The 112917-nt window shown below is 71.1% G+C and carries 110 protein-coding genes and 2 pseudogenes (1 of these 112 cut by a window edge); 52 read left to right on the top strand and 60 right to left on the bottom strand.

Annotation, left to right across the window (positions count from 1 at the left end):
- Window positions 1–162: 162 nt before the first annotated feature.
- Window positions 163–792, top strand: a complete 630-nt coding sequence (locus tag ACFY29_RS33400) for a hypothetical protein (RefSeq protein ID WP_386992536.1) — start codon at window positions 163–165, stop codon at window positions 790–792.
- Window positions 793–840: 48 nt separating this feature from the next.
- Here the strand turns inward: ACFY29_RS33400 and ACFY29_RS33395 are convergent, their stop codons facing one another.
- The 3 genes from ACFY29_RS33395 to ACFY29_RS33385 all read right to left on the bottom strand — a co-directional run bounded on the left by ACFY29_RS33395 (window position 841) and on the right by ACFY29_RS33385 (window position 4060).
- Window positions 841–1296, bottom strand: a complete 456-nt coding sequence (locus ACFY29_RS33395; RefSeq protein WP_386992534.1) for a DUF6069 family protein — start codon at window positions 1294–1296, stop codon at window positions 841–843.
- A 298-nt stretch (window positions 1297–1594) separates the two neighbouring features.
- Window positions 1595–2593, bottom strand: coding sequence for an RNA polymerase subunit sigma-70 (locus tag ACFY29_RS33390; RefSeq protein ID WP_386992532.1), 999 nt, complete (start codon window positions 2591–2593; stop codon window positions 1595–1597).
- Between the two features lie 114 nt (window positions 2594–2707).
- Window positions 2708–4060 (bottom strand): FAD-binding oxidoreductase, encoded by a 1353-nt coding sequence (locus ACFY29_RS33385; RefSeq protein ID WP_386992530.1) that lies wholly within the window; start codon window positions 4058–4060, stop codon window positions 2708–2710.
- 47 nt (window positions 4061–4107) lie between these two features.
- Between ACFY29_RS33385 and ACFY29_RS33380 the strand changes: the two genes are divergently transcribed.
- Window positions 4108–5550, top strand: coding sequence for a PLP-dependent aminotransferase family protein (locus ACFY29_RS33380; RefSeq protein WP_386992528.1), 1443 nt, complete (start codon window positions 4108–4110; stop codon window positions 5548–5550).
- Between the two features lie 301 nt (window positions 5551–5851).
- Here ACFY29_RS33380 and ACFY29_RS33375 read toward each other — a convergent pair whose 3' ends face one another.
- The 4 genes from ACFY29_RS33375 to ACFY29_RS33360 form a co-directional block, all read right to left on the bottom strand.
- Window positions 5852–6187 carry an immunity protein YezG family protein gene (locus tag ACFY29_RS33375; RefSeq protein ID WP_386992525.1) on the bottom strand — a complete coding sequence of 112 codons (336 nt, stop codon included), beginning with the start codon at window positions 6185–6187 and terminating at the stop codon, window positions 5852–5854.
- Window positions 6188–6199: 12 nt separating this feature from the next.
- Entirely contained in the window at window positions 6200–6709 is a 510-nt protein-coding gene (locus ACFY29_RS33370) for a DNA/RNA non-specific endonuclease (protein WP_386992523.1), read from the bottom strand.
- Window positions 6710–6824: 115 nt separating this feature from the next.
- Window positions 6825–7319, bottom strand: coding sequence for a hypothetical protein (locus ACFY29_RS33365; RefSeq protein WP_386992521.1), 495 nt, complete (start codon window positions 7317–7319; stop codon window positions 6825–6827).
- Between the two features lie 5 nt (window positions 7320–7324).
- Complete coding sequence (locus ACFY29_RS33360; protein ID WP_355610546.1) at window positions 7325–7648, bottom strand: hypothetical protein; 324 nt, start codon at window positions 7646–7648, stop codon at window positions 7325–7327.
- 186 nt (window positions 7649–7834) lie between these two features.
- Between ACFY29_RS33360 and ACFY29_RS33355 the strand changes: the two genes are divergently transcribed.
- A complete protein-coding gene (locus tag ACFY29_RS33355) occupies window positions 7835–8212 on the top strand; it encodes a YbaB/EbfC family nucleoid-associated protein (RefSeq protein ID WP_386992519.1) in 378 nt (125 codons plus the stop codon).
- Between the two features lie 279 nt (window positions 8213–8491).
- Window positions 8492–9676 carry a peptidase M23 gene (locus tag ACFY29_RS33350; RefSeq protein ID WP_386992517.1) on the top strand — a complete coding sequence of 395 codons (1185 nt, stop codon included), beginning with the start codon at window positions 8492–8494 and terminating at the stop codon, window positions 9674–9676.
- A gap of 205 nt (window positions 9677–9881) precedes the next feature.
- On the opposite strand, the gene ACFY29_RS33345 is transcribed toward ACFY29_RS33350, so the two are convergent.
- The 3 genes from ACFY29_RS33345 to ACFY29_RS33335 form a co-directional block, all read right to left on the bottom strand.
- Window positions 9882–11120, bottom strand: a complete 1239-nt coding sequence (locus ACFY29_RS33345; RefSeq protein ID WP_386992515.1) for an RNA polymerase sigma factor — start codon at window positions 11118–11120, stop codon at window positions 9882–9884.
- A 64-nt stretch (window positions 11121–11184) separates the two neighbouring features.
- On the bottom strand, window positions 11185–11556 hold the full coding sequence (locus ACFY29_RS33340; protein WP_386992513.1) for a YciI family protein: 372 nt from the start codon (window positions 11554–11556) through the stop codon (window positions 11185–11187).
- 39 nt (window positions 11557–11595) lie between these two features.
- A complete protein-coding gene (locus ACFY29_RS33335; protein WP_386992511.1) occupies window positions 11596–12237 on the bottom strand; it encodes a DUF998 domain-containing protein in 642 nt (213 codons plus the stop codon).
- A 151-nt stretch (window positions 12238–12388) separates the two neighbouring features.
- Between ACFY29_RS33335 and ACFY29_RS33330 the strand changes: the two genes are divergently transcribed.
- The gene (locus ACFY29_RS33330; RefSeq protein WP_386992509.1) at window positions 12389–12814 is read left to right on the top strand and encodes a hypothetical protein; all 426 of its coding nucleotides are present in this window, start codon (window positions 12389–12391) and stop codon (window positions 12812–12814) included.
- A gap of 141 nt (window positions 12815–12955) precedes the next feature.
- On the opposite strand, the gene ACFY29_RS33325 is transcribed toward ACFY29_RS33330, so the two are convergent.
- Window positions 12956–13132, bottom strand: coding sequence for a hypothetical protein (locus tag ACFY29_RS33325; RefSeq protein ID WP_386992507.1), 177 nt, complete (start codon window positions 13130–13132; stop codon window positions 12956–12958).
- A gap of 63 nt (window positions 13133–13195) precedes the next feature.
- Here ACFY29_RS33325 and ACFY29_RS33320 point away from each other — a divergent pair, with 63 nt between their 5' ends.
- Together ACFY29_RS33320 and ACFY29_RS33315 are read left to right on the top strand one after the other, a co-directional pair.
- Window positions 13196–13630 (top strand): glutaredoxin domain-containing protein, encoded by a 435-nt coding sequence (locus ACFY29_RS33320; protein WP_386992505.1) that lies wholly within the window; start codon window positions 13196–13198, stop codon window positions 13628–13630.
- A gap of 245 nt (window positions 13631–13875) precedes the next feature.
- Entirely contained in the window at window positions 13876–15291 is a 1416-nt protein-coding gene (locus ACFY29_RS33315) for a low temperature requirement protein A (RefSeq protein WP_386992503.1), read from the top strand.
- A gap of 51 nt (window positions 15292–15342) precedes the next feature.
- Here ACFY29_RS33315 and ACFY29_RS33310 read toward each other — a convergent pair whose 3' ends face one another.
- The 4 genes from ACFY29_RS33310 to rox all read right to left on the bottom strand — a co-directional run bounded on the left by ACFY29_RS33310 (window position 15343) and on the right by rox (window position 19817).
- Complete coding sequence (locus ACFY29_RS33310; protein ID WP_386992501.1) at window positions 15343–16002, bottom strand: DUF2306 domain-containing protein; 660 nt, start codon at window positions 16000–16002, stop codon at window positions 15343–15345.
- Between the two features lie 208 nt (window positions 16003–16210).
- A complete protein-coding gene (locus tag ACFY29_RS33305; protein ID WP_386992499.1) occupies window positions 16211–16873 on the bottom strand; it encodes a response regulator in 663 nt (220 codons plus the stop codon).
- A complete protein-coding gene (locus ACFY29_RS33300) occupies window positions 16870–18009 on the bottom strand; it encodes a sensor histidine kinase (protein WP_328417818.1) in 1140 nt (379 codons plus the stop codon). Before ACFY29_RS33300 ends, ACFY29_RS33305 begins: the two co-directional genes overlap by 4 nt.
- 386 nt (window positions 18010–18395) lie before the next feature.
- A complete protein-coding gene (gene rox, locus ACFY29_RS33295) occupies window positions 18396–19817 on the bottom strand; it encodes a rifampin monooxygenase (RefSeq protein ID WP_386992564.1) in 1422 nt (473 codons plus the stop codon).
- A gap of 351 nt (window positions 19818–20168) precedes the next feature.
- Between rox and ACFY29_RS33290 the strand changes: the two genes are divergently transcribed.
- Window positions 20169–20330 (top strand): hypothetical protein, encoded by a 162-nt coding sequence (locus ACFY29_RS33290; RefSeq protein WP_386992497.1) that lies wholly within the window; start codon window positions 20169–20171, stop codon window positions 20328–20330.
- Window positions 20331–20669: 339 nt separating this feature from the next.
- Window positions 20670–21149 (top strand): Rieske (2Fe-2S) protein, encoded by a 480-nt coding sequence (locus tag ACFY29_RS33285; protein WP_386992561.1) that lies wholly within the window; start codon window positions 20670–20672, stop codon window positions 21147–21149.
- A 623-nt stretch (window positions 21150–21772) separates the two neighbouring features.
- On the opposite strand, the pseudogene ACFY29_RS33280 reads toward ACFY29_RS33285, so the two are convergent.
- Both ACFY29_RS33280 and ACFY29_RS33275 read right to left on the bottom strand, forming a co-directional pair.
- Window positions 21773–21949, bottom strand: a pseudogene (locus tag ACFY29_RS33280) (TetR family transcriptional regulator); the annotation flags it as partial.
- Window positions 21950–22021: 72 nt separating this feature from the next.
- A complete protein-coding gene (locus tag ACFY29_RS33275; RefSeq protein ID WP_386992495.1) occupies window positions 22022–23677 on the bottom strand; it encodes a YncE family protein in 1656 nt (551 codons plus the stop codon).
- 433 nt (window positions 23678–24110) lie between these two features.
- Between ACFY29_RS33275 and ACFY29_RS33270 the strand changes: the two genes are divergently transcribed.
- Window positions 24111–25517, top strand: coding sequence for an FAD-dependent oxidoreductase (locus ACFY29_RS33270; RefSeq protein ID WP_386992493.1), 1407 nt, complete (start codon window positions 24111–24113; stop codon window positions 25515–25517).
- A gap of 47 nt (window positions 25518–25564) precedes the next feature.
- Here the strand turns inward: ACFY29_RS33270 and ACFY29_RS33265 are convergent, their stop codons facing one another.
- Entirely contained in the window at window positions 25565–26383 is an 819-nt protein-coding gene (locus ACFY29_RS33265) for an NAD(P)-binding domain-containing protein (RefSeq protein ID WP_386992491.1), read from the bottom strand.
- Between the two features lie 303 nt (window positions 26384–26686).
- Here ACFY29_RS33265 and ACFY29_RS33260 point away from each other — a divergent pair, with 303 nt between their 5' ends.
- The 8 genes from ACFY29_RS33260 (at window position 26687) to ACFY29_RS33225 (ending at window position 39101) form a co-directional block, all read left to right on the top strand.
- Complete coding sequence (locus ACFY29_RS33260) at window positions 26687–28303, top strand: hypothetical protein (RefSeq protein WP_386992489.1); 1617 nt, start codon at window positions 26687–26689, stop codon at window positions 28301–28303.
- Between the two features lie 71 nt (window positions 28304–28374).
- On the top strand, window positions 28375–29403 hold the full coding sequence (locus tag ACFY29_RS33255) for a WxL protein peptidoglycan domain-containing protein (RefSeq protein WP_386992487.1): 1029 nt from the start codon (window positions 28375–28377) through the stop codon (window positions 29401–29403).
- Window positions 29400–30587, top strand: coding sequence for a hypothetical protein (locus ACFY29_RS33250; RefSeq protein WP_386992485.1), 1188 nt, complete (start codon window positions 29400–29402; stop codon window positions 30585–30587). The genes ACFY29_RS33255 and ACFY29_RS33250 overlap by 4 nt, the downstream gene beginning before the upstream one ends.
- Window positions 30584–31942, top strand: coding sequence for a hypothetical protein (locus ACFY29_RS33245; RefSeq protein ID WP_386992483.1), 1359 nt, complete (start codon window positions 30584–30586; stop codon window positions 31940–31942). Before ACFY29_RS33250 ends, ACFY29_RS33245 begins: the two co-directional genes overlap by 4 nt.
- Complete coding sequence (locus ACFY29_RS33240) at window positions 31929–33995, top strand: ABC transporter ATP-binding protein (protein ID WP_386992481.1); 2067 nt, start codon at window positions 31929–31931, stop codon at window positions 33993–33995. Before ACFY29_RS33245 ends, ACFY29_RS33240 begins: the two co-directional genes overlap by 14 nt.
- Window positions 33992–36814, top strand: a complete 2823-nt coding sequence (locus ACFY29_RS33235; protein ID WP_386992479.1) for an ATP-binding cassette domain-containing protein — start codon at window positions 33992–33994, stop codon at window positions 36812–36814. Before ACFY29_RS33240 ends, ACFY29_RS33235 begins: the two co-directional genes overlap by 4 nt.
- 230 nt (window positions 36815–37044) lie before the next feature.
- On the top strand, window positions 37045–37737 hold the full coding sequence (locus ACFY29_RS33230) for a neocarzinostatin apoprotein domain-containing protein (protein ID WP_386992476.1): 693 nt from the start codon (window positions 37045–37047) through the stop codon (window positions 37735–37737).
- Entirely contained in the window at window positions 37734–39101 is a 1368-nt protein-coding gene (locus tag ACFY29_RS33225) for a hypothetical protein (protein WP_386992474.1), read from the top strand. Before ACFY29_RS33230 ends, ACFY29_RS33225 begins: the two co-directional genes overlap by 4 nt.
- A gap of 84 nt (window positions 39102–39185) precedes the next feature.
- Here the strand turns inward: ACFY29_RS33225 and ACFY29_RS33220 are convergent, their stop codons facing one another.
- Window positions 39186–39659: a VOC family protein gene (locus ACFY29_RS33220; protein WP_386992472.1), complete on the bottom strand. Its 474-nt coding sequence runs from the start codon at window positions 39657–39659 to the stop codon at window positions 39186–39188.
- A 99-nt stretch (window positions 39660–39758) separates the two neighbouring features.
- On the opposite strand from ACFY29_RS33220, the gene ACFY29_RS33215 reads away from it, so the two are divergent.
- On the top strand, window positions 39759–40724 hold the full coding sequence (locus ACFY29_RS33215) for a helix-turn-helix transcriptional regulator (RefSeq protein WP_386992469.1): 966 nt from the start codon (window positions 39759–39761) through the stop codon (window positions 40722–40724).
- A gap of 22 nt (window positions 40725–40746) precedes the next feature.
- On the opposite strand, the gene ACFY29_RS33210 is transcribed toward ACFY29_RS33215, so the two are convergent.
- Genes ACFY29_RS33210 through ACFY29_RS33170 form a run of 9 tightly spaced genes read right to left on the bottom strand, consistent with a single transcriptional unit; the run spans window position 40747 to window position 49426 of the window.
- Complete coding sequence (locus ACFY29_RS33210; protein ID WP_386992467.1) at window positions 40747–41490, bottom strand: arylmalonate decarboxylase; 744 nt, start codon at window positions 41488–41490, stop codon at window positions 40747–40749.
- Window positions 41487–42170: a hypothetical protein gene (locus ACFY29_RS33205; protein WP_386992465.1), complete on the bottom strand. Its 684-nt coding sequence runs from the start codon at window positions 42168–42170 to the stop codon at window positions 41487–41489. Before ACFY29_RS33205 ends, ACFY29_RS33210 begins: the two co-directional genes overlap by 4 nt.
- A gap of 19 nt (window positions 42171–42189) precedes the next feature.
- Window positions 42190–43014 (bottom strand): SDR family NAD(P)-dependent oxidoreductase, encoded by an 825-nt coding sequence (locus tag ACFY29_RS33200; RefSeq protein WP_386992462.1) that lies wholly within the window; start codon window positions 43012–43014, stop codon window positions 42190–42192.
- Window positions 43011–44000: a hypothetical protein gene (locus ACFY29_RS33195; protein WP_386992459.1), complete on the bottom strand. Its 990-nt coding sequence runs from the start codon at window positions 43998–44000 to the stop codon at window positions 43011–43013. Before ACFY29_RS33195 ends, ACFY29_RS33200 begins: the two co-directional genes overlap by 4 nt.
- Window positions 43993–44715, bottom strand: a complete 723-nt coding sequence (locus ACFY29_RS33190) for a hypothetical protein (protein ID WP_386992457.1) — start codon at window positions 44713–44715, stop codon at window positions 43993–43995. Before ACFY29_RS33190 ends, ACFY29_RS33195 begins: the two co-directional genes overlap by 8 nt.
- Window positions 44712–45983, bottom strand: a complete 1272-nt coding sequence (locus ACFY29_RS33185; RefSeq protein WP_386992455.1) for a Rieske 2Fe-2S domain-containing protein — start codon at window positions 45981–45983, stop codon at window positions 44712–44714. The genes ACFY29_RS33190 and ACFY29_RS33185 overlap by 4 nt, the downstream gene beginning before the upstream one ends.
- A 6-nt stretch (window positions 45984–45989) precedes the next feature.
- Complete coding sequence (locus ACFY29_RS33180; protein ID WP_386992453.1) at window positions 45990–46979, bottom strand: alpha/beta hydrolase family protein; 990 nt, start codon at window positions 46977–46979, stop codon at window positions 45990–45992.
- Window positions 46976–47782, bottom strand: a complete 807-nt coding sequence (locus ACFY29_RS33175) for an oxidoreductase (protein ID WP_386992451.1) — start codon at window positions 47780–47782, stop codon at window positions 46976–46978. Before ACFY29_RS33175 ends, ACFY29_RS33180 begins: the two co-directional genes overlap by 4 nt.
- A 3-nt stretch (window positions 47783–47785) precedes the next feature.
- The gene (locus ACFY29_RS33170) at window positions 47786–49426 is read right to left on the bottom strand and encodes a nitrilase-related carbon-nitrogen hydrolase (protein ID WP_386992449.1); all 1641 of its coding nucleotides are present in this window, start codon (window positions 49424–49426) and stop codon (window positions 47786–47788) included.
- Between ACFY29_RS33170 and ACFY29_RS33165 the strand changes: the two genes are divergently transcribed.
- Window positions 49380–49781, top strand: a complete 402-nt coding sequence (locus ACFY29_RS33165; protein WP_386992447.1) for a Dabb family protein — start codon at window positions 49380–49382, stop codon at window positions 49779–49781. The genes ACFY29_RS33170 and ACFY29_RS33165 overlap by 47 nt on opposite strands.
- 29 nt (window positions 49782–49810) lie before the next feature.
- On the opposite strand, the gene ACFY29_RS33160 is transcribed toward ACFY29_RS33165, so the two are convergent.
- From ACFY29_RS33160 to ACFY29_RS33135, 6 genes are read right to left on the bottom strand one after another with little or no spacing between them, the layout of a single operon-like run.
- Window positions 49811–51280, bottom strand: coding sequence for an aldehyde dehydrogenase family protein (locus tag ACFY29_RS33160; RefSeq protein WP_386992445.1), 1470 nt, complete (start codon window positions 51278–51280; stop codon window positions 49811–49813).
- Window positions 51277–52482: an FAD-dependent oxidoreductase gene (locus ACFY29_RS33155; RefSeq protein WP_386992442.1), complete on the bottom strand. Its 1206-nt coding sequence runs from the start codon at window positions 52480–52482 to the stop codon at window positions 51277–51279. Before ACFY29_RS33155 ends, ACFY29_RS33160 begins: the two co-directional genes overlap by 4 nt.
- Window positions 52482–53405 (bottom strand): oxaloacetate decarboxylase, encoded by a 924-nt coding sequence (locus ACFY29_RS33150; protein ID WP_386992440.1) that lies wholly within the window; start codon window positions 53403–53405, stop codon window positions 52482–52484. The genes ACFY29_RS33155 and ACFY29_RS33150 overlap by 1 nt, the downstream gene beginning before the upstream one ends.
- Window positions 53402–54913, bottom strand: coding sequence for an aldehyde dehydrogenase family protein (locus tag ACFY29_RS33145; protein WP_386992437.1), 1512 nt, complete (start codon window positions 54911–54913; stop codon window positions 53402–53404). The genes ACFY29_RS33150 and ACFY29_RS33145 overlap by 4 nt, the downstream gene beginning before the upstream one ends.
- Window positions 54910–56187: an acyl-CoA dehydrogenase family protein gene (locus tag ACFY29_RS33140; RefSeq protein WP_386992435.1), complete on the bottom strand. Its 1278-nt coding sequence runs from the start codon at window positions 56185–56187 to the stop codon at window positions 54910–54912. Before ACFY29_RS33140 ends, ACFY29_RS33145 begins: the two co-directional genes overlap by 4 nt.
- Before the next feature lie 5 nt (window positions 56188–56192).
- A complete protein-coding gene (locus ACFY29_RS33135) occupies window positions 56193–57146 on the bottom strand; it encodes a flavin reductase (protein ID WP_386992433.1) in 954 nt (317 codons plus the stop codon).
- Between the two features lie 186 nt (window positions 57147–57332).
- Between ACFY29_RS33135 and ACFY29_RS33130 the strand changes: the two genes are divergently transcribed.
- The gene (locus tag ACFY29_RS33130; RefSeq protein ID WP_386992431.1) at window positions 57333–58154 is read left to right on the top strand and encodes an IclR family transcriptional regulator; all 822 of its coding nucleotides are present in this window, start codon (window positions 57333–57335) and stop codon (window positions 58152–58154) included.
- 14 nt (window positions 58155–58168) lie between these two features.
- Here the strand turns inward: ACFY29_RS33130 and ACFY29_RS33125 are convergent, their stop codons facing one another.
- Window positions 58169–58876 carry a hypothetical protein gene (locus ACFY29_RS33125; protein ID WP_386992429.1) on the bottom strand — a complete coding sequence of 236 codons (708 nt, stop codon included), beginning with the start codon at window positions 58874–58876 and terminating at the stop codon, window positions 58169–58171.
- 104 nt (window positions 58877–58980) lie between these two features.
- On the opposite strand from ACFY29_RS33125, the gene ACFY29_RS33120 reads away from it, so the two are divergent.
- Window positions 58981–59823: an HpcH/HpaI aldolase/citrate lyase family protein gene (locus tag ACFY29_RS33120; protein ID WP_386992427.1), complete on the top strand. Its 843-nt coding sequence runs from the start codon at window positions 58981–58983 to the stop codon at window positions 59821–59823.
- Between the two features lie 74 nt (window positions 59824–59897).
- On the opposite strand, the gene ACFY29_RS33115 is transcribed toward ACFY29_RS33120, so the two are convergent.
- The 3 genes from ACFY29_RS33115 to ACFY29_RS33105 are packed head-to-tail and all read right to left on the bottom strand — an operon-like array spanning window position 59898 to window position 63412.
- Window positions 59898–61367 (bottom strand): MmgE/PrpD family protein, encoded by a 1470-nt coding sequence (locus ACFY29_RS33115; protein ID WP_386992424.1) that lies wholly within the window; start codon window positions 61365–61367, stop codon window positions 59898–59900.
- Complete coding sequence (locus tag ACFY29_RS33110; protein ID WP_386992422.1) at window positions 61364–62206, bottom strand: cyclase family protein; 843 nt, start codon at window positions 62204–62206, stop codon at window positions 61364–61366. Before ACFY29_RS33110 ends, ACFY29_RS33115 begins: the two co-directional genes overlap by 4 nt.
- Window positions 62207–63412: a CaiB/BaiF CoA transferase family protein gene (locus ACFY29_RS33105; RefSeq protein ID WP_386992420.1), complete on the bottom strand. Its 1206-nt coding sequence runs from the start codon at window positions 63410–63412 to the stop codon at window positions 62207–62209. It lies immediately after the preceding gene.
- A gap of 111 nt (window positions 63413–63523) precedes the next feature.
- Here ACFY29_RS33105 and ACFY29_RS33100 point away from each other — a divergent pair, with 111 nt between their 5' ends.
- Window positions 63524–64945: a dihydroorotase family protein gene (locus tag ACFY29_RS33100; protein WP_386992418.1), complete on the top strand. Its 1422-nt coding sequence runs from the start codon at window positions 63524–63526 to the stop codon at window positions 64943–64945.
- 56 nt (window positions 64946–65001) lie between these two features.
- Here ACFY29_RS33100 and ACFY29_RS33095 read toward each other — a convergent pair whose 3' ends face one another.
- The gene (locus tag ACFY29_RS33095; RefSeq protein WP_386992416.1) at window positions 65002–65868 is read right to left on the bottom strand and encodes a DUF4437 domain-containing protein; all 867 of its coding nucleotides are present in this window, start codon (window positions 65866–65868) and stop codon (window positions 65002–65004) included.
- A 273-nt stretch (window positions 65869–66141) separates the two neighbouring features.
- On the opposite strand from ACFY29_RS33095, the gene ACFY29_RS33090 reads away from it, so the two are divergent.
- The 13 genes from ACFY29_RS33090 to ACFY29_RS33030 are packed head-to-tail and all read left to right on the top strand — an operon-like array spanning window position 66142 to window position 78329.
- Complete coding sequence (locus tag ACFY29_RS33090) at window positions 66142–66792, top strand: isochorismatase family protein (RefSeq protein ID WP_386992414.1); 651 nt, start codon at window positions 66142–66144, stop codon at window positions 66790–66792.
- A 39-nt stretch (window positions 66793–66831) separates the two neighbouring features.
- Window positions 66832–67629 (top strand): SDR family oxidoreductase, encoded by a 798-nt coding sequence (locus ACFY29_RS33085; RefSeq protein WP_386992412.1) that lies wholly within the window; start codon window positions 66832–66834, stop codon window positions 67627–67629.
- A 29-nt stretch (window positions 67630–67658) separates the two neighbouring features.
- Window positions 67659–69200, top strand: a complete 1542-nt coding sequence (locus ACFY29_RS33080; RefSeq protein ID WP_386992410.1) for a class I adenylate-forming enzyme family protein — start codon at window positions 67659–67661, stop codon at window positions 69198–69200.
- A complete protein-coding gene (locus ACFY29_RS33075) occupies window positions 69200–69751 on the top strand; it encodes a MaoC family dehydratase (protein WP_386992408.1) in 552 nt (183 codons plus the stop codon). The genes ACFY29_RS33080 and ACFY29_RS33075 overlap by 1 nt, the downstream gene beginning before the upstream one ends.
- Window positions 69748–70782 carry an LLM class flavin-dependent oxidoreductase gene (locus ACFY29_RS33070; RefSeq protein ID WP_386992407.1) on the top strand — a complete coding sequence of 345 codons (1035 nt, stop codon included), beginning with the start codon at window positions 69748–69750 and terminating at the stop codon, window positions 70780–70782. The genes ACFY29_RS33075 and ACFY29_RS33070 overlap by 4 nt, the downstream gene beginning before the upstream one ends.
- On the top strand, window positions 70779–72047 hold the full coding sequence (locus tag ACFY29_RS33065; RefSeq protein ID WP_386992405.1) for a CaiB/BaiF CoA transferase family protein: 1269 nt from the start codon (window positions 70779–70781) through the stop codon (window positions 72045–72047). Before ACFY29_RS33070 ends, ACFY29_RS33065 begins: the two co-directional genes overlap by 4 nt.
- On the top strand, window positions 72044–73438 hold the full coding sequence (locus ACFY29_RS33060; RefSeq protein ID WP_386992403.1) for an MmgE/PrpD family protein: 1395 nt from the start codon (window positions 72044–72046) through the stop codon (window positions 73436–73438). Before ACFY29_RS33065 ends, ACFY29_RS33060 begins: the two co-directional genes overlap by 4 nt.
- Window positions 73435–74670 (top strand): Rid family hydrolase, encoded by a 1236-nt coding sequence (locus tag ACFY29_RS33055; protein ID WP_386992401.1) that lies wholly within the window; start codon window positions 73435–73437, stop codon window positions 74668–74670. The genes ACFY29_RS33060 and ACFY29_RS33055 overlap by 4 nt, the downstream gene beginning before the upstream one ends.
- 31 nt (window positions 74671–74701) lie before the next feature.
- A complete protein-coding gene (locus ACFY29_RS33050; RefSeq protein ID WP_386992399.1) occupies window positions 74702–75202 on the top strand; it encodes a MaoC family dehydratase N-terminal domain-containing protein in 501 nt (166 codons plus the stop codon).
- On the top strand, window positions 75199–75642 hold the full coding sequence (locus ACFY29_RS33045; protein ID WP_386992397.1) for a MaoC/PaaZ C-terminal domain-containing protein: 444 nt from the start codon (window positions 75199–75201) through the stop codon (window positions 75640–75642). Before ACFY29_RS33050 ends, ACFY29_RS33045 begins: the two co-directional genes overlap by 4 nt.
- Window positions 75639–76784 carry an acetyl-CoA acetyltransferase gene (locus ACFY29_RS33040; protein ID WP_386992395.1) on the top strand — a complete coding sequence of 382 codons (1146 nt, stop codon included), beginning with the start codon at window positions 75639–75641 and terminating at the stop codon, window positions 76782–76784. Before ACFY29_RS33045 ends, ACFY29_RS33040 begins: the two co-directional genes overlap by 4 nt.
- Window positions 76781–77158 carry a Zn-ribbon domain-containing OB-fold protein gene (locus ACFY29_RS33035; RefSeq protein ID WP_386992393.1) on the top strand — a complete coding sequence of 126 codons (378 nt, stop codon included), beginning with the start codon at window positions 76781–76783 and terminating at the stop codon, window positions 77156–77158. Before ACFY29_RS33040 ends, ACFY29_RS33035 begins: the two co-directional genes overlap by 4 nt.
- Window positions 77159–77171: 13 nt before the next feature.
- Complete coding sequence (locus tag ACFY29_RS33030) at window positions 77172–78329, top strand: acyl-CoA dehydrogenase family protein (protein WP_386992391.1); 1158 nt, start codon at window positions 77172–77174, stop codon at window positions 78327–78329.
- Between the two features lie 127 nt (window positions 78330–78456).
- On the opposite strand, the gene ACFY29_RS33025 is transcribed toward ACFY29_RS33030, so the two are convergent.
- From ACFY29_RS33025 to ACFY29_RS32990, 8 genes are read right to left on the bottom strand one after another with little or no spacing between them, the layout of a single operon-like run.
- Window positions 78457–80097, bottom strand: a complete 1641-nt coding sequence (locus ACFY29_RS33025) for a DUF4127 family protein (protein WP_386992389.1) — start codon at window positions 80095–80097, stop codon at window positions 78457–78459.
- 2 nt (window positions 80098–80099) lie between these two features.
- The gene (locus tag ACFY29_RS33020; RefSeq protein ID WP_328417800.1) at window positions 80100–80807 is read right to left on the bottom strand and encodes a putative N-acetylmannosamine-6-phosphate 2-epimerase; all 708 of its coding nucleotides are present in this window, start codon (window positions 80805–80807) and stop codon (window positions 80100–80102) included.
- Window positions 80804–81718 carry an ROK family protein gene (locus tag ACFY29_RS33015; RefSeq protein WP_386992387.1) on the bottom strand — a complete coding sequence of 305 codons (915 nt, stop codon included), beginning with the start codon at window positions 81716–81718 and terminating at the stop codon, window positions 80804–80806. The genes ACFY29_RS33020 and ACFY29_RS33015 overlap by 4 nt, the downstream gene beginning before the upstream one ends.
- Complete coding sequence (locus ACFY29_RS33010) at window positions 81715–82557, bottom strand: carbohydrate ABC transporter permease (RefSeq protein WP_328417796.1); 843 nt, start codon at window positions 82555–82557, stop codon at window positions 81715–81717. Before ACFY29_RS33010 ends, ACFY29_RS33015 begins: the two co-directional genes overlap by 4 nt.
- The gene (locus ACFY29_RS33005; protein ID WP_328417794.1) at window positions 82547–83494 is read right to left on the bottom strand and encodes a sugar ABC transporter permease; all 948 of its coding nucleotides are present in this window, start codon (window positions 83492–83494) and stop codon (window positions 82547–82549) included. Before ACFY29_RS33005 ends, ACFY29_RS33010 begins: the two co-directional genes overlap by 11 nt.
- Before the next feature lie 11 nt (window positions 83495–83505).
- On the bottom strand, window positions 83506–84789 hold the full coding sequence (locus tag ACFY29_RS33000) for a sugar ABC transporter substrate-binding protein (RefSeq protein ID WP_328417792.1): 1284 nt from the start codon (window positions 84787–84789) through the stop codon (window positions 83506–83508).
- A gap of 29 nt (window positions 84790–84818) precedes the next feature.
- Window positions 84819–86414, bottom strand: a complete 1596-nt coding sequence (locus tag ACFY29_RS32995) for an FAD-dependent oxidoreductase (RefSeq protein ID WP_386992384.1) — start codon at window positions 86412–86414, stop codon at window positions 84819–84821.
- A gap of 39 nt (window positions 86415–86453) precedes the next feature.
- On the bottom strand, window positions 86454–87500 hold the full coding sequence (locus ACFY29_RS32990) for a LacI family DNA-binding transcriptional regulator (protein WP_386992381.1): 1047 nt from the start codon (window positions 87498–87500) through the stop codon (window positions 86454–86456).
- A 364-nt stretch (window positions 87501–87864) separates the two neighbouring features.
- Here ACFY29_RS32990 and ACFY29_RS32985 point away from each other — a divergent pair, with 364 nt between their 5' ends.
- On the top strand, window positions 87865–89223 hold the full coding sequence (locus ACFY29_RS32985) for a hypothetical protein (protein WP_386992379.1): 1359 nt from the start codon (window positions 87865–87867) through the stop codon (window positions 89221–89223).
- Between the two features lie 57 nt (window positions 89224–89280).
- On the opposite strand, the gene ACFY29_RS32980 is transcribed toward ACFY29_RS32985, so the two are convergent.
- Window positions 89281–90543, bottom strand: coding sequence for an NAD(P)/FAD-dependent oxidoreductase (locus ACFY29_RS32980; RefSeq protein ID WP_386992377.1), 1263 nt, complete (start codon window positions 90541–90543; stop codon window positions 89281–89283).
- A gap of 28 nt (window positions 90544–90571) precedes the next feature.
- Window positions 90572–91168, bottom strand: coding sequence for a GTP cyclohydrolase I FolE (gene folE, locus ACFY29_RS32975; RefSeq protein ID WP_386992375.1), 597 nt, complete (start codon window positions 91166–91168; stop codon window positions 90572–90574).
- A 267-nt stretch (window positions 91169–91435) separates the two neighbouring features.
- On the opposite strand from folE, the gene ACFY29_RS32970 reads away from it, so the two are divergent.
- The 3 genes from ACFY29_RS32970 to ACFY29_RS32960 all read left to right on the top strand — a co-directional run bounded on the left by ACFY29_RS32970 (window position 91436) and on the right by ACFY29_RS32960 (window position 93550).
- The gene (locus ACFY29_RS32970) at window positions 91436–92095 is read left to right on the top strand and encodes a helix-turn-helix transcriptional regulator (RefSeq protein ID WP_386992373.1); all 660 of its coding nucleotides are present in this window, start codon (window positions 91436–91438) and stop codon (window positions 92093–92095) included.
- Between the two features lie 463 nt (window positions 92096–92558).
- Window positions 92559–92912: a hypothetical protein gene (locus tag ACFY29_RS32965; RefSeq protein ID WP_386992371.1), complete on the top strand. Its 354-nt coding sequence runs from the start codon at window positions 92559–92561 to the stop codon at window positions 92910–92912.
- Window positions 92913–93124: 212 nt separating this feature from the next.
- On the top strand, window positions 93125–93550 hold the full coding sequence (locus tag ACFY29_RS32960) for a hypothetical protein (protein WP_386992369.1): 426 nt from the start codon (window positions 93125–93127) through the stop codon (window positions 93548–93550).
- A gap of 240 nt (window positions 93551–93790) precedes the next feature.
- Here the strand turns inward: ACFY29_RS32960 and ACFY29_RS32955 are convergent, their stop codons facing one another.
- Window positions 93791–95452 carry an FAD-binding protein gene (locus ACFY29_RS32955; RefSeq protein WP_386992367.1) on the bottom strand — a complete coding sequence of 554 codons (1662 nt, stop codon included), beginning with the start codon at window positions 95450–95452 and terminating at the stop codon, window positions 93791–93793.
- 62 nt (window positions 95453–95514) lie between these two features.
- Here ACFY29_RS32955 and ACFY29_RS32950 point away from each other — a divergent pair, with 62 nt between their 5' ends.
- A complete protein-coding gene (locus tag ACFY29_RS32950) occupies window positions 95515–96075 on the top strand; it encodes a TetR/AcrR family transcriptional regulator (RefSeq protein ID WP_386992365.1) in 561 nt (186 codons plus the stop codon).
- A 63-nt stretch (window positions 96076–96138) separates the two neighbouring features.
- Here ACFY29_RS32950 and ACFY29_RS32945 read toward each other — a convergent pair whose 3' ends face one another.
- Window positions 96139–96552 (bottom strand): SgcJ/EcaC family oxidoreductase, encoded by a 414-nt coding sequence (locus ACFY29_RS32945; RefSeq protein ID WP_386992363.1) that lies wholly within the window; start codon window positions 96550–96552, stop codon window positions 96139–96141.
- A gap of 134 nt (window positions 96553–96686) precedes the next feature.
- Window positions 96687–97289 (bottom strand): DUF1697 domain-containing protein, encoded by a 603-nt coding sequence (locus ACFY29_RS32940; RefSeq protein ID WP_386992361.1) that lies wholly within the window; start codon window positions 97287–97289, stop codon window positions 96687–96689.
- A gap of 137 nt (window positions 97290–97426) precedes the next feature.
- Between ACFY29_RS32940 and ACFY29_RS32935 the strand changes: the two genes are divergently transcribed.
- Complete coding sequence (locus ACFY29_RS32935) at window positions 97427–97819, top strand: hypothetical protein (RefSeq protein WP_386992359.1); 393 nt, start codon at window positions 97427–97429, stop codon at window positions 97817–97819.
- On the opposite strand, the gene ACFY29_RS32930 is transcribed toward ACFY29_RS32935, so the two are convergent.
- The 3 genes and pseudogenes from ACFY29_RS32930 to ACFY29_RS32920 form a co-directional block, all read right to left on the bottom strand.
- Window positions 97779–98576, bottom strand: a complete 798-nt coding sequence (locus tag ACFY29_RS32930; protein WP_386992357.1) for a formylglycine-generating enzyme family protein — start codon at window positions 98574–98576, stop codon at window positions 97779–97781. The genes ACFY29_RS32935 and ACFY29_RS32930 overlap by 41 nt on opposite strands.
- Window positions 98577–98684: 108 nt before the next feature.
- On the bottom strand, window positions 98685–99878 hold the full coding sequence (locus ACFY29_RS32925; protein WP_386992355.1) for an erythromycin esterase family protein: 1194 nt from the start codon (window positions 99876–99878) through the stop codon (window positions 98685–98687).
- A 209-nt stretch (window positions 99879–100087) separates the two neighbouring features.
- Window positions 100088–100477, bottom strand: a pseudogene (locus tag ACFY29_RS32920) (multiprotein-bridging factor 1 family protein); the annotation flags it as partial.
- 421 nt (window positions 100478–100898) lie between these two features.
- On the opposite strand from ACFY29_RS32920, the gene ACFY29_RS32915 reads away from it, so the two are divergent.
- The 3 genes from ACFY29_RS32915 to ACFY29_RS32905 all read left to right on the top strand — a co-directional run bounded on the left by ACFY29_RS32915 (window position 100899) and on the right by ACFY29_RS32905 (window position 103436).
- Window positions 100899–101717 carry a basic amino acid ABC transporter substrate-binding protein gene (locus ACFY29_RS32915; protein WP_355602958.1) on the top strand — a complete coding sequence of 273 codons (819 nt, stop codon included), beginning with the start codon at window positions 100899–100901 and terminating at the stop codon, window positions 101715–101717.
- Window positions 101718–101796: 79 nt separating this feature from the next.
- Entirely contained in the window at window positions 101797–102591 is a 795-nt protein-coding gene (locus ACFY29_RS32910) for an amino acid ABC transporter permease (RefSeq protein ID WP_328417759.1), read from the top strand.
- 5 nt (window positions 102592–102596) lie between these two features.
- Window positions 102597–103436 carry an amino acid ABC transporter ATP-binding protein gene (locus ACFY29_RS32905; protein ID WP_386992352.1) on the top strand — a complete coding sequence of 280 codons (840 nt, stop codon included), beginning with the start codon at window positions 102597–102599 and terminating at the stop codon, window positions 103434–103436.
- 7 nt (window positions 103437–103443) lie between these two features.
- On the opposite strand, the gene ACFY29_RS32900 is transcribed toward ACFY29_RS32905, so the two are convergent.
- Window positions 103444–104253, bottom strand: a complete 810-nt coding sequence (locus tag ACFY29_RS32900; protein ID WP_386992350.1) for a GNAT family N-acetyltransferase — start codon at window positions 104251–104253, stop codon at window positions 103444–103446.
- Window positions 104254–104559: 306 nt separating this feature from the next.
- Between ACFY29_RS32900 and ACFY29_RS32895 the strand changes: the two genes are divergently transcribed.
- On the top strand, window positions 104560–104802 hold the full coding sequence (locus ACFY29_RS32895) for a hypothetical protein (protein ID WP_386992348.1): 243 nt from the start codon (window positions 104560–104562) through the stop codon (window positions 104800–104802).
- 113 nt (window positions 104803–104915) lie between these two features.
- Here the strand turns inward: ACFY29_RS32895 and ACFY29_RS32890 are convergent, their stop codons facing one another.
- Window positions 104916–105452 carry a hypothetical protein gene (locus tag ACFY29_RS32890; RefSeq protein WP_386992346.1) on the bottom strand — a complete coding sequence of 179 codons (537 nt, stop codon included), beginning with the start codon at window positions 105450–105452 and terminating at the stop codon, window positions 104916–104918.
- A gap of 138 nt (window positions 105453–105590) precedes the next feature.
- Here ACFY29_RS32890 and ACFY29_RS32885 point away from each other — a divergent pair, with 138 nt between their 5' ends.
- A complete protein-coding gene (locus tag ACFY29_RS32885) occupies window positions 105591–106040 on the top strand; it encodes a hypothetical protein (RefSeq protein WP_386992345.1) in 450 nt (149 codons plus the stop codon).
- Between the two features lie 49 nt (window positions 106041–106089).
- Here the strand turns inward: ACFY29_RS32885 and ACFY29_RS32880 are convergent, their stop codons facing one another.
- On the bottom strand, window positions 106090–106794 hold the full coding sequence (locus tag ACFY29_RS32880) for an SDR family oxidoreductase (protein ID WP_386992343.1): 705 nt from the start codon (window positions 106792–106794) through the stop codon (window positions 106090–106092).
- A 110-nt stretch (window positions 106795–106904) separates the two neighbouring features.
- Between ACFY29_RS32880 and ACFY29_RS32875 the strand changes: the two genes are divergently transcribed.
- The 3 genes from ACFY29_RS32875 to ACFY29_RS32865 all read left to right on the top strand — a co-directional run bounded on the left by ACFY29_RS32875 (window position 106905) and on the right by ACFY29_RS32865 (window position 108422).
- Window positions 106905–107282: a MerR family transcriptional regulator gene (locus ACFY29_RS32875; protein WP_386992341.1), complete on the top strand. Its 378-nt coding sequence runs from the start codon at window positions 106905–106907 to the stop codon at window positions 107280–107282.
- A 110-nt stretch (window positions 107283–107392) separates the two neighbouring features.
- A complete protein-coding gene (locus ACFY29_RS32870) occupies window positions 107393–107905 on the top strand; it encodes a DinB family protein (RefSeq protein ID WP_328417740.1) in 513 nt (170 codons plus the stop codon).
- A gap of 40 nt (window positions 107906–107945) precedes the next feature.
- Window positions 107946–108422, top strand: a complete 477-nt coding sequence (locus ACFY29_RS32865) for an SRPBCC family protein (protein WP_386992339.1) — start codon at window positions 107946–107948, stop codon at window positions 108420–108422.
- A 70-nt stretch (window positions 108423–108492) separates the two neighbouring features.
- On the opposite strand, the gene ACFY29_RS32860 is transcribed toward ACFY29_RS32865, so the two are convergent.
- Window positions 108493–109203: a DUF4386 domain-containing protein gene (locus ACFY29_RS32860; protein ID WP_386992337.1), complete on the bottom strand. Its 711-nt coding sequence runs from the start codon at window positions 109201–109203 to the stop codon at window positions 108493–108495.
- A 111-nt stretch (window positions 109204–109314) separates the two neighbouring features.
- Between ACFY29_RS32860 and ACFY29_RS32855 the strand changes: the two genes are divergently transcribed.
- The gene (locus ACFY29_RS32855) at window positions 109315–110004 is read left to right on the top strand and encodes a TetR/AcrR family transcriptional regulator (protein ID WP_355603127.1); all 690 of its coding nucleotides are present in this window, start codon (window positions 109315–109317) and stop codon (window positions 110002–110004) included.
- A gap of 81 nt (window positions 110005–110085) precedes the next feature.
- Here the strand turns inward: ACFY29_RS32855 and ACFY29_RS32850 are convergent, their stop codons facing one another.
- Entirely contained in the window at window positions 110086–111414 is a 1329-nt protein-coding gene (locus tag ACFY29_RS32850) for an alpha/beta hydrolase (RefSeq protein ID WP_386992335.1), read from the bottom strand.
- An 84-nt stretch (window positions 111415–111498) separates the two neighbouring features.
- Here ACFY29_RS32850 and ACFY29_RS32845 point away from each other — a divergent pair, with 84 nt between their 5' ends.
- Window positions 111499–112917, top strand: the 5' portion of a protein-coding gene (locus ACFY29_RS32845; protein ID WP_386992333.1) for an FAD-dependent oxidoreductase. The gene runs 177 nt beyond the window's last position; the window shows 1419 of its 1596 coding nt (coding positions 1–1419); its start codon is at window positions 111499–111501; the stop codon falls past the right edge of the window.

Here is a 112917-nt window from a genome sequence, read left to right as displayed (position 1 = left end):
GTATTTCGCTCACCCTGCCCATCTCCGGTACGGGCACGTCCGTCCCGCCCCTCCCTGAGCCACGCCTCCGGCACCTGCCGGGTCCGGGTCGTTGCGAGACTTCCGGAGCGGGCGACAATGGACGGTCAGGTGCCTTGCAGATCAACACGAACGGTGATGTCGGTGAGTCTGATCCAGGCGTGTGTCACCGCGACGACGACGATGCTGGCGGTCCTGATCGGCGGGTGGCTCACCGTCCGGGCCCAGGACCGGCTGTGGCGGCGCGACCAGGACCGACACTGGCGTGACATCCGGCTGAACGCGTACACCGATTTCATCGGCGCGGTCCGGGAGTACGTGGCCTTCGTCCTCAACCCGGCCGCCCGCATCATCGCGGTGCCGCGCCCACGTGATCCGGGTGATCTCATGCCGTTCTTCGACGACGAGGGCAGCCGCTACCGGGAGCGGCTGGAGAGCACCAAGACCGCGCTCCGGCTGTTGGCCGGGCGATCCGAGGTGGTGAGCGGCTCGTCGGAGCTGATGCGCCAGCCCGGCTCCTGGCGGCCGTGCGGGCGGATAGCGGCGTCGAGGCGTTGCCGGCCGACCGGTTCGACGCGCTGTGGGAGGCCGAGCGCCGATTCATCGAGGCGGCCCGGGCCGAACTCGGCCTGCCCTCCGCGTTTGCGCCATAACCGGTCCACCAAGGCCCCGCCGTTTGGTGCGGGTGCCCTGGTGGCCCGTTGGCGTTTCGCCCGCCGAGCGGCTGGTACCGGCGCCTGGAATGGAGGGTGGCAGCACCGGGGGCCACGTTAGTGCGCTCGCGCACGCCCTTGCGCCGCACGTTGTCCCGTTGCGGGATCGTCAGTCGGTCCGGGTGCGGAGGCTCCGCGCCAGGGTGGGGATCATCACCGTCGCAGGGACGAGGTGTAGCCCGAGGAGGGCGATGATGGTGGCGGTGTTTGCCCCGGAGACGAGAGGCGGGACCAACGAGATCGCGGTCAGCGACACTGCCGTCCACACGAATCGCTCGGCGGGGCGAGCGCTCCAACGAAGAAGAGCGACGGCAATGACGATGCCCACGACCGAGAAGAAGCCGGTCACCACGGTGAACCCGGACAACGGGATCGTCTCGCCACCATCGGGGATCTCGAAGTCGACGCCAACGGCCTGGGCAAGCGCAGCGGCGAGGGTGGTGGCCACCATCGCTGCGAGCGTGGCAATGAAGCCGGTGCCGGCGAGCCCGCGGAGTCGGTGGATGTGGCTGGTCTGGCCCGATGCCGGGCCTGCGACGACCCCGTTGTCATTCATGCTGTTCATGTCGTTCCTCCATCATTCGGTAACTGGCGTACGGGGTGTGTTGCCTGGCATGTGACGGTCCCGGCCCTGGGCGTGACGATGCGCACCCTCGCCGTACGACGGCCGGGGTTCCGCAGGGCGCGGACGCCGGTGCCGCGGAGCCAGAACCCGGCGTCGCGTCCGAGGACCGGCCCGGGCTCGCCGTCGCGCAGCTCCAGCTGCACCCGCCCACGGGTGACGACGCCGAACGCGTCGCACCACTCCGCCGCGACCACCGCGACACGCGCGCCACCGCGCAGCACGAGCGTCCACACCGGGACTACTCCGTACCGTCCGCCGGCAGGCGCTCCGGCAGCCCGAGCCGCGGGAACTGGTCGTCGTGGAACGTGACGATCTCGGTGATCGCCCCGCCGGTGACGCGCAGGACGTCGATCGTCAGCGGCAGGTACGCGCACTCCTGCTCCCGCCAGAGGTAGAAGGCGACGGCGGGCTGCCGGTTCACGGCGGTCAGAACGCCGCGCAGGCGCCCCATGTCTGCGAAGCCATCCTCGACCCAGTCGTTCACCACCGTGTCGCGGCCGACGTGCAGGCCCGGCGTGGGCGGCATCGAGTAGCGGACATCGTCCCGCAGCATGGCGGCGAGCCCGTCGATGTCCTTGGCCACGCTCGCGTCGGTGAAGCGGCGCACCAGCTCGCGCGTCCCGGCGTCCTCCTCGCCGCCGGTCCAGTCCTGCCGCTCGGCGGGCAGGTGCTTCCGCATGCCGGCGCGGGCCCGCTGCAGCGCGCTGTTCACGGAGTTGACGGAGTCCCCGAGGAGCTCCGCGACGTCCTTCGCCGGCCAGCCGAGCACGTCTCGCAGGATCAGCACGGCCCGCGGGCGCGGCGCGAGGTGCTGGACTGCGACCAGGTACGCCAGCTCGATCGTCTCTCGGGCGACGGCGACGGTCTCCGGCTCGTCCGCGTCGCCCGCGGGCAGCTCGTCGAGCAGCCGGTCCGGGTAGGGCTGCAGCCACAGCACCTCGCCGCCGGTCGCAGGCTCCGGGCGGCACTTGGCGAGCAGGTCCAGGCAGGCGTTGGTGGCGATCCGGTACAGCCAGGCCCGGAACGTCGACCGCCCCTCGAAGGTCTCCCGCCGCCGCCAGGCACGAAGGAACGTCTCCTGCACGGTGTCCTCGGCGTCCTCGAACGACCCGAGCATCCGGTAGCAGTGCACGTGCAGCTCCCGCCGGTGCCGCTCCGCCAGCCCTGAGAACGCCGGCTCGTCGACCTCGCCCAGCCCGCTCACGCCCAGCTCCTCCAGCCGCATGTCCCCACTCATCACGTCATCCTTCCGTCTCGTCGTGTCCCGTCGTAGGTATGACGGGTGCGGGCGCGACAACTCATCACTCGGGTCGGTCGGCGTGGCTGATCCAGTCGGCAGTCGGGTGTTCGCTCAGGCGTGGCTGGGCCGGATGTTGTGGTTGAGGTGGAAGACGTTGTGCGGGTCCCAGATGGTCTTGAGGGCGGTGAGCCTGGCGAGCTTGTCGGCCGGGTATGCACGGCGTACCCCGCGTTGCCCCTCGTCGGCGGCGAGCGAGTTGACGTAGACGCCGTCGGCGTACGGGTCGAGCGCGGCTCCGGCAGTGCGAGCCGCTGCCATCCGGGTGTCGTCTTCGGATGGCTCGGTCCAGCGGGAGCCGGCGCCGAACTCGAACGTGGTGCCGCGGTGGCTGAATGCGGCGTCGGCGTCGGCGACGTCGGCAATGGCGCCGCCGTGCGCCTGCAGGCCGACGCCGGGCAGTTGGGTGCCGGCCTGCAGGTCCGACGCGCCGCGCAGCAGGAACGCCTCGATCGCGGCGGTGGGGAACTGCCGCAGGTAGTGCGCGCTGGAGTACCGGCGGTAGGCGTGGCCGCCGGTGGTGTCGTCGCGTTGCTGGAGTTCGAGGTATGACGGGGTGGTGACCCGCTCGGCGACCGGGCGCCCGAGCGCGCGCATCGCCGGCAGCAACCGGTGACCCTGTGCAGGGTCGCCGACCCATACGAAGCCGACTGTGGCGACAGGGCCGCTGGCCGTGCTGTGGACATCGGCGGTGAAGGTCGCCTGCCGCGGCGCGACGGCGTTGAGGTCCCGCCAGCCTTCGAGCACCGGCACGGCGTCCTCGGCGCGGAAATCGAACTCGGCGACCAGGGTCTGCGTTCCGGTGTGGTGCAGTTGGAAATCGAAGTCGGTGACGATGCCGAAGTTGCCGCCCCCGCCGCGCAGGCTCCAGTAGAGGTCGGGGTTCTCGGTTCGGCTCGCGGTCACAACCTCCCCGTCGGCGGTGACCATCGTGTAGGAGACGACGTTGTCGCAGGCCAACCCATGTTGGCGGGCGAGCCAGCCCATGCCGCCGCCGAGGGTCAGGCCGCCGACCCCGGTGTGCGAGACGTTACCCGCGGTCGTGGCGAGGCCGTATGGCTGCGACGCCTGGTCGAGTGCGCCGAGCAGCGCGCCGCCCTGGACCCGGGCGCGCCGCCGGATCGGGTCGACCCGAACGCCGTTCAACGGGGTCAGGTCGATCATGAGGCCGTTCGCGGGGACGGCGAGGCCGGCCACGTTGTGCCCGCCGCAGCGCACCCCGATCTCCAGGTCGAGTTCGCGGGCCAGGCGCACCGCGGTCACCACGTCGGTGACGCTCGCGGCCCGCACGATCATCCGCGGGCGGCGGTCAATCATGGCGTTCCAGACGGTGCGGGCCGCGTCGTAACCCGGGTCGCCCGGGGTGAGGAGTCGGCCGTCGAAGCGGGGGCTGGTCGCTGTCGTCATACGTCTGAGCCTGACGGAAATCGGTACACCCGGTAAGGTCCGATTGCATGGGCCGAACCAGGACCAATTCGAGCACGGCGGAGGACCTGCTCATCGATGTCGACCGGTCCGCGGCCGAACCGCTGCACCGGCAGATCGCCGCCTCGATCAGGGGCAGCATCCGGGCCGGCCGGTTGCGTCTTGGGACGTCCCTGCCACCCACCCGCACCATCGCAGCCGATCTGGGAGTGTCACGCGGCGTCGTGGTCGAGGCCTACCAGCAACTCGTCGCCGAGGGCTACCTCACCAGTCGGGCGGGCGGCTACACCCAGGTCGCGGTCGAGCCGATTCCGACGCCGGCGGGTCGCCGCGGCGGAGATCGGCCGGCGGCCCGGATCGACTTCGGGTACGGCCGCACCGACGTGTCGTCGTTCCCCCGGGCCGCCTGGCTGCGTTCGGTGCGCACGGTCCTCACCACCACGCCGAACGAACACTTCGCCTACCTCGACGGGCGTGGCGTGCCCGAACTGCACGCAGCCCTGACCGACTACCTCAACCGGGTCCGCGGCACGTCGGCCCGCCCGGAGAACGTCGTGATCTGCAGTGGCTACGGCCAGGGCGTCGCGCTGCTGCTCCAGGTGCTCGCGGCGCGCGGCGCCCGCCGGCTGGCCGTCGAGGACCCATCCGCGGACGACGACGCCCGCCTCGTCGCGGCCGCCGCCGGCCTGGACGTGATCGGCGTCCCAGTCGGCCCGAACGGCATTCTCGTCGAGGAGCTCGAACAGACCGACGCGGACGCCGTCGTGCTGACGCCCTCGCACCAGTGGCCCACCGGCGGGGTCCTGTCGGCCACCGCGCGGGCCCGGGTGATCGGCTGGGCGCAGCGTCGCCGCGCCGTGGTGATCGAGGACGACTACGACGCGGAGTACCGCTACGACCGTTCGCCCATCGGCGCCATGCAGGGGCTGGCGCCCGACACCGTTGTGTACTGCGGCACAGCGAGCAAGACCCTGGCGCCAGGGCTGCGCCTCGGCTGGCTGCTGGCGCCGTCACACCTGGTCGACGAAATCACGGCGGCCAAGGTACTGGCCGACCGCGGCTCTCCCGTCATCGACCAACTGACCTTCGCCGACTTCCTCACCCGCGGCGAATTCGACCGGCACCTGCGGCGCATGCGCCCGGTCTACCGCCGCCGCCGCGACGCACTCCTGGCCGCGCTGCGCACACGGCTGCCCGAACTGGAACCAGTCGGTGTCGCGGCGGGCCAACACGTCGTAACCTGGCTCCCGCACGACCTCGACGAGGCCGCGGTCGTGGCTGCCGCCGCCCGGCACGGGCTGGCCGTGCAAGGCGTCTCCCGGTACCGACTGAGGCCCGCCGGACCCGGCGGGCTGATCTTCGGCTACGCCACCCTCACCGAACGCGCCATCACAGACGGAGTGGAAGCCCTTGCCGACGCGGTCGCAGAGGTCCGTGCGCACATCTGCCGCGAGCCGCGCTACATACCGTGACGAGTGGCTCCTGCCGTAGCTCGCCCGGTCGTGCCGAAAAGCGGATGTTGGATCATGGATCCGCGGACGAGCCTCTACATCGGACGCCCCGACCTGAACCGGACGCTCCTGCCGCGGATCCACCCGCTGCCCTGCCGGAACCGGACTCCGCCACACCTGCCCGGCCGGGTCCTCGCCGGTCGACGCTGGGGCGTGGTGGGTCGACCAGATGCGGGTCAGCGTCCGCAGGTGGGTGATGCGTCGCTTTCGTCAGCGGCGCGCACCTTAGCAGCGGAGGCTATCGATGCGTTCACGGAGAGCATCAGTCAGTTGGGGGCTCGTACGAGAAGTCGACCTCGAAGGTGCCGTCACTCTGTACGGCCATGGTGAACCCGTACCACGGCTCGCTGCCGTCTTCGGCCATCACTTGCCGCAGGTCGATGAGCAGGTCGGCGATCTCGTCGACGGCCTCGTCGGGGTTGTCGTCCCATCCAAAATAGAACACAGTGCCGTCGAGGCCCCGGAGCTCTAGGGCAGCGTTGGCGTAGTCAATGTCGGCTTCACCGTTGACGGTGATTGTTGCCGCGTTGTCGGGCAGGATCGACATGAGGATCTGCCCGATCCTAGTGATGATGTCGCTGTCACTACCGTCGGGCACTTACGGCACCTCTCATGGATTGCGGAATCGGTTGGTGCGTTTGGGGCCGTTACCTATTTGTTCCGTGATGGTGAACGCGGTGGGCCGGGTTGACGCTGAGTTTGGATCGTAGTGCACCCGGCCCTCGACCCGTACTGGGCTGGAGCCCGAGCCGGGGCTTGGGTGGTCTGGGTCCAGGGCTCGCGCCCACCTGATCTCCATTCGCTTCCAGGCGGACAGGTTTAGGTTGGAGTCCATCGCCACGAGGTTGATGCGCTCGCCCGGACCGCGGAAGATATGGGCGAACAGGTGACCGCCCTGGTCGGTTAGCTTGCGGAAGGGCTTGCCGGCGACGCGCTGCTGGTAGGCGTTACGGTTTCCATCCACCAGTTGGAGACGGCCGCTGAAGTGCGTGACCCGGCCCTTGGAGTCGGTCTTGTAGGTATAGCCGGTGGTGCGTTCGACGTAGGTCGTGTTGGGTTGGAGCTTGCGCCGATTCACCGCCCGGTTCCACCCTCCGGGCTGACCGGCGTCGAACTGCACCCGGGTGCGTGTGCGCGGAGCGGGGATGACCCGCCCTCCCACGCCGATCGGTCCGCGTGCGTTGGGTGCGCCGCCTGGAGTCGCGCGTCGTCCGCTCCCTGGTCTGCCTCGGCGTCTAACCATTGAGCACCGCCTCGACGGCCATGCCGATGAGCTGATCGAGGATCAGCGAGGTGATCATTTTGAAGACCGGGATTTCGAGGAGGGAGGCACCGAACGTCGCGACGGCGGTCGCGATGGCCTGGGCGATCTGCACAGCAAGGATCGCCAACTGCACAATCACCTGGATCTTGAGGGCGAGGACGACGCCGGCGCAGACCATGAGCCCGGCCCCGACAAGCGAGGCCCCGGGGATGCCCTGCTGAAGCGCGTTCGCCGGGCTGTCGGCGCCGTTCCACCAGGTTTGGAACGCTTGGGCCGCCTCGCCTTGATTGTTGTCCCAATAGGCCGAGCCTGACGCGAGGGCAGCGGCACCCGCTGCTTCCATCTTCGGCGCGAACTCCACCCACAGATGCCCAAGCTGGAACAACTTTTCCTCGTCCGAGGTGGGCCAGTCGTAGCCGAGCATGCCGAGGATGGACACGAGTTCGCCCGGTAGCTGCAGTCCCATGCTGGTCAGCCGAGGCTCTCGCCGAGGGCGCTCAGCGCGGTGAAGGCCTCCGCTTCGATCCGTTCGTAGGCTTCCGCCACGCCGACGAGGTCGTCGCCAGCGGCCGCCAGTTCATCAGCGACGGTGTACCAGCAGTCGAGTGCCCATTGGGAGACGAGGCCGTAGGCGGTGCCGATGTAGGTGCCGATGGTGTCGTCACCCCAGGCGCCGTCGTAGGCGGCGGTGGCGGCCTCGAACGCTGCCAACTGCTCAAGGAAATCATCGCCGGTGGAGGCGAGGTTATTGCCGGCGGTGACAATCGCCTCAGGTTGCACGTCGAAGCCTGGCACGGTTCCCCCGATCGCGCGACGGACTCTGGCGGCACGATTCTATCGGCCGACGTCAACGTTTCAGCCACGCAAAAGGTCTCGCGGTCACGTGGGGGTCGCGGCGTGTAGGGCGATGTTCGTACGCTCAAAGGAGGCCGATGGGACGGGGGAGCGGATATGCGTCCGAGCAGCGAGGGTTTCTCGGAGATGCTGGACCAGGTGGTCGCCGCCGCGGGCAAGGTGCAGGAAGTAGCCACAGGCGGTGCCGAGCCGGTCCGAACGAGCGCCGCGAACGGCTGGGTCGAGGCAGAGTTGGGTGCGGATGGACGGCTCGCCTCGTTGACTCTCGATCCGGGGCTGAAAGGACTGCCGATGGAGCGCGTCGCCGACGCGATCGTCGAGGCGGTCAACGCGGCCCTGGACGAGCAGCAGGCTCAGGGCGGCCACGGTGGGCCGTCGGTCGACCTCTCCGAGATGATGGCGCAACTGAAGCAGATCCAGGAGGCAGCCGTTCCGCAGATGCGCTCGTTCGTGGCCGCTATGACCCGTGCCCAGCAGGAAGCCGCCGCTCGCGCGTCACGATAGGGAGTTCAGAGGTGCCGGCGCTCGAAGCATCAGCCTGACCGCGGCCAGGACTACCTGCTTTCCGGCCGGTGTGCGGCTGCGGTTGCGGAAGCTACGGCGACGCGGGCGGCGACCTGCTCGACCAGCGACGGTTCGTGGCCGGTCGTCGGCGCCGGGGGTGATGCCGGCGGCAAGGGATTCACGTCCCGCGCAGCCCCCCACGCTTCATAGACACAAATCAATCTCACGTATATCGTCCTTCGGGTATATGTCAGCCTCTCAACCCCCTCTGGAGAGGACATGATCAGTACTCGACGCTGGGTCGGTACCGCCACGGCGATCCTGCTCGTTGCCACCATGACCAGCACCGTGCCGAGCGGTGCCCACGCCGCGCCGGCCACCGACGTCACCACCGCCGTACGCGACAAGCTGCTCGAGGAGGCCGCGGTCGCGGCGGACCCGGGAATCCGCACCGCCGGTGTGGAGGACACCCGGGTGACCGTCACCCGCCGGGACGGCCGGGCCTGGGCCTTCGGCACCGCCGTGCTCGTCGCCCCGCACGAGGAAGGGCTCTACCCGTCCGGTTGGATCTTCGTCGCCCACCAGCAGCGCGGCGGCTGGCAGGTCGCCTTCGAGGGCGAGGGCAACTTCACCGAACTGGCCGCGGCCGCGCCTGCCTCCGTCGTCGCTCAACGGGAAAGGGACACCTTCACCGCCCCCGGCACGTTGGCCGCCAACGGGGACTTCCGCACCGGCATGCGCCTGCCGTTCGCCCTCGGCCAGTCCTGGACCCTCAGAGGTGGCCCGCACGGCTGGTCCGGCTCCCCGCGACCGTTCAGCTCGATCGACCTGTTCGGCGGTGACCAGCGGGTGCTGGCCGTGCGCGCCGGCACCGCGTACACGATGTGCAAGGGCTGGATCCGGGTGGTCCACGACCGGGGGTACACCACGGACTACTACCACCTCTGGAACAACCTCAACGTCGACGGCGCGTCCGTCGGGGCGGGCACCTACCTCGGAGACACCGGCACCGACATCACCTGCGGCGGCTCCGCCAGCAGTCGGCACGTACACCTGGGGTTCCGGCAGAACAGCGCATACGTGGCGATCGCCACCCATAACCTGGGCAAGTGGGTGCCGAGAGAGGGCAGCACGGCCTACGAGGGCTACGCGCTGCACGGCTCGAAGCGCGTCAACGTCGGCGGGGCGCTCTACAACTACGGCCCGCTCGGCTTCACCGAGGGAATCATCGACAGCAACGGCGGCACATCGATCAGTCGACGGTCCGGGCCAGGCACCGGGTACGGCGTCGTCGGCTCGATCGCGGACGGCGCCACGGCGGCCGTGGCCTGCTCGGCGAACGGCACCACCCACACCGGCCGCTGGGGCACCACCGCCCTGTGGAACCGGCTCACCGACGGCACCTGGATCCCCGACGCGTATCACTACACCGGAGCGGCCAACCCGGTCAACGGCTGGTGCTGACGCGCCACCCCGCGCCCACCCGCGCCACCCGGTGTCGGTGGCCGGTAGCACCACCACGACGGCGGGGCGCACACCCTGCGACGCGGCGAGGTTGGATCCGCCGCGTCGCAGGGACATGCCGCCCGGGGGCTGAAGGTTCCGCCCGACGGGTGGAGGCGCTCCACTGAAGGGCGTCGAGCAGCTGGTCCCTGCCGACGATCATCGGTCAGCCGAGCCGGTGGGCTCGGCGTTGGAGGTATCGCTGTTCGACCTTGTTCTGGGTCAGGGCGGCTGCTTCGCGGTACCGCGCCGCCGCGCCGGCCGTGTCTCCGGTCATCTCGAGCAGATGTGCGCGGATCGCGCGTTCGCGTTGCCGGGTCAGCGGTTCCTCGTCCAGATGGTAAACCCGGTTGAGGTTGTCGAGCAGGGCCAGCCCTCGGGCCGGCCCGTACGCGTGCGCGACTGCGACCACCCGGCTCAGCCGTACCGGCGCGGTCGGACTGAGCCGTTCGAGACCCAGGTACAGCGCCGCGATCTGTGGCCAGTCCGTCCGGTCCGGCGACGCGGCCGCGGCGTGCACGGCCGCGATCGCCGCCTGCAGCTGGTACGTGCCGACCTCGCGCCGCCGCCAGACGCTGTCAATCAGTTCGGTGCCCTCGCGGATAAGCTCGGGATCCCACCGGGCCCGGTCCTGCTCGTCCAGCGGCACCAGCTCGTCGTCGTCGGTACGGGCAGCGCGCCGCGACTCGGTCAGCAGCATCAGGGCTAGCAGCCCGGTCACCTCGGGGTCGTCCGGCAGGGAGTCGCGGAGCATGCGCGCCAGCCGGATCGCCTCACGGGTCAGGTCCACGCGGGCGAGCTCGTCTCCGGTGGAGGCGGTGTAGCCCTCATTGAAGATCAGGTACAGCACCTGCATGACGGCGTTCATCCGGCTGACGCGGTCAGCGTCAGTCGGCGGTGTGAACCGGGCGCCGGCGCGGACCAGTTGCTGCTTGGCGCGGCTGATCCGGGCGCCCATGGTGTTCTCGGCCGTCCCGTAGGCGTGTGCGATCTCCGTGGTCGTAAAGCCGCCGACCGCACGCAGCGTGAGCGCCACCTGAGAGGTGGGGCTCAGCGCTGGGTGGCAGCACAGCAGCAGGAGCGTGAGGCTTTCGTCGGTCTCCAGTACAGGACGGGCCCGTCGGGCGGGGTCCTGCATCGCCAGCTCGCTCACGCCGGCGAGCCGCTCGCGGCGGCGTCGAGCCTGGTCGGTGCGGAGCAGGTCGACCATCCGCCGGTACCCGATCCGGATCAACCAGCTCCGCGGGTTCTCCGGCACGTCGTCGGCCATCCACGTCCTGCTGGCGATGAGCAGTGCTTCCTGTACCGCGTCCTCGGCGATGTCGAAGTGGCCGAAGCGCCGCACCAGCGCGCCGAGGACCTGCGGCGCCTCGGTGCGCAGCAGGTGCTCGACGTCCGGCGTCACGCCGGTGCTGCCGTTCGTGTGCCCTCCCGGTCTGCCGCTGTCCGGCGACGCGGGACGCGGCGGGTCATGCCGCGAAGTCCTCTCCCATGATCGGCCGGATCTCCATCGGCACGCCCAGCGCCTCGACCATCCGCGAGACGATCTCGACGGCGCGCTCCTGGCTGCCCACGTCGATCACCGCGAAGCTGGCCAGAACCTCCTTGAGCTCGACGAACGGGCCGTCGGTGGCCACCACGCCGGTCGGGGTCCTGCGGACCGTGGTGCTGACCGCCGGGTGACCGAGTCCTTCGCTGCTGACGAACTCGCCGGTCTCGATCAGCTCCTGTTCGAACCGCTGGTACGCGGCGAACGCGGCCAGCGCCTCCTCCGACGGGGTGTCGGCGGTCGCGGCGTTCCAGGCGGCGGACGGCGTGTAGCTGAGCAGTAGATATTTCATGGTCATCCTCGTTCGCGGGGTCGGATCACGCTACGCCGATCAACTCGAACGGCGCAGGGAGAGGGCGACGACCGTCGTCCAGGTGAAGGCGACCAGGCCGTTCACGGCGATCTGGATGCTCATGTGGCTCGACGACATCGGCATCAGCAGGATGAGCGCGGCGAGGCCGTTCAGCACCGCCGGCAGGGCGGCCCGACGGCGGACGTGCCGGATGGTCAGCAAGATGGCGGCGATGGCCAGCGCGGTGAAGGCGATGGCGGCCGCCGCCGAGTGCGCGATGCTGTGCCAGGACATTTCGCCGACCGGCCCGTCAGGGGTCCCTACCGGGAAGCCGTACTCCGGATCCATGGTGAACACCCCAGCCGCGACGAGCCCGGCACCGAAGATCCCGACGAAGATCGGCATTGCCCGCCGACCGGTGCCCTCGGTGAGCGTGCGCCGGACACCGACGGCGAGGGCGATCCCGCCGAGGCCGGCGAGCACGAATGTGGTGATCTGGATCCAGCCGAGACTTCCGGTGGCCAGCTGGCTGATCGGGTGCTGCGTGATGTCGTAGCCCTCCCGGGTGAGCATCTGCGTCACGGCCGAGGCGAAGAAGACCGGTCCGGCGAGGCCGCCGGCGAGGAGCAGGCGGTCGGACGAGCGGCGGACGGCGGGAACGGTGGCGGCGACGGTGGCCATGACTTCCTCCTTGGTGGGTGCTTGCCGCTACCTCGTGGCCGCACCGCGAACTTTGACATTCCGGGAGCATGACCCAGGTCACATAACGTCGATGTCAGAGCCCAAGGCGTCGCCTCCGAGGTACCGACAACGACCCACCGAGGAGGACACGATGTCTGAGAACACTCAGCCGAGCGCCGAACTGACCGCCCTGGACCGTCTGGTCGGCACCTGGTCGGTGACCGGCGGCGCAGAGGGAAGCGTGCGGTACGAGTGGATGGCCGGCCGGTTCTTCCTGCTTCAGCACGTCGAACTGAGCCAGTTCGGCCAACCCGTAACCGGTCTGGAAGTCATCGGCAACCTGCACCCGTTCGGTGAGCCGGTCGGCACGGACGTGGTGTCGCGGTTCTACGACGCGGCCGGCAACACCTTCGACTACGTCTACGAAATCGTCGGCGACAAGTTGACCATCTGGGCCGGGGCGAAAGGCAGTCCGGCCTACTACGAGGGCACGTTCAGCGCCGACGACACCACGGTCACCGGCGAATGGACCTACCCCGGCGGAGGCGGCTACGCCTCCACCATGACCCGAATCTGAGATCGGAAAGCCGCACCGACCGGCCGTCGCGTTCTACTTGGGAGCAGATTGGGCGCAGGGTGTTCAACTCTGTGCCCGACCTCCGTGAGCCGTCCGGTGATGGCGCACGGGCGCGACTGAGGGCTGTCGGTCCGGTGGGGTTCACCGTTGTCCACATGCCGCACCTGCACCGATCTGCCCGCCCCGGCGCAGCCGGCAGCGATGCCGTTCCACCAGCGTCCCGGCCACGTCCTCCACCATGGCGTCGTACAAGTGTTCGATCATTCGATCGGGGCTGACCGCGCTACCGCCCAGGCTCTGATCGATGATGCGGGACACGTTTGGGCCGTGGGTGGCGAGCGAGAGCGGCGCATCCGCGTATCTGGCGGTAGGGTCCCCGGCGTGCTGCGGCGGTGGACTCTGACGATCCTGATGGCGGCGTGCGGTGTGCTGGTGGCGGTGGCGCAATTGGGCGCCGGTTTGCCCGCCGTCGGCGGCGCCGAGTTGTTGGTCTTCTTGGTGCTGGCACTGCTGTTGTCGCCGTGGGCGTTCCCCCGGTCGGTGGACGCCGCCGAGGCGCAGCGGGCCAGCGCGGCGGATGGCCGGCCGATTGTGTACTGGCGACCTGGCTGTCGCTACTGCCTCCAGCTTCGGTTCTCCCTTGGCCGGCTCGCCCGGCGGGCGCACTGGGTGGACATCTGGCGCGATCCGGCGGGTGCTGCCGCTGTCCGGGCGGTGGCCGGCGGCAACGAGACCGTGCCCACCGTCGTGCTCGGCGGTCAGGCTGTGGTGAACCCCGACCGGGCCTGGTTCCGCGAGCAGCTCCGCTCGTCCTGAGCACGCCCGTCACCCGGCGAGGGTCGACGGATGGCGCCGCCGTACCCGGAGCCGGACCACGACGGCTGTCTCGGGGTTCGGGTGGTGCGTCAGGCCGCGCGATCGTGGTGGTCGATTGGTCCGGCGTCGTGCGTGGCGGTTGCTGGGGGAGTTGAGAGGTGGGCGGCGAGGGCGGCGGATGCGGTGACCAGGCGCCGGGCGGGCAGGCCAGCCCGTGCTGTCACGTCCTGTAGTCGTTGCCTGCGGTGGGGTCAGCCCTGCGCGGAACGCGCATAGCACGTCGGTCAGCTGGCCGTTCCCTGAATGGGAGAGCACAACGCTGGGCGCGGCGGCAGCCGTCGTCGGCCGTCAGGCCCTTCAGGCATCGGGACGGGCGTCTTATCCGTGGGCGGCGCGGCGCCGTGGTACGACTGCTTCAGCGACAAGCCGACGAAGCGGGCGGGCTGGTGACGACGAACAGGGTGGCCAATCTGCTGCGCAAGCGTGAGGGTCCGCAGCGGCCGACCTTCCTGGAACTGTTCTTCGATCTGGTGTACGTCTTCGCGCTCACCCGGATCGTGCACGAGTTGGTGCTGGACTACACCAGGGGTCACGTCGCCGAGACGTTGACCACTTCCCTTTCGGAAAACGGCGAGACTCTGCTGCTGCTCCTGGCCCTCTGGTGGATCTGGGCCCAGACGGCCTGGACGACCAGCAGATTCGACCCGTACCAGCCGGCGATCCAGTTCGTCGTCCTCGCGACGATGCTCGGGAGCCTGTTCCTTGCGGTCGCGATATCCGGGGCTCTCGCCGAGACCGGCCTGCTCTTCGCGAGCACGTACGTCGTGATCCAGGTGGGCCGCACCCTCTTCTTCGTACTCACCGTGCGGGGTCACGATCTGCGCCGCGTCAACATGCTGGCGCTCGTCTGGTTCAGCGCGTCGGCCGTGCCGTGGATCACCGGAGCTTTCGCACCAGAGTTGACGCGCAATTCGCTGTGGACGCTGGCCCTGGCGATCGACTACGTGGCGGGCAGGCTCGGCTGGCCGGTTCCGTGGCTGGGTCGCTCGAAGGTGTCCCCGTGGGCCGTCGCGGGCGAGCACCTAGCCGAACGCTACTGGCAGCTCGTCATCGTCGCGCTTGGTGAGACGATCCTGACCTCCGGATCGAGTCTTCTACGCGGTCCGATCGTGGCTGAACGAACATCGGCCCTTGCACTGTCGTTCCTCACCACGGTGTTGCTGTGGCGGATCTACTTCTACCGAGCCGGCCAGATCTTGGGCGAGGCCATCGCGGCATCCGCCGATCCCGGCCGGCTCGGTCGGTTGGCCGAGTTCTCCCACCTGCTCATGGTGTCCGGCATCCTCGTCACCTCAGCCGGTTCCGAACTCGTCCTCATAGATCCAACCGGACACGCCAAACCCGCCTGGGTCGGCGCCATCCTCGGCGGGCCCGCGCTCTACCTCGCCGGGCGCTCCGTATTCGAGCACGTGGCCTTCGCCCGCGTGTCCCGCCCACGGCCGATCGGGATCCTCGTCCTCGCGGCCTTAGCGCCGGTGATGGTCGGCCTGCCGCCACTCGGGGTCGCTGCAGCAGCTGCCGCCGTCCTGCTCGGCGTCGCCGTCTCGGACGCGATCCGCGCCCATGGACGCCCACTAGAGCAAGCCTCGCCACCACGCTGACGCGTGCCCGTTACCCCGCCAATCAGAGTCGATCTAGGGGCAACAGCGCGGTCACCGGGCAGCGGCACGCGGCTGACGAGCCGGTCGAGACTGCGTTGTGCGGACCGGACGCCGCAGGTACCACTCGGCCACGGCAAGGTTGATCAACCAACCGGCGAGCACCAGCCCGGCCCGAACGTTCCCGTCGGGCTGTTCGCCGGTCGCGACGAGGTACGGCGCGTGCGTGAACGCCTGGGTGCCGGCGCCGAGGCCGATCGCGTAGCCGCGCACCATCCACCTGCGGTGCCGGGCGAAGTCCCGGCGTAGCGCGCTGGCGAGGCCGAGCAGGATCGCTCCGGCCATGGCCGAGCCGAAGACGAGCCGCATGCCGGCGAGCACGTCGTTGTCATGGGCCGGCAGGTCGTACGCGAAGGTCATCCACAGGCCGGAGAGCGCGACCGTCAGTCCGCAGGGAACAAGCACCCGGCCGGCGAGGCGGTGCCAGCGGCGGCGGCGCAGGCTGGGCACGAACTGGAAGGCGCCGAGAATCGTGTAGACCACCGCGCCGACGATGTGCAGCACCACCGGCAGCGGCTCGGCGACGAAGCGAGCGTTCGCTGGGGTGACCTCCGGTCCGGTGCCCAGCTCGGTAAGCCGTCCCGCACCAGCGACCATCGGTATCAGGCCCAGCAGGATCAACGCGGCCGGTAGCCGCCACTCGCGCATTGTCATGCCATCGATGGTGGACGCCGCACCCGCCCCTGCTCATCGGCACATGGGCCGCAATCGGACCGGCCCATGGTCGTACGCCGTCGTCGTACTTCCGCCGGTCAACGGTCGACGTCACTCGTCGCCAACCCCGGCGACGGGCGGGACGGTAACGCCGGCCGAACGGGTGCTGGAGGAATGGCGGTGGCCATCTCCTACCCGATCGGCTCCGTCACCAGCGCGCCCGTCTGCGGTTGGTCTCGTACGCCCACATCGCCACCTCGACCCGGTTACGCACACCGAGCTTGGTCATCAGGCTGGTGATGTGCGACTTGACCGTGCTCAACGTGATGTAGAGCTCGTCGGCGATCTCCTTGTTGGTGCGTCCCCGCGCGACGGCGACCAGCACCTGCTCCTCCCGGTCGGTGAGCGCCTCGATTGGCTGCTTCCGCGGAGCGGCTGGACCCGCGTCGGCGAACGCCTTCAGCAGCCGCGTGGTGACGCTCGGCGCGATCAGCGCGTCCCCGTTGGCGGCCGCGTGCACGGCCTGACTGAGCAGGTCGGGACCAGCCTCCTTGAGCAGGAAGCCGCGGGCGCCGGCACGCAGTGCCGCGTACACGTACTCGTCGAGGTCGAAGGTCGTGATGACGACCACCGCGAGCGGATCCGGGACCGATGGCCCGGCGAGCGCCCGGGTGGCCTCGATGCCGTCCATGCCTGGCATGCGAATGTCGAAGAGACACACGTCGGGGCGGAGCCGCTGGGCGAGCTCGACCGCCTGACGGCCGTCGCCAGCCCCACCGACGACCTCGATGCCGGGCTGAGTGTTCAAGATGATGGTGAGGCCGGTACGGACGATCTCCTGGTCGTCCGCCACGAGCACGCGTACCGTCACGCGCCGACCCCCTCGCGCGGGAGCACGGCCGTGACGGTCCACCCACGGTCGGGATTGGGGCCGGCCTCGCAGGTGCCGCCGAGCAAGTCCGCGCGCTCCATCATGCCCACCAGGCCGAAACCGGGCGAGCCGGTCGGGCGGGCGGCGCCGGCCTCGCCATCGTCGCTGACCCGCAGGCGCACGGAGGTGTCGTCGGCCGCGACGCTGACCTCGATGCGGGTGGCATGGCGGGCGTGGCGACGGGCATTGGTGACCGACTCCTGAGCCAGGCGGTAGAGCGCGGAGCCGACCGTGGGCGGAAGGTCGCCGAGGTCGCCGCGGAGATCCACGTCGACGGCCGGCCCGGTGCGGAAGCGGCCGGCGAGCCGCTCGATGTCGGCGACCCGCGGGCTGGGCCACAGGTCGGCGGGCTGGTTGCGGCGCAGGACGCGGACCATCGCACGCATCTCGGCAAGCGCACGGGACGCCTCGGCCTCGATTGTGCGGAGCGCCTCGACGGCGGCGCCCGGCTGGCTCGCCGAGGCGGCGATGCCGGCCTGGGCGCGGATCGCCATCGCCGACACGTGGTGGGCCACCGTGTCATGCAGGTCACGGGCGAGCCGCTCGCGCTCCAACAACTTCACCTGATCGAGCTCGCGCAGCCGGGCGGCGGCGCGGAAGCGGATCGCGGTACCCAGCGTGGCGGCGGCGAACATCACCGCGAAGCCGGCGACCAACTCGCCGCCGTTGATCGAGCCGGACAGGCCGGCGGCGGCCACCTTGGCCACCACGAAGAACGAACCGATTACGGCATCCCGGCCGGAACCCCAGCGGAACAGCGCGCAAACCAGTAGGACCAGGAAGCTCGCCGTGAACATCTGGCAGGCATCGCCGGGCAGCACGAATGGGCCGACCGTCGTGGAGCCGAACGCGATCGCCACCATCGCGAGCGGCTCCGTACGCCGCCACAGGAGCGTGGGCAGCAGCGCGAGCGCGACGACGACGCAGCCCACCCGCCACGGCAGATCGGGCCGGAAGATCCCTTCCAACACGATCGCCGGCGCGAAGACCGCGATCAACGCCCAGTCGCGCCACACACGGGGCGGGGCATGTGAGACACGCGGCTCGGCCAACACAGCGTGCAGGCGAGGGTGCATAGGCCCATCGTACGAACGGTGGTGCGACTCCAGATCGTCCCAAAGTACGACCGATGGCTACCCCGCTCGGGCGGCCTGGTTGCTGTTCGAGGTCGACGACGGCGCTCTCATCGAGGATCGTGGGCGCCCAGCGCTCGCCGGAGCCCTCGTCGAACCTGGACAGCACCACCGGCCACCGCCCGCTGGCATGGCCACTTTCCGCCATGCCAGCGGGCGGTGGATGTCCGACGAGAACGCCGACCACCCCCAGCTCCTGGCCGACAGCGCCGCAGATTCGCTCGCTATCTCGCCACGTATATGCGGGATGACCACGCGAACCAGGCCCTGTCATGGTCTCGATCCGAGACAGGCGTGTTCGCAGTCATTTTCGGTTTGCTCAGGCGAAATTAGTTCGCGGGCTTGCCGAACCAGCGGGAGAGGTGGTCGTCCAGGTCCTGCTGATCGTCGCCGATCCAGGCGACGTGGCCGTCGGGGCGTAGCAGGACGCACGGAACATCCAGTACCGCAGTGGGATCCCCGAGGTAATCGACCCGGTCTGACCAGCCGCCGACGGTCAGGCGTTCGGTGCGGTCCAGCAGCAGGCCGCGGCCGCGATGTAGCAGGCCGTAGAGGTGGCCCTGTTTCACGTCGATGTCGCGCAGGCGGCGGCCGAGCAGGTCTGGGCCTTCGCCGAAGTCGTAGCGGATGTTGATCGCGGTGATCTTCTCGATCAGATAGCGGTTCACCTCGTCGAAGTCCATCAGTTCGGTGAGCAGCCTGCGCACAGCCTGCGGGCCCGGTTCGGTGGACGACAGTTCCATCTGGGCGCGGGTGTTGTCCAGCACGTCCTCGGCAACCGGATGACGTTCGGCCTGGTAGGTGTCCAGCAGTGTTTCCGGCGCCCAGCCGCGGATCTGTGCGGCCAGTTTCCAGCCGAGGTTGAATGCGTCCTGAACGCCCAGATTGAGGCCCTGTCCGCCGGCGGGTGGATGGATGTGTGCCGCATCGCCGGCCAGCAGCACCCTCCCGACCCGATAACGTTCGGCTAGCCGTGTGGCATCCCCGAAGCGGGACAACCAGCGCGGTGAGTGCACGCCGAAATCGGTTCCGGCGATGGTGCGCAACTGTTGTCTGAAATCTTCGAGGGTGGGCGGTTCCGCGCGATCGCTGACTCCCGCGGCGGGGACTACGACGCGATAGACCCCTCCGCCGAAGGACCCGAGGCTGAATACCTTATTGGTTTCGCGGATTTCGGTCACCTTGGCGGCGATCTCCTCCTGCGGCACACCCACTTCCATCTCGCCCATCAGCGTCTCGGTCCGCGAGGGCTCGCCGGGGAAGTCGACGCCGAGCAGTTTGCGCACCGTACTGCGCCCGCCGTCACAGCCGACGAGATAACGCGAACGCAGCTGTTCCCCGTCGGCCAGCTTAACGGTCACACCGTCGTCGTCCTGCTCGAAACCGGCCACCGCACAACCGCGCCGGACCTGCGCACCCAGTTCGATCGCATGTTCTTCGAGCAGGTGAACGATGACCGGCTGCGGGATGCCCAGCAGATAGGCGTGCGCGGAATCCAGGTCGGGCGCGGGTTTGTTGATGGCGGCGAAGAAGCCGCCGGCCGGACGCTGTCTCCCGTGTTCGAGAATACGATCCAGCAGTCCGCGCATTGCCATCAGCTCGATACTGCGAATATGCATACCGACTATGCGGACGAACGACACGGGCTCGGTTTCCTTCTCCAGGACGAGAACCCGTACATCGTGCAGCCGCAGTTCGGCGGCCAGCATGGCACCGGCCGGCCCGCACCCGGCAATGATCACGTCGAAGATGAAGGGCGCGCGACCGGTGTCGGAGGCCGGCGATGGGAGTCCGGGGACGTCGCCCACAGTGGAGTCGCGCTCGACCACCACATCGTTCGACGACGGCTCGGCGGAGAACTGCAGAGAGTGCATACGTGTTGCCTTTCGGGAGTGCCGTGTTGGCGAGGCGCTCCCGGCGACACCTACGTCAATCGCCCGGCCGTGACGGGAAGGGGGAGCACCCACATCGATACAGCGTTCATGGGTCTCACCTCCTCGGGCGGTGTCACGGTCAGTTGCAAGCTACAAGCCCGAGCATCATCCCGTCCACTCCTTTCCCAGCCGCATGATCACGACTCCAAACAGGCCCGTGCGGCGGCGATGCTGCTGGTCAGGGTGACGCCCAACGAGGTGGTCACGGATGCCGCGCCGGTCTACCCCGGCGTGCTGGATGAGCTGATCCCGCAGGCGTGGCACCACGTCGAGCAACCGGATCCAACTCCCTCGACGGAACTCGCCATCTACGCCGACGCCGTCCGCTGACCGCCAAACAACCCTACGCAACGGCAAGGATCAGCGGCGCCGACCCGCTGCCGGCAACGTACTCAATTCGTGCCAGGTGGTGACGGCGGCTCGGGTGGGCGTCCTTGGGCACGGGCTGCGTCGGAGATGCGGATTCCGGCCAGGACGAGGGCAGGTGCCATGGCGACCAGCACGACAAGGGGAACTGGCTGAAAGGCGTTGGGGCTAGTCCTGGGCTAGCCGGCCCATCGGACCGGCCAAAATCCCCGCAAACCGGGTGAACCGTCTGACAGAGTGGTCTCTGTGCGCAGGAACATGACCGCGAATCATGACGGGCGCGGCGGCAGAGTGGGGCGAGGTATGAGCGATGATCAGGTGCTCACCGGGCCGGGTGCGCAGAGCCGTCGGGCCCTGCTCACTGGTGTCGGCGCGGTCGGCGCGGCGGCGGTTCTGGCCGCCTGCGGCGGCGACGACTCTGGCGACGGGTCCGGAGCCCCCACCACCGCCGTTAGCCCCACCGCCACGAGCACCGGCGGCGGCGGTCCGGCTGCCGGCCAGCCTTTGGCCAAGACCACCGACATCCCGGTCGGTGGCGGCAAGATCTTCGCCAAGGAAGGCGTCGTGGTCACGCAGCCGAAGCCGGGCGAATTCAAGGGCTTCAGTTCGATCTGCACCCACCAGAACTGCACGGTTTCGCGTGTCGAGGGCGGCACGATCGACTGCCTCTGCCACGGGAGCAGGTTCTCCATCGTCGACGGCTCGGTCAAGGCGCCCCCGGCCACGCGGCCGCTCCCGCCCAGGACGATCAAGCTCACCGGCGACCAGATTTCCCTGGACTGACCCGCGCTGCACATCTCGGCTCTGGACTTCCCGGCACTGTAGTGGTCCGCCGTGACGGGTGTGCGCGCGATACCCCGAGACGGGGCGCCCGTTGCACCCTGTCGCGGCGGTGTCCACTTTGGCAGGGAAGTGGCTGACTGCCGACCGCAATGACATTCGGCCGCGCCGCTCGGTCACCCACAGCCGGGTGCCTGCCAGGGGAGAACAGGGGACGGACCTCATCGGCGTACGCGTCGATGACCTCGACCACCCAGTCCATCTCCGGCACCGTCAGCACGGTGCGGCGCTTGGGCGGGCCGCCCCGCGATGCCTTGCCGTAACGCACGAACAAGGCTCCGACGCGGCCCCCGTTTCCGGATTTCTTCCGCCACGAACAGGGCCTGGACCTCGTCGTAGGTCAGCGGCCGTCCCTCGAAGTCGCTGACGTGGGCGGTGTTCCACTCGTGCAGGATCTTCGCCGGGGCCCGGCCGAACCGCTCAGGCAGCCGCCCAGCCGCCGGCTGCCACTGCCACGGGTACCGGTTGGTGAAACTCGCGAACCGCCGCACCAGGCTGAGTCGCGGCGTGATCGTGACCGGCGTCCATCTTCGAATGGTTGCTGCTGCTCGACCGCTGGCGAAGCGTCAGCGCGGCGCGGGTGGGGGGCGTAGGCCGTCGAGGGCGACGCCGAGCACCCGCTCGCGCTGGTCCGGCTCGGGGAATCGGGCCATTGTGAGGCTGCTGACCAGCCGGACCACGTCGTCAAAGCTGATGTCGTCGCGGACCACCCCGGCCGCCTGGGCGCAGCGCATCATCGGCTCGCCCGCGCGGCGACGGTGCCCGCCCGGTACGTGACCAGGACGGGCACCGTCGCCGCTACTGCGGCGGGTCGCTCAGCTGCTCGCGCCCCGAACCGTGACAACCTGGCTGGTGTAGGCGTATGCGTAGGTGGCATCGCCGTCGAAGCGGATGTGGTACGTGTACTGGCCGGCCACCGGGGGCGTGTCGGTGATGGTGAACGAGCCGTCAGCGACGAGCGGCACCACCGGCAGGTCGGCCCCGACGGAACCATGCTTGTTGGTGTAGACCCGGTACACCACGATCGACCCGGAGGCCGGCGTGGGCACGTTGCCGGCGGTACTCATCTGACCCGTGAGCGTGAGCGGCTTCGTGGCGTTCCCGGTCGTCGGGCCGGTCACGAGCAGCGAGGTGGGGTGCTGGGCCACGTCGACCTTGGTCGTGGTCTTTGACCAGCGGAAGGCGGGGCTGCCATCCCAGATGGCGGTGTAGTTGACGCTGCCGCCGACCGGCGAGGTGTCGGTGACGGTGAAGGTGCCGTCCTCGGCAGTGGTCACGCCGGGCAGGGTGGCGGTGGTGCCGTTGGGCAGCGTGCGGGTGATCTCGATCGGCTGTGCGCCCGGCGCGGAGTCGTTGGGGAAGGCGAGTCGGCCGGTCATGGTGAACGGGTCCAGCGCGGTCGCTGCGGTGGTGGCCGACAGGCTTAGCGTGGACGTCGGCAGGACGGCGCCCTCCACGCGCCACAGGTAGTACCGGTTGTACGGCCAGTCGTTGAGCAGGGCGTAGAGGTCATCGCCCAGCACGGAGAGGCTGCCGGTGACCAGGTCGCCCTTGTAGGTCATCTGGGCCTGCAAGGTCTTCGCCCCCGTGGCGGCGTTGTACACCTCGGCGTAGGGGCCGTAGCTCGAGCCGTAGAAGGCGGTGGCGACGTGTGCGCCGTTCGGGCTGAGCGCGATCGCGCCCGGTGAGCCCGGGTAGTCGGCCCTCGATCCGTAGCTGCGGACCTTGGTCAGGGTCGTGGTATCCCAGACATCGAAGCCGGAGGTGGCGAAGACCGAGATGGCCTGGGCGCCGTCGGGCGTGATGGTGAGGTCGGTCAGGTTCGACAGGTCGTTGTCGGCGCCGTCGATGACGCCCCGCAGCGTCGCCGGGATCGTGCTGACGTCGTACACCCGAGGGCTGGCGGGGTTGATCCCCGCCTCGGCGGTGAAGACCGTGTTGCCGGCGCCGGCGACCAGGGGCGCGCCATACATCCGGGTGGCGACCTGGACGGGCGTGGGCGCCGCCAGGGACAGGTCGAGGCCGAGGACGCCGCCGACAAAGTCGTTCTTGATGCCGTAGCCCACCCAGAGCTGGTCGCCGTCGAGAGACAGGTTTGCCGGGGACGGGTACGCGGCCAGGTTGATCCGTCGGACGACGGTGAGGGTGGCCGCGTCGATCTCGGCGATCTCGTTCGAGCCGGACAGCGCGGCGTAGACCCGGTTGCCGTCGGGCGTGACGGCCAGGCCGGTCGGGCCGGCCAGGCCGGTGATGCTACCGGTGAGCGTGCCGTGGGCGTCGGCGACCACGATGCGGTCGTTCGCGGAGACGAAGACCCGGCCGCCGGCCGCGGCCGTGTCGACGACGCCGGTAACGCCTTGGATCAGGGTGGCGGTGTCCCTGGCGGCGGCGGGTGCGGCGGTGGCGACGAGGCCGACTGCTGCGACCATCGTCGATGCCAGGACTGAGCCGATCACTGTGCGGAATCGCACCTGCGGTCCCCTTTCGGTGGTAACCCCGTTATGCCGCGGCGGCCGGCGGAGCCGGTGCCGGGCCTGCGACAAGATCGTCGCGTCATGGGATTAGGCGGCCCTCCGGCCAGCAGCGTTACACAGTGGATCAAAGCTTCGCTAAGAGCCAAGGCAGTCCACGTTTGCTGCGGAGGAGGCGTCCCGCCACTGCGTCGGACGCGTTCAGTTTGTCGATCGGTGATCGGCGCCGCCGGTGCTCGCGAGACGCAGGTGCCAGGCTGGACTGCCTCTGCGACTGTCCGACGAGGAGATTCGCCGAAAGTCGCAATTGTGCGCAATGTGCGCCGGGCGGTGATCGCTGCCGAACGGCTCGCCCAGGGCGGTTGACGGCGCGCGGATCCAATGGAAACACTGTTGCTTCCATGGAAACGCGACTCGAGTGCCGGAGGTGGGCGTGCCGACCACGATCGTTGTGGGCGCCGGGCCGGGTGGCCTGGCCTGTGCCATCGCCGCCGCCGACGCGGGCGGCACCGTGCTGCTGCTGGAGAAGGCGTCGGACGTCGGGGGCGCCCTGCCGTACTCGGGCGGGCACCTGTCCGCCGGCGGTTTCTCGCTGCAGCATGCGCGGGGCATCAGCGATGACCCCGAGCGGCACTTCGACGACGTCTGGCGGATCAGTCGGGGCGCCGCGCGGGCCGACCTGACCCGGCTGACGCTGCGCGAACAGCCGGCGGTGCTGGAGTGGCTGCTCGCCGCCGGGCTCACCGTCGATCCGGGTACCCCCCGCATCGTGTACGGGCACGAGCCGTACCGCACGCCGCGAACCGTCCACGCCACCACCGTCCCCGGCGGTCCGGCGATCCTGGCCGCGCTGCGCCCGATGCTCGACGCACATCGGGCCGCCGGCCGCATCGACCTGCGCTGCGAGGTACGCGTCACCGAACTGCTGACCGAGGGCAGCGCGGTGGTCGGGGTCGCCACAGCCGACGGCACGCGGTGGCGGGCGCCCGCTGTGGTGCTCGCCACCGGCGGATTCGGGTACGCGCCGGAGCTCTTCGCCGAGCTGGAGGGCGCCCCGCTGACCACCTCGGCGGCACCCACCTCGACCGGCGACGGCCTGCTCATGGGCCGGTCGGTCGGCGCCGGCCTGCAAGGCCTGGGCCGCTACATCCCCACCTTCGGCGGGCTGCCCCCGATCGACGGCGACCTTCGGGTCGACTGGGTGCACCGGCCGCACCTGGTGGCGCCGGAGCGGCCGCCCTGGGAGATCTACGTCGACCGGGCCGGGCGGCGCTGGATCGCCGAGGATGAGCCCAGCATCGACCAGAAGGAGCGGCTGCTGACCACGGTCGACCGGATGACCTTCTGGACGGTCTTCGACGCCCACGCCTTGCGCGAGTCGTACCCGATGGTGCACGGCTGGAGCGCGGCCGAGCTGGACGCCCAGTGCGGCCGGCGCCGGGGCGTGCACCGGGCGCCCGGCCTGCCGGAGCTCGCCGGGCTGGCCGGCATCGACCCGGCGGGGCTTTCGGCCACGGTGGCCCGCTACAACGGTTTCGTCGCCGACGGCCGGGATGCCGACTTCGGCCGGGCGTACCTGCCGGCGCCGATTGTCGAGCCGCCGTTCTACGCGCTGGAGAACCACCCGGTCACCCTGATCACGTTCGCCGGCCTGGACGTGGACGAGATGCTGCGGGTACGCCGCGCGGACGGCACGACGATCCCCGGCCTGTACGCCGTCGGTGAGGTGATCGGCTCCGCCGCCGTCAATGGCAACGCGTTCTGCTCCGGCATGTGCCTGACGCCGGCCATGGCCTTCGGTCGGCTGGTCGGGCGTCGCCTCGCGCGGACCGCGAGCTGAGCCGGTCTCGGTCTGACTGTCCACGGCGGAATCCGAGCCGGGCCGGTTCAGTGTGCGAAGGCGAAGCCCTCCGCGCGCAGCTTGCCGGAGCTGATCGGCACGAACGGGGTCCTGATCTCGCCCCGATAGGTCAGCGCGGGCCAGCCTCCGGCGGCGCAGAGTTCATCGAGGACGGCCCGGTTGGTCTGCGGCACGACCGCGTCCGGTACCGCGTTGAACACGCCCGTGAGGTCGCGGCTCGCCACGAAGTCGAGCGCGGCGGCGGCGTCGCGGTAGTCGATGCGATAGTGCAGGGCCTCGGCCGAGAACGGCACGCTGCCGCCGAGCATCTCGTGGGCCAGCTTCACCCGGGTCGGATAGTCGAGGTCGCGCGGATGCCCGTACACGTCGGGGATCCGCAGCGCGGCGCCGCGCGGGGTGGCCAACACGGCGGCCTCGGCGGCGATGAAGTTGCGGGGTGAGGCGTCCGGGTCGTCGGTGACCGGGCTGGCCTCGTCGACCAGCGCGCCATGGCCGGCCCCGTAGACCGACACCGAACTGGTGAAGACGACCCGGGGGTGCACGGCGGCGGCGGTGCGCGCGGACGCGGTGAGCGTGTCGGCGTACTCGGCAATGCGCTGGTCGGCGTCGAAGGCTCGGGCGATGCGCGGGCTCACGGTGAGCACGACCGCGTCGGCGTCCCGGGTGGCCCGCTCGACGGCCGCGCGGTCGCTGCCACGGAGGACCGCCACCTCGGTGCAGACGGGCGCCAGCTCGGGCACGCGCTCGGGGGAGGTGGTGGTGCCGACCACGTGGTGGCCGGCCGAGACCCAGCGACGGGCCAGCTCCATGCCGACGTTGCCGCAACCGATGATCACGTAACGCACCTGGACCTCCAAAAGGGAAACGCTGTTTCCCACTCTGCCCCATCTCCGGCCCCCTGCCAAGACCGTGCCGCACGGGGCCCGCCGACGACGCTGCGGTGTCCGCGGGGTCGATCGAATCGGCCGGCGTCAAATCGCCTGTCGGGCTATTGACAGGAGGGCGGGCCGGCTGCCTTTATGAACCTATCCAATTTTGGAAACCAGTGTTTCCATCAGCGAAACAGTGGCCAGGGGTGCACCGTTCCCCACAGGAAGGAGAGCGGGACCGCAATGGGATTGCTCAGAACTACGGCTACAGCGGTGGGCGTGGCGGCTTTGGCCGCCGCCGCGACCGCGGTCTGCGTGTCCCCCGCGCAGGCGTACGGCCCCACCCCGGGCAACCTGGGATGCCGGCTGTACTTCAACGACGCCGGTACCGGCAGCTCGCCGAGCAACTGGGCCGACTCGTTCGGGCTCACCCAGACGCCGGCGACGCCGAGCCCGGGGCAGACCGTGACGGTGACCTTCACCGCGGCGACCGGTCCGAACAACGGCCCGGTCGCGATCAACCCCGGTGACGTGCCGATCGTGGTGGAGGCGGCGCTGGGTGGCTCGCAGAGTGGCCCGGTCACTCTCACCCAGCCCAACTACCCGGCCGGTCCGATTCCCGGCAACACCCCAACCGGCCCGATCACCGCCACCGGCACCTACGTGGCCGGAGCGACGGGAGCCGCGACGCTGACCGTCAACCGGGTGATCCTCAACAACCCGATCGCCAAGACGTACTGCTCGGCGGAGGGCGACCGGGACCACAAGGCAGCACCGGTCCCGACACCCATCGTGGAGAGTTTCACCGTCTTCGGCGGCACGGTCTCGGTCACCTCGGTGACCGGCCAGACCGTGACCGGGCATGCCCGGGCCGGCAACGTCATCAACTACGCGGTGACCGGTCTCGCGCCGTCCGGCGCCCTGACCGCAACGCTGCGCGCGCCCGACGGCACCGGAACGGCCGAAGGCTCCGGCGCAGGCACGACCGACGCCGCTGGCGCCGGCACCGGCACGCTCACGGTGCCCAGCGGCGCCACCACGGGGGCACGAACCCTGGCGGTCTCGGACGGGACCAACACGGTCTCCGTCCCGATCACGATCCTCGGCTCGCCGGGCATCGCGATCACCCCCAGCGGTGGCGGCTCCGGCACCGTGGTGACGGTCACCGGCACCAACTGGAACCCGGGCAGCACGGTCACGATCCGCGGCTACAAGGCGCTCACCGGGGCCCCGCCGCCGCCCGCGACAAGCGACCCGGCAACGACGGCCACGGCCGGCGCCACCGGTGGGATCAACGCCACCTACACCGTCACCGACGGCAGCACCGCGTACATCGGCGCGCAGTCCGGCGCCCTGTTCGCGATCTCCGCCTGGACGGGGTCGGCTGACTCGTGCACTGCCAAGACCGGCTCGGCCACGACCGGCAACTGCACCCTGTCGTACAACCTGTCGGAGACCGTGACCGCCGGAAACCTGTCGATGGCTCGCGCCGCCGGCACCGGCAACATCGCGTTCTCCGGCGTCACCGTCGGCGGCAGCGTGCAGACGGCGACGGGCAACCTGTCGACCGTCACGGTGACCGACTACCGGGGCAGCACCTTCGGGTGGAGCCTCGTCGGCACGGTCACCGACTTCACCGGCACCCCGGGCGGAACCATCGCCAAGAACAACCTGTCCTGGACACCGGCCTGCGTCGGCACCGCCGGCGCGACCAACGCGGTCACCGCGGTGGCCGGTACCCCGGGCACGGTCGACGCGGCGACGCTCTGCTCCGCGCCGACCAGCGCCACCGGTACGGGCGGCAGCTTCGACGCCTCAGCCGGGCTGACCCTCTCCGTGCCGGCGAACCAACTCGCCGGTGCCTACGCTGCGACCCTCACGCTCACCCTGAGCTGAGGACCGCCTCGAGGTGGGGCGGTCGGCTGAGCCGGCCGCCCCCACACCGAGCAGTCGAAGGGTGGAACCGCGTGCGTCACCCCCTCTGGCCACGTCGCCTCCGCACCGGTGCGGCGGCCCTCGCCGCCACTGTCGCCGCCGTCGCGCTGACCGTCGTCCCGGTCGGGCCGGCCGCCGCGGCGGACAACGGCGAATGGGCGGTCGTGCCCACCCCGCCGGCCAACGCCGGGCCCACCCCCCGGCTCTACTTCTTCCTCGAGTCACCCGCCGGCCGGACCCTCACCGACTCGGTGCGGGTGATCAACCGCACCGACACCGAGCGCACCTTCACCGTGTACGGCGCGGACGCCTACAACACCGCACGCGACGGCGGGTTCGCGCTGCGCCAGCTCAACGAGAAGCAGTCGGACGTCGGGATCTGGACGGCGGTCGGCGCCGGCACCGTGGTGATCCCGCCCAAGGCGCAGGCCGACATCCCGTTCGCCATCACCATCCCGACGAACGCCAGCCCCGGCGACCACGTCGGCGGCATTGTCGCGATGGAGTCCGTCCCGGGCCGCCGGAGCGAGAGCAACGGCGTCGCCGTCGCGGTGCAGCGGGCCGTCGGCGCCCGCATCTACCTGCGCGTCGCCGGGCCGGAGGTGCCCGGCCTCAACCTCGCCGATCTGGACCTGACGCACCCGACGCCGTGGCTGCCCACACCGGTCGACGGTGCCCTGGAATACACCCTGGCCAACACCGGCAACCTGCGCCTCGCCCCCACCATCACGGTCACCGCCTCCGGCATGTTCGGACATCAGATCCGCCAACGTGGCGCCACCCCACAGCTCGACCTGGTTCCGGGCGCCGAGTCGCGGATGCGTGCCCAGTTCACCGGGCTGTGGCCGGTCGACGTCGTCACCGCCACCGTGACGGCGAAGGCCGACGGTGGCGTGCTGACGGTACGGACCACCCGTACCGTCGTGGTCTCCTGGACCGGCCTCGCCGCACTCGCCGCGCTGATCGCCGCCGGGGTCCTGGCCTGGCGCAGGCGCCGCCGCGCCCAGGTGGCCCGCCCCCGGGGCGTCCGGCGCGTCCGCGCGCACGCGGAGGTCGGATGACGAGGATCGCGCGCACCCTGACCGCCGTCGTGTGCGTGCTGGCCGCCGGGCTGGCACTGCCCACCGGCCCGGCGTGGGCGGCCGAGGGACTCACCCTCGCCGCCCCGGCGGCGGCACCGGGCGACCGGCTCGGGGTGACCGGCACCGGCTGGCCCGGCGGCGCGCTGGTCCAACTCGTCACCTGCGGGCAGCTTGCCATCGCCGGTTCGGCCTCCTGCGACACCCGGGCCGCCCTGGCCGTTCCGGTGCGCCCGGACGGCACCTTCGCGGTGCAGCTCGTGCTCGGCACCCCACCGGTGCCCTGCCCGTGCGTCGTGCACGCCACGCTGGTCGGCGGCGCCGCGCGCGGCCAGGCCGACGCGCCGCTGGAACTCACCGGGCACGCCATGGGGGACACCCCCACGGTCTCGGCCGCCCCGGTCCGGCTCGACCTGGTCGAGGCGAGGATCGCCGGCCGGCCGGGCTGGCGGAGCCTGTTCGGCGCGGCGGCGACCCGGACCCTCGTCTACACCGTGCACAACCCCGGGCCGCAGCCGCTGCCCAACCCGCCCCTCAACGTCCGGGTCGGCCGGGACGGCGGCGGCGACCGGGTCAGCGCGCCCGGTACCGGCGACATCCGGCCGGGCGAGACGCGCACCTACCGGGTGCCCGTCGTCACCCCGTTCGCCGCGTTCGGCCGGTACACCGTGCAGGCCGACCTGGGTGGGTTCGGCCCGGCCGAGGTGACGCTCCGGACGTACCCGTGGGGCCTGTTCGTGGTGCACCTGCTCGGCGGGGCGCTGATCGTCGTGGGTGTCGCCCGCCGCATCGCCAACCGCCGCAACCGCCCGCCGCTGCCCGCGATGGCCGCCGCCCCGGCCGGCACGCTGCTGCCGTCCGTCGTGCGGGTCGGCTCGCTCGGGGCGTACCTCGTCTTCGACGACGCTCCCGGTGCCGGTCAGCTACGTCGACGAGCCGGCGCCCACCTGAGCGTCGCCGCGCTGCGGGACCTGCTCGGCGACGCCGGACTGTCAAACGGATCCAGCGCCGAGGGGGCCGCGGTCATCGACCTCGCCGCCCTCGACGCGGTGCTCGCCGCCCGCCCGGGCGCGGCCACGCCGGCCGGAGCACGCGGCGGCAACCAGACCGCCGCTGCCGTGATCGATCTGGCCGCCCTCGACACCTACCTCGGGAGCCCTCGATGAGCCGCGATCCTGGCACCCACGCCGTCGACCGGGACCGGAGCCTGACGGTACGGGCGGCCGTCGCCACCGTCGCCGCGCTGCTCGCCTTCGTCGGCTGCGGCGCGGTGCTGCCCGGCGTGGGCGGCGCCGACGGCACCGGCGTCGGGCCCGGCGTCACCGCCGACGCGGTCACCGTCGTGTTCGTCGGCACCGACCTGACCAAGACGGCGAACCTGACCGGGTTCAACACCGCCTCGGCTGGCGACCCGGTGCGCCAGATGCGGGCGCTGGAGAGCCACGTCAACGCCAACGGCGGCATCGGCGGCCGGCGGATGCGGGCGATCTTCCGCAACTACGAGGCGAGCGACGACTCACCGGCCGCCGAGGAGAAGCTCTGCAACCAGATCACCCAGGATGACCGGGCGTTCGCGGTCGTGCTCACCGGTCAGTTGCAGGCCAACGCCCGCCCCTGCTACGCACAGCGGCACACCCTGGTGCTGGACGCCACCCTGATCACCATCGACCAGGCGACGAACGAGCGACTCGCGCCGTACCTGTTCGCCCCGGCCTACCCCGCGTACGACGACTTCGTGCGCGCGTACCTGCCGGCGCTGGCCGCGCAGGGCTTCTTCGACGGGGCCCGGCAGGTGGGCATCGTCGCGGTGGACGCACCGGCCAACCGGGCGATGTACGAGCAGCACGTGGTGCCGTACCTGAAGCAGCGGGGAATAACCTCGACCCCGGCCTGGATCGACAGCACCGACCTGGGCACCCTCAACACGGGGCTCAACCAGGCCGCCGTCGACCTGCGGGCCAAGCGCGTCGAGCGGGTCTTCTTCCTCGGCGGGACCCGGCTGGCCTCCTTCTTCCTCACCTCGGCCACCGCGCAGGGCTTCACCGCCCGGTACGGCATCTCCAGCTACGACAATCCCAGCTTCCTGATCGGCAACCCGGACATCATCCCGCGCGAGGCGCTGACCGGGGCGGTGGGCATCGGCTTCAACCCCAGCCAGGACGTCGCCGACCGGGAGTACGCCTTCCCCGCCACCGACGCCGAACGCACCTGCCTGGGCATCTTCGCCGCGGGGGGTGAGTCGTTCGGCACCCGCGAGAACGCGCGCGTGGCCTTCCCGTACTGCGACGCGGTCCTGCTGCTGCAGGCCGGCGCGAAGGACCTCGGCGCGGACCTCAACGCGCACCGGTGGCTGGCGGCCGTGGGCCGGCTCGACACGCCGTTCCAGCCGGCGACCGGATTCTCCGGGCGGCTCGGCCCGGGCCGGTTCGCCGCCTCGAACGGCTACCGGGCGTTCGGCTACGACAGCGGCTGCGCCTGCTTCACCTACCGCGGGGAGGACGTGTCCTTTGCGACCCGATGATGACACCCGCCCCAGCGTCCCGCCGGGCATCGCCCGCGACGGTGCGGGGGCATGGCGTTCCCGGAGCGCGGGCTGGGGCGCGGGTACGGCCGGCGGCCTCCTGACCGGGGTGCCGCTGCTCGGCGCCGCAGGACTCGCCCGGGGTCTCGGTGTCGACCTGACCAGCGTGCTGGCCGCGGTGATCGCCGCCGCGGTGGTCGGCGCGGCCGCGACCGTCGCGGTCGTGCAGCGGGTACCGCACCGTCATCCGGTACGGGCCGCGCTGCTCGCCGGCGCCGGGCTGGGCGCCGCGCTGCTGCTGGTGGTCAACGTCGCCGCCCCGGTGCCGGGGCTGTTCGCGCTCACCGCGCTCGGGCTGCCCTGGGCGGTCCTGGTGGTGGCCGGCCGCGCGGTCGCCGCCGCGACGGCCACCCTGCGGTACTGGCACGTGGGGCTGCTGAACGGGCTCGGCCTGGCCGCGCTGCTCGCCGCTGGCACCGGCGGCGGGTCCGGGTACCACTGGGCGGCGGCGGGCGTCCTCGCGGCGCTCGGCGTACTGGCCGGCGTGACCGCCGCGGAACTGCCGGGCGATGCCGGCTGGCCACCGGCGCTGCGCACCCTGTTCGACAACGCCACCCGCCCACCCACCGCACGTACCGCCGTGCTGGCCCAGGCCGGCCTCGGCCTGGTCGTGCCCGGCGCGCTGGTCTTCGCCGCCGACGTGCTGCGCGCCGGGTTCGGCCTCGGTCCGCGCGGCGCCGTCGGTGTGGTCGGCGACGCGCTGCTCGCCGGAGCCGCGCTTGCGGTGCTGCTGCGCAGCGAGCGGGCGCTGCGCCTCGCCGTCGCCGCAGCCCCGGCCGGGCTGCTCGTCGCCGCCGGTGCGCTGCTCGTCGGGGACGCCCCCGCCGCGGTCGGCGTCGTGCTGTTCGCATCGGGCCTGGCCGTCGCCGTCGGTGCGCTGGTCGCGCTCGCCGTCGCGGGCGAGCGCGTCGCCGCCGAGGTGCTCCATCCGGACGCCCGCCCCGCGTTCGCGGCGGCGGCGTCGGTGCTGTCCCTGGCCGGTGGCCTGGCCGGCGCCGGTCTGCTCGCCCTGCTCAATACCCGATACGGTGCCGGTCCGGCGTTCGCGGTGGCCGCGGCGGCGGTGCTGGTCGGCGCCGGCTACGCCCGGCGGCTGCGGCGCACCGCCGCGGCCGACGCAGAGCGGTTGGCGCGGGTGCTCGCCGACGAGGCGGAGGTCGCCCGGCTACGGCACAGCGGCGCACGTCCCGCCGCTCTCTCCAGCTCCGGAATCGACGCGGCGTACGGTCCGGTCCAGGTGCTCTACGACGCGGCCGTACGCGTCGACGACGGCGAGCTGGTCGCGATCTGCGGCCCGAACGGGGTCGGCAAGACCACATTGCTGCGGGTGCTCTCCGGGCTGCACCGCCCCGCCGCCGGGGTGGTCCGGCTCGGCGGGGTCGACGTGACCGCGCTGACCGCGCCCCGCCGGATCGAGCTCGGAATGACCACAGTGGTTGGCCAGGCGGTGTTCGGCTCGCTCACCGTCACCGAGAACCTGCGCATGCACGGCTACGCGCTGGGTCGGCGCAGCGACGCCGTGCACCGGGGGGTGGACGGGGCGTTCGCCGTCTTCCCCCGCCTCTACGAGCGGCGGGACCAGGTCGCCGCCACCCTGTCGGGCGGTGAGCGGCAACTGCTCGTGCTAGCCAAGACGCTGATCCAACGCCCCCGGATGCTGCTGGTCGACGAGCTGTCGCTCGGCCTGGCCCCGGTCGTCGTCGGCGGCCTGCTGGAGATGCTGCGCCGGCTCAACGCGCTGGGCACCTCGCTGCTGGTGGTGGAGCAGTCGGTCAATGTGGCGCTGTCGCTGGCCGACCGGATCTATTTCATGGAGAAGGGTGCGATGGTCGCCGAGCACACCGCGGGCGAACTGGCCGGTCGGCCAGACCTGGTCCGGGCCCTGATGCTCGGCGGCCACGCGCCGGCCGAGGACGCCGAGCCCGCGCCCCAGGCACAGGGCGGCGCGCCCGCGCCGGAGGCCGCTCCGGCGGCCGGGGCGGTGATCCGGTGATCGACGGATTCGACTTCGGCCCGGACCGCATCGTGCTGGGCCTGTTCACCGGCCTCACGTACGGGCTGCTGGCGGTCGGGCTGGTGCTGGTCTACCGGTCCAGCCGGTTCGTCAACTTCGCACACGGCGCGGTCGGGGTGTTCGGCGCCGCCGTGCTCGGCCGGCTGGTCGGTGACGGCGTGCTGCCGTACTGGCTCGCCCTGCCGGCCGGGATGCTCGCCGCCGCCGCGATCTCCGGCGCGATCGAGCTGAGCGTGGTCCGCCGGCTGCGGCACCGGCCCCGGGTGATCGGCATGATCGCCACCCTCGGGCTGTCCCAGTTCGTGCTCGTGCTCGCCCTGCTGGTGAACAGCTCGGGGGCCAGCGGTCCAACATTCCCGACGCCGCCCGGCATGCCGTCGTTCACGGTCGGCAACACCCCGGTCGGCCCGGCGTTCACCGCGATGCTGCTGTTCACGCCGGTGCTGCTGGTCGGGCTCGCCATGTTTCTCAAGCGCAGCCGGTTCGGGCTGGCGATCCGGGCCGCCGCCGACGCCCCCGACGCGGCCACCCTCAACGGCGTTACCGCGGCCCGGATGGCGACCCTGGCCTGGTCGATCGCCGGCGCCGTCGCCGCCTTCTCGGCGATCCTCGTGGCGCCGACCCAGGGCACCCAGTCGATCGAGTCGCTCGGCCCGGCCCTACTGGTGCGGGGCCTCGCCGGCGCGGTGATCGCCCGGTTCTCCTCCGTCCCGATCGCGTTCGGCGCCTCGCTGGGCATTGGGGTGGGGGAGCAGATCCTGCTGTCCGGTCGGTCCAGCGGCGGTCTCGTTGAGCTGGCCCTCGTCGCGGTCATCCTGGTCGCGCTGCTCGCCCAGCCGGTCCGGGCGCGCCGCGACGGCGAGGACGGCGGCTGGGGCCGGATCGGCGCACCGGCGCTGCCCGCCGCGTACCAGCGGGTCTGGCTGCTGCGCAACCTGGGCCGGGTCGTCGCCGGGGTGGGCTTCGCCATCGCCGCCGTGCTGGCCTTCGTGATCAGCAACGAGAGCGCCTCGGTGCTCATCGCGATCATCGGCTTCACCCTGGTCGGCCTGTCGATCGGGCTGGTCACCGGCGTGGCCGGCGAGCTGTCCCTGGGCCAGTTCGCGTTCGCCGGCATCGGCGCCGCGGTGTCGGTGCAGGTCTCCGTGCGGACCGGCAACCTGTTCCTCGGGATCCTCGCCGGCTGCGCGGCGGCAGCGCTGGCCGCAGTCGCGGTCGGAGTGCCGGCGCTGCGCCTGCGCGGGCTCGCCCTCGCCGTCACCACGCTCGCCTTCGCGCTGGCCACCAGCGCGTTCCTGCTGCGACAGGGCTGGCTGCTCGGCGACGGTGCGCAGGTACCCAAGCCGCGCATCCTCGGCCACACCTTCGACCTGGCCACCGACTACTACCTGTTCGCGCTGGTGGTGCTGCTGCTCGGCCTATGGGTCACCGCCAACCTGCGCACCGGTGCCTTCGGGCGGATCCTGGTGGCGCTGCGCGACAACGCCGACGCCGCCCGGGCGTTCACCGTCGCGGTGCCGCTGCGGGTCCTGCAGGCGTACGCGGTCGCGGGTGCGCTGGCCGGCCTCGGCGGGGCAGTGATCGGCCACGGGCAGACCCAGCTCACCGTGAACGCGTTCCCCGCCTCGGCCAGCATCGACGTCGTCGCCACCGTGGTGGTCGGCGGGATCACGCTACTGGGCGGCCCGCTGCTCGGGGCGTTCCTGATCGTCGGCGTGCCCGGATTCCTGGAGTTGGACATCATCGGCCAGGCCGCACTGACCCTGGTCTGGCTGGTCGTGGTGATCGCGCTGCCGGCCGGGCTCGGCGGGCCGGTGCTGTGGCTGCGGGACCGGTTCGCCGCGCTGATCGCCCGCGGCCGCGGCGCACCGGCACCGTCCGCCGATCAGGTGGCCGAATCCGTGGCCGGGCCGTCGCCGGCCGCCGCCGGATCCGGTGGCTCGATCACGCTGCCGCCGCGCACCGTCCCGCTGCGACCGGCGGTGACCGGCGAGCCGCTGCTCTCGGTGCGCGGGGTGGCCCGCTCCTACGGCGGCGTGCGGGCCGTCGCCGGGGCCAGCCTCGACGTCGACGCCGGCGAGGTGGTCGGCATCATCGGCCCGAACGGGGCCGGCAAGACCACCCTGTTCGAGATCATCGCCGGCTTCACCCGCCCCGACCGGGGCGCGGTCCTGTTCGCCGGCCGCCCGGTCACCGGGCTGTCGCCGCAGCGGCGGGCCGGTCTCGGGCTGGTGCGCTCGTTCCAGGACGCCCGGCTCTTCGCCACCATGACGGTGCTGGAGACCGTCATGGTGGCCGGCGAACGCATCGCGCCGACCAGCCTCGTCGCCGCGGCTCTCGGTGCCACCGGCCCGGACCGGGCCAAGCGCCGCCGGGCCGAGGAACTCGTCACGCTGATGGGTCTGGCCCCGCTCGCCGACCGGTTGGTCGGGGAGCTGTCCACCGGTACCCGCCGGATCGTCGAGATCACCTGCCTGCTGGCGCTGGAGCCGGCGCTGCTGCTGCTCGACGAGCCCTCGTCGGGGGTGTCCCAGGCCGACGGCGTCGCGCTGGGCGAGGTGCTGCGCCGGGTCCACGACGAACTCGGGGTCACCATGGTCATCATCGAGCACGACCTGCCGCTGCTCGCCCGGCTCGCCGACCGGCTGGTCGCGATGGACGGCGGCCGGGTCATCGCCGACGGCACCCCGCAGGAGGTCCGCAGCCACCCCGACGTGGTCCGCTCCTACCTCGGTACCGACCACGCCGCCGTCAACCGCTCCGGCGCGCCCGCCCAGCGTGCGGCGGTGCCGTCGTGAGTCCTGCCCGCGCCGCCCCGCCCCTAGGGCGGGTGTCAAAGCCCCTGGCCGGCCTGCGGCGGGCCCAGGCGACGCCCGGCGGCGTTGGAGGTCCGCCCGGATACAACACCGGTATCCGAACGAACCTCCGCCTTGCCGGACACCGCCTGGACTCCGCCTCGGCTCGACCGAGGACTTCGACACCCGCCCTTGCCCGTGCCGGCCTGCGCCGAACCTGTCAGGAGATCGCCGTGCGAACCTTCCGCTGCCGGGCGCTCACGCTCGCCGTCCTGTTCGCCACCAGCAGCGGCCTCGCCGTCGTGGTGGCACCCCCGGCCGCGTTCGCCGCGCCGACCCTCACGGTCAGCGCGACCACCGGGCTGACGGACAAGCAGCAGGTCGTCGTCAACGGTTCGGGCTTCACCCCGAACCTGAAGCAGATCGCCGTCGGCCAGTGCGTCGCCGGCTTCAAGGGCCCGACCGACTGCAACCTCGCCGGCGGCGCCGCGTTCGTCAACGCCGACGGCAGCGGGAAGCTGCCCACGGTCACCCTGAAGCTGGCCCAGAAGTTCGGCGCGTTCGACTGCACCAAGCAGGAGTGCGTGGTCGCGGCGCAGATCCTGCCCAACAGCGGCAACGCCGACCAGGTCGAGGCCAACAAGGTCTCGGTGGCGTTGACGTTCGGCAAGAAGCCGGCGCAGAAGCCCTCACCGGCAACCCCACCCACGTCCGCGGCACCGTCGGCCACGCCGGCCGCCACGACATCACCCTCGACCAGTCCGGCGGTCGCCGCCGGTACGTCGGCCCCAACGCTGGTCAACGCCAACCCGGTGAGCGCCGGCCCGGACCGGTACGCCGTCACCGTGCTGGTCGGCTCCGGCCTGCTGTTGCTCTGCATCGGCCTGCTCGTGCTGATGCCCTACCGGAACCGGAGGTCCACATGACCCGACGTCGTTTCCCCGTCCGGGCGGCGGCGCTCGCCCTTGTCCTGGCGCCGCTGCTGCTGCTCACGTTCCCGGCGGCGGTCCCCGCCCGGGCGACGCTGCCGGCCGCGGCGGTCGGTCCCACGGCCGCTACGCTGGGCTGCCGGCTCTACTTCAACGACGCCGGCACCGGCAGCTCGCCGACGGTCTGGCAGGACACCTTCACCCTGACCCAGTCGCCGGCCGCGCCGAAGGTCGGCGACACGGTGACCGTCACGCTCACGGCGCAGGCCGGCCCCGACAACGGGCCGGTGGGGCTGAATGCCGGTGACGTTCCGGTGAACGTCACGCTGGCCCTGGGCGGCTCCCTCTCCGGCAGCGCGACGCTGCGCATGTCCTCGTATCCGGCGCGGGCCGTTGCCCCGGCGGAACCGCTCGGCCCGATCACCGCGACCGGCACCTACTTCGCCGCCGCCGCCGGAGCGGCGACGCTCACCGTCGGGCGGGTCACCTTCGCCAATGCCTCGGCGACGACGCACTGCTCGGCGGCAGGGGACCGCGACCACAAGGCCGCACCGGCACCGACGTCCATCGTGGAGAGCTTCACCGTCGGCGGTACCGGCACCGCGACCCCACCGCCGAGCCCGTCCGCCTCCGCAACGCCGTCGCCGTCCGCGTCGCCGTCGCCGTCGCTTCCGCCGTCCGCGACGGACGACCCGGCGCCGACGGCAACCGATGAGGTCGACACGCCGGCCCAGCCGTTCGGCCCGAAGAGCGTGAAGCTGAACTGCAAGACGCTGAGCAGCCTCTCGGCGTGGACCGCCACGCACACGCTGAGCATGTCGCCCAGCAACCCCGGGCGGGGTGCCAAGGTGACGGTGAGCCTGAAGTTCTCGGCCGGCCCGAAGAGCGGACCGGTGGCGGTCGGCGCCGGCGATCTGGTGCCCAAGGCGACCGTCAAGGTCGGCGGGGTGGGCAGCGGCACGGTGAACCTGACGGGCCCGGCGTACGGCGCGATCGGCGCCTACGCCGCCCTGCCCGGCGCAACGCTGACCGGGACCTACACAACCTCGCAGCCGGGGCTGGTCTCGCTGACGGTCACCAACATCGTCTTCGACCACGCCCAGGTCGACACCGAGTGCAACGCGGGCGCCGACCCGGTGACCGGCCCGGAGGCGACGTCGATCGTCGCCAAGTTCACGGTGAAGTCGCGGGCCGCGACCGACGACGAGGGCGAAGGCGACGGCGGAGGCGACGGGTCGCTGCCGACCACGGGCGAGGGAGGCGTGACGGCGCTGCTGCTGCTCTGGTCGAGCGCGGTGCTCGTGCTCGGTATCGGCCTCGTCGTGGTGCTGCCGAGGCGTCGCGGTATCCCGCGGAGCTGAGCCAGCAAACGGCGCCGGGCCGGGGACGTTTCCCCGCCCCGGCGCCGTTGCGTACCGCCGACAGCGCCGGTGCCAGAGGGTCGCTCAGCGGTTGAGAGAGAACTCGGCACCTTGGACGTACTCCATCGCCTTGACGAACTCGGGGTCGTTGAGCCTGCGATTCATCTCTTCCTCGGTTGGCTCCGCCACCCGCTGGTGGATCCACCACAGGTTGCCGAACGGGTCGCGGAACCGGCTGACCCGGTCGCCCCAGAACAGCTCGGTCGGGTCGGTGACAACGGTCGCGCCGTGTTCGACCGCCCGGCGTAGCACCTCGGCGTCGTCGGCAACGTAGAGGCGCAGGAAGGCCGGCGTCTGCGGCCAGTCCGGCTTGTCGAACATCATCACGACGGAGTCCCCGATGCGGACCTCGGCATGGCCGATCACCCCGCCCACGTCCAGTCGAGCCAACTCGGTGGCGTCGAAGACACTGACGACGAAGTCGATCAACTGTGCCGTGTTCCCCGGAGAGATCATCCACGGGGTGACGGTGTGGTAGCTGTCGGGGACAACCTTCATCGCTCATCTCCTCGTTTCGGCACACTGTCCGTGCACAGGAACCACGCTAAAGCTCATATAGGCCAACTCCGGTCCTATATGAGGAGGCACCATGGGAACGTGAATGACACGTCGGCCCGCCTGCTGCGACTGCTGTCCCTGCTCCAGACGCCCCGGGAATGGCCGGGCAGCGAACTCGCCGAACGACTCCAGGTCGCCCCACGCACCGTGCGCCGGGACGTCGACCGACTGCGTGAGCTCGGCTACCCGGTTCAGGCCACCAGAGGCGCGCAGGGCGGGTACCGGCTCGTGGCGGGCAAGGCGATGCCGCCGCTGCTGCTCGATGATGAGGAGGCCGTGGCCATCGCCGTCGGCCTGCGCACAGCGGCCCGGCAGCCGGTCGCCGGCATCGCCGAGGCGTCGCTGCGCGCGCTGGCCAAGCTACAGCAGGTGCTTCCGCCCCGGCTGGGCCGCCGTGTCAGCGCCCTCACCGCGACCGCCCTGCCGACGCCCGCAGCTTCGGCCTCGCTGGTCGACCCTACGCAGTTGACAGTCCTCGCCGCCGCGGCCTCGACCAACGAACGCGTCCGGTTCAACTACCGCAACCACGGCGGCGTCGTCAGCCGGCGGCTCGTCGAACCACACCGGCTGGTCGTGGTCGGCCGTCGCTGGTATCTGCTCGCCCACGACAACGAGCGCAACGACTGGCGGACCTTTCGTATCGACCGCATCGACAATGCCCAGACCACCGGGACGCGGGTGCCGCCGCGCGATCCACCGGCCAATGACCTGGCCGCGTTCGTCGCCGGTCAGCTCTACGACCTGGCACCGGTCTTCCGGGCGGTGGTGACGCTCGCCCTGCCGGCCGGGCAGGCCGCGGCCCAACTGGGCGACTACGCCGGCGAACTCCGGCCTATCGACGAAGCATCGTGTCGCTGGCACAGTCCGCAGGACACGATCGACTGGCTCGCCGTCCGGTTGGCCCTGCTCGGCTGCGACTTCACCGTCCACGAGCCGGTCGCGGTGGTCGACCACCTACGCCAGCTCGGCGGCCGGATCACCCGTGCCGTGACACCCGGAACCTGAGAGGGTGGTTCGAACCACCCTCTCAGTACTCGCGCAGCAGGGAACCGGCGCCGTAGACCTTGTCGAGGATCCCGTTCTCGCGCAGCGCCATCCACCAGGTCGCCGCGTTGATGGCGATCACCGGCTTGCCGAGCCAGCGTTCGGCCTCGTCGGCCAGCCCGACCATCGACAGGTTGGTGCCGCACTGGACCAGGGCGTCCACGTCCGGGCCGTCCACCGCCAGCAGCGCCCGGCGCAACTCGTCCTCCGTGACGTGGGCGATGGAGACCGCGGTCGGGCACTTGAGCCCCTCGATCGCGGCCACCTCGAAACCGATCTCGGAGAAGAACTGCACCACGTTCGTGTCGCCGATCGGCTGGTACGGCGTCACCACGCCGATCCGGCGCGCGCCGTAGAGGCGCAGTGCCCGCTCGCACGCCTCCGCCCCGGTCGCCACCTCCAGCCCGGTGACCTCCTTGATCTGGGCGACGAATTGCCGGTTGCCCTCGACGCCGCCCCAGAACGTCTCCGCGGACATGCCCATCACCATGTAGTCGGGCTCGCAGGTCAGTACCCGCTCGCAGGCCCCGCCGATCTCGTCGCGGATCTGCGTCAGGAGGTTCTCGAAGTTGCTGTCGCTGGACAGGTCCTGGTTGCGGATGTGGATCCGGGAGAAGTGCGCGGTCACACCGGGCACCGTCATCCGGTAGAAGTCCGGCTCCACGATGGTGTTGGTCGACGGGGCGATGACGCCGAACTTGCGGCGCCAGCCGAGCGCGTCGGTCATGACGTAACGGCTCCTTCCTGGGCGGGGGTCGGGTGAGGATTGGCCGAGGCCAGGGTGTGGGCGCGCGCGGTCAGCCACGCCGCGACCAGCAGCGCCGCCTGGCCGAGGGTGTTGGTGCCCTGCTCCACCCACTGCATGGCCAAGGTCTCGTGATCGGGGTGGTTGCGCAGCGGCACCAGCAGCAGCACGCAGGCCAGCCCGGCGACGTAGAGCGCCACCGCGCCCCAGGCGCGCCGTCGGCCGGCGATGACCGCGGCCAGGACGCTGATGGTGGTCACACCCGTGGTGGCGAGGGCGAAGACCGGTTGGAGGATGGCGTACGCGATCGCCACGCCAGCGGTAACGGCCAGCACGGCGGCGAACGGCCACCACGGCACGCTGCGCCCGCGCAGCGCGCCGGCCAGGCCCCAGATCAGTCCGACCGCGCCGAGCGCCATCAGCGGGAACAGCGCCGCCTCCAACCAGGGTAGGTCGACCGAGAACCCGGCCAGCAGCAGCTTCCAGGTCGCCTTGGCCAGGCCGCCGAGGCCGATCAGGACGGCGCCGACCCGGGCGACCGGGCCCACCCGGGGCACGATCCGACCGGACAGCCCGGCCAGGATCCAGAACCCGACCAGCGCCAGACCGGTCGGCACGAAGTCCTCCAGCGCGAGGAGGACGGTGTAGTCGCTGCCGTTCACAGCACACGCTCGCGCCGGGTCATGCGCGGCCGCCGACGGAGTCGCCGAAGAGGTCGCGCTTGCGGAAGCCGGCACCGGCGAACCGGGCGGCGGCCTTGCGGCTGGTCAGCCAGGCGGCCCGGCTGCCGTTGCGGCCCCCGGCGAGGATCCGGTCGGCCAGCCACGGGGTGACCGTCTCCACCCGGTCGCCGAGGATGTTGAAGATCTTCTTGGCCTTCGCCAGCTCGTCCGGCGGGTAGTCGTGGGTGAGCAGGTCGGTCACGACGATGCCGGGTGAGAGGTGGTGCACGGTGACCTTGTCGGCGACCCCGGCTGCGGCGAGCTCCTTGGCCAGCCCGTCGGTCAGGTAGGTGACCGCACGCTTCGACGCCCCGTACCCGGTCAGCCCTGGCCGGGCCTGGCCGTTGGAGCCGAAACCCTCCATGTTCCACAGCGCGCCGTGGCCCTGCTCGACCATCGCGGCGAGCACCACCGCGCTGGCCCGGGCCACCCCGCCGAGGTTCGCCGCGAGCACCCCGTCCAGCTCCGCCGGGGCCAGCTCCCACAGCGGGCGGCGGGCGTGGTTCGTGCCCGCGTTGTTGATCCAGATGTCGACGGCACCGAACGCCTCAGCGGCGGCCGACCACAGCGCGGACACGTCGGCGCGGTCGGTGACGTCCGCGCGCACCCCGAGCACCTCGGTGCCGGCCGACGCCGAGGCGTCGGAGCGCAGCGCGGCGAGCGCCGTGGCCACCGACTCCGCGCTGCGTCCGCAGAACGCGACCCGGGCGCCGCGGGCCAGCAGCGCGCGCACCAGGCCGGCGCCGATCCCGCGGGTGCCGCCGGTCACCACCACCGCGGTCATCCGGCCGGCTCCCAGGCGAGCAGGCCGTGCAGGACGCTGTCCAGTACGTTGCCCCGGAACAGCTCGTACACCACGGCGAGGCGCCCACCGGCGGACATGCCCAGCTCGGCGTCGATGGCGAACTCGCGGCCCTTGACCTTCCACACGTCGCCGCCGTCGGCGTGAAAGTGCCAGGACGGGTAGCTGGCCCGGCCGAAGCCCTGCGCGTTGCCCCAGGCGTCCGGGCCCTCGAAGAACAGCCGGTCGCCGTCGCGGCGCTGCTCGACCACGTACTGCCGATCCAGGCCGGCGCCGGTCCAGCCCACCACCCGGCGGGTACGGAGCAGGTCGATCGGCTCCAGGCCGAGGCGCACCGCGACCTTGCCGCGCCGCTGCTGGTCGGCGCCCCACAGCTCGCAGCTTCCGCTGAACGCGCCGGACTGCTTGGTCGGCAGGATGTACGGCACCGGACCGCGCCGCTCCTCGGCGGACAGGAACCGCGCCACCCGCTCCCGGGTGTCCGGGTTGGTGTCGTGGTCGAAGCTTCGGGTGTAGACGCCGTTGAAGCAGCCCACCACCGCCCAGCCCTGATAGAGCATCGACGAGTAGACCTGGGTCTCGCCGTCGGGCAGCACCTGGTTCCAGGTGTTCAGGTCGACCTGCCAGCCGGGGCCGTAGTAGTGCGAGTCCACGAAGGACCCGTACGGCTGGCCGGTGCCGAAGAAGTCGGGGCCGGTGTAGACCCGGTCGGCGTCGGAGTCGATCACGCCGAAGGCGAACGGCGCGCCGAGCCGGTAGCGCCCGGCCAGCTCGCCCCCGCCGACCAGCCCGCCGTCCATGTAGTACGTGGTGACGCCGTCGGCGAAGACCGACGAGCGGCGGATCTCCTCGAAGCCCTGCCAGACGCCGGTGGCGGTGAACAGCGACGGTCGGCCGTGCCATTCGCCGGCGATCCGTTGCTGCCACCCGCTCGGTTCGGCGGCCGCCGGTTCGGTTGGTTCAGTCATTGCCGATCAGCTCCGCCCGGATCCGGTCGGTTGCCGGGTCGCCGATCAGCCGGGAGACCCGGGCCCAGACCGGGTCGACGTCGGGGCTGAACAGGTTGACCCGCACGGCGGTGTCCCGGGCGGCCAGGTCGGTGTCGGCCAGGCCGGCCACGACGTCGGCCGGCAGGCCGTCGGTCACCAGCGTGGACCAGTGCTCGGCGTACGCGGAGACGGCGGCTCCGATCTTCCGGAACGCCTCCTCGGTGGCCCGGCTGACCAGCATCCACGGCGACATCAGCGCGTGCTGGCGTGGCCCGATGTCGGCCCGGCTCAGCCCGTCCATCGCGTCGGCCTCGGTGAAGACCGCGGTGAGCGGCTGGTACACCGCGTCCATGTAGGGCAGGTGGCTGCTCAGCTCGGCCCGGGGGATCAGGTCGAGGTGGTAGGCGTAGTAGTCGCCGCCGTACACCGAGTCCAGGGTGAAGTGCGGGACCGCGTTGTCGGCGGCGGTGAAGGCGAAGACCATGTGGCTGTCGAGGCGGATCATCGGGACGACCAGCCCGACGTAGACCACCTTGGCCACCGGCTGGCCCGGTGCGCCCCGCCAGACCCGCAGCGAACCCACCGGGTCGGGCGACATCGGGCTGCTCAGCGGCTCGTCGATGACCGCGGTGAGCGGGTGCCGGGCGGTCAGGTGGGCCACCGCGTTCTCGCAGAGTTCCAGCGGGAGACTCATGCCTGCTCCTTCGTCGGCGCGCTGTTGGTCGGCTCGGGGCTCGCCTGCGCCTCGGCCCCTGCGGCGGCGTCGGCGCCCTCCTCCTCGGTGATGCGCTTGAGCCCGATCCGCTGCGACTCCGCCACGGTCGGGTGGTCGCCCTTGGCCTTGTGTATCCAGGCGCGGGCCAGCTCCGGGTTCTCCCGGCGGGCTGGCGAGGGGATGACGGTTGCCTCTCGGCGCGGCACGTCGCCCGTCACCCGGTCGGCGTCGGAGAGCATCCAGCCCTGCTCGGCCAGCTCCTGCCGGCGTCGTCGGTAGTGCACCGCGATGAGGTCGCTCTTGACGTGCAGCTCCGCGCCGAGGTCGAACGGGAGCAGCTCGGGGCGGACCTTGTTCACCACCTCGGCGTCCTGGTAGAAGATCCGGATGACGCGCTGCACGGCGTTGCGGTTGGCCCAGGCCCCGGTGAAGAAGGTGCGCAGCGCGACCCACTTGACCAGTGTGGTCGTTTCGTCCACCGGGATGTTGGTGTCGTAGATGATCAGCTCGCCGATCGGCAGCCGGACGTGCAGCTTGATCATGTTGGGCAGCATCCAGCCGGCCGAGGTGACCACCGGCGGGCGGTTGGCCAGGTCCGCGTTGTTGCGGCTGATCAGCGACCAGAGGCCCTTGGAGCGCGGCGGGTGCAGGCTGACCGTGGCGAACGCCGACCACTCGTCGCGCACCTCGACCTCGTACTCGGGAACCTCGGGCTTCTCCCGGTTGCCGAACACACTGCCGTGCACGAAGGGCGCGTGCGCGATGTCGCAGCCGTTCTCCAGGATCCGCTCGTAGTTGGCCTTCCACAGGAACTCGCCGGTCACCGCGCGGTACTTGCCGCCGTTCTCCACCAGGTTGTCGAACTCCGGCCAGACCGGGATCGGCGGCCGCTCGGCCTCGGGCAGGTCGCCCATGAAGACCCAGACGAAGCCGTAGCGCTCCTGCACGGGGTACGAGTCGACCCGGGCCTTGCTCGGGATGCCCCGGCCGGGCTGGTTCGCCGGGATCTTCGTGCACGCCCCGCCCGGCTCGTACTCCCAGCCGTGGTACGGGCAGACGATGTTCTCGCCGGCCGTCCAGCCGCCGGAGAGCGCCGCACCCCGGTGCACGCACAGGTCGGACAGGGCCACCACGCGCCCGCGCGGGGTGCGGTAGAGGGCCAGGTACTGGCCGAGCACGGTGATCCGGGTCGGCTTGGTGGTGACCCGGTCGGAGAACTCGACCGCGTACCAGAAGTTCTTGAGCATGGTGGCTTACCTCCGACGGAACGAGGCGATCGAAGAGGTGGTGTCGAGCTTTGCCAGCAACCGGTCGAAGCCGTCGGCCGGTTGGCCGCGAAGGTGGACGGCGAGGAAGCCGGACAGCAGGTCGACCAGGAGCGCGCGGGTGGTCTCCGGGTCGCCGGTCGCCTCCTCGTCGAGGAAGGCGCGCGCCGAGGTGGGGTCGAGCGGGTGCGCGATGCCGAAGTGGTTGGCGCCGGCCAGCCGCACCAGCAGGTTGGTGCCGCCCGCGTCGGGCAGTGCCTCGTCGAAGGTGCGGGTGATCGGGTCGGCGCGGGTGGTCGCGTCCTCGCCATACCGGTCGGCTGAGCCGTTGATCACGCCGTCGTTGGTGCCGGCGAGCAGCATGACCGGGCAGTCCACCTGGGCCGGCAACACGGTGCCGGCCGGCCAGCCGAGCATGGTCGCCACCATGGTGTGCGCCCCGTAGGTGGCCACCGCACGGACCTCGGGCAGGAACCGCGCCGACTGCAGCGCCACCGTTCCGCCGGCCGAGTGGCCCAACAGCGCCACCCGGTCGAGGTCGAGCAACCCGTCGAGTGGTCCGGTGAGCTGCGCCAGCGCGTCGAGCACCGGGCGCAGCGACGGGCTGGTCGGCCGGCTGCCGTAGCCGTCCGGCCGGGCCGCGTCCAGGTCGACGCCGGGAGTGATGCCGTGCAGGCCGGCGAAGAGCACTCCGACCCAGTCGTAGGTCACCGCGACGAGGCCCCGCGCGGCCAGCTCCACCGCCAGCCAGCGGTAGGTGTCCTGCCCGACGTTGACCCCGGAGACCAGCAGGACCACCGGGTACGGTGCCCTGGCCGGGTCTGCCGCCAGCACCCCGCTGAGCCGCTCGGCGTCCGAGCCGGTGGGCCGGGCCGGGTAGTAGACCCGCAGGTGTGCGGTGTCGAACGGGGCCGGCGCGCCGGGCACGCGTGCGGCCCACCAGACCGACCGGACGCCGCTTCGCTGCGGACCGCTCATGCCGACGGCCGGGGGAGTTCGCGGTCGCCGCCCCAGAGCGCGCGGACGAGCCGGTTGGTGGTCTCCTCGCCGAAGTAGCGCACGCCCATCACGTTCGCCGGGTCGCGGTCGGCGATGTTGCGGCGGATCCGCAGATCGGTCTCGGCGAGCGCGGCCCGCTCCTCGGCCGGCACCGGCTCGGCCTCGTCGACCCAGCGCAGCCAGCGGTCGACGTGGGCGTGGGTCACCTGGCTGACCTTCTCGATGTTCTCCGGGCTGCGGTCGAAGGAGTAGCAGTACGCCGTCGGCGAGAGGCTGGCCCGGATGAACCCGGCCCGGCTGACGAAGTAGTCGAACGCCGGGTCGGCGCGTAGCTGCAGCCACTCCTCGTTGACCGGCTCGTAGTACCGGTCGTAGTAGTCGCCGTGCTCGACCATGTTGAGCCGGGGTACCGAGTCGATGTAGAACCAGCCGCCGGGCCAGACCAGCAGGGCCAGCCCCAGGTGCGGCACCCTGACCTGCGGGCCCAGCCAGCACGTCAGGTGCAGGTTGGCGAAGCTGGCCGCCGGGTTGCCCAGCCAGGAGTGCACGAGCCAGTCGACCTCGGGCCCGGTGTACGCGGCCAGCGAGCCGCCCGGCCCGTTCGGGTAGTCCCCGTAGTGCTCCAGCGGCTCGGTGGACGGGTCGCGGGTCAGCGCGAACCGCGCGGCGATCTTGGCCTTCAGCTCATCCAGGAGTACCTGGTACCGGTGGAACGTCTCGTGGACGTCGACCGTGGGGGAGTTGTCGAGCATGTCCTCGACATGTTTCAGGGTGTCGGCCACGGGTCAGCGCCTTTCGGTGAGGGCCTGGACGAGCCGCCACGGGCGGCCGTCGACTAGGTCGGTTCGGCGGGAGACGAGCCGGTTCGCCGCCTGCGCCGGGGCCACCACGGCATGCGTGACGGGCCGGTCGGCGGCGATGTCGGTGCGCAGCGGGCTGCTGATCCGGCCGGTGAACGGCCCGGCCCAGGTGGTCCAGAGGGTGAAGTCGGCGCTGAGCGCGAAGACCGCGGCGCCCGTGCCGAGTGGCCCGGCGGCGATCACGTTGAGCCGGTTCTCCGCGGCCCGCTCCGGCAGGCCCAGCGCCAGCTCCCAGGGCTCGCGCGGGGTGAACGGCACGGCGACCACATCGGCGTCGGCGAGCGCGGCGAGCCGGAACGTCTCCGGGAAGATCGCGTCGTCGCCGACCACGATCGCCAGCCGCCCCCAGGGCAGGTCGAAGGTGCGCAGCGCGTCGCCGGGCCGCGCGGCGTCGCGGGCCGCGCCGGCCCGATGCAGTTGTGGCTGCTCGCCGACCACGCCATCCGGGCCGATGAGCAGCCCGACCGGGCCGTCGGCGCCGCGGGCGGTGGCCACGGCGTACGAGTCGGTGCCGCGCAGTGCCGGTACCAGCGTCGCGGCCACCTCGGCCGGCCCGACGTGCTTGCCGAGGGCGTCCTCGGCGAGCACGGCGAGCAGCGCGCCCTCGGCGACCGCCTTGCCGAGCAGGTCGGCCGCCTGGCCGGGGTCCTGCGGCCGGACCACGGCGACCGGCAGGCTCGCCGCGCCGGGCGGCCGGCGGCGGCCGGTCGGCGCGTTCCCGAGCGGGCCGTAGAGGTCCGGCCGGCGGGCCGCGAGGATGTCGGTGCCGTCCGGGCGTTGCTTGTCGTCGGCGCGCTCCGGAGCGATGTCGGCGATGACGACGGCCTCACCGGTGCGCGGGCCCTTGGCCACCACCGTGCCGTCCGGTGCGACGATCTGCGACTCGCCGGCCCCGTGCAGCCACTGCTCCGGCACGCCGAGGCCGCGGCTCATGGCCGGCAGGTGCTCGGCGGGCAGCAGCGGGCCGACCTTGTTGGCGGCGATCACCCAGGCCCGGTTCTCCGTGGCCCGCACCGGGATGTGCAGTGCGGCTTCATCGGTGGCGAACGAGTTCAGGCTGTTCAGCAGCACCTGCGCGCCGCGTAGCGTGAGCCCGCGGGTGACCTCGGAAATGACGCCCTCCATGCAGGCGTACATGCCGAGCCGGCCGATCGGGGTGTCGAGTACCGGGCCGACCTCGGTCGCCGGGTCGAGGTGGTCGTTCTCGGCGCCCATCAGGACCTGCTTGTCGCAGCTGCCGAGCACCGCCCCGTCCGGTCCGAAGAGGAAGTTGGTGCCGCCGGTGCGCCCGTCGGGGTAGGCGTGCGTGACGTTGATTTTGATGTACACCCGGTGCTCGGCGGCGCTCGCCGAGATCGCGGTGAGGAACGTGTCGCCCGGCCGGGTGGCCAGGGCGCGTGCCTGGGCGCGGTCGGTGTACCAGGACAGGTGGTTGCAGAACTCGGGCAGCACCACGAGTTGCGCGCCCTGTCGGGCGGCGTCGGCGATCAGGCGCAGACAGGTGGCCAGGTTGGCCTCGATGTCCTGGCCGGCCTCGAACTGTACGGCGGCAACCCTGATGGTCATTCCCGCTCCGGTTCCCCTGGCGAAACGCTGTTTCCAGAACATACACTCGGGCGACGCCGGGGAACAGGGGGAAGAACAGGTGTTTACACACGTGGTACTGATGAAGTTCGCCGATGCGGCCGATGCTGCCAAGGCGAAGTCGCTGCTGGAAGGTCTGGCCAGCACAATTGATGAGATCGCGACGCTGACGGTCGCCCTGGACACGCTGCGGACACCGGTCTCCTACGACCTCTGCATGATCAGCACGCACACCGACGCGGACGCGTTGCGCGCCTACCAGTCCCACCCCGCCCACCTGGAGGTGGCGGGCTGGCTCAAGCCGCGCCTCGCGGCCCGCGTCGTCGTCGACTACTGAGGACAGGGCCCGCCCGACGCCGGCCGGCCTCAGCCCGGGTACGCGTTGGCGGGCAGCCCGGCGCCACCGGGCCGGAACGGGCCGGGGGCGTGCACGACGCAGGTCTGCGCGTACTCGGCCAGCCCCTCCTCGGCGTACTCCCGGCCGTAGCCGGAGCGCTTCACCCCACCGAACGGCGCCCGCAGCGACAGCCCGGTGCGGTTGTGCGTGTTGACGAAGACGAAGCCCGCCTCGACCCGGCGGGCCAGCGCGAACGCCCGCTCCTCGTCGGCCGACCAGACCGAGCCGCCAAGGCCCAGCTCGTCGGCGTTGACCCGGGCCAGCAGTTCCTCCTCGTCGTCGTAGAGCAGCAGCGGTACCGTCGGCCCGAACTGCTCCCCGGCGATCACCTCGGCGTCGTCCGGAGCGTCCAGCACGAGCGTCGGGGCCACGAAGTACCCGCCGGCCAGGTCGGTGCCGCCGTCGACGGTGCCCAGCGGCAGCGCGGTGGCTCCCCGGGCGACGGCCGCCGCAACGATCCGCTCGATCCGGGCGGCGGCGCCGGCCGAGATGACCGGGCCCATGCTCACCCCGGGCGTGAGCGCGTCACCGACCCGCAGCACCTCCGCCGCGGCGGACCGGTACGCCGCCACGAACTCGTCGCGGCGGCTGCGGTGCACGTACAGCCGCTTCGCCGCCATGCACACCTGGCCGCTGGTGGCGAAGCTCGCCAGGACCAGCCGGCGCATCGGCTCGGCGCCCAGGTCAGCGTCGGGCAGGAAGATCGCCGCATCGTTGCCGCCCAGCTCCAGCACGACCGGCGTGGTCTGGGTGGCCGCGGTCGCCGCCACCTGCCGGGCCGCCACGCCGCCGCCGGTGAACGCCACCTTGCGCACCAGCGGGTGCCCGACCAGCGCCGCTCCGGCGACGGCGTCGCCGTGGACGACCGCCAATGTCCCGTCCGGCAGCGCCCCGGTCAGCAGGTGCAGCGCCTCCGAGACCGCCAGCGGGGCCAGCGGCGAGGGCTTGACCACCACCGTGTTGCCGGCGGCGAGGGCCGGGGCCACCTTGAGCAGGGTGAGGATGATCGGCGCGTTCCACGGCGTGATCGCGGCGACCACCCCGTACGGCCGGGGCAGCCGCAGTAGCCGGCCGGCCGCGTCGTCGATCTCCCGCTCCGCGTACGCCGCCGGGGCATGCTCGACGACCCAGCGCAGGTACGTGGCGGCGAACCCGACCTCGCCGCGGCAGTCGGCGAGCACCTTGCCCGACTCCCGGGCCAGCAGCTCGGCCAGCGATTCGAGCCGTCCGGCGATCGCGTCGGCGCCGGCGGTCAGCGCGGCGAGCCGCCGCGCGATGTCGGTGGCCGCCCAGGCCCGCTGCGCGGCGTCGGCCCGGCGGACCAGGGCGTCCACCCGGTCGGGCCCGCTGACACCGACCGTGCCGACCAGCTCGCTGGCCCTGGACGGGTTCTCCCGCTCGATCACCGCCCCGTGCGGGCCGTCGCCGGGTGCCGTCATGCCCGTGCCACCGGCTGTCCGGCGTCGGGGCGCAGCGAGGCGATCATGGAGCTGCGCAGCAGGTATGCCCGGGCGGCCGCCGGATCCTCGGTCAGCGCGCGCAGGCCGGCCAGCTGCGCGGACCGCAGCTGCGGATCGGTGGCCCGGATCCGGCGGTAGTTCTGGTCGGAGACCTCCTGCACGTAGGTCAGGGCGATCCGGCGCCGCTCGTCGGCCACCGCCGTCACCGCCCGGTCCAGCTCCCCGCCGTCCGGTGCCGAGCGGCCCGAGGCCAGCACCTCCGCGTAGGCGACCGCGTCGTGGATGCCCGAGTTCATGCCCAGCCCGCCGAGCGGGTTGTTGACGTGCGCGGCGTCGCCGGCCAGCAGCACCCGCCCCTGCCGGAACGCCGCGGCGACCCGCTGGTGCACCCGGTACAAACTGGCGTGCGCCACCCGCCACGGCCGGCCCGGGTCGGCGATCGCCCGCAGCCGCTCGTCGAGCCGGCCCAGCTCGTGGGCGTCGGGGGTGTCCTCGGGGGTGGGCAGCAGCACCCGCCAGTGGTCCGGCGTGCGCAGCAGCACCGACCACTCGACCGGGTCGAAGACGTAGTTGACGTACGCCAGCGGGCCGAGCAGCGCCGGTAGGTCCTCGTCGGTGGAGGCCACCAGGAACCGTTCGGGGTAGGTGATCCCGTCGAACGGCAGCTCCAGCGCCCGCCGTACCGCGGAACTGGCGCCGTCGGCCGCGATCAGCCAGTCGCCGGCCACTTCCCGGCCGTCCTCGGCGACCGCGACCACGCCGCCGTCGGCCGGATCCGTGGCGTGCCGTACCGAGTCGACCGGCCAGCCGAAGTGGACCCGAGCCGCGGGGTGCCGGGCCAGGTGGGCCAGCAGGATCTGGGTCAGCTTGGACTGCTCGCACTGCACCCGGTACGGGTACGGAGTGTCGCCGGCGAGCACCGCGAGGTCCAGCTCCGCGATCAGCCCCTCCCGGTGGTCCCGGTAGGCGAACGTCGGCGCGACCAGCCCACGCGCCAACAGGTCCGCGCCGACCCCCAGCGCGTCGAGCATCTCCAACGTCGGCGGGTGGAACGTGGAGGCGCGGGACTCGGCGGCGAGCTGGTCGCCGGCCTCCAGCACGGTCACCTCGCAGCCCCGGCGGGCCAGCGCGAGCGCTGCGGTCAGCCCGACGGGCCCCGCTCCGGCGACCAGCACGTGCATCAGGCGTACCTCCGATCGAGAGTCAGCGCGTCGTCCTGGCCGACCAGCGCGGTGAACGACGACCAGGCAAGCCGGGGCACCGCGTCAGCGTGGCCGTCCCGGCCGATCGCGGCGTAGGCGGCGGCAGCCGCGCGGAGCGCGGCCAGCATCGGCGCGACCGGGTGCAGCACGACCCGGACCCCGAGCGCGCCGAGCGCGTCGTCGGGCGGGAAGGGCCGCACGCCGCCCGCCTCCGAGCGGTTCACCACCAGGGGTACGCCGGGCAGCGCGGTACGCACCGCCGCCAGCTCCTCGGCGGTGTCCACGCCCTCCAGGAAGACCGCGTCCGCGCCCGCGGCGGCGAACCGGCCGGCCCGTTCGATCGCCTCGTCGAGGCCGGCCACCGAGTAGGCGTCGGTGCGTGCGATCAGCACCAGGCCGGTGCCCGCCTCGGCGATCGCCCGGATCTTCGCCGTCGCGCCCGCCCGGTCCAGCAGTTCCTTGCCGGCCAGGTGGCCACAGCGCTTCGGGCTGACCTGATCCTCCAGGTGCAGCCCGGCGACACCGGCCACCGCGTACCGCTGGGCGGTCCAGACCGCGTGCAGCGGGTTGCCGTAGCCGGTGTCCGCGTCGGCGATCAGCGGCACGCCGGCCAGTGCCGGGACCAGCCGGGCGGCCCGCTCCGCGACGTGTGTGCCGTGCAGGTACCCCAGGTCGGGAAGGCCCAGCTCGACCGCGGCGCAGACCGCACCGGACAGGTGCACGGCCCGGTGCCCGGCCTCGGCGGCCAGCGCGGCGGTGAGCGGGTCGTGTACGCCGGGGGCGTGTACCGGCGAGGCGCCGCCCAGCAGCGCCCGCAGCACGTCGGCCGGGCGTGCGGGCGCGACTTCGCCGGGCGCGACCGGGGGCGCATCCCTCGACGGGACGGTCTCGCCCGGGTTCATGGCCGGCCGTGCAGCGCGAAGCCGCCCTCGACGCCGACCACCCGCGGGTTGGTGAAGAACCGCAGGGTCTCGGCGGTGCCCTCCTCGCCGTACCCGGACAGCCCGAACGCCGGGCGCGGGCTGAACAGGTGCAGGCTGAGCACCGAGGAGCCGTTGACCTTGACCTCGCCGGCCCGGATCCGGCGGGCCACGGCCAACGCGGCCTCCTCGTCGGAGCCGAGCATGTACGCCTCCAGCCCGTACGGCGTGCCGTTGGCCAGCGCCACCGCCTCGTCTTCGGTGGCGTACGGGTGCACCGCCGCCACCGGTCCGAAGATTTCGTCGCCGGTGTGCGCCGCGGCGACGCCGGTGACCAGCGTCGGGGCGAGGAAGTTCCCGCCGGCCAGCGGCCCGGCGGTCGGCAGCGTGGTGCCGGTGACCGCGGTCCCGCCGTGGGCCAGCAGGTCGTCTCGGGCGGCCAGCACCCGGGCCAGGTGCCGGGAGTGCACCAGCGGACCGAGGTCGGTCGCGGGGTCCAGCGGCGCCCCGGCGACCAGGCCGGCGAGCCGGTCGGCGATCGCCCCGACGATCTCGTCGTGCCGGTCGGCGGGCACGATCAGCCGGCCGAGCGCCCGGCACCACTGGCCGTTGAGCGTGCTGAGCAGGTCGACCGCGGCCCGGGCGACGTCGGCGATATCGGCGTCGGGGAGCACGACCAGCGGGTTGTTGCCGCCGAGCTCGAGCTGCACCGGCTTGATGTCGTAGGCGCAGGCCGCCGCGACCGCCCGCCCGGCGGCGAGCCCGCCGGTGAAGGAGACCGCCCGGATCCGGGGATCGCTGACCAGGGCCGCGCCGGCCTCGGCCCCGCCGTGCACGAGCTGGAACACCCCGGCCGGCACCCCGGAGGCGGCGAGCGCGGCCCCGATGACGGCCGCGAGCCGTTGGCTGCCGTACGGGGCGTACTCGCTGGGTTTGAGGATCGTGGGGCAGCCGGCGGCGAGCGCGTTCGCGACCTTGTGCGCGGCCATCGGCGCGGGCGCGTTCCACGGCACCACGCAGGCGGCCGGACCCCAGGGCAGCCGTTCGACGTGCGCGATCCGGCCGTCCTCGCGGTGGAACTCCTGGCTTTGCGGGCCCTGCCGTAGCTGGGCGGCGGCGAGCCGGAACGCGCCGCCGAGGATCACGCCCAGCGGTGTGGTCTGCCGGATCGGCACACCGGTGGTCGCCGACTCCAGCGCGCAGATCTCGGCCGCGACGCCCTCGACCGCCTCGGCGACGCCGTCCAGCACGTCGGCGCGAGCTGGGGCCGGCAGAGCGGCCCAGCTCCCGGCCTCGTGCACCGCCGAGGCGGCGGCGACGGCGGCCTCGATCCGGTCCGGCGGCGTGCCGGCGGCGGGCCGCCGCACCGCCCCGGTCGCCGGATCCTCCAGGTCGAACCCGAGCGGCGCGTCGCTGGGCGTCCAGACCCCGTCGACCAGGTCGGCGAGATCGGGCAGGTCCGGCTGGTCCGGCTGGTCGGACCCGGTCACCCGGCCACCGCCGCGAACAGGTTGTTGGACCGGTCGCTGGTGACCGAGCCGGCCGCCTCCAACCGGCCGCGCTCCGGCGGGAACGTCATCACCAGCCCCATCGCCAGGTCGCGCAGCGCCCGGCCGACGGGCCCGTTCATGGTGGCACCGGATGTGCCGGACGCCTTGAGCGCGCCGACCGCAACGTCGAAGCACGCCTCGCAGATCGAGCCCTTGGCCAACCGCCACTGCCGGTAGACCTCGGCGTGCGGGCGCAGCGGCGGCTCGCTGGTCTCCAACAGCAACTGGCGGCGCAGCCAGAGGTACGCCGTCTCCAACCGTTCGGTCATGTCACCGATGATCACCTGGTGCATGGGGCTCTCCGCAATCGGCCGGCCGGTGTCGGCGAAAGTCTTCTGGGTGAGCTTGGTCAGCGTGTCGTCGTAGACACTCTGCGCCGCGCCGACGTAGACCGCCGTGATGGCCAGCTGGTTGCCGACGAAGCTGCCGCGGCTGCACTGCAGCATCTTCACGAACGCGCCGGGCACGGTGAGCGCCTCGTCGGCCGGAATGAAGACGTCGTCGAGCCGGATGCCGTGGTTGGCCGAGCCGCGCATGCCGATGCCGTCCCAGGTCGGCCGTGAGGCGACCCCGGCGGCATCGCGGGGCACCAGGAACAGTGCCAGCCCGTCCGCCGTCTCATGCCCGGCGAGCCGGGCGGTGACCAGGTAGGTGTCGGCTACGCCAGTGGCGCAACCGAACGACTTCTCGCCGGTGAGCGACCAGCCGTCGACGCCGTCGCGGCTGGCCGGGGTGGCGGTGGTGGAGATGGCGATGTTGGCCGACGAACTCTTCACCGCCTCGCTGGCGAAGTTGGCCAGCCACACCCCACCGGCCATCCGGGTCAGCACCTTCTCGGCGAAGGCCCGCACGGCGGGGACGTCGGCGTCATCGAAGAGGCCGCGCTCGATCGCCTCCAGCGGCAGCAGGCCCCGGGAGGCGCTGGTGTTGTGGAAGAAGAAGGCCAACGCCGTCGACGGGCACGCGCTGCCCATCGCGAAGGTGGCGGCGGCGAGGTCGCGCAGGCCGCCGCCGAGGCCGCCATACTCCTGCGGAACCACCAGGCCGAGCAGCCCGGCATCGCGCAGCAGCGCGACGTGCGCGGCGGGGAACACCCCGTCGGCGTCGGCCTGCGCGGCGGCGGCCCGCAGCGCGGGCAGCACCTTCTCCACCCGGGCCGCGCGATCCTGCTCGACCGGGGTGAGGTCGTCGATGAGCCGTCCACCGGTGAACATGTGGGTCACTCCTCTGGTTTGTTGGCGGGGAGCCGGGGACAGGACACCCCGAGTTGCCGGGCGAGAAAGACCACGTCGCGGGTCCGCAGGGCGCCCGTGCGACCACTGAGGGTGGTGTCGAAGCCGGTGACCCCGCTCTTCATCGCGACCATGGCGTTGACCAGGCCGAGACCGCGCTGGGTCCGCAGCCGCACCCGAAGTGAGGCGCGGCGGGCGCGCACGGTGGCGTCGGCGAGCACGGCCCGCACCTGCACCGGGCTGGCGTCGGCCTCCTCCACCAGGGTGACGGCGGTGTGCCCGGCGCGCAGCAGGTGGTCCAGCTCGGCGAGGGTGGCCTCCTCGGCGCCGGCCCGGAAGGCGTCGGCGATCATCGGGCCGGGGGTTGCCCGCACCGTGAAGCCGGCCGTCGCCAGGGTGCTCGCGCGTAGGCGGGAGAGTCGACCCCCGATCGCGATGTCGATCCTCTCCGGCAGCGGGTCGGCGAGCTGGCTCCACGCGCTGGAGTGGAACAGCAGCGGCGCACCGACCCGGGGAGTGCTGGCGGCGAGCACCTCGCCGACGAAGATCGTGTGGTCGCCGCCGGGGTAGGCGTGCACGACCCGGCAGTCCAGCCAGGCGGTCGCGTTGGCCAGGACCGGGCAGCCGGTCTCGGCGTGCGCCCAGTCCAGCCCGCCGAAGCGGTCGGTGACCCCGGGGTGCATGCCGGCGAAACGCTGGCCGATGCCGGCCTGGCCCTTGCCGAGGAAGCTGATCGCGAAGACGCCGGCCCGCTCCACCAGGGCGTGGCTGGGAAGGTGGACGCCCACGCAGACGGAGACCAGCGGCGGGTTGAGGCTGACCGAGGAGAACGAGCTCGCGGTCATGCCATGCGGCCGGCCGTCGATGACCGTGGTCACGACACCGACGCCACTGGGCCACTGGGCGAGGGCCGAGCGGAACGTGATGCTGTCAACCGACACTGGCAGGTTCTCCGTTTCGCATTAGGAAACGTCGTTACCACAAACGTAACGAGGGGCGTTGTCCCGTGTCAACCGTCGTTCGGTGGTGGTCAGGACACGCTGTTTCGCTAGGTGGAATCGAGCGAATCGAGCGACCTACACTGCTCTGGAGACCGGACGAACGAACAGCGCTGTGGAGGCCCACCCATGACCAGTCGGACATCCGCGGCGACGGCACCGGCCGTGGCGGAGGACGGCGACGGCCAGTCCCGCTCGATCGCGGCGGTCGAGCGGGCGATGGACGTGCTGCTCTACTTCGGGCGCAGCGGGCGCCCGGACCTGGGCGTCACCGAGATCGCGACCGCGCTGGGCCTGACCAAGGCTGCCGTGCACCGCATCCTCACGGCGCTGCGCAGCCGGGAGCTGATCATTGTCGACCCGAGCACCCGTCGCTACGCACTGGGCCACGCGGCCGTCACGCTCGGCCGTGCCTACCTGGCCCGCACCGACCTGCGCGCGATGGCCGGCCCGGAGCTGCGCGCGCTGGCAGCCGAGACGGGCGAGACCGCCACGCTGTCGCTGCGCCGGGGCGACACCCGGCTGTACGTCGACCAGGTGGTGCCCGAGCACGAGCTGCGGCTGGACGTCAACATCGGCATCCCGTATCCGCTGCATGCCGGCAGCTCGTCCAAGGCGTTCCTGGCCTTCGTCGCCGAGGACGAGCTCGATGCCTACCTGGAGCGGCACCGGCTCGACGAGCTCACCGACCGCACCATCACCGACCCGGTGAAGCTGCGCAAGGAGATGGCCGCCATCCGTAAGCGCGGCTATGCCACCTCGCGCGGTGAACGCCAGCCCGGCGCGACGTCGATCGCGGCGCCGGTCTTCGACCACGACGGGCACGTGGTGGCGGTCGTCAGCGTGGCCGGGCCGGTGGGGCGGTTCAAGCCGGACTCGCCCGACCTGGCGAAGTCGCTGCTGAAGGCGACCAGCCGGATCTCCGCTCAGCTTGGCTACCACGGCGCCTGACCGACCTGCCCGGGTCACAGCGCCGCGAGCGGCTTCAGCACGCCAAGCGCCGCGGCCGCCAGCACGCTGCCCCAGATGCCCCACACGTAGGGTAGGCAGCCGTCGATCGCCCGCCGCATCGTGCGCTCCACCTCCGGTGTGGAGCCGGTCGTCATCAGCGTGCCGAAGGCCGGCCCGAACGGGCGCAGGGTGAGCCGGATGCCCAGTCCGCAGGCGATCGCGACGCTGTAGAGCAGGATCTTGCCGCCCAGCCACTTCGGGTTGGTGTCCACGCCGAACGGTGCGGCGGCGTAGAGCGTGTAGAGCGCGGTCCCGGCCAGCCCGGCGATCAGCACGATACGGACCGTCCAGTCCGCCCGGCGCACCCACCGGCGGTGGCCCGGGCGGTGGTGGTCGGAGATCGTGGCGGCCAGCCACCCCGCCGCGAACACCCAGAGCAGCGCGACGATCGGCCAGCCGAACGGGTTGATCCCGAAGGCCCGCGCGCCGTGCGGGTCCAGCGCCATCAGCGTGACGCCGCTGGGCAGGAAGAGCACCAGGCAGATCTTGGGCCCCAGGTCGAGCCCGCTCATGATCTTCAGAGCGGTGGCCCGGGCGGCCGGCGTGAGATCGGGCTTGAGGACGAACCTGCTCGACCAGAAGACCCCGAGATCTCCGCCCAGCCAGAAGACGAAGAGCACGATGTGCAGCAGAATCCACCAGCCGTACGGGTGCGGTCCCATGAGGCCTCCTTGACATCTCGACCACCAATGGAAACACTGTATCCGTAGCCGAAACAATGCCCGCGCCTCGCCGGGGCGGTGTCGAGCGGAAGGGCCCGAAGCCGTTGAGGTCGTACCTGTACGTACCCGGGGACGCGCCCGACAAGCTGGCCAAGGCGGCGGGGCGCGGCGCGGACGCAGTGATCGTCGACCTGGAGGACGCGGTGCCACCGGCCGGCAAGGACGCCGCCCGCTCGGCGGTCGCCGCCTTCCTGCGCTCCGCGCCGCCCGGCGTCGCCTGGTGGGTGCGGATCAACCCGGGCCGGTTGGGCCACGTCGACGCGGCGGCCGTCGTGGGGCCGGGCCTCGCCGGGCTCTGCGTGGCGAAGGCCGAGTCCGCCGCCGAACTGACCGCCCTCGACGAGGTGCTCGGCGCGGCCGAGTCGGCGGCCGGGTTGCCGGCGGGCACGACCGCCGTGGTGCCGCTGCTGGAGTCGGCTGCGGCCGTGGTCGCGGCCCTCGACATCGCCCGCGCACCCCGGGTACGGCGGATGCAGCTCGGCGAGGCGGACCTGCGCGCCGACCTCGGCGTCACACTCGGGCCGGACGAACGGGAACTGCTGTTCGTCCGCTCGCAGGTGGTGCTGGCCAGCGCGGCGGTCGGAATCGAGCCCCCGGTGGCGCCGGTCAGCACCGACTTCCGGGACCTGGTCGCGCTGCGCGCGTCGACGATGGCGCTGCGGCGGCTCGGCTTCGTCGGCCGGGCCTGCATCCACCCGGCGCAGGTCGCGGTGGTGAACGAGGCGTTCACCCCCGCACCGGACGAGGTGGCGACGGCGGCGGACCTGGTGGCCCGCTTCGACGCGGCGGTCCGCGACGGCGTCGGGGTCTGCCTCGATGCGCGGGGCCGGCTGGTGGACGAGGCGGTGGTCCGCTCCGCCCGGCGCCTGCTCGCCCTGGCGGAGTAGGCGCCCGCGCAGGGCCCGGGCATTCGCGGCCCGGGCGTGGGTGCGGCGGTGGGCATGGCCGGTCGGGACCGGCCTCAGGCAGCCGAGGCGGTCAGCGCGAGTAGCGCCGATGGCGTCACCCCGGCGCCGGTGGCGCCGAGCACGGCGTCGCGCAGCGCGGCGATCCGCGCCGGTGGAAGCGCCCGCTCGGCGTTGAGCTGGAACTTCGTCGCCAGATCGGCCGCGCTCAACGGATGCTGCGGCCCGCCGCGCGACGAGTCGACCCGGTGCTCCAGGAGGGCGCCGCCGCGGGTCCGCACCCGCAGCACCGCCGCGAACGCACGCGGGAACAGTTCCGACGCCCGGGGGTCGGCCACGCACCGGACCCGGGCCGCCAGCGCCAGTCGGTCGGCCGGCAACTCGCCGGCGAAGTCGTCGAGCGACAGCCCCAGGCCGCCACCGCCGAGCAGCGCCGCCGCGATCGTGTACGGGCCGGAGAACTTCGCGTGGTACGCGCTGCGCGGGCGGATCTTCTCGGCGGTGGGTTCGGCGATGGTACGCAGGACCGGGGCGGCCACCCCCAGCTCGATCTCGGAGACGTCGGCCGGGTCGAGCCCACCGGCCCGCAGCGCCAGTGCACAGTCGACGCCGGGGTGGGTGAAGTGGTTCGACGGGTACGGCTTGTAGACCGTGCGCAGCACCTCCCAGTCGGTGCCCAGCCCGCGCAGCAGCGCGTCGGCGGTGAAGTCGCCGGTGTGCGCGGTGAAGAAGCCGAACCGTCCCTCCAGCACGGTCGGTGGCCCGGTCAGCCCGTCGGCCGCCAGCACCGCCGCGCTCACCCCGGCGTGGGCGGCCCAGCCGCAGTGGGCCTGCTTGATCGAGCCGCCGGTGCGGTTGGCCTCCAGGATGCCGGCGCCCATGCTGGCGGCGATCCCGATGGCATGGCCGATGCCCGCGGCGTCCAGGCCGTAGAGCAGGCCGGCCGCGACGGCCGCGCCGATCGTGCCGCAGATCGAGGTGGCATGCTGGCCCCGCTCGAAGTAGACGTTGACCCCGGTTTCGGGCAGGTAGCCGGCCATGCCGAGCCGGTTGGTGATCTCGATCCCGGCGGCCACCGCTGGGACCAGGGCCGCGTCGCCGGCAGCCGCACCGATCCCGACCGCCTCCGCGGCGGCGAGCGCAGCCGGCACGACGCTGGCACTCGGGTGCAGCACCGAGGGCAGGTGCGTGTCGTCGAAGTCCAGCGAGTGGGCCAGCACCCCGTTGACCAGCGCGGCGGCCGGAGCGGGCAGCCGGTCACCGGAGCCGATGACGGTGGCCTCGCCGACGCCGCCCCAGCGCCGCACGGAGCGCAGCGCCGCCGCCGCGGCGTCGGCCCCCGGGTCGGCGTGCGCGGCCAGGGCCAGCCCCAGGATGTCCAGCACCCGGCCGGGGATGTCGGCGCGGACGGCGTCGGGCACCCCGTGGTCGCGGCAGTCGACCGCGAAGCGCGCCAGCCGGGCGCTGAGCGTGGGCTCGTCCCCCGGCGCGGTCGCGGTCCCGGCCGTGCTTCCGCCCGCCGTCACGGCAGGACCGCCAGCGGGCGGACCGGGGCGCCGGTGGCCCCGACGATGGGCAGCGGGTTGAGCACGAACAGGAACTCCCGGGCCCCGGTGTCCAGCAGCGGGGCGAGGTTCATCGTCTCCACGATGTTGATCCCGTGCTCCACCAGCAGGATCCGGTGCACCGGCAGGCTGGCGTGCCCGCGTCCGGGTGCCAGGTGCTCGAAGGCGATCGTCTCGCCGCCGACGACCCTGGGCGAGCGCGCGGCGAGCCAGCGCGCGGCGGCCGCCCCAGGGCCGGGAACGCCGTCGGCGAGCCCGACGAACGCCGCACCGTCGCCCCACCGGCGCGACCAGCCGGTGCCGATCAGGACCGCGTCGCCCGGTGCGATCCGGGTGTGCCCGGCGGCCCGCTCCAGGTCGTCCGGAGTGATCTCGTAACCCGCCGGCAGCACGGCGGTGGAGTGCACGGCGGCGACGTCGAGCAGCACGGCCCGTCCGACGTACGGGTCGAACGTCTCGATGCCCAGCTCCGCGAAGCCTTCGTGGGACTGCGCTGCCGCAGCCGGTCGGCCGGCGTGCACGAGTCCGTCCTGCGAGACGTGGGCCAGCGCGTCGACGTGGGTACCGACGTGCCCGCCGGTGATGATGACCTCGTTGGCGGCGCTGCCGCCGTCGGCGCGCACCACGTCGCCGTGGCGGCGCTCGATCACCATCCGGAACGGCGGGTGGTTCGGTGACTGGGGCATTCCCCGGCGCAGCGGCTGGGCCAGGTCGATGACCCGGGCCCCGACCAGCGCCGGCCACAGCGCGGTCGCGCCGGGGTCGAGGTCGGGTTGCGGTCCACCGGTGCGAGGGCCCACTCAGATCACGCCTCTCGACTGCAGGTCGGCTCGCTCGTCGGCGCTGAGGCCGAGCCGGTCGCCGTACACGGACTGATTGTCGGCGCCGGGCGGACGCCCGGTCCACGCGATGACGCCGGGCGTCGCGGACATCCGGTACAGCACGTTGGGCATCCGCAGCGGGCCGAGCACCGGATCCTGCACCGTGGTCACGGTGTCCAGGGCCCGGTACTGCGGGTCGGCGAAGACGTCGGCGATGTCGTAGATCGGGGCGACCGCCGCCTGGGCCGCCTCGAACTCGGCGACCACCTCGGCGAGGTCCCGCTCGGCGATCCAGCCCCCGACGTAGCCGTCGAGCTCGTCGGCGTGCTGTGCTCGGGTGACGCCGCTGGCGAACCACGGTTCGTCGATCACCTCGGGGTGCCCGACGAGCCGCAGCACCCGTTCGGCGATGGCCTGGGCGCTGGTGGAGATCGCCACCCACCGGCCGTCGCGGGTGCGGTAGGTGTTGCGCGGGGCGTTGTTGACCGACTGGTTGCCGCTGCGCTGCTGCACGGTGCCGAGTTGGTCGTACGCCATCGCCTGCATGCCGAGCACGGTGACCAGCGGCTCGATGATCGCCAGGTCGATGACCTGTCCGTGGCCGGTGCCGGCGGGTCGGCCGGCGTCGCGGTGGTAGAGCGCGGTCATGACGGCCTGGGCGCAGGTGAGCGCGGCGATGCCGTCGGCGAGCCCGAACGGTGGCAGCGTGGGTGGTCCGTCCGGCTGGCCGGTGATGGCCGCGAAGCCGCTCATCGCCTCGGCGAGGGTGCCGAAGCCGGGCCGGTCACGATACGGCCCGTGCTGGCCGAACGCGGTGACCCGGGCGATGACCAGCCCGGGATTGTGTTCCTGCAGCGATTGTGGGGCCAGGCCCCAGCGCTCCAGCGTGCCGGGCCGGAAGTTCTCGATCAGCACGTCGGCCTCGGCGAGTAGGCGGCGAGCCAGCGCGGCGCCCTCGGGTCGACCGAGGTCGAGGGTGACCGCCTGCTTGTTGCGGCCGAGCATGGTCCACCACAGCGGTACGCCGTCCTTGGCCGGGCCGTGTCCCCGCGCGGGGTCACCCTTGACCGGATGCTCGATCTTGATGACCTCGGCGCCGTAGTCGCCCAGGATGGTGGCGGCCAGGGGGCCGGCGAAGAGCGTCGAGGCATCCACCACCGTGATGCCGTTCAGTGCACCGGGCACGGGACCTCCGCTGGGACCGATCGAGGTTTGGGACGCCAATCTAACCGCCCTTTCTCAACAATGGAAACCCCGTTACATTGTCCGAAACGCAGAAGGTGAAGGGGGTACGCGGTGGCGCGTTACGACCTGCTGGTCAAGGGCGGCACGCTGGTGCTGCCGTACGTGGGAACGGTCCGGGCTGATCTCGCCACCCGTGACGGCCGGATCGCCGCCATCGGGGACGACCTCGACCCGGCCGACGCCGCCGAGGTGCTCGACGCCGACGCCAGGCTGGTCTTCCCCGGCGCGGTGGACGCGCACTACCACCTGGGCATCTACCGCTCGCTCGCCGAGGACGCCGCCGAGGAGACCCGCTCCTCCCTGGTTGGCGGCGCGACCACGGTGCTGTCGTACTTCCGGACCGGGCAGCACTACCTCAACCGCACCGGCCCGTACGCCGAGATCTTTCCGGAGGTGCTCGCGGCCGTGGGTGGGCGCGCCTACACCGACTACGGGTTCCACCTTGCGCCGATGGACACCGCGCAGGTCGGCGAGGTGCCCGCGCTGGTCGGCGAGCACGGCGTGTCGTCGTTCAAGTACTACATGTTCTACAAGGGATTCAACCTCAGCGCGGACTCCCGCGACGCAAAAGCCTTCACCATGAGCGACGAATACGATCTTGGGCACCTCTACCAGATCATGGAGGCGGTCGCGGCGGCCAACGGCCCGGACCGGCGCGTCTCGCTGTCGCTGCACTGCGAGCAGTCCGAGCTGATGCGGCTGTTCATCGACCGGGTCCGGGCGGCCGGCGATCCGCAGACCCTCAAGGCATACTCCGACGCCCGCCCGCCGCTGACCGAGCGGGTCGCGATCGGCGAGGCCACCACCCTGGCCGGCGCCACCGGCTGCCCGGTCAACCTGCTGCACCTGTCCTCGGCCGACGCGCTGGACGCGGCCCGGGCTGCCCGGGCCGGGCTGCCCGGCGCCGACATCCGGGCCGAGGTCACCCTGCACCACCTCTGCCTGTCCTACGACGCGCTGACCGGGCTGGGCGGCAAGGTGAATCCCCCGATCCGTACGGTGGCCGATACCGAGGCGCTGTGGGCCGGCGTGCTCGACGGCTCGGTCGACTGGGTGGCCTCCGACCACGCGTGCTGCCTCGAGGAGCACAAGGGCGACGCGCTCTGGCCGGCCCTGCCCGGCTTCGGCGGCACCGCGCTGCTCTACCCGCTGCTGATCAGCGAGGGGATGCACAAGCGCGGGCTGTCGCCGGCCCGGGTCGCGGAGTTGGCCTCGGCGAACCCCGCGCGGGCCTACGGGCTGTGGGGGCGCAAGGGCAACCTCGTGGTGGGCGCGGACGCCGACCTCGCGATCGTCGACCCCGACCTGGAGCGGGAGGTGACGACGGACCTGCTGCTGTCCGGGCAGGACCACTGTCCGTTCGAGGGGCGCAAGGTCCGCGGCTGGCCGGTCGCGACGGTGGTCCGTGGGCACGTCGCGTTTCGCGACGGCGCGGTTACCGGCCCACCGCGGGGGGAGTACGTCGCCCGGTAGGTGTGACCGGGATGTGACGTGGCCGCGGCCACCGGCTGCGTCACATCCCGTCGCCATCACATCCCGTCGCCGGACCACGGGCCGCGCGAACGGGACCGCACCGGCAGGGTCGAGATGACCGGCGCCTCGTCGTGTTCGTGGTAGTTGGTCGCCGTGCCGCCCCACTTGATCCACTCATCGGTGGTGTACCAGTTGATCAGCTCGCCGTCCGATCGGATGATCCAGTCGATGTCGGTCTCGGCGACGAAGTGGCCGTGCTTCACCCCGGCCGGCCGGAAGCAGTAGGTGCCCTCGTCGATGTCGCCGAAGTTGTACGCCATCTTCCCGCCGAGCGTGTAGAACTCCTCGTAGCAGGGGTGGTGGGCCAGCCGGTGGTCACTCCAGCCCTTGTGGGCGCGGATCAGCCGGGTGTAGAAGTTGGTCACCGGGTCGCGGTGCAGCAGCTTGATGTAGAGCGGGGTGATCGGCCCGACCGTCGGGGCCGCGGTCCACTCCATGGCGTCGGAGTCCACCACCGTCACCTCGCCGACGGCGGTGTCCCACCGCGCTGAGGCCGGGCTCCACTGTGCCTTCTCGACGTCGAAACCGCAGTCGCCGTACTCACGCCAGTGCAGCACCGACGAGCCCTCGCGGATCTTGATCCAGTCCATCGGCACGCCCCGCGGCACCTGCAGGTAGCCGCCGGGGCCGATCTCCTGACCGCCGTAGGTCAGCGATCCGGACCGGACGAAGAACTCGGTGTCGGCGTGCGGAACGCCCGGCCCGCGCCCCCAGTCGCTGTCGAACCGCAGCGACAGCGAGGACGATCCATCCTCCTCGTCGGTCGAGAGCCGGCGTTCGCGGACCCCGCCCTCGCCGTGCGGCAGCTCCCCGACGTGCCAGATGTAGTCATTCTCGTGAATCAGTTCGACGTGCGCTCGCACCGCTGCTCCTCAGTTCGCGTTTCAGGGTCTTCCCGGCGGCGTTGCGGGCGGCGCCCCTTGCCCGGAGGTGCCAGGGCGCCCGGTGGCCGGCGATGGTGAGATCGGTGCCGTCCGGGACCAGCATGGCTGCAATGGAAACACTGTTTCCACGAGCGCGGCAAGCCTGTCGCCCGCATTGTTCCCCCTAGCGAAACGATGTATCCAGCGCATACGATGCGGCGATGAATCGTGCCGAGCAGCGCGCGGCCCTGCGCGCGGACGGGGTGATCTGAGATGTCCGTCGGTACCGCACGCGGCGGCACGCTCGATGCCGACTACGCCGGCGCCGGGTTCGCCCGCCGGCTCGGCTGGGGCACCCGGCCCGCGCTCGTGCTGGTCGACCCGGTCGCCGCGTACGCCGTACCCTCGTCGCCACTGTTCCTGGCCACCGCGGAGGCCGCGCTGGCCGCCATGGCCGCCATGGTGGCGGCGGCCCGCGCGGCCCAGGTTCCGGTGGCCTTCACCGCGGTGCGGTACGCCGACGAGTCCTGCGCCGAGGCGCCCCTGTTCGCCGCGAAGGTGCCGGCGCTGACCGCGTTCGCCGCCGGCAACCCGCTCGGCGACTTCCCGGCCCAGGTGACGCCTGCCCGGGGCGAGTACATCGTGTACAAGCACTACGCCAGCGCCTTCGCCGGCACCGCGCTGGCCGCCTGGCTCACCGCGGCCGGCGTCGACACGGTGGTGCTCGGCGGCTTCTCCACCAGCGGGTGCGTCCGCGCGTCGGCGGTCGACGCCCTGCAGCACGGGTTCCGCCCGATGGTGGTGCGCGAGGCGTGCGCCGACCGCGATCCCGGCCCGCACGAGGCCAACCTCTTCGACCTCGACGCCAAGTATGCCGACGTGGTGCCGCTGGCCGACGCGGTCGCCCGGTTGGCCGGCGACTGACCGGACCCGTTCTCCCGACTCGAGTGGGCAGGAGCAGCCATGCACAAGGCAGTCATCACCGGCAGCACCAAGGGGATCGGCTTCGCGCTCGCCCGCGAGCTGCTCTCGCGAGGCCACTCCGTCGTCGTCTCGGGGCGCACGCAAACGGCCGTGGACGATGCCGTCGCGCGGCTGCGCCCGCAGGCCGCCGCAGCGGCCGCCGTGCACGGCTTCGCCGTGGACGTCACCGACGCCGCGCAGGTCGAGCGGCTGTGGACCGCCGCGGTCGACGCGCTGGGCGGCGTCGACCTGTGGATCAACAACGCCGGTGTCGCCAACACCACCCGGCGGATCGCCGAGACCGCGCCGGAGGACGTCCGGACGATGGTCACCACGAACATGCTCGGCACCGTGTACGGGTCCCAGGTCGCCGTCCGCGGCATGCTCGCCGCCGGCGGCGGCCAGGTCTTCAACGTGCTCGGCGGCGGCAGCGACGGCCGGATCCGCCCCGGCATGGGGGTCTACTCGGCCACCAAGCGCGGTCTGGACCTCTTCACCCGGGCACTGGTCAAGGAGGTCACCGGTACCGACGTGCGGGTCGGCCAGATCCGCCCCGGCATCCTCATCACCGAGGGGTGGCTGCGCGAGGCCGCCGCCGCGCCGGAGCAGGTGGCGCGGCAGCGCAGGCAGCTCAACATCCTGTGCGACCACGTCGACGACGTCGCGCCGTACCTGGTCGAACGGATGCTGGCGAGCACCAGGAACGGCGACGCGATCGCGTGGCTCACCACCGGCCGGATGACCCGCAAGGCCCTCACCCCCGGCAAGCGCGACGTGCTCGCCCGCTACGGACTCTGACCGGTTCGATTCAGGAAGGACGGCACCGGGTGAAGGGTGTGCAGCTCAACATGGCCGCCGGGATCCGCGAGTTCGGCCGGGCCACGCCCGGCCGGGTCGCGGTCGTCGATGGCGAGCACGCCGTGACGTTCGGCGCGCTCGACGAGCGCTCCAACCGGCTCGCGTCCGCGACGCTCGCGCACGGCATCGCCCCCGGTGAGCGGATCGCGGTGCTGAGCAACAACCGCTACGAGTACTTCGAGATATCGGCGGCGATGGCCAAGGCCGGCATCCCGACCGTGCCGCTGAACACGAGGAACAACAGCTCGGACAACGCCTACATCCTGGCCCACTCGCGGGCGAAGGGGATCATCGTGGCCGACGAGCTGGCCGGCAACGTCGACGGGCTGCTCGACGACCTGCCGCTCGTGCTCAGCTTCGCCGGCCAGGTCGGCGAGCGGTACGAGACGTTCCTGGGTCAGGGCCGTGCGGTCGATCCGCAGGTGCCTGTCGACGAGCTCGACCCGTTCTGCGTCACCTACACGTCTGGCACGACCGGGCGGCCCAAGGGCGTCCTACTGACCCACCGGGGACGGGTCCTCACCGCGTTCGGGGTCGGGCTGGACTACGGGCTCGGCCCCAACCGCAGCACGATCGCCGTCGCGCCGATGTACCACGGCGCGGGGTTCGCGTTCGCCTACACCGCTCCGATGCTCGGCGGCTCGTGCACCGTGCTGCCGACCTGGGATCCGGAGCGGCTGCTGGACCTGATGGTGGCCAGCCGCGCCTCCACGGTGTTCCTGGTGCCCACGCACGCCCAGCACCTCCGCCGGTTCTGCGAGGAGCCGGCCGCCCGGTACGACCTGTCGGCGCTGCGGACGCTGTACTTCAACGCCGCCGCGTTGCCGGTTGCACTGAAGGAGTGGGTGATCGCCGCGTTCCCCAGCGTCGACGTGCACGAGCTGTACGGCTCGAGCGAATGCTCCATCGTCACCAACCTGCGCCCGGAGTTCGCCCTGGAACGGGCCGGCAGTGTCGGGCATCCCTGGTTCTGGAACGAGGTCCGGCTCACCGACGACGACGGCAACGAGGTCGGGCCGGGTGAGCCCGGCGAGCTGTTCGCCCGCTCACCGCTGCTGCTGGCCGGGTACCTCGACGACGAGGAGGCCACCCGGGCCGGGTACGACGCGGACGGGTTCTTCTCCGTCGGGGACGTGGCCGTGCGCGATGAACAGGGATTCATCACCATCGTCGACCGGAAGAAAGACATGATCATCGCGGGTGGGGTCAACATCTTCCCGCGCGAGATCGAGGAGGTCATCGCCCGCCACGAGTCGGTCGACGAGGTCGCCGTGGTCGGCGTGCCCGACGAGGTGTACGGCGAGCGCATCGCCGCGTTCGTGGTCGGCCGCCCGGGGACGCGGATCGACGTCGGGGCACTGGAGGGTCACGTCCGGCAGCACGTGGCGCGTTACAAGGTGCCCCGCGAGTGGCATGTCGTCGACGTGTTGCCGCGCAACTCGAGCGGCAAGATCCTCAAGCGGGTGATCCGTGACAACTACGTCGCGCGGTATCAAAAGGAGGTCGGCTGATGGGGCTCAAGCAGGGCTGGACCGGGCGGTTCTTCGAGGACTTCGAGATCGGAGATGTCTACCAGCATCCCCTGGGACGCACCGTCACGGAGACCGACAACACCTGGTTCACGCTGCTGACCATGAACACCAACGAGATGCACCTCAACGCCGAGTACGCCGCACGGTCGGAGTTCGGCAAGCCACTCGTGGTGTCGACGCTCACGGTGGCAATCGCGGTCGGGCAGAGCGTCACCGACCTGACCCAGAACGCGTTCGCGAACCTCGGCTGGGACGAGATCCGGATGACCCACCCGGTGTTCGCCGGGGACACGCTCTACAGCGAGTCGCTCGTGCTGGAGAAGCGCGAGTCCGCGTCCCGCCCGCATGCCGGCATCGTCACGGTGCGCACCCGCACGCTGAACCAGCACGGCGACGAGGTCTGCTCCTTCAAGCGCACGTTCTATGTGTACCGCCGGGGCGCCGAACAGCTCGAGAACCTCTTCCCCGTCGGGAAGTCCCCGCTCTCCCTGGACAGCGACCGCGACCGCGACAGCAAGGGAACGGCATGAGGCTCACGTACCAGCCGTGGGGTGCGACGCTCGCGGAGCTGGCCGACGCCGGGCGCCGGGCGGAACGCGCGGGCGCCGAGGTGCTGTGGGTCTCCGAGCTGCACCGCAGCGCGACAGGCACCGCCGCGGCCCTGGCCGGGGCGACGTCAACCGCACGGATCGGCACCTCGATCGTCCTGGCGTTCACCCGCAGCCCGATGATCACCGCGCTGGAGGCGCTCGACCTGGACGAGCTGTCCGGCGGCCGGTTCGTGCTCGGCCTCGGCTCCGGGGTGCGCCGGCTCAACGAGGACTGGCACAACGTCCCGTTCGGCAAGCCGGTCGGTCACCTGCGCGAGACGGTCCGCAACATCCGGCTGTTCTGGGACGACTGCACCACCGGTGCCGAGATCCGTGCCGACGGCGAGTTCGAGCCGATGCACATCCGCGGCTACGAGCGGCCGTTCGCCGTGCCGCAGCGGCCGATCCCGGTGTACCTGGCCGCGATGGGCCCGCTGATGACCCGGCTAGTCGGCGAGATCGGCGACGGCTGGATCAGCCACGAACTGTGCTCGCCGGCGTATCTGCGGGAGCAGATCCTGCCCGACCTCACGCTCGGCATCGACCGCGCGAACGGCAAGGCGCGCCATGACCTCGACGTGGTCGTCTCCGCGTGCTGCTCGGTCGCCGCCGACCCGGCGCTCGCCCGCCGCCGCGCCGCCGGTGTGGTCGGTTTCTACGCCACGGTCCGCACGTACGCCGACTTTTTCGCCTTCCACGGCCTCGCCGAGGACCAGCAGGCCGTCATCGACGCGTTCCGGGCCGGTGCCGGCGCGGACCACCTCGCCGGCAGCGTCAGCGACCGGATGGTCGACGCGCTCACCATGGCCGGCACCCGCGACGACGTTGCCGCCCGGATCGCGGCCTATGACGGCATCGCCGACACCGTGAAGCTGAGCCCGCCGACCCATGGGCTGCCGGCCGCCGAGATCCGCGCGGCCCAGGACGAGATCATCGCGCTGATCGGTGAGCTGACGGGAGCGTCCGCATGAGACCGCTGGAGGACCTGCGCATCATCGCGGTCGAGCAGTACGGCGCCGGGCCGTTCGGCAGCGTGCACCTGGCCGACCTCGGCGCCCAGGTCATCAAGATCGAGGATCCGCGGGCCGGCGGCGACGTCGGCCGGTACGTGCCGCCGTACGCCGAGGACGAGGACTCGCTCTTCTTCGAGACGTTCAACCGCAACAAGCGCAGCATCTCCCTCGACCTGGATACCGCCGCCGGGCGCGACGTCTTCGAGCAACTCGTCGCAATCTCCGACGTCGTCTACTCCAACCTGCGCGGGGACGTGCCGGAGAAGATGCGCATCCGGTACGACGACCTCAAGCACCTCAACCCGCGCATCGTGTGTGTGGCGCTCACTGGGTTCGGGATGACCGGGCCGCGCAAGCGGGAACCCGGCTACGACTACGTGTTACAGGGTCTCGCCGGCTGGATGGAGCTGACCGGCGAGCCGGACGGGCCGCCCACCAAGTCCGGGCTGTCACTTGTGGACTACTCGGGCGGCTTCGTGGCCGCGATCTCGCTCCTGGCCGGAGTGCACGCCGCCCGCCGCGACGGCGTCGGCATGGACTGCGACGTCAGCCTGTACGACACCGCGGTGTCGATGCTGACCTACCCCGCGACGTGGCACCTGAACGCTGGCTTCCGGCCGGTACGCACACACCACTCGGCCCACCCGTCGCTCGTGCCGTTCCAGGCGTTCGAGGCCAAGGACGGCTGGATGGTCGTCGGCTGCGCGAAGGAGAAGTTCTGGACCCGGCTGTGCCAGATCGTCGGCCACCCGGAGTGGGCCGAGGCCGGCTCGCCGTACGCGACCTTCGCCACACGCCGGGAGCACAGCGCCGACCTGGTGCCCCGGTTGGAGGCGATCTTCCGGCAGAAGACCGTCGACGACTGGCTCGCGCAGTTCTATGCCGGGTCGATCCCGTGCGGCCCGATCAACGACGTCGGCGCGGCCCTGGTGGACGAGCACACCGCCGCCCGAAACCTCGTGGTCACCACCGACCACCCCCGGTACGGCGAGGTACGGCAGCTCGCGTCCCCGGTGCGGGTCGGCGACGAGACGCCCACCTACCGCCGGGCGCCGCAGCGCAACGAGGACGTCGCGCTCGTCACCGAGGAGATTCTGGGCCTGGATGCGCAGCAGGTGGCGGCGCTGCGGGCGGCCGGCGCGTTCGGCGACGCCGGGCCGGCACCCGGCGCGGGCACCCCCGACACCCCCGACAGCCTCGACACCACGGCCGCGTCACGATGATCGCCGAGGAGCTTGCCGAGTGGGGCACCGGCCACATCGAGGTGCCGGCGGCGGTGCGGGCCGCGGCGCTGCGGCACCTGCTCGACGGGGTCGGCACGGCACTGGGTGGGTTGCGCGCCGGCTCGGTAGCGGGGGAGTCCGGCGGGCCGGCCCCGATTCCGGCCGTCGCCGTCGCCCGGGCGCTCGGCGGGCCGCCGGAGGCGACGATCATCGGGTCGCGGGGCCGGGTCGGGGCGCCGGCCGCCGCACTGGCCAACGGCACGCTCGTGCACGCTCTGGACTTCGACGACACCCACGCCGGCGGCCTCGTCCACGCGACGGCCGTGGTGCTGCCGGCCGCGTTCGCCGTCGGTGAGCAGGTCGGCACGGCCGGCCAGGCCGTTCTCGAGGCCGCCGTCGTCGGCTACGAGACCGTGTGCCGGGTCGCCGCCGCCGCGCCGCACGGCTTCCACGCCCGCGGGCTGCACGCCACGATGGTGGCCGGCGTGTTCTCCTCGGCGATCGTTGCGGCCCGGCTGATCGGCCTCGGCGCCGCGCGGACCGCCGACGCGCTCGGCATTGCCGGCAGCCAGGCCGGTGGGCTCCTCGCATTTCTCCACGGTGGAGCGTCGACGAAGCAGCTGCACCCGGGGTTCGCCGCGCACGCCGGCATCCTCGCCGCCCGGCTGGCCGCGGCCGGGGCCAGCGGCCCGGCGAACGTCTTCGACGGCCCGCACGGTGTGTACGACGCGCTCGCCGCCGGCGCGGTCGACCTCGCGTCCGTCACCGCCGACCTCGGCACGCGCTGGGAGACCACCCGGATCGGCGTCAAACCGTACCCGGCGTGCCAGCTCTCGCACGCCGCGATCGACGCGGTCCTGCACGCGGTGCGCCGCGGCGGGGTCGGTCCCGGCGACGTCGCCGCGATCGACGTCGACGTGCACCCCGACTCGGTGCCCACGGTCTGCGACACCCGGCGGGACCTGGCGCGACCGGCGTCGCCGTACGCGGCGAAGTTCTCGCTGCCGTGGAGCGTCGCCGCCGCCGTTGTCGACGGTGACCTGACCATTGCGACGTACGACCCGGACTCGCTCGGCCGGCCCGAGGTGGAACGCGTTGCCCGGCTGGTGCGCTGGCACGTCACCCCCACCGGCGGGGCCGCGGCCGACGCGCCCGGCGCCGCACGGATCACGCGTGTCGACGGCTCGGCCGTCACCGGCAGCGTGCTGCGCAGCGCGGGCGGCCCGGACAACCCGCTGACCGACGAGCAACTCGTGGCGAAGTTCCGCGGCAACGCCGGTGGCGACACCACCGACGTCGTCGACCTGCTGCGCCGCCTCGAAGAGCTGGACACCCTCGAACCGCTCATGGCGGCGCTGGCCGCCGCCGGTACAGGTAAGGACGGCCCGTGACACTGCACGCCATCAGACCGCGGTCCTTCCGCTGGTTCCCGTACGACGGCTTCACGTTCTGCCTCGGCCTCGCCGAGAGCGACGCGGCCTGGACCTCCGGCCACACCTCCGCCGCGGTCGACCACGCCGTCGGCAAGATGACGGTCACCGGGGACATGGCGGCGCAGGCGCGCATCGCGTACGAGAAGGTGCTGACGATCCTGGCGGCCGCCGGGTTCGGGCCGCAGGACGTCACCCGGGTCACCGAAAACGTGACTGTCGCCGGGCTCGCCGAGTACGAGGCGGCCGCGGCGGTCCGGCGGGAGGTCTTCGGCGACCACGAGCCCGTGCTGCGGACGGTCGTCGTCGAGCGGCTCGTGCGGCGTACCGCGCTGCTGGAGGTCGAGCTGCACGCGGTCCGCGGCGGCGGCGAAGTGCTGGCCGCCAGCGAGCCCCGGCGGGCCGGCACCTGGCGGGCCTCCACCGTACGGACCGGCCACGACGGCGCGGTGTACCTGCCGACGATGCTCCCGGTCGACGCCACCGGCGCCGTGGTCCACCCAGGCGACTTCGCCGCCCAGTACGCCTACTGCCTGGACCGGGCAGGGGAGCTGCTCAAGGCGGTCGGGCTGTCCCTCGACGCTGCCGTCACGACCTACGACTACTCGACCCCGGTGACCCGCGACGTGTACCGCCGGACGCACCGCGTGCGGCAGGAACGCCTCGGCGGCGCCGGCGTGTACCCGGGCGCGGGCGGCATCCTGATGAGCCGGCTGCACCACCCGGACGCGCTCGTCGCGATCGACGTCACCGCCTCCCGGCACCCCCTGGAACTGGTCAACCCGGGCTGGTCCCGCTACGACACGCTCACCTACGCCCCCGGGGTCAGGGCGGGACGGACGCTGTACATGTCCGGGTTCGCGGCGCTGGACATGCAGACGCAGCAGGCCCTGCACCCCGACGACATCGTGGCGCAGGCCGAGGCGACGTACGGTGCGATCCTGCACCTGCTGCGCTACGCCGGCCTCGGACCGGAGCATCTGCTGGAGACGACCGAGTACTGCGTCGAGTCCGCGCTGCCGGAGTACCGGGGCGTGGCCGGCGTGCGGGAACGGCTGCTCAGCCCGCCCTGGCCGGCGTCGACCGGGGCGATCTGCAAGGCCCTGCTGCGCCCCGAGTTCCTGTTCGAGGTGTTCCCGACCGCGGTGTACCCGGCACGAGCGGTCCGGAGCGAAGTGGAGGAGGCGGCATGAGCGCGGTCCGGAGCGAAGCGGAGGAGGCGGCGTGGGCCTGCTGACCGACGAACTGCGCGCACTGCTGGGCACGAGGAAGGTGTACACCGCACCGGAACCGCTCGGCGCTGCGGCCGGCCGGTACTTCGGCATGGCCGTCGGCGACGACAACCCGCTGTATTCGGACCCCGAGTTCGCCCGCGCGCAGGGCCTGGCGGGCGTGACCGCCCCGCCGACGCTCATCTGCGAGACCAACCAGTACGCGAACCTCCCGATGGACAGCGACGGCTACGCCGGGCACTCATGGCACCTCGACGTCCCCGGCACCCGCCAGGTCCGCGGCGGCAACAGCTACACGTTCCACCGCCGGGTACGCCCCGCTGACGTCATCACCGCGACCTGGGAGATCCACGACCTGACCGAGAAGCAGACCCGCACCGGCGTGGACATGCTCGTGGTCTCCTCGCGCGCGACGTACACCAACCAGGACGGCGAGTTGCTCGCCGTCAACGAGGAGACGATCATCCTGGTCAGCCTGGACGGTGCGGCATGACATCTCGGGTGCCGCCGAACGTCGGGGATGCGCTGCCCGCGCTGGAGCGCACCGTCACACTCACCGACATGGTCGCCTACGCCGGCGCCACCTGGGACTGGTACCGCCTGCACTTCGACCCCGAGTTCGTGGCCGCCGCGCGGGTTCCGGGCCCGGTCGTGGACGGGCAGGTGTTCGGGGCGCTCTTCGTCGAGCTGCTGCAGGACACGCTCGGCCCGCGCTGCTTCGTGCACGAGCTGTCGTTCACGTTCCGCAACCTGATGTTCGCCGGCGAGACCGTCCGGTGCGAGGGCACCGTGGTCGAGGTCGGTGCGGACCGCGTCCGGGTCGACCTCTCCGCCACGATCCTGGCCAGCGAGTACGGCCCGCAGCGCCCCGCGGCCCGCCCTGCCCACGCGACGGTCCTACTGGGCACGGCCGACGGGCCGGGCGCGCGATGACCGGCGTCGCGATCGTCGGTGCGGCCGAGTGCGACCTCGGCAGCACCGGGAAGTCCACGCTCACGCTGCAGACCCAGGCCGTCACCCGGGCGCTCGCCGACGCCGGGCTGACCCTCGCCGACGTCGACGGACTGGCCACCACCGGGGTGTCCCGCTTCTCCACCACACAGCTCGCCGAGTATCTCGGGCTGCGGCCCCGCTGGGTCGACTCGACGTTCGTCGGCGGGTCGGCCGCCGAGATGATGGTCGCCCGCGCCACGCAGGCGATCGAAGCCGGCCAGGTGTCCACCGTGGTCATCAGCTTCGCGTCGAACCAGCGCTCGGCGCGCTCGCGCAGCCTCGGCGGGGTCGTCGAGGCGCACACCCCGCAGGCCCAGTTCGAGACGCCGTACGGCCCGCTGTATCCGCTGTCGTACTACGCGATGGCGGCGCAGCAGTACTTCCACCGGTACGGCGGGACGCGGGAGAAGCTGGCCGAGATCGCGATCGCCGCCCGAGAGTGGGCGCTGCTCAACCCGGCCGCGTTCCGCTACGGCGCCGGGCCGCTGACCGTCGACGACGTGCTCGCCGCGCCGATGGTCTCCAGCCCGTTGACCGTCGCTGACTGCTGCCTGGTGACCGACGGTGGCGGGGCGGTCGTGGTCACCGCGCTGGACCGGGCCCGCGACCTGCGGCACCCGCCGGTACGGGTCCTCGGGTACGGCGAGCGGTCGACGAACACGTCGATGACCGCCGTCGAGGACCTGACGGTCACCGGTGCGCGCGAGTCCGGCCGGGAGGCGTTCGCCCGGGCAGGCATCACACCGTCCGAGGTGGACGTCCTGGAGGTGTACGACTCGTTCACCATCACCGCCGCGCTCAGCATCGAAGCGCTGGGCTTCTGCGGACCTGGCGAGGTGCTCGACTTCATCCAGGACGGCCGGATCCGTCCCGGCGGTGAGCTGGCGCTGGACACCTCCGGCGGCGGCCTGTCGTACTGCCATCCCGGTCAGTACGGGGTGCTGCTGCTGGTGGAGTCGGTCCGCCAGCTGCGCGGCGAGGCGGGTGTCCGGCAGGTGCCCGACGCCCGGGTGGCCGTGGCGCACGGCACCGGCGGGATCCTGTCCACGCACGCCACGGTCGTGCTGGGAGTGCAGCGATGAACGTACCGCCGCCCGACGACGTGACGGCCGGCTGGTGGGACGCCACCCGGGAGCACCGCTACACGCTGCAGACCTGCGGGTCCTGCGGGCACGTCCAGCACCCGCCGCGAGCGCTGTGTACCGCCTGTTCATCCACGGTGGACCTCGGGTTCGTCGAGGCGTCCGGCGACGGCGTCGTGGACACGTTCACCGTGGTGCACCGGGCACCCGTGCCGGGGGTTGCCGTGCCCTACACGGTCGCCCGGATCCGGCTCGCCGAGGGGCCGATCGTGCTGTCCACCCTGGATGGTCATGGCTGGCGGATCGGGGACCCGGTCCGCGTCGGCTGGCACGATCTCGACGACGGCCGGGCACTGCCGGTCTTCCACCGCTGACGGAGGCTCACCCATGGACTTCACGCTCACCGAGGAACAGCAGGACTTCCGCGCCCTGCTCCGCACGTTCGTCGACCGCGAGATCATCCCGGTCGCCCGGGAGTGGGAGCACGCCGGGCGGTATCCGACGGAGATCGTGCGGGGGATGGCCGAGATGGGGCTGTTCGGCATCACCGTGCCGGAGGAGTACGGCGGCCTCGACCTCGACCCGGTCTCGTTCGCGCTGGTGTTCGAGGAGCTCTCCCGCGGCTGGATGGGCATCGCCGGCATCCTCGGCAGCCACTCCCTGGCCTGCCGGATGATCGCCGTGCACGGTACCGAGGAGCAGAAGCGGGCCTACCTGCCCGACCTTGCCACCGGCGCCCGCCGGACCGGCATCGGCCTCACCGAGCCGGACGCCGGCACCGACCTGCAGGGCATCCGCACCACCGCCCGCCTCGACGGCGACCACTACGTCGTCAACGGCACCAAGATGTGGATCACCAACGCGCGGTACGCCGACCCGCTGCCGGTGCTGGTCAAGACCGACCCGCACGCCACGCCCGCGCACACCGGCATGAGCGTGCTGCTCGTCGACGCGACGCTGGAGGGCTTCCAGGTCCTGCGGGACATCCCGAAGCTCGGCTACAAGGGCACCGAGTCCTGCGAGATCCTCCTCGACAACGTGCGGGTACTAAAAGACCGGTTGCTCGGCGGCGTCGAGGGCGTCGGCCTCAAGCAGGCGTTGTCCGCCCTGGAGTGGGGCCGGGTCAACATCGCCGCGCGGTCGGTCGGCATCGCGCAGCGCGCCCACGACGAGGCGCTGGCCTACGCCCAGCAGCGCAAGGCGTTCGGCAAACACATCGCCGAGTTCCAGGCGATCCAGCTCAAGCTCGCCACCATCGCGATCCAGTTGCAGGCCGCCCGCCTGATGGCGTACTGGGCGGCCGACGCCGTCCGACGCGGTCGCGCCGACGCGCAGACCGGGATGGCCAAGGTGTTCTGCTCGGAGGTAGCCCTCGAAGCCGCGATCGACGCGATGAAGGTGCACGGCGGCTACGGCTACTCCACCGAGTTCGAGGTCGAGCGCCTCTACCGGGACTCGATCCTGATGAGCATCGGCGAGGGCACGAACGACATCCTGCGGACCGTTGTCGCGAAGGCACTCGTACGCGGCGAGGTGACCATCTGATGCTCCCGGCTCATCGCCGACCTCGAGGGCGCGGTTCTGCCAGCGGAGAAGGATCCCGCCCGCGCGGCAGTTGACCGCGCTCCTCGAAGCCGTCGTCGATGTGCAGCGCCCGGTGCTCGGGCGCCTGTCAGGACAGTTTCAGCCGAGGCTCGAGGATCACCTCGAAGAGCCGGTCCCACGGCAGCTCGACACGCGCCGACTCGAAGCGAGCCAGCGTCGCCGTGAACGTCTTCGCGCCGCGCTGGCCCAGCACGATGCGGTGCCCGGCGAAGTGGTCGGCGAAATACCGCTCGGTCAGCGGCACCAGCCGCTCACTCACCCAGCCGTCGAAGTAGACCTTCTGCTCGGGGGTGAGCGCGAGCGGGTCCCAGCCCTGCGCCCGTGCGTGCGCGTACGCCTCGACCTGCACGATGTTCTTCCACGGGTCGTCCTTCACGAACCGGTAGAGCAGGTACTCGGCGTGCGCCTGGCCGGGCCCGCGCAGGGCGGGCACGCCGAACCCACTGCCGGAGGAGCGGAGGTACGCCCACCGGGCGGTGCCGTGGCCGAGCGCCAGGCCGAGTGCGTTGCCGCCGGTGTTCCAACCCGAGTACGACAGCAGCGCCGCGAGATCCAGGCCGTTCTCCATCCGCGCGACCAGTTCGTGGTCCGCCTTGTTCACGATGAGCGGGTCCACCACGATGACCGGGGTGCCGGCGGCCAGCAGCTTGCCGATCCGCCCGACGAAGGCGTCCAGGTCAGCGGCCCGCTGCCCGGGTGCCGATGAGGGGGTGTTCACGGCGAGCACGATGTCCGCGTCGCCGCTGACGACCCGTCCCCCCACGGTGGCCACGTGCCGGCGGATGTTCTCCGCGAACGGGATGCCCTCCAGTTGAGCGGTCCAGTCCTCGCCGGAGACGCCGGCGTACTCCACCCGGTAGGTGGGCGCCGTGCCGGCCGCGATCACCCGCGCGACCAGCAACGCGTCGACCTCGTCGGCGCCGGGGAAGATTTCCACCCGGCTGCTGACGCCGAGTTGAGCGACAAGCGCCTCCAGTTCCACCCGCTCGGCTCGGGCCAGGCCGACCGGCGCGGTGTCGTCCTCGGAGAGCACGAGGTGGCTGATGGTGCCGTCGGCGACCCACTCGACCATCAGCCGGTTGACCTGGTGGTTGCGGGCCCGCGCGGCGAGATAGTCCTCAACGACCTGGTCGGGGATCCGCGCCCGGACGGAGTCGAGTTGGGCCCGCAGCTCCTCCTGCCCGAGGTTCATCACCTGGTCGTAGAGCTTCGCCCAGGTGACCAGCAGGTCGCGGTACTTGTCCAGCTCGGTGCCCGTGCTGGTGATGGCGAGGCGTTGGATGGTGTCGTGCACCTCGATCACCGCCCCCGGCTGGGTCGACCGCAGGGCTCGGATCGCGGCCAGGTTCTCCAGGGCGGCCGCCAGGGTCGGGGCGGCGGTGCGTGAGGCGATCAGGCCGCCGTAGGCGAGCATGCTGACCGAGATCACGTACCCGTCGACGCCGTCGGTGGTGCCGAGCCAGCGGGCGATGGCGGCCCCGTCGCCGGGGGTGAAGAAGCGGCCCAGCAGTTCCCGTGGCGGCAACTGCACCTGGGCGCCGGCGCTCGCCGCGGTCATCTGCGGGGCGTAGGTGTTGACCGGCCGGTCGTCCAACGGGACCAGTGCCACGGTCAACTGCCGTTTGGCCGGCCCTGCGAAGGCGGGCCGGCCGACGGCCACGGTGGTCAGCCCGGCCACGCCGGTGGCCAGGAGGGTACGTCTTCTCATGCTCACTCCCTCTTTCTTGGGGCGCTCGCCGCGCGGGGGGTGGCCGGCACGAGCCTCCGGGTGATCCACAGCGGTGAGGTGACGGCATTGCCCATCACCACCGCGTGTGCACCCGCCTCGAAGGCCCGGCCGATCTGTTCCGTGCTGCGGTACCGCCCTTCGGCGATCACCGGCACGGGTAGCAGTGCGACGAGTCGCTCCACGAGCCCGAGGTCGGGCCCGTCAGTCGGTGGGCTGGCCGGGGTGTAACCGGACAGTGTGGTGGCGACGGCGTCCGCGCCGGCCTCGACGGCGGCGACGCCCTCGGTTGTGGTGGAGACGTCGGCCAGGACCAGTGCGTCGGTCCGTTCGCGGATCACGCGGACCGTGTCGGCGAAGGGGCGTCCGTCCGGTCGGGGGCGGTCGGTGGCGTCGATCGCGACGATGTCCGCCCCGGCCAGCGCCACCTCGAGCGCGTGGGCCGCGGTCGGGGTGATGAAGACATCCTCGGTGCCGTGCTTGTACAGCCCGATCACCGGAACGTCGACGGCGGCGCGTACCGCTCTGACGTCGTCCGGTCCGTTGACCCGGACCGCCACCGCGCCGCCGCGTACCACCGCGGCCGCCACCCGGGCCTGGACGTACGGGTCCCGCATCGGGTCGTCAGGCTCGTCGGGCAGCGGTTGGCAGGACACCACCAGCCCGCCGGCCAACTCGTCGAGCACGTTCACCCGTTGGTCCTTTCGAAATCGGGTCTGTCGATGGCCAGTCGGGCGGCGCCGACCACGACGGCGTCAGCGCCCAGCGTCGCGGGCAGCAGCGGAACGTCGGCCCAGCCCGCGGGCAACTCGGCCGAGTAGGCGGCCGACGCGGCGGGCAGCAGGGCGCCGGCCGCCCCGCCGGCCACCAGGACAGCTTCCGGATCGAGCAGGGCCACCAAACCCGCCAGGGCCGCGCCGAGGACGGATCCGGCCCGCTCCACAACCCCCTGGGCGACCCCGTCCCCGGCCGCGGCGCGGTCCGCCACGGTCCGCCCGGTGACGCGGGTGCCGGTCTCGATGGAGTACGCGGCGGCCAGCCCGCTGCCGGAGGCGATCGCCTCCAGATGCCCGTACCGGCCGCACCCGCAGCGCAGCCGTTCGGCGCCCGGGGCCGGCAGATGCCCGACCTCGCCGGCGGCGCCGCGGGCACCGGCCTCGACGCGGCCGTTCCGGACGACCGCCCCACCCAGCCCGGTGCCGACGGCCACCAGCAGCACCTGAGCGCGGTCCCGTCCGGCGCCGGCCCAGCATTCGCCCAGCGCGGCGGCGTTCACGTCGTTGGTGACCCGCACGGGTCGACCCAGCCGGGCGGCCAGCGCGGCGGCGACCGGGGTGCCGGTCCAGCCGGGCAGGCTGTCGGTGGCGTACCGGATGCCGCCGGTTGCGGGGTCGACCGTGCCGGCGGTGCCCACCCCCACCGGCCCGTCGGCCGCGCCGAGCAGGTCGGTGGCCAGCCGGGCGGCGGCGTCCAGCACGGCCCCGGGCCCGGACCGGGCAGGCGTGGGCACCTCGCGGCGCTCCAGCACCTGCCCGTCCCGGTCGACCAGCGCGGCCGCCGTCTTGGTGCCGCCGATGTCGATGCCGACCACCGGTGTCGTCACCCCTTGAGGCCGGTGTGCGCGAGGCCCTCGACGAACTGCTTCTGCGCGATGACGAAGACCACCAGGACGGGCAGCGCGGTCATTGACGCCGCGGCCATCTGGACGTCCCACATGGGACCGCCGTAGGCGTCGACGAACTGGGTGAGCGCCTGGGGGAGGGTGAACTTCTCCGGAGAGGAGAGGAACACGATCGGTTCCAGGTAGAGGTTCCAGCTGTGCAGGAAGGTGAAGATGGCCACCGCGCCCAGTGCCGGCCGCGACAGCGGCAGGGCGATCCGCCAGAAGGTGGCGAAGCGGCCCAGCCCGTCGACCCGGGCCGCCTCCTCCAGCTCACCGGGGAGGCTGATGAAGAACTGCCGCATGATGAACGTCGCCAGGACGCTGGGCGCGCCGAAGATCGGCACCAGGATCAGCGGCCAGTGGGTGTCGACCAGGCCGAGTTTGAAGAACATCTGGAACAGCGGCACGATCGTCACCTCGCTCGGAATGAGCAGGCCCGCGAGGACGACCAGGAACAACACGTTCTGGCCGCGGAACCGGATGCGCGCGAAGGCGTACCCGGCCAGCGCCGCCACGGCCATGGTGCCAACCGTGACGACCAGCGCGATGTAGAGGCTGTTCAGGTACTGCTGCCCGAACGGCTGCAACTCGAACACCCGCTGGTAGGCGTCGAACCGCGGGTTGGTCGGCAGGAGCTGCGGCGGGAAGGCGAAGATGTCCGCCACCGGCTTCAGCGACGAGGTGACCATCCACCAGGTCGGGAAGACGAACGGGATCGCCAGGACCAGCAGCACACCGTAGAGCACCAGCTTGGTTCGCCGGGACAGGTCACGATTCATGGAAGACCCACCTCTTGCGCATCTGCCACTGCAGCACAGTGAGGGCGAGCACGATGGCGAACAGCACGATCGACAGCGTGGCGCCGTAGCCGAAGTGATGGAACTGGAAGGCCTGCTGGTACAGGTAGTAGACGAGCACCGTCGTCGATGTGCCGGGTCCGCCCTGGGTGAGCACCGCGATCTGCGCGAAGACCTGCAGCGACCCGACCACGGTGATGATCGAGGTCAGGAGGATCGTCGGGCTGATCAGCGGTACGGTGATCCGCCAGAACTGGCGCATCCGGCTCGCGCCGTCCACCTCCGCGGCCTCGTACAGCTCGGCCGGCACGCCCTGCAGGGCGGCCAGGAACAGCACCATGTTCAGGCCGACGTTCTTGAACACCTGCACGACGATCACGGACACCATCGCGGTGCCCTCGCCGCGCAGCCAGTTCGGCCCGTCCACGCCGACGGTGTCGAGCAGCCCGTTGACCCCGCCGTTGTCCTGAAGCAGGAAGCCCCAGACGATGGTCCAGGCCACCAGCGAGACCACCACGGGGGAGAAGAACAGCGTGCGGAACACGATCGTGCCCCGCAGCCTCTGGTTGAGCAGGACGGCCAGCAGCAAGGCGAGGCCGAGGTTGAACACCACCAGGCCGACCGAGAACAGCCCGGTGGCGCGCAGCACCGCGCCGAGGTTGGGATCATCGGCGAGAGCCTTGTAGTTGTCAGTCCCGACGAAGTCGAAGGTCCCGGCGAGCACGTTCCACTCGTGCAGGCTGTACCAGAGCACGAGGATCAGCGGCAGGATCACGAAGACGATGCTGCCGAGCAGTTGCGGGGCGATGAACAGGTAACCGGCGAGCTGGTCCCGGCGGCGGCTGGTCCAGAACGGCCGGGCCGGGCCCGGGGCGGGCCCGGCAGCAGCCGGGCCCACCCTGGTGTCCGTCTGGGTCATGGTCGTTGGCCTTACTTCGCCAGCAGCGGCTGGATCTTGGTGCAGACGCCGTCGAGTACGGCCTTGACGTCCGCGTTCGGCTGCCACAGCGGGTCGAGGCCGGCGCGGACCTGCTGGCTCAACTCGGCCTGTCCGGAGTGGCTGGGCTTGACCACGCCGTTGGTGATGCCGTCGATGACGACCTTCTGCAGCTGCTCCGGCTTGAGCTTCGGGTTCGTCTTGGCGAGGGTCTCGGCGGTCAGCTGCGACTGTCGGGGCGCCGGGAAGAACTGGGCGAGCTTCGCCGAGTTCGTGGGGTTGGTGAAGAAGGCCACGAAGTCGGCCGCCTGCTTGGCGTGCGGGCTCTTCTTCATCACCCCGAGGCCGGCCTGGCCGACCACCGCGTAGTTCCCCTTCGGCCCGGTCGGCAGCGGCACCAGGTCCCACCCGAAGCCGCCGTCCTTCAGCAGCGAGGCGCGGGAGATCTGGGTGACCGTCATGGCCGAGTCACCGGCGAAGAAGTCGGCAGTCGTGCCCGGGCCGGGCAGCGCCTTCTGGGTGAAGGTGGCCTTGTGCAGGGTGGTCATCGCGTCGACCATCTCGGGGCTGTTGAAGCCGCAGGTCTTGCCGTCCTCGCTCCAAGCCTGGGCTCCCCACCCGGTCCAGAAGGTGGACAGATTGTCCCAGCCCTTGTAGTCGAAGTCCCGAATGACCATGCCGGCCTTGCCGGAGTTCGCCGCCGTCGCCGCGGCGGTGGCCAGGGCGTTGTCCCAGGTCCACTGACCGGCCGCGATCAGCTCGGCCGGGGTCTTCTGCCCGGCCTTCTTGAGCATGTCGGTGTTGACGAAGACCCCGAACGGCGAGGTGGAGAAGGGGTACGCGTACAGCTTCCCGTCGTTCTGCCAGAGCTTGAGGGTGGCGGGGGAGATGTCCTCGTACTGGTAACCCTCGGCCTTCTTGAGCGTGTCGTCGAGGGGCAGCAGCGCGCCCGAGGCGACGAAGTCGGGGGCGGAGTTCTCGAACACCCACGCGAGGTCGGGCGCGTTCCCGCCCGCGATCTGGGTGGTCAGGGTCGTGGTGTAGGTGTCGAACGGCAGCGGGTCGAACTTGATCTCGGCCACGTCCGGGTGGCTCTTGCGGTACTCGTCGGCGATCTCGTTGAACAGCTTGAGGTGCGCCTCGTTGGCCGACCAGACGGTCATCCGCAGCTTCGCCGGGCCGCTGTCGCCGGCATCGTCGCCGCCGCCGCAAGCGGTCAGGGCGAGCGCGCCCGCCAGTGCCACGGCGACGCCGCGCATTGCCTTTCCTGCTCTCACAATCTTCTCCTCACCGGGGGTGTGTGTGTTCAGTAGCCCGCGATCCGCGGCCAGCGCTGTTCCACGCCGGCAGCGGTAAGGCGGTCCTGGAAATCGGCCAGCAGACGGGGGGTGTTGCGGACCGCACGCGGGGACTCGCCCCGCGCCAGACAGAAGTCGGCGAGCAGGCCGGCGACCTCGCCGACGTTCCACTCGACCGGGTGCAGCCGGTAGCTGCCGTTGGTGACGTGGGTGGTGCCGATGTTCTTGCCAGCCGGCAGCAGGTTCTCCATCCGCCGCGGGATCAGCGCGCCGAGCGGGATCTCGAACGGGCAGGAACCGACGTCGATGTAGTTGTCGCCGCCGGTCGACGGGTGCAGGTCGATCCGGTACATGCCCACGCCCACCGCGTCCGGGTAGCTGACCGCGCCGTGGTCGCCCCGGACCGCCAGGGACAGGTCCTGCTCGGCCACGGTGTACTCGGCCTGAATCCGGCGGGACTCGCGGATGTACGGGGCTTGGGCCAGGCCGTCCGAGCTGCCGGTCACGTCGCCGCGCAGCCGCAGTCCCGGGAAGCCGGTGCCGCCGTCCGGCCGGGGCGCCTCCGTCTGCAGCCAGTACAGCACCGAGTACGACAGCTCGCGGGCCTTGGACAGGTGCCACGACGCGTTCGGCACGTCGATGACCGGACCCTCGAAGTAGTCGATCATCGGCCAGTTGACCAGCGTGATGTCGCTGCCATACGCGCCTTCGGTGAAGTTGCGCCGCGCAGCGATCCGCCGGAACGTCCACAGGTTGCCGTCACCGGGGTTGACGCGTTGATCGGCGTTGACGCTCAGCGGGTCGTCGTCCGGGTTGGGGGTGAAGCTGCGCTCGACGATCTCCAGCGTGCGGGGGTGTGGCGACTTCCAGGACAGCAGCCGGTCACCCCAGAAGTCGGGCTTGTAGTCGCGCCAGAAGTCGTACCCTGCGGGGCGGTCGATGGTGTGGTCGCCGTCGACGTGGTCGAGGGCGAAGCAGACGGACACCGCCTGCATGTTCATCGGCTGGGCCTCGGCCGGGGCGCTCGGCTCACCGGTCATCGCCTGCGACTCGAACCCGGTGACGTACTCGGTGCCCGTCAGCGGCAGCAACTCGCCGGTCTCGGTGGCGTCCAGGACGTACGGCGCGACCACGTCGATCCGCTCGTCCCGGTCGCGGTGCGCCAGCGCCACGCCGGTCACCCGGTCCCCGTCGGTCTCCGCGGCGACCGGCCGGTACGGCTGCAGCACCCGCAGCCGGCCCGAACCGAGGTACGGGGCGAGCATCTGTTCGAGGACGGCGACGGCCACCCGCGGCTCGTGGCAGAGCCGGCTCACCCAACCCGCACCGGGGTTGAGGTCGGTCCAGGCCCGGGACCGTTCGGTCAACGGGTAGTGGCGACGGTAGTAGTCGCGGATGCCGTTGCGCAGCGCCCGGTAGCTGGCGGTGGCGCCGAACTGCTCGATCCAGGAGTGTTCGTCCGGCGGGACGGCCTGGCTGGTGAGTTGCCCGCCGAGCCAGTCGAACTCCTCGGTCAGGATGACGGATCGGCCGGACCGGGCCGCGGCGAGCGCCGCGGCGACGCCGCCCAGTCCGCCCCCGACGACGAGGACGTCCGTACGCATGGTTACCACTTGCTTCCTTCCAGTTGCGCGGCTGACCGCTCAGCGTCGGTCGACCGCCCGATCAGGGGTGCCGAGGGTGATGCCCTCGACGAGTTCGCAGGCGAGAAGTCGTTGCTGGAGGCCGGCTGCGCTGCCATCGATGACGCCGGTCAACACCTCGACCGACTGTCGGCCCATCTCCTCGCGGGGGATGCGGAACCCGGTGAACGCGATGTCGGTGGGGACCGGGGACGTCGGGTCGCCGAGGGTCACGATCGACAGGTCGCCGGGCACGGTCAGGCCGCGCCGACGGGCGGCCGACTCCAGCGCGACCGCCGTGGCGAAGTCCTCCACGAAGACGGCGGTGGTTCCGTCGGCCAGCAGGGTGTCGACGGTCGTGTCGGCCTCCCCGGCCTGCGCTGACATCTGCCCGGCGCTCTCCGCGGTCGTCGCGGTGGCGTGGAAGCCACGGAGCCGGTCTTCGGAGGATTCCGCGGTGGTGCCCATGCTCACGTACGTCAGGCGGCGGTGACCGCGCCGCAGCGCCCCCTCGACGAGCTGTGCCACCGCCGAGGCGTAGTCGGCGCCGACGTAGGGGACCGGCCCGCCGGCGTCGTCGCGGCGTCCGACGGCGACGTACGGATATCCGTCACGGTTGAGCCGGTGCAGCTCCGCGCCGTCGATCTCGCGTCCGAGCAGGAGGCATCCGTCGGCCAGACGCAGCCGGTTGTCCTGGTGGAAGATGCGTCGCCGGCCGTCCACCACCGGTGCGCTGGTGAGCAGCAGCAGGTCGCAGCCGACCCGCTCGGCGTACTCCTCGATACCCAGCAGGAACGGGTGGAAGAAGTCCCGACTGCCGCTGGGGAAGGCGGGCTCGTACGTGAAGACGCCGATGATCCGGTTGAACCGCGAGGCGAGGCGGCGGGCCACGGGGTCGGCGGCGTACCCGGTCTCGGCGATGACCCGCAACACCCGGTCCCGGGTCTCCGCGGCGATGCGGACCTCGGCGTCGGTCCGATTGTTGAGCACCAGCGACACCGTCGCCTGACTGACACCGGCCATCCGCGCGATGTCACGCTGGGTGACGCGTCGGGGGGGAGCGGTCACGTCGGGTCCTTCCGGTGCGGCTAATGCGTATTAGCGCTCGGTGTTGGGGAGGAGCCTGGCGGGTGGACCGGCGTGTGTCAAGAGGTGGCCGCAAGATTTCCGCGCGGTAAATCCGCTGGAGTAATGCGCATTAGCGGTCGGGCCCCCGGCGGGTTGGCGTGTGGCCCGGGTGGATCGGCGGGGAGTCGAACCGCCTCTTGACAGAAACGCCGCCGAGCGCGCAACATTCGAGAAACATAGATGCTAATACGTATTAGCGCGGCGGTGCCAGGGGGCACCCGCCGATCGATGTCCCCTGTGTACTAACTGAGCGTCACCCTTCGCCGCTTACGCCGCCGATCCGACCGACCGAAGAGGAAGCCGCATGACGAGACCATCCGCCCCGTCGTCCCGACGCGCTGTCCTGGCGGCCGCCAGTGCCGGCCTGCTCGTCGCCGCCGTGGCCGGCGCCCAGCCAGCAGCCGCCGAACCCCAGCTCGACTTCCCCCAGTTCACCTACCAGGGCACCGCGTTCGACAAGGGCACCCTCGCCTACAACCCGACGAACGAGTTCATCTTCCCGAGCGTCATCCGGGCCGCCGACTACTTCCCCAACCCGCTCGGCACCTACTACCTGTACTACGCGCCGCACGAGCGTCCCGGCGGGATCGCCCTCGCGTACTCCGACTCGATCAACGGTCCGTGGACCGAGTACGTCGCCAACCCCCTGATCAGCAACACCTGGCTGCCGTACTACGCGACGGTCAGCCACATCTCCTCGCCGCACGCGGTGTGGATCGAGGGCGAGGGCAAGCTCTTCCTCTACTTCCACGGCGAGAACTCCATCACCCGGTACGCGACCTCCGACGACGGCATCAACTTCAGCTACGGCGGGACGGCGATCAGCCGGAACGACACGACCGGTGGCGAGACCTCTTACGCCCGAGTGTTCGAGCAGTCCGTGCCCCGCCTGGGCACCCGGTACCTGATGGTCTTCATGGACAACCCGACCGCGGCACTGCCCGGACCGACCGGGCCCGTGTCGCGGCGGATCCGCTGGGCGGTTTCCAACGACGCGCGGACCTGGGCCATGCAGCCCGACCCGATCGTGACCCCGCAGGGCATCGAAGGCCCGAACGCCTCGGGACCGTTCTTCCTGCGCTGGAACGACCGCAACCTGGTGATCTACCACGCCGCCGACGGCAACATGCACGCGGTGGACGTCGGGCAGGACTTCGACCAGGAGATCCACCTCGGCATCGTGCACGACTCGATGTCCGCCGCGCCCGACCTCGGCCGCTCGGCCGCGCCGACGTTCTACTTCGATGGGCGTACCGCGCACATGTACTACGAAGCCGGCGGCCGGCTCACCGCGACCATCGGACACGCCACCGCCACCCTGGCAAACCCGTTGCCGGTACGGCAGCTCGATTGTGCGGCGGACCGACCGGTCCTGTGGCCGCCGAACCACATGCTGGTCGACGTCAACGTCACCGTGGACCTGCATGACGGCGTGCTCGGCCCGAACGCGTTCACCCTGACCGGCGTGACCGGGGGTGACGCCGCGGACGTCAGTGGCTTCGCCATCGGCACGCCGGACACGAGTGGCAAGCTACGGGCCGAACGAGCCGGGAACGGTGGGGACCGGGTGTACCACCTCACGTATGCCGGCCACGACGAGATCGGACGGCCGCTTGGCTGCACCGTCACCGTCACCGTTCCACACGACGAAGGCAGCAACTAGTCTCGGAACCGGCCGGCACCGGTGGGTGTCGGCCGGTTCCGCAAGGCGGGACGTCGGCTACCCGGTCTGAGTCCCGGGTGCCGACACCGGCGGCGGCTGCAGCTCGTCGAGCGGCACGGCGGGGTCGGCCAGTCGGTCGAGGTCGACCGGCTGGGCTGCCGCGACGAGCCGCCGAATCGACGGGACGACGTCCCACACGTTGACATTCATGCCGGCGAGCACCCGCCCGCCAGCGGTCCAGAAGGCGATGAACTCGCGCTTGGCGACGTCACCCCGGACGACGACCCGGTCGAACGCTTCGGGCGGGGCGTGTCCGACGTACTCCATTCCCAGGTCGTACTGGTCGGTGTAGAAGTAGGGCAGGTCGTCGTAGCTGACGGGCTGTCCCAGCATGGCGCGGGCCGCCGCGGCACCGCCGTGGAGTGCGTTGGCCCAGTGCTCGACGCGCAGGCGCCGGCGCAGCACGGGAAGGTAGGCGTTGGCGACGTCACCGGCGGCGTAGATCTCCGGGTCGGCGGTGCGCAGGGACGCGTCGACGACGATTCCGTTCTCGACGGTGAGGCCCGCCGTTGTCGCCAGCTCAGTGTTCGGCCGTACGCCCACGGCGACCACCACGGCGTCGGCGGGCACCTCGGTTCCGTCGGCCAGCAGGACCGAGGAGACTCGACCGGTGCCGCGGATCTCGCGGACCTCGGCGTCGAAGTGGAAGGTGACGCCGTGGTCCCGGTGCAGGTTGGCGAACACCCGGGCGATCTCGTCGCCGAGCACTCGGCGCAACGGCAGCGCGGCCGTTTCGACGATGTCGACGGTGGCGCCACGCTGCCGGGCGGCGGCGGCGACCTCCAGGCCGATCCACCCCGCTCCGACGATCACGATGTGCGCGCCGTCGACCAGCGCCGCGGCGATTCGACGGCTGTCGGCGAGGGTGCGCAGCCGCAGCACCCCGTCCAGGTGGACGCCGGGTGCCGCGAGGTCGCGGGGTCTGGCGCCGGTGGCCAGCAGCAGCTTGTCGTAGCGGATCTGCTGGCCGTCGGCGAACTGGACCATTCCGTCGGAGCGGTCGACGGTGACGGCGCGGGCGGCGGTGCGCAGGTCGACGTCGTGCTCTGCGTACCACCCGGCGTCGTGCACGTACACGCTGTCGGGTTCGGCGCCGCCGGTCAGCAGACCCTTGGACAGTGGGGGCCGCTCGTACGGTCGCTCTGGCTCGTCGCCGATCACGACGATCCCACCGTCGAAGCCCTCCTCCCGCAGCGTCTGCGCGGCCCGCGCGCCGGCGAGCCCGGCTCCCACGATCACGAACGTGCCGGTCTTCGACATCGGTCCAGCTCCTTTCGAGGTGCGTCGATCAGCGGGCGCCGACCCCGGTCAGGGTGAAGAACTCGGCGCGCGAGCGGTGGTCGTCGCGCAGGGTGCCGAGCAGGGTGGAGGTGATGGTGCTGCTGCCCACGGCCCGGACACCGCGCAGCGTCATGCACAGGTGTTCGGCTTCGATGACCACGCCGACCCCGCGCGGGCGCAGTTGGCTGGTCAGCCAGTCGGCGATCTGTTTGGTCAGGCGTTCCTGGAGCTGTGGGCCGTGGGCGAACAGTTCGACCACCCGGGCCAGTTTGGACAGTCCCAGGATGCGTTCGCCGGGCAGGTAGCCGACGTGCGCGACGCCGACGAACGGCAGCAGGTGATGTTCGCAGACCGACCGGATCGGGATGGCCCGGGCCAGCACCAGCTCGTCGTAGCCTTCGTCGTTGTCGAAGGTGGTCAGCTGGAACTCGCGCGGGGTGAGCAGCTCGGCGTAGGCGCGGGCCATCCGGCCCGGGGTGTCGGCGAGCCCGTCGGCGGAGAGGTCGACGCCGAGCGCGGCCAGGAACTCCGCCGCCGCCCGTTCGGCGGCGGCCGGGTCGCGGCGGGGACGCTGGTGCTGCACCGGGAGGGCGGTGGCACTCACCTCAGCGACCTCCCGCGCCGACGGCCGCGAGCCAGGTGACGAGTGCGGCGATATCCATCAGGAGTTCTCCCTGTCTGTGCTGTTGTAGCCCTGCGCCTGGTTGGTCTCGTCGGTGACGCGCACGCCGTACCGGTAGGCCAGTTCGCCGCCGATGAGCCGCATGGGAACCCCCAGAGGATTTTCACCAACGCCCATTGGTGTTATCGATCATGCTGCCCCAGCGCGGCAGGAATTTCAATAGCCTTCGCTGGTGATAATCTCGGGGCTGTGAGCACGGGGGAGCGCTGGAGCGCGATGGCAGCGCTCGTCGACCGGTCCCGACGGGCGCTGTACGACTACGTGTGCCGGGCCGATCACCCCGTCACCCGGGAGGAGGCGGCCGAGGCGCAGGGCATGTCCCGCAACCTCGCCGCGTTCCACCTCGACAAGCTCGTCGAGTCCGGCCTACTGCGGGCCCACTACCAGACGCCGGCCGACCAGCCCCGGGGCCGCGGCCGGACGCCGAAGGTCTACGAGGCCGCTGGTGACGGCGTGGCGATCACCGTTCCCGAGCGACGCTACGAGCTCATCGCCGAGATCCTCGCCGACGCGGTCGCCGACGACCCGCACGACGCTCCCGAGGCGGCGCGGCGGCATGCCCGGCAACGCGGCCGGGACATCGGTGCACGGGTACGCGACGCCGGCGAGGACCTCATCCCCGTGCTCGCAGGACTCGGCTTCGAACCCGAAACGCTCAGCGACCATGTGCTGCTGCGCAACTGCCCGTTCCACGCCCTCGCCACCCGGCAGACCGCCCTGGTGTGCGGGCTCAACCACGCGTTCCTCGCCGGCATGATCGACGGTGCGGGACGTACCGACCTGCTGCCCCGGCTCGCGCCGCGTCCCGGGGCCTGCTGCGTCCGGTTGGACGGCCTACCGGAGCACTAGCTGGTCCTCGGAGAGGCACCGGTCACGGTGAGGTGCGAACCTCGACCGACCGGCAGTCGGAGATGCTGTCGATGGGCACGTCGTGGGTGCCGCTCTTGTCAAAGGAGTGCGTGCCGGCGTAGACGACGACCCCGCGGGTTCCGGGTCTGGCACGGATTGTCCCACCTAGCGTTGACTTACTCTGCGTTAGTCGTGCCGGCGTGCTGGCGTCGCGATATTCCAGGGCGTCCCTTATCTCTCCGGGGCAGAGTGCGTCCAAGCTGTATTGCGAAGATGGCGCCCATCAAGGGTAGGAACGCCGCCCCCCAACCACCCTCTAGGACAAAAGCCGCGATCGTTAAGCCGTTGAAAAGCAACGCTAAGAGGAGGTAAAGCGCGAGGCGCATCTCTTGGAGAGACATGCGTCGAGTATTGCCGATGGGCACCTTCCAAACTGGCCCTCCGGGGCTGCGATGATGTTGCGGTGGGTCAGCTGACGGGATGGGACTGCGTGGTCCAGGGCGCGCGGGTCCAGTTCATGCTTGGACAAGACGACGATCCGGCCATGGCCGACAACATCGATGCCCACGTTTACCTCGCTGACGGCACCCATCGCTACGCCACCTTCATGACACCGGATGCGATCGGTCGCGTCCTGAGAAGGTGGGCTGAAACTGGCGAGGCTGGCGGCGGCCGGTACTTCTGGTGCTCGGACCTCGTCATCATTCCAAGACCCGGCATCGCGGCGATGGCGGAAGCCCTGGAAGAGATGATCCGATCCGGGGATGGAGCCGTGGCTCTGGGCAAGGTGGAGGGCGATTCCGTCCTGCCTGAGTGACTAGCTGGGTGACATTCGGAGAGCACCAGACCGGACGCCGGTGGACGGTGGTGGACGAGTCGGCCCAGCGAAGTCGGCAGTCGACGCGGGTTGGGTCGTCATGATGGTTGCCTGGGGTCAAGGGTTCGTCGGTTCGAATTCGGCGTCCCGACAGTCAGCTGCGCCGGCTCTGGATTGGGGCTCAAAGCTGGGAGTCGACTAGCTTCTGGGCCGTGACGACCCTCGGTTGGCTTCGCGCCGTGCTCGATAGGCTTTTCAAAGGACGGCCCAGGGAGACCGCTGCCGCCCCGCCCGCTGCGCCGGAGTGCATGCCGCTGCTTGAGTTGGCCCGGTTGCTCGCTGGGCGGCACCACGACAGGGTCGCTAGTGCATACGTGGAGGTCATTACCTTCGCATCAGCCGACGAGATCGTGGCGATGCTGAAGGTAATGCTCGAAGAGGACTGGATGGGTCTCCCGGTCTGGGCGCGGAACCTTGCGTTCCGGCTGGCGTGCCTTCAACGGCCGGAGGATGTTGAGCTGTTGCGTGTGGCGGCCAGTGACCTCCGCGCCTTTGGCCCGGACTGGGACACCATCGCCGAGGAGCTCTACCACCGGGCAGACAGCCTGGTCGCCGGGCAGGATCTGACCTGCCCCTGACTCCTTGCGCGGGATCATGGAGCATTCGGGACGCAGCGCAACGGTTGTCGTGAGGAGAGCGTTGAGGGATCACCGGCGGAGTGCTGCGGCACGAGGACCAGGCGGTGGGCCAGCGCCAGGCCCCAGCCGAGCGCGTGGTGATGTGCCGCAGGCGGGTGGGCGCTGCGCGGTCGTCCGGTTGCTCGGCGACCACGCAACACCTACGTCTGGATCAGCGCCCACCTGTCTGCGGCGGTCCTTTCATGCGTCGGAGCGAGCCATGTGCCGGGCGGCGCGCATCCCGAACACCACGGCGGGCCCGATCGTGGATCCCGGGCCGGGATAGGTGTTGCCCATCACCGAGGCGGAGTTGTTGCCCGCCGAGTACAGGCCGTCGATCACCGTGCCGTCCTCGCGCAGCGCACGGCCGTCGGCGTCGGTGAGCACTCCGCCCTTGGTGCCGAGGTCACCGATGACGACCTTGAAGGCGGTGAACGGACCCTTCTCGAGCGGACCGAGGCAGGCGTTGGGGTGCACGGTCGGGTCGCCGTAGTAGCGGTCGTACGCCGAGTTTCCGCGACCGAAGTCCCCGTCGACGCCAGAGCGGGCGAAGCCGTTGAACCGATCGACGGTGGCTTGCAGCCGCGTCGGGTCGATGCCGATCCGGCCCGCCAGTTCGGCGAGGGTGCTGCCCTTGGCCATGATCCCGGCCTCGCGCATCGCCTTGTTGTTCTTCGGGTCCAGCGCGAAGGTGCGCAGGTAGCGGCGCGCGTGACGGACGTCGGCGATCATCCAGTACGCGCCGTCCTTGTCGTGTTCGAGCATGTGGTGGCCCAGGTCGACGTAGGACTCCGACTCGTTGGCGAATCGGTCGCCCCGGGCGTCCACGATGATCGAGTACGGCAGCGAGCGCTCGCCGACGATGAAGGACGGGTCGTGGCCGGGGGTGGCGGCGACGGAGGCACCCCACCAGGCGTCGTCCATCAGCTCGACCGCGGCGCCGGCCTGCTGCGCCAGCTCGGTGGGGCGGCCCAGGTTGGCCGGGTTGCCGGACGGGGAGCCGTCGATGCCGTGGTACTTGCGCCGCCACTCGGTGTTGTGATCGAACCCGCCGCCGGCCAGCATGACGCCCCGCGTGGCGCGCACCGTCACCGGCTGTCCATCGCGGGTGGTGCGCACGCCGGTGACCCGGCCGTCGCCGATCAGCAGTTCCTCCAGCGGGGCGTTGAGCCACAGCGGCACCTGGTGCTTGAGCACCACCGCGTGCAGGAACGCGCTGGACAGTCCGGCGCCGATGCCGACCAGCCGCTGGCCGCGGGCGACGCCGCCGAGCGCACGGAACACGAACTGGGCGCCGCGGATGAACCCGGCGGGAGTGGACCAGGCGCGGCCGAGCAGCCACACGTCGTCGGTCTTGATCGGCATCCCGGCGGGCGCGCTGATGGTCTTCCACCACGCGCCGATGACCTTCGAGTTGAGCGGCTTCACCTCGATCGCGCGGCCGATCTTCCCGCCGGGCAGCTCCGGGTAGTAGTCGGGGTAGTCGGTGGAGCGGGCGAAGGTCATGCCGTACTTCTCCGCGGTGAGGACGAAGTCCTCGATGCCGTCGACGAAGGCTTCCTTGCGCTCACGGGAGGTGGAGCGCCCGGTGTCACCGACCGTGGCCTCGAGGTAGGTGAGCGCCTCCTCGCGGGAGTCGCCGACGCCGGCGCGCCGCATCAGGGGGTTGTTCGGCAACCACATTCCGCCGCCGGACATCGCTGTGCTTCCGCCCCACTTGTCGCTTGACTCGATCATCAGGACGCTCAGCCCCGCGTCGATCGCGCCCAGCGCGGTGGCGAATCCGGCCCCGCCGCTGCCGACCACGACGACGTCGTAGGAGTGGTCGAACGTGCCGGCGGACTGCGCGGTGGTATCGGTCATGGCTGGTCCTTCCCGAGTCATGCAACCAACCGGACAATCCTGTCCGGTTGTTATAGTGCAGCATGCCCTCCACCAGCGGTCGCGTCAATCGTGGTCCGGCTGCGGCCTCGCAAAATCGGCTGGCCATCCTCCGATCGGCGCGCCGGTTGTTCACCGCGCGCGGCTATCACGTGCCGCTCAGCGCGATCGCCAAGGACGCCGAGGTCGGGCAGGGTGTGCTGTACCGGCACTTCCCGACCCGGCTCGATCTGGCGTTCGCGGTGTTCGAGGAGAACTTCGCGCAGCTAGAGGCGATCGCCGCCGAGCCGGGCGCGGGCGCGTTCGGCCGGCTCTGGGAACGCTTGATCCAAATGACCGTGGAGTCCGCCGCGTTCGTGGAGATGGCGGTGGACGCCCGGCGCAACGTGCCGGAGTACACCGGCGGCACACGTCTGCAGTCCCTGATTCAAGACACCCTCCCGCGCGCGCAGGCGGCCGGGCTGGTCGACCACCGCGCCACCGTGGACGACATACTGCTCGCACATCGGATGATCTACGGCGTCATCGTCACCGCGGTGGATCCGGCCGAAGTCGGGCAGGCCGTGGACCGGGCCTCGTATCTGCTCCGTCGACAGAGCACGTGAAGGTCTGCTTGACGTGGCGGGCCGGGCGGCGGCCCGCTCTCCTGGGGGCCGGGTTGGTCCGGGTCACTCGTCGTTGAGCACGCTGGTGTTCTGGCATGCGGTGAGACGCCATTGCCCCTCTTCCTTCGCCATGACGAACATCGGAGTGCCGACTTCCTGACCGTCGGGCGTCTGATACACCTGCCGGACCTTGACGGCCACGACGTCGGGGCGAATGAACAGCACGTGTTCGATGTCGAACGTCACGCTGGTGTCTCGCATCCCGCCGGGAAGCACCTGACGGGTGAATACGGAGATCGCTTCGCGGCCGAACAGCCGCCTGCCGTGGCCGGTTGTCCAGATCGCGTCGGCCCGGAACAGGTCGATGAACTCGTCAGGGAGCTCGTTGTTCTGGGAGTGTTCGACGGAGGCTACTACCTGCTTGATCGCTTCAACGTCAGCTTCGCGTGTCGGTTCGTTGATCTGTGCTGCGGTCATGTCCGCACGCTAAGACATCAAGCTGGGTCGAGGTCTACGGCTTCAGCGTGTGAGCCGGTCCACCGTGTCGCCGTCGACGGTCCGGGCCGGTAGGGCGGCGCAGCGATCCGGCGGCGCCGGTCCAGCCGCAACGGTCACCGCATCATCGTCAGGAGCTTCTCCACCGTGTTCCAGTTGCGCACAGTGGCCGGCGGACCATCCTTGATCTTGCCCAGGGCCTTCATCAACGGGCTGTCCCGCAGCCCGCCCGGGCACCAGATGTATATCTCGGTGCCGTCGACGGCATATCGGTCCGCGCCGAGTTCGGTGCCGGCCAGTTCGTCCTCGATCGGCCTGTCGATCGGCCGCGCCAGGAACGACACGACGTACTTCGAGCCGTCGTCAGCCACGGCCGTGAGCGGGTTCTTCGCCACCACCCGGGCCAGCTCGTCGCGGCTGCGGAGGATCACCCCCACCGGAATTCCGAACCCCTTCTCGATTGCCTGCTCGAGCGCGGGTCCCAGCTCGGCCGGCGCCCGGTCGGCGTCCAGCACGACGTTGCCGCTCTGCAGCAGCGTGGCGACGTTGTCGTACCCCTCCTCGGTGAGCAGGATCCGCAGGTCGGCCATGGCGACCCGCCGAGCCTTGCCGAGGTTGATGCCGCGGAGAAGCACCGCGTAGCGGGCCACGTCACCCCATTCGCGCGACCGGTCCGGCCCGAGCCCTCCGGCTTCCCGGCCCAAATTGCCCGACCCCATGGGGTGTGTCAAGCAACCGCCCCGGCCACTCGGCGGTGGATCGCATGAGCCTGGACCTGGCGCGCTGGTGCAGTCGACCAGGACCTCGATGCCGAATCGATCTCTGGCAAGTGGTCGGTACGTGGAACACTGACCCGATGTCATCGAGCGTTCCGCGCACCGTCAAGGCGATCGACACCGCTGAACTGATGCGCTTGGACGACGAGGCGCGCGATCACGGATTCAACCGCCACCACGGAGCCGGATGGCTTGCCGCGAACGCGGATCTGTCCACCGTTCACTACCTACGGCCGGCGATGGTGCACGACGCCGGTCGGCGGCCAGAGTTCTCACCCCACTGGCGGTGCATGCTGCTCCTGCGGGTCCGCGACGGTCAGGAGGTCTTTTCGCTGTTGGATATCTGGCCCGCGTCGTTCGATCAGCTGCCAGAGTCCCTGGACGCGGCGACCAAGGCAGCTATCTCCTACCGGTTGCAGTTCGGAGGTCTGCTCACACAGGCGCAGTGGATCGGCTCGGGCGCCCCTGCGTGACCTGGCGGGGTGGCAGTGGCGCGACCGGGCGAACTGCCGTGAACTGGGCGTGCTCGTACCGGGTGGCGGAGAGCAGCAGCAGCCACTCGTCGCAGCCCTGCCACGGGTATAGGTCGGCGGCTCCGCCGCGTACGGTCCGGGGCCCGTCTCCGGTCCGTGCACGCGCGTCTGCCGGCGCGCCCGCGAATCCGGGGATCCACACATCGGCGCAGAGCTCGTTCGCCGACCCCATCGCCGCCAGCCCGAACGCGTTCTCGCCGGCAGCGGTCCGCGCCTCGTCGCCGAAGTCGTCGAGCAACTGGTCCTCGCCGGGTTTCCCGTCACCGCGGAAGGTCAGCGTGGTGGTGCCGGCCCGGGCTGCGTATTCCCACTGCGCCTCGCTGGGCACCTGGAACGGCAACAGCTTGAGCAGGTCCTCCAGGTCGTCTTCGAGCCGGGCCGTGCCGGTGTCCGTCTCGGCGTAGTCGTCCTCGTACTCGGGCAGCCAGTGCCGGACCTGTGCCACCGTCAGCGGATGCCGGGCGATCAGGAACGGCTCGACCCGCACCTCGCGTACCGGCTGTGCGTCCTCGGCGCCGGCGAGGAACGGCTCGACGGTGTCCTCGACACCGCCGCTGCGCTCGATGGCGCGTACCGCGTCCAACTCCGCGTCGGACAAGCCCATCCGGAACGAGCCGCCCGGAACCTTCCGGAACACCACGCCCGACGGGGTGTGCCGCCATGCCGGGCGCCCGGCCACGATCTCCTCGGTCCACATCGCGCCGAACGCTAGCAGCCCGGTCGCCGGTCGCCCTTTCTGACGGCCCCGCGGCTTGCGCACGGGCCCGTCGGCCGACCTCTCAGTTGTTGCTGAACGCCTGGGGGCCTAGGTCCGCCGGGTGTCCTTGACGAACACGATCCCGTCGGTGTTGGCCAGGTGGGCCGGGTCCAGCGGGGAGTAGCCGTACCAGGGGGACACGCGGGGGGCGGGCGTGGCGTCGGCGAGCGCGGCGGCCAGCCGGCGGGTGTCGACCAGGCAACGCTGCTGCGGGAGCGCGTACAGCAGTCCTTCGACGGTGTCCGGGGGTGGGACGTCCACCCCCTGGTGGCGGATCGTGCCGAGGGCCGTGGCCAGGAAGGCGTACCCCTCGCCCTGGTGGGCGCTGACGATCGCGCCGGCGCTCCACCACTCCAGCGGCAGGTCGCCCATCCGCATCGTGCTCTTGTCCCGCTGAAGGTGGCCGTTGTGGGCGTACACCAGGGTCGGGTGCCGTTCGGCGAGGGCGAGCAGGTTGGCGGCCATCATCGAAGCCCGCGAGCCCAGCAGCCTCGCCATCCGGCCCGGTGACGTGTCGGCCATCCAGAAGTGGTAGCGCAGCAGCCCGGTGGCGGTACGCCCGTACAGGCGTGCCCGGTCCCAGTCGTCCCAAGTGGACGCCGCGATCAGGTGCGGTGTCTGCGCGTCGAGCAGGGCCACCAGGTCGTCGGCGAGCAGACGCAGCTGGTTGGCCTCGGGCGTCTGCCCCACGGACTGGGACGGGTCCATCATCGCGGCGGGATTGGTCCACCGGTCGTCGGCGCCGAGCAGGCGGTCGAGCGTTTCCGCGGTGCGGGGAAGCAGGTCGGCGTCGACCCAGGCGGTGAGGTAGGCGTGGAGTGCGGTGAGTGCCTGCCGAGGGCTCGCGGCGCCGGTGATCTCCAGCGGGCCGTCGAAGCCGGCGAAGCGGAGCTGCTGTGACGGGGGCCGGCCGTCGTTGTACGCGCGCATCCAACGCACCAGCTCGCGGTTGGCCGCAGACGCGCCGAACCCGTGGCTGAAGCCGTGCTCCATGACCTCGTCGAGGGTGCCGGTGCCCGAGGTGACGTAGTCGTCCACGACCAGGCCCATCATGCAGTCGCTCTCGATTGCGATCGTCCGGTAGCCCTCCTGCTCGACGAGTTGCCGGAAGAGATCGTTTCGCACGTCGAGCAGAACGTCCTCGCCATGGGTGGGCTCGCCCAGGGCGAGCAGCCGTGGTCTGGCCGGGAGCAACCCCATGACGGTCCCAGCGTCGACGGCGTCGGTGATACCAGCAGTCATACCCTGAACGGTATCGTTGAACCGACGGTGCAAACTTTTCGTCGATTTCAACAGGAGGGCTCGGCGAAACCTTCAAAGCGAAGGCCAGACGCTTTGCGTGGCCGCAGCGCGGCTTACTGACGCGGCCGTCTCGCCTTCGGCACGGACGGCGGCGCGTGGCCGGCTGCGGCCGGTGGCGTCGAGGACGCGGTCGACTCGACTGGGACGTCTCGGGCGAGGTGGCGCAGGAGGCCCCGAATATGGTGCTTGTCCGCAGCCGAGACCGTGTCGTCGAGCAATCGTCGGCGGATGGCGCCCATGTCCGTCTCGACCTCCGCCAGTGCTCGATGGTCGGGCGCAGCGGCGGCGATCGGCATCGCGAGCGGGCGAATCGCGGCTGCGATGGAGAGCCCGAGGGTGGCGCACAAGGCTCGTACCTTTGCCAGCTCGGGGTAGTGCTGCCAGTCGCCGGCGAGCCAGCGGAACAGCGTCGAGCGGCTGACGCCGGTGTGTCGCGCGATGTCGCCGACGGTCCAACCGCGTTCGTCGCGGGCGTCGTTGACCGCCTGGCGAACGAACTCCGCGAAGGCCATCTGGGGTGTAGTGAGAGTCGTGTCCATCCTCAGACGTGTCTTCCCTCGGTCTGGTGTTGTCTCATCGTGCGGCGCTCGATGGTCGGATCTGATCGCCCGACTCAGGTAGCGGCGGCTCGAGAGGTGGTTCCGATTGATCGTCTCCCACCTGCTGGCGTCGTGCCGTGTCGGCCGGCGAGGATCCCTACTTGTTCGAGGCCGGTCAGCTACTCAACTGCCGCGCGGCGGGAGGAGGGGGTCGCCGCCTGGACCCGGGCCCGTTGGTGCCGCGCGCGGTCCGGTTGCTGGTCAGGTGTCGGGTTCACTGAGCGTGATATTGCTGCTGCGCCACAACGACCCGGCGTGATCTGGGTGCGGCTCGTCAGATCAGGTACCGTCGCCTGTCACACAGTCTTTGCACCAACCTGGCTGCCCATCACGAGGGAAGCCGAACCGGAGGGACACAGCCGTGAGGTTCCAGAGCGCAGTCCGCAGGGCCGGCCTCGTCGTGGCGATTGCCGCCCTGGCGGTGAGCGCGGGATGTGCCAAGAAGGACGACAGCGAGGTCCAGGCGAGCGGAGTCAAGCTGGTCGAGGCCGGCAAGCTGACGGTCTGCACCCACCTGCCGTACCCGCCGTTCCAGTCCAAGGACGCCAGCGGCAAGGTCACCGGGTTCGACGTCGAGCTGATGGATCTGGTCGCCAAGGAGCTGGGCGTCGAGCAGACGATCATCGACACGCCGTTCGAGGGGATCAAGTCCGGCCAGGATCTGAACACCGGCAAGTGTGACGCGGCCGCTGCCGGCATGACGATCACTGAGGAACGGCAGAAGGTGATGAACTTCTCCGACCCGTACTTCGATGCGACCCAGGCGATGCTGATCAAGACGGGCAAGCCGTACAAGGCGCTCGACGACCTCAAGGGCAAGAAGCTCGGCGTCCAGGCGGCCACCACGGGCCGTGACTACGCCCGGAAGTTCGAGCAGGAGAAGGGCCTGCAGCTCGTCGAGTTCGAAGACCTCGCCGCCCTGCAGCAGGCCGTCTCCAACGGCCAGGTCGAGGCCGCCATCAACGACCTGCCGGTCTGGACCGAGTACCTCAAGAAGAACCCGGGCGGGTTCGAGGTGGCCGCCGAGTTCGACACCGGCGAGCAGTACGGGTTCTCGGTGAAGAAGGACAGCAACCCGGAGCTGCTCAAGAAGATCAACGAGGTGCTGGCCAAGGCCAAGCAGGACGGCTCGTACAACACGATCTACGAGAAGTGGATCGGCAAGCAGCCGAGCGCGTGATCGAAGCTGACGGCAGGAGGGCGCGCGGCTCGCGCGCCCTCCTCGTACGCAACCTCCGGGAAGGCAAGGAGCGAAGAACGTGAAGCTGCGACGCCGCCAGCGAGAGCGGCTGTCCCTCTGGCTCCAGTACCTGGCCTTCATCGCCATCATCGCCACGGTGGTCTTCGCCGCCGACTGGGGCAGGCTGAAGGACGCGTTCTTCCGCGTCGACATCATCCAGTCGATGTTTCCGACGATCATCACCGTCGCGCTGCGCAACACGGTCCTCTACACGCTGGGTGCGTTCGCCTTCGGTCTCGTGTTCGGCACCATCCTCGCGCTGATGCGGCTGTCCCGGGTGGCTCCGTACCGCTGGGTGGCCACGGCGTACATCGAGCTGTTCCGGGGTCTGCCCGCGCTGCTGGTGCTCTTCCTCGTCGGGTACGGCATTCCCATCGCCTTCCCGGAGCGGGAGATCCCCGGCGGCGTCTTCGGTTCGATCGCGATCGGTCTCGGGTTGACCGCTGCGGCGTACATGGCTGAGACCATCCGGGCCGGCATCCAGGCCGTGCCGAAGGGACAGATGGAGGCGGCGCGCACCCTCGGCATGTCGCACTTCACCGCCATGCGCACGATCGTCATCCCGCAGGCGTTCCGGATCGTGATCCCGCCGCTGACCAACGAGCTCATCCTGCTCACCAAGGATTCGTCGTTGGCGTACGTGCTGGGCGTGACGGCGCAGACCATCGAGGTCACCAAGTTCGGTCGGGACATGCTGAACGACCGGGTGAACGTCACCCCGCTGCTGGTGGCCGGCCTCGCCTACCTGATCATCACCCTGCCCCTGTCCCAGGTGGTACGACGCCTCGAACTCCGATACGCCAAGGCTCGGTGACCCGCATGACGACCACACAGCCCCGCCCCGCCGTCGAGATCCGCGACCTGCACAAGTCCTTCGGGCCGCTCGAAGTGCTCAAGGGCATCGACTTCGAGGTCGGTCAGGGCGAGGTGGTCTGTGTCATCGGGCCGTCCGGGTCTGGCAAGTCGACGCTGCTGCGGTGCGTCGACCTGCTGGAGGAGCCGACCGCCGGCAAGATCTGGGTTAACGGGGTCGAGATGACCGACCCGGATGTCGAGATCGACGCGGTGCGCCGCGGCATCGGCATGGTCTTCCAGTCGTTCAACCTGTTCCCGCATCTGACCGTGCTGAACAACCTCACCATCGCCCAGCGCCGGGTGCTGCGCCGTGGCCGCGCTGAGGCCGAGCGGATCGCGCGGGACAACCTGGAGCGCGTCGGTCTGACCGACAAGGCCGACGTGTTCCCCGCACAGTTGTCCGGGGGGCAGCAGCAGCGGGCGGCGATCGCCCGGTCGCTGTCGATGGAGCCCAAGCTGATGCTCTTCGACGAGCCGACCTCCGCGCTCGATCCGGAGCTGGTTGGCGACGTGCTCACCGTCATGCGCAAGCTGGCCGAGGACGGCATGACGATGATGGTGGTCACCCACGAGATGGCGTTCGCCCGGGACGTTGCCGACCGGGTCGTGTTCATGGACGGCGGTGTGGTGGTCGAGCAGGGGCCGCCGCAGGAGGTACTCGGCGCGCCGCGGCACGAGCGGACCCGCTCGTTCCTCTCCCGGGTCCTCGACCCGACCCATGTCGCGCAGCTCGGTCAGCCCGACCAGGCTCCCGAGCCGCCGGAGCCGCCTCGCCTGCCGGCGGACGACCGCCACAACCTCTGACAAACGCTCACGTACGTCTGTCCGCCGGGCTGCCCCGACGCTGGCCGCCGGTGCGGTAGTGGTACCGGCACAGCTCGGTGAAACCGGCCCCGTCGTACAGCCGCCGCGCGGCGGTGTTGTCGGGTTGGACCTGGAGGTAAAGGTGCTCGGTGCCGTGGTCGGCGGCCCAGCGGGCGAGGGCGGCGAGGATGGTCCTGGCAGCGCCTCTGCCGCGGGCGACCGGGAGCGTGGCCATCCCGAACACGCCCGCCCAGCCGGTTTCGATGACCGCACGGCCGGCCGCGACGACACCGGCCTCGGTCAGCACCGAGGCGTACGCGCTGCGCTGGCGTACCCGGCGAAGCATGTCCCACTCACGGCCGGGGTCGCCCCCGCTGGAGTGCACCGCCAGCCAGGCGTCGAACCACGCGTCGGTCGGTTGATCGTCCAGGCGGACTCGCAGCCCATCCCCGGGTAGTCGGTCGATGACCTGCGCGGCCGGGGCCGACTGCAGCGACATCGTGCTGTCGGCGCGGTAACCGCGCTCGGCCAGCGCGTCGTCGAGGCCGACCGGGCAGGCCCCCGGGCTGATCTGGAATCGGGTGGACGTCCCGTGGCCGGCGTAGAACTCCTCAACGGATCGGATCGTGCCCGACAGGTCCGCCGGCACGGCGTCGCTGTGCGGCAGCACCGAACTGGCCCACCACGCTCCGCTGTCTCCGTACCGCAACCACCAGCCGTCGAGGTGGTCGAGGACCATCGCGGGAAAGGCCCGGGCCGCCCGTTCCTGCAAGCCTCGGACGAGGCCAGGGGGGTCAACGGCGACAACTGTCGACATGCGACCGTCTCCTCGACACCGGCCCGAACCCGAGCCCTTGGCTGCCGCTGGGGTCACTGAGCGTGGCGGATTGGCGTGCGGGACATTCATGGTCAATCGAGCGTCGTCGTGATGTCAAGGTAACCTTCTTGCAATCAGGCCTGTACTTTCGTCGATGGATTACATAAGTTGCTGTTATCCATCGAAACTTCTGAGTCTTCCGAGCAAAGTCCGCGACGAGGTCCACGCAGTCGTGCTGCCGCCCTTCATGCTCGGCGGTCGCTGCACCGTGCCCTCGTCACGGCTTCGCCCGGTGAACGGAGACCCATGGACGACAATTCCGTCGGCTCCCACCGCCACCTGTCCCGCAGATCCCTGATCGCCACCCAGGTGGCCGCGAACAACCGTATCCGCGGCGGCGTCGCCGGTGACCAGGCGGCTGCGACCACCAACCGGTCGGCCCGAGCCGCGGCCGTCCCGGACCGGGAGGACGCCGGCGATCAGCGGGCGGAGACCCGCCGTACCGTGGCGGTGCAGGAGGCCACCGCGGCCGGCGACGCCCGGCTCTAGTTGATCGAACGCCCTGACGGCACCGGGCCGGACGTCATGGGACGTCCGGCCCGGCGGCGGGGGAGGATCCAGTTGTCTGCTCGCGCAGCTGTGTCACCACAGTGCAGCATGGATCAGTTGCAGATGCTTCGGGCCTTGCGTACAAAGGCCTCCCGCGACATGATCTTCATCGTCTCGCGGCCCCTCGGTGCCAGCACCTCGTCCCGGCCGATCCGGGCGAAGTCCGCGACAGTGAAGTCTACCGATATGCCGTCATGGCGACTTGACCCGCTGAGGCTGTATCTCACCTCGGGCTCGAGTTTGGTGAGCGGTTCGACATCGACGGCCATGCCTGCCTCCTCCGCAGGGATGTCGCGGATCTCGTCGACCTCAAAACCATCCGGCGGCTGGCCGAACAGGGGAACCTCCACAACCTCGCTCATCGGTGTGCCGCTTACGCCCCACGTGATCAACGGTCGTGCACTCGCGTCGTTCCTGTTGTCGTTCTCGAACACGCCGAGCTGAGAGAAAGCACCGTCGCAGGTGACGAGAACGCCGATCGGCTCGCCATCGTGGACAGCCAAAGCGACAACCGGCTCGTCGGGCGGACTGCAGGCCGCCAGGAGTCCGAGAAGCGTAATCAGAATCCATGTACCCGCCTGTCTACGCATGGTTGCAGCATGCCCAGGTGGCATCACGCTCCGATGCCTTGGCGGTCACGATCGGCAGACAGTGTCGGCACCGAGCGGCCACCTGCCCCCGGGTAGGGACGACGCGGTGGCTTGCCTGCCGTCCCTACCATCCGGGCCATGACGTACGAGCCGATGCTTGTGCCCGACCGGAAACCCAACCGGACGACCCGTACCGTTCTGCTTGTCGTTGCCGCGGTGCTGGTGGTGTGTTGTCTCGGTGGTGTCTGTGGCGGCTTCTGGCTCTTCCGCACCGTCAACAACGCGGTCGGGCCGGCTCGCGAGGCCACTGCCGCGTACCTGGACGACGTGCAGGCCGGCAACTACCCGGGTGCCTACGGCCGGCTGTGTGAGAAGGTGCGCGACGGCATGCCGCAGGAGGAGTACACCCGGATCCAGTCCGCGCAACTGAAGATCACAAGCTACAAGATCACCGGTGCGTCGGTCTCCAACTACAACGGCCGGGTCAGCGGGGCCGTCACCGTTCAGATGGTTCAGGAGACGGGCGGGCGGTTCACGCAAACCGTTCCACTGGCCAAGGAACGCGGTGAGTGGCGCGTCTGCCAATGAATGGCCACCACCCGATGTGCGGCGCGCTGAACCGCGGTGAGCCGTGCCGTCAGTTGGCGGTGACGGTGTAGAAGGCGCTGGGGTCCGCAGCGAGAGACGCCTTGACGTTGGCGCTCCACTCGTCGGCGACGACTTCGAGTTTGCCGGCCTCGACGCCGTCGAGGGCGGCGCGGACGACCGCGGCAGGGTCGACCTTGTCGCCGTCATAGCCGGCCGACATGTCGGTGTCGGCGCTGCCCAGGTGCAGTCCGGTGACGAGGGTGCCCTGGCCGGCCAGTTCGATCCGGATTCCGTTGGTCAGGCTCCATTCGGCGGCCTTCGCCGCGCCGTAGGCGTTGGTCCCGTCATAGGAGAACCACGACAACGCGGAGAGGACGTTGAGGATCCCGCCGCCGCCGTTGCCGGCGAGCACCGGCGCGAACGCCCGCACCATGCTGAGGGTGCCGTAGAAGTGGGTGTCCATCTCCGACCGGATCTTGCTCAGGTCGCCGGTGACGAGGTTGGTCCAGGTGGAGATCCCGGCGTTGTTGATCAGCAGGGTCACATCGGAGGCGGCCGCCGCCGCGTCCTCGGCCGACCGCGGGTCGGTGATGTCCAGTCGGAGCTTCTCGACGCCGGGAACGTCGATCCGTTCCGGGTGGCGGGCCGTGGCGTACACCTTCGTCGCGCCGCGCTCCAGGAGTTGTCGGGTGAAGTGCCGACCGATGCCACGGTTGGCGCCGGTCACCAGCGCGATCGAACCAGCGATCTGCATGATTGCCTCCAGGTGGATTCGAGGTAGTTCGGTACACGGGCTACGCTAAAACCTGACGTAGACGTGAGATGCAAGCCGTGTGGCCGGCGTCACTACCAGCGGGAGGGGCCGTGCGAATTGGCGAACTCGCCACCAGGACCGGCGTGTCAGTACGGGCCCTGCGCTACTACGAGGAGCAGGCACTCCTGATCCCGGAACGCAGCAGCGGAGGCCAGCGCCACTACGACGACAGCGCGATCGAGCGGGTTCACCTGATCCAGATGCTGTACGCATCCGGGCTGTCCAGCAGGACCATCCTGGACCTCCTGCCCTGCGTCGACGCGAAGGTCAACACCCCGGAGTCCCGCGCCATGCTGAACGCCGAGCGCGAGCGCATCGACCAGCAGATCAACCAACTCCTGCAGGCCAGGGACCGGCTCGACGCGGTCATTGTTCTCAGCCAGAGCCCGGCCAGCGGTTGCACCAGGATGGAAACCGCACCTGCGTAGCACGCGAGGCGAAGCCCGTGCCGTCCCGCGTCCTCGATGCGGCGATCCGTACCCCTCGGCCGGCGGGGAAATCGCGTGCCCACCGACGCGGCCATGAGTAGCGTGCCCCCGTGCCTACTACCCGCCTACGCCCACCCTTCACCGCCGACGAGCGAAGCCAGCTGGTCGGTTGGCTGGAGATGCAGCGCGCGATCATTCGCTGGAAGTGCGAAGGACTGTCGGAGACGGACGCCCATCGCGCGGTCCTACCGGCCTCGCCCCTGATGACGATGGCGGGTCTCGTCTCCCACCTGCGGTGGACCGAACATTGCTGGTTCGAAGTCCTCTTTCTGGGCCGCCCGGCTGAGGGGCCGCAATTCGTGGACGAGCCGGAGGACGCCGACATGAGGGTCGACGGCGTTCCGCTCGCCCAACTGCTAGAGGAGTACGACCGGCAGTGCGCGGTGTCCAACGACATCGTCGCCGCCCACTCCCTGGACGACGTCGGCCGGCACCCGGACTTCCGGTCCGCGGCCGCCAGCCTGCGCTGGATGCTGATCCACATGATCGAGGAGACCGCACGGCACGCAGGTCACGCCGACACGATCCGAGAGCTGCTCGACGGCGAGAAGGGCTACTTCTGACCGATTGGGTGGCGGCGACGCCGGGCTTACGGTTGTCGACATGATGGTGCGTACGCGCTGGACGATGCCCCACTCACCGGAGGTGTTGTGGCCCGCGCTCTGCGACTCGCGCCTTGAGCTGCAACCCCGGTGCCCGGTGTTCTACCTGGGTACGCCCCGGCCGACGACGTGCCGGCTGCCCGATGGTCCCGGTGAGGTGGGCGCGGCCCGACAGTGCGTCTCGGAGCAGGGCGTGGTGCGGCAGCGGATCACCCTCTGGGAGCCACCGAGCCGGTTGGCGTTCCACATGGAGTCGACGGACCTCTACTTCCACCGTTTCGTCGACCATCTCGGGGATCTGTTCGAGCTGGAGCCTGCCGGTGCCGGCACGCGGGTCACCCGGACGACGACGGTGACGGTCCGCGGGTTCGGCCGCGTCGCGGTGGAGCCGGCGCTCTGGGTCGGGTTGAAGTCGGTACACCGCTTCGTGTTCCGGAACTGGCAGAAGATGGCGTTGTCACCCCCCGCCGCGGTGTGACGCTCCCGTACCGGCAGGGCCCCCTCTCTCGTGGTGCGAGCGCGCTCGGCCATGTTCGGGCCATCGGGACTCAGGCGGTCAGGGGCGCGGCCTCCGGTTGCCGGTCGGCTGGTGCCTGGTCGAGCGCGCGGCGGTGGACGCCGCGCGTCAGCAGGTAGCCGACCATCCAGAATTCGCCGATGGTCGCGGGAACGACCAGAGCGTCAGCGACGCCCTGTGCGTCAGGGGCGAGGTATCCGATGAATGCGCTGAGCAGGTATCCGATGCCGCCGCCGACGAGGATCCAGCCGAGCGGGCGGGGCATCCAGTTCGAGCGGAGCACGCAGCGTCCCATGGGGATGAGCCACAGGCCGAAGAACAGCCCTCCGACGCCCCACAGGTTGCCGCTGGTCAGGTAGAGGACCTGGACGGTGGCCGCCGCGTCCCCCACGGGGTCGAGCGCGATGTCGACCGCCGTGGCGAGCAGTGCTGCGCTGACGAGGACCACGACCGCGTTGATGAGGCCGAACGCGGCGATGGCGCCGGCGGCACGTGGGTCTGCGGTGCGGAACAGCCGGTAGAACCATGCGGCGGCGAGGGCCTGGGTGACGACGATGAGCAGTTCGAAGGCGACGCCGACGCGCGCGAGTGTTTCGTGCTGAACCAGATTGGCGAGCGTCGCGTTGGGGTCGTCGGCATTGAAGAGTCGCGACCGGATGAGCAGAAAGCCGAGTGCGCCGCTGATGGCGAGGGCGAGGTAGAGCAGCCCGGTCACGCGGGCGGTACGGATCAGCGCGGGCATTGGGGCTCCTTGGGGCCGTATCGGCTCGTGGAGGTGGTCGCGCTCCGGCCACCGACCTTACGGTGTAAGGCAACCATACGATGTAAGGTGCTGGCAAGAGGTGGGGGACAGGTGGCAGCGAAGGCAATTCGACAACCGCTCAGTCGTGAGCGCGTGCTGGCAGCGGCGGTCGCACTGGCGGACGCTGAGGGGATTCAGGCGCTGACGATGCGCCGCCTCGCTGCCGATCTCGGCGTCGAGGCCATGTCGCTCTACCATCACCTGCCCGCCAAGGAGGCCCTCCTCGACGGCGTCGTGGAGACCGTGGTCGCTGAGATCGTTGCCGCTGTTGGTCGTATCTCCACGAACGATGGCGATGGAGGCTGGCGAGGGCGGCTGCGCCGGCAGTTCCTCGCGGCGCGTCAGATCATGCTTCGTCACCCGTGGATGCCCGGACTGTTGGGCTCACGTCGGACCATCCCCGTCGGCCTGTACGCGTACTACGACGGGATCGTGGGCACCCTGGTCGATGCCGGGTTCTCGCACCTCCTCGCGCACCGGGCGTTGCACGCGTTCGGCAGTCTGCCTCTCGGGTTCGCGCAGGAGATCTTCAGCCCGGCGTCGGCGGGCGGGAGCCTGGAGGCCGACGTCGCGGAGGCGGACCTGGCCGCCATGGCCGAGGCGCTACCGCACCTGACGGCCATGGTGGCATCCGAGATCCACGACGTCACCGACCCCATGCTCGGTTGGTGCGACAGTCAGACCGAGTTCGAGTTCACGCTCGACCTGCTCCTGGACGGGCTGGAACGCCTCCGCGGCTGAGGGCCGAACACTGTCGGCCGCGGCGAGCCCGCGCTCGTGGAGGCGAACTCGCCGCTCCGCCCGGCCGATCGGTGTCGCCGATCAGAAGTCGTCGACGTTCACCGTCACGCGATGCTCGCTGGACTTCCAGTTGGGCACGTTGACCGCGTCGAACCCGCCGCCGCGTTGACCGACCGTGATCCGCACGATGCCGAGGTGTGCCGGCGTGGCCGGGATGAACAGGTCCATGCCGGTGATGAAGGTCTGGCTGAAGAACTCCGGCAGCGGCGCGGTCAGGTCGGTGACACCGTCGCTGCCGTCGTCGAACGCGAAGATGCCGATCGTCCGCTTGACGCGCGGCGTGTTCGCCGGGTTCAGGACATCCCGACCGTTGATCCATAGGTTGTCGCCAGCGTCACCCTGGTCGCCCCACCACTCCTTCTGCCGCTGGATGATCAGCGCCGTGTGCCGGTCGCTGGTGTCGACCAGCGCGCCGAGCCCCTCGCCCGGCCGGCTGGTCGCCAGGCGTACGAACGAGTCGGACCGCAGGAACGGCTGGAAGTAGAAGTGGTGCGTCGCCGCGCCAGCGCGCACGATCGCGAACTCGTACCGGGCTGTGGCGAGCACCGGGAACGGTCCGAACGAGCCGTCGCCGCTCAGGGGCACCCGATGCGCGGGCCGGTTCGACAGCCGACCGCCCGTGAGGGAGCTGACCGGGTAGACCTCAAGCGTCGCGTCGGTGACGCCGACGTTGCTCGGGAAGAGCGCCGCGCGGCCGGAGACCTGCGCGGTGCCGAACAGTTGGGGCACGATCCGCGTTGTCCTGGGAGCGCGACCCTGGAAGAACCGGAAGACCTCGCTGAATGACTCCGGCGACGACACGGTCTGCGTGTGGGACTGGTTCGGGAAGTACACGTTGGTCGCGCCCACGACGGCCCGCGCCGGGTCGCCCTCGCCCCAGATCGCGAGCGTGGGTACGCCTCCCGGTGGTGACGCCGCGGTTCGTCCGTCCAGGTTGACGTAGTGCGCGACGCGGGCGGCACGCACCGGTGAGCTGTTGAGGTAGCCCTGCATGACGAAGGTGCCCAGGGAGTGCGCGAGCAGGTCCACCTTGTCCGCGCCGGTCGCCGCCAGCAGCCGGGAGATCCGCGCGTCCATCCCCGCGTACACCTGGGGCAGGATCGTGGCGATGTTCGGCGAGTCGTACTCGTGCGCCTCGATGATGTCTAGCGGGTAGCCGTTGCTGGCCAGGCGCTTGGCCTGGGACTGGAACTGTGACGCCGCACCGGCGTTGCCGTGCACGAAGACCACTGGACGGTACGACGAAGTGGCGGCAGCCCCGGCGGCGTGCGGAACGCCAGCGACGGACATTCCGGCGGCGAGCGCAAGCCCGGTCATCAGGGAGAGCAATCTCCGGCGAGACGTGTGCATCGATCCTCCACCTCGGTCGACAAAGTTTATGCACTAGGAGCGCAAGTATCGTGTCAGGGTGGTGGCCGGTGGTCCATACCGCGCGTGCAGTCCTCCGACAATCGCCCGACAGGGTCGCGTGCAGCCGCCGTAGCCGGGTGTGCGATGGGATTACCATCGCCGCCCGGCCGGGCGGGCCAGCGATGGGCGTCTGTGCAACGATCGTCGGGCGTCATGCCGAACGGCCGTCCACCGGTCTCCCCGCGCACCAGTCGCGGCAGGCACGGGAGAGGGCGCCTCACCTCGTACCCCTTGGAGAGCACGATGTCCCTCTCCCCGGCTCGGGTCTTCGCCGCGTTGAACGCCGTGCGACCCCCCGACCAGGCGCTCCCGATCCTGGACAAGGCCGTCGTGGTCGGCGGCAGTATCGCCGGCATGCTGGCAGCGCGGGTGTTGTCCGACTACGCGGAGAGCGTGGTCATCATCGACCGCGACGACCTACAGACGGCCGGCGAGCGGCCCGGCGTGCCACAGGGGACGCAACTGCACGCGTTGCTGCCCGGCGGCTTCCTCCAGTTCGAGCAGCTGTTTCCGGGATTCCGCGAACAGGCACTGGCCCAGGGGGCGATCGAGGCTCCACCCGCGGCCCGGCGAAACTACCTCGACGGCCGCCTGAAGGTTGTCGTTCCCAACGACGCCGACAGCCTGGTGGGCAGCCGGCCTCTCCTGGAGAGGCTGATCCGTGAGCAGGTGCTTCGACTGCCCAACGTCAAGGTGGTCACCGCCCGCGCCACGGGTCTGGTGTTCGACGGTGCCGAGGTCACCGGGGTCCGCTACGACGTCGATGGGGTGTCCGGCGTCGAGGGCGGTGATCTTGTGGTGGATGCCATGGGGCGTTCGAGCAGGCTCTCCGAGTGGCTGGGGCAGGCCGGCTGGGAGCGGCCCGTCACGCGGCGGATGACCGTGCACCTGAACTACGCGACCGCCCTGTTTCGTCGCCACGAGGCGAACCCCGATGCGGCGGTCGTCCTGGCAGTGCACAGCCCGGAGATGTCGTCGGATGTCGCCGGCGCGGCATTCTTCGCCATCGAGGGTGACCGGTGGATGGCCATGATGGTCGGGTACGGGGACAGCCGCCCGGGGCGTATCGCGGAGGACTTCGTGCGCCGGCTGCGGGACCAGTTCCCGCCGGAGTTCGGCGAGGTCGCCGCAAACGAGATGCTCGGCGACGTCCAGACCTACCGCCATGCCGACAGCCGGCGACGGGACTTTCATGCGGTGAAGCGGTTCCCGGCCCGGCTCGTCAGCGTTGGCGACGCCGTCGCGTCGTTCAACCCGGTGTACGGGCAGGGGATGACGGCGGCGGCCCTGCACGCGGCCTGTTTGTCGAAATACCTGAGGACGAACCCGGACCTGAGCGTGCCCGCGCGCCAGTACCTCGCCCTGCAGAAGATCGTGGTCGACGCGGCCTGGTCGTTGTCGACCTCCGCCGACCTGGCGCTGCCCCACGTCGACGGGCCCTAC

This window comes from Micromonospora sp. NPDC000668, assembly GCF_042897975.1.
Lineage (GTDB): Bacteria > Actinomycetota > Actinomycetes > Mycobacteriales > Micromonosporaceae > Micromonospora.
This window is presented reverse-complemented; position numbering and strand designations above follow the sequence as displayed.

Bases quoted from the DNA above. Each gene is read 5' to 3' on its own strand.
- ACFY29_RS33395 (WP_386992534.1), bottom strand. From the start codon at position 1,296: ATGAACAGCATGAATGACAACGGGGTCGTCGCAGGCCCGGCATCGGGC.
- ACFY29_RS33390 (WP_386992532.1), bottom strand. From the start codon at position 2,593: ATGAGTGGGGACATGCGGCTGGAGGAGCTGGGCGTGAGCGGGCTGGGC.
- ACFY29_RS33385 (WP_386992530.1), bottom strand. From the start codon at position 4,060: ATGACGACAGCGACCAGCCCCCGCTTCGACGGCCGACTCCTCACCCCG.
- ACFY29_RS33380 (WP_386992528.1), top strand. From the start codon at position 4,108: ATGGGCCGAACCAGGACCAATTCGAGCACGGCGGAGGACCTGCTCATC.
- ACFY29_RS33365 (WP_386992521.1), bottom strand. From the start codon at position 7,319: ATGGGACTGCAGCTACCGGGCGAACTCGTGTCCATCCTCGGCATGCTC.
- ACFY29_RS33355 (WP_386992519.1), top strand. From the start codon at position 7,835: ATGCTGGACCAGGTGGTCGCCGCCGCGGGCAAGGTGCAGGAAGTAGCC.
- ACFY29_RS33350 (WP_386992517.1), top strand. From the start codon at position 8,492: ATGATCAGTACTCGACGCTGGGTCGGTACCGCCACGGCGATCCTGCTC.
- ACFY29_RS33340 (WP_386992513.1), bottom strand. From the start codon at position 11,556: ATGAAATATCTACTGCTCAGCTACACGCCGTCCGCCGCCTGGAACGCC.
- ACFY29_RS33335 (WP_386992511.1), bottom strand. From the start codon at position 12,237: ATGGCCACCGTCGCCGCCACCGTTCCCGCCGTCCGCCGCTCGTCCGAC.
- ACFY29_RS33330 (WP_386992509.1), top strand. From the start codon at position 12,389: ATGTCTGAGAACACTCAGCCGAGCGCCGAACTGACCGCCCTGGACCGT.
- ACFY29_RS33310 (WP_386992501.1), bottom strand. From the start codon at position 16,002: ATGACAATGCGCGAGTGGCGGCTACCGGCCGCGTTGATCCTGCTGGGC.
- ACFY29_RS33300 (WP_328417818.1), bottom strand. From the start codon at position 18,009: ATGCACCCTCGCCTGCACGCTGTGTTGGCCGAGCCGCGTGTCTCACAT.
- ACFY29_RS33290 (WP_386992497.1), top strand. From the start codon at position 20,169: ATGCTGCTGGTCAGGGTGACGCCCAACGAGGTGGTCACGGATGCCGCG.
- ACFY29_RS33285 (WP_386992561.1), top strand. From the start codon at position 20,670: ATGAGCGATGATCAGGTGCTCACCGGGCCGGGTGCGCAGAGCCGTCGG.
- ACFY29_RS33250 (WP_386992485.1), top strand. From the start codon at position 29,400: ATGACGAGGATCGCGCGCACCCTGACCGCCGTCGTGTGCGTGCTGGCC.
- ACFY29_RS33245 (WP_386992483.1), top strand. From the start codon at position 30,584: ATGAGCCGCGATCCTGGCACCCACGCCGTCGACCGGGACCGGAGCCTG.
- ACFY29_RS33225 (WP_386992474.1), top strand. From the start codon at position 37,734: ATGACCCGACGTCGTTTCCCCGTCCGGGCGGCGGCGCTCGCCCTTGTC.
- ACFY29_RS33220 (WP_386992472.1), bottom strand. From the start codon at position 39,659: ATGAAGGTTGTCCCCGACAGCTACCACACCGTCACCCCGTGGATGATC.
- ACFY29_RS33210 (WP_386992467.1), bottom strand. From the start codon at position 41,490: ATGACCGACGCGCTCGGCTGGCGCCGCAAGTTCGGCGTCATCGCCCCG.
- ACFY29_RS33200 (WP_386992462.1), bottom strand. From the start codon at position 43,014: ATGACCGCGGTGGTGGTGACCGGCGGCACCCGCGGGATCGGCGCCGGC.
- ACFY29_RS33195 (WP_386992459.1), bottom strand. From the start codon at position 44,000: ATGACTGAACCAACCGAACCGGCGGCCGCCGAACCGAGCGGGTGGCAG.
- ACFY29_RS33190 (WP_386992457.1), bottom strand. From the start codon at position 44,715: ATGAGTCTCCCGCTGGAACTCTGCGAGAACGCGGTGGCCCACCTGACC.
- ACFY29_RS33185 (WP_386992455.1), bottom strand. From the start codon at position 45,983: ATGCTCAAGAACTTCTGGTACGCGGTCGAGTTCTCCGACCGGGTCACC.
- ACFY29_RS33180 (WP_386992453.1), bottom strand. From the start codon at position 46,979: ATGAGCGGTCCGCAGCGAAGCGGCGTCCGGTCGGTCTGGTGGGCCGCA.
- ACFY29_RS33165 (WP_386992447.1), top strand. From the start codon at position 49,380: ATGTCCTGGCCGGCCTCGAACTGTACGGCGGCAACCCTGATGGTCATT.
- ACFY29_RS33170 (WP_386992449.1), bottom strand. From the start codon at position 49,426: ATGACCATCAGGGTTGCCGCCGTACAGTTCGAGGCCGGCCAGGACATC.
- ACFY29_RS33160 (WP_386992445.1), bottom strand. From the start codon at position 51,280: ATGACGGCACCCGGCGACGGCCCGCACGGGGCGGTGATCGAGCGGGAG.
- ACFY29_RS33155 (WP_386992442.1), bottom strand. From the start codon at position 52,482: ATGCACGTGCTGGTCGCCGGAGCGGGGCCCGTCGGGCTGACCGCAGCG.
- ACFY29_RS33150 (WP_386992440.1), bottom strand. From the start codon at position 53,405: ATGAACCCGGGCGAGACCGTCCCGTCGAGGGATGCGCCCCCGGTCGCG.
- ACFY29_RS33140 (WP_386992435.1), bottom strand. From the start codon at position 56,187: ATGTTCACCGGTGGACGGCTCATCGACGACCTCACCCCGGTCGAGCAG.
- ACFY29_RS33130 (WP_386992431.1), top strand. From the start codon at position 57,333: ATGACCAGTCGGACATCCGCGGCGACGGCACCGGCCGTGGCGGAGGAC.
- ACFY29_RS33125 (WP_386992429.1), bottom strand. From the start codon at position 58,876: ATGGGACCGCACCCGTACGGCTGGTGGATTCTGCTGCACATCGTGCTC.
- ACFY29_RS33090 (WP_386992414.1), top strand. From the start codon at position 66,142: ATGTCCGTCGGTACCGCACGCGGCGGCACGCTCGATGCCGACTACGCC.
- ACFY29_RS33085 (WP_386992412.1), top strand. From the start codon at position 66,832: ATGCACAAGGCAGTCATCACCGGCAGCACCAAGGGGATCGGCTTCGCG.
- ACFY29_RS33075 (WP_386992408.1), top strand. From the start codon at position 69,200: ATGGGGCTCAAGCAGGGCTGGACCGGGCGGTTCTTCGAGGACTTCGAG.
- ACFY29_RS33070 (WP_386992407.1), top strand. From the start codon at position 69,748: ATGAGGCTCACGTACCAGCCGTGGGGTGCGACGCTCGCGGAGCTGGCC.
- ACFY29_RS33065 (WP_386992405.1), top strand. From the start codon at position 70,779: ATGAGACCGCTGGAGGACCTGCGCATCATCGCGGTCGAGCAGTACGGC.
- ACFY29_RS33060 (WP_386992403.1), top strand. From the start codon at position 72,044: ATGATCGCCGAGGAGCTTGCCGAGTGGGGCACCGGCCACATCGAGGTG.
- ACFY29_RS33045 (WP_386992397.1), top strand. From the start codon at position 75,199: ATGACATCTCGGGTGCCGCCGAACGTCGGGGATGCGCTGCCCGCGCTG.
- ACFY29_RS33040 (WP_386992395.1), top strand. From the start codon at position 75,639: ATGACCGGCGTCGCGATCGTCGGTGCGGCCGAGTGCGACCTCGGCAGC.
- ACFY29_RS33035 (WP_386992393.1), top strand. From the start codon at position 76,781: ATGAACGTACCGCCGCCCGACGACGTGACGGCCGGCTGGTGGGACGCC.
- ACFY29_RS33030 (WP_386992391.1), top strand. From the start codon at position 77,172: ATGGACTTCACGCTCACCGAGGAACAGCAGGACTTCCGCGCCCTGCTC.
- ACFY29_RS33025 (WP_386992389.1), bottom strand. From the start codon at position 80,097: ATGAGAAGACGTACCCTCCTGGCCACCGGCGTGGCCGGGCTGACCACC.
- ACFY29_RS33010 (WP_328417796.1), bottom strand. From the start codon at position 82,557: ATGAATCGTGACCTGTCCCGGCGAACCAAGCTGGTGCTCTACGGTGTG.
- ACFY29_RS33005 (WP_328417794.1), bottom strand. From the start codon at position 83,494: ATGACCCAGACGGACACCAGGGTGGGCCCGGCTGCTGCCGGGCCCGCC.
- ACFY29_RS32995 (WP_386992384.1), bottom strand. From the start codon at position 86,414: ATGCGTACGGACGTCCTCGTCGTCGGGGGCGGACTGGGCGGCGTCGCC.
- ACFY29_RS32985 (WP_386992379.1), top strand. From the start codon at position 87,865: ATGACGAGACCATCCGCCCCGTCGTCCCGACGCGCTGTCCTGGCGGCC.
- ACFY29_RS32980 (WP_386992377.1), bottom strand. From the start codon at position 90,543: ATGTCGAAGACCGGCACGTTCGTGATCGTGGGAGCCGGGCTCGCCGGC.
- ACFY29_RS32955 (WP_386992367.1), bottom strand. From the start codon at position 95,452: ATGACCGATACCACCGCGCAGTCCGCCGGCACGTTCGACCACTCCTAC.
- ACFY29_RS32950 (WP_386992365.1), top strand. From the start codon at position 95,515: ATGCCCTCCACCAGCGGTCGCGTCAATCGTGGTCCGGCTGCGGCCTCG.
- ACFY29_RS32945 (WP_386992363.1), bottom strand. From the start codon at position 96,552: ATGACCGCAGCACAGATCAACGAACCGACACGCGAAGCTGACGTTGAA.
- ACFY29_RS32940 (WP_386992361.1), bottom strand. From the start codon at position 97,289: ATGGGGTCGGGCAATTTGGGCCGGGAAGCCGGAGGGCTCGGGCCGGAC.
- ACFY29_RS32935 (WP_386992359.1), top strand. From the start codon at position 97,427: ATGTCATCGAGCGTTCCGCGCACCGTCAAGGCGATCGACACCGCTGAA.
- ACFY29_RS32930 (WP_386992357.1), bottom strand. From the start codon at position 98,576: ATGTGGACCGAGGAGATCGTGGCCGGGCGCCCGGCATGGCGGCACACC.
- ACFY29_RS32925 (WP_386992355.1), bottom strand. From the start codon at position 99,878: ATGACTGCTGGTATCACCGACGCCGTCGACGCTGGGACCGTCATGGGG.
- ACFY29_RS32905 (WP_386992352.1), top strand. From the start codon at position 102,597: ATGACGACCACACAGCCCCGCCCCGCCGTCGAGATCCGCGACCTGCAC.
- ACFY29_RS32900 (WP_386992350.1), bottom strand. From the start codon at position 104,253: ATGTCGACAGTTGTCGCCGTTGACCCCCCTGGCCTCGTCCGAGGCTTG.
- ACFY29_RS32895 (WP_386992348.1), top strand. From the start codon at position 104,560: ATGGACGACAATTCCGTCGGCTCCCACCGCCACCTGTCCCGCAGATCC.
- ACFY29_RS32890 (WP_386992346.1), bottom strand. From the start codon at position 105,452: ATGCGTAGACAGGCGGGTACATGGATTCTGATTACGCTTCTCGGACTC.
- ACFY29_RS32885 (WP_386992345.1), top strand. From the start codon at position 105,591: ATGACGTACGAGCCGATGCTTGTGCCCGACCGGAAACCCAACCGGACG.
- ACFY29_RS32880 (WP_386992343.1), bottom strand. From the start codon at position 106,794: ATGCAGATCGCTGGTTCGATCGCGCTGGTGACCGGCGCCAACCGTGGC.
- ACFY29_RS32865 (WP_386992339.1), top strand. From the start codon at position 107,946: ATGATGGTGCGTACGCGCTGGACGATGCCCCACTCACCGGAGGTGTTG.
- ACFY29_RS32860 (WP_386992337.1), bottom strand. From the start codon at position 109,203: ATGCCCGCGCTGATCCGTACCGCCCGCGTGACCGGGCTGCTCTACCTC.
- ACFY29_RS32850 (WP_386992335.1), bottom strand. From the start codon at position 111,414: ATGCACACGTCTCGCCGGAGATTGCTCTCCCTGATGACCGGGCTTGCG.